Raw genomic sequence first — 111,411 nt, 5'->3', positions numbered from 1 at the left:
AGGTCCTCGGAGCGCGGCACCGGGGTGGTCCTCACCCAGTCGGGCGTGCCGGGCGGCGGATTCTTGGTGAAGAAGAGCTGCCCGTCCGGTCCGTCGGGGTAGCGCAGGAAGGACACCGGCCGGTCGTGGATGTGGGCGAGCAGCGGTTCCGCGACGGTGGCGTAGTAGTGCAGCACCTCGCCCTTGGTGAAGCCGGTCTCCGGGTAGAGGACCTTGTCGAGATTGCTGAGCGCGATGCGACGGCCCTCCACCAATGTGATCGGCGTCATACGATGAGACTGCCACGAAACAGGAGGAACCGTGCGATCTATATGGAACGGGGCGATCTCCTTCGGCTTGGTCAGCATCCCGATCAAGCTCGTGAACGCCACCGAGAGCCACTCGATCTCCTTCCGCCAGATCCATGTGAGTGACGGTGGGCGCGTTCGGTACCGCAAGGTGTGCGAGCTGGACGGCGAGGAGGTGCCCAGCGCCGAGATCGGCAAGGGGTACGAGGAGGCCGACGGGTCCATCGTCCCGATCACGGACGAGGACCTGGCGCAGCTGCCGCTGGCGACCGCGAAGACGATCGAGATCATGTCGTTCGTACCGGCGGAGGAGATCGATCCGCTGCAGATGGACGCGGCGTACTACCTCGCGGCCAACGGTGCGACGGCGGCGAAGCCGTACACGCTGCTACGGGAGGCGCTCAAGCGGAGCCGGAAGGTCGCGATCGCCAAGTACGCACTGCGGGGGCGGGAGCGGCTGGGCATGCTGCGGGTCGTGGACGACGTGATCGCGATGCACGGGCTGCTCTGGCCGGACGAGATCCGGGCGCCGGAAGGGGTGGCTCCGGAGGGAGCGGTGTCCGTACGGGAAGCCGAACTCGACCTGGCGGACGCGCTGATGGCGACGTTGGGGGAGGTGGAGATGGCCTCGCTGCACGACGACTACCGGGAGGCCGTGGAGGCGCTGATCGTGGCGAAGTCGGGTGGGGCGTTCGAGCCGACGGAGGCCGTGGTGGAGCCGGCCGGCGGGCAGGTGATCGACCTGATGGCGGCGTTGGAGAAGAGCGTGCGGGCCGCGAAGGCTTCCCGGGGGGAGGCGGATGGGGAGGGCGAGGCGGAGGCCGAGGTCACGCCGATCCGGCGGAAGGCGGGTGCGGGTGGCGGTGCTGGTGCCGGTGCCGGTGCTGGTGCTGGTGCGGCTGCGCCGAAGGCGGTCGGTGGGAAGAAGTCGACGTCGACGGCGGCTTCGGCCAGGAAGACGGCGGCTTCGGCCCCGACGAAGAAGAAGACGACGGCGACCGGCAAGTCCGCGGCGGGCAAGTCGACTTCGGGCGCGGCGGCGGCCAAGAGCACGGCCAAGACGGCCAAGACCGCGGCGGCCAAGAAGACCGGTGCGGCGGCGAAGAAGGCCGCGACGCCGCGGAAGCGGAGCTCCGCCTGAACGGTGGCGGTGGGGGGGCGGGCCCCGTCGGTGCCTGCGGCGCTCTCCCCTACCCGCCCCTTCCCGAAACCGGGGCTCCGCCCCGGACCCCGCGCCTCAAACGCCGGCGGGGCTGGGATGTGCGGCGGTGGGGGCTGGGGTGTGCGGCCGGGCCGGGGGACGGGGTGGGGGACGGGGTGGGGGACGGGGTGGGCGCCTCAAACGCCGGCGGGGCTGGAGTGTGCGCCGGCCGGGCCGGAGTGGGTGCCGAGCCAGGTGGTGGTGTCGCGGGCGCGGGCGAAGAGGGTGTCTAACTCCGGGGGTTTCAGCGTCGCGGGGGATGCCGCGAGGTTCGGGGTCGCCGAGGGGGGCTGGAGGATGCGGATGTCGCGGACCGTGGGGGCCGTCTCGACCCGCGAGGCGTCGACCAGTGCCAGCGCCGGGGTGACCTCGGCGGCCAGGGCCGCCGAGGCGAAGGCCGCCGCGCGGCGGATCCAGCGGGGGTCCGGGCGGGGTTCGGTGCGGCCCACCGTGAGCAGGAGGTCGCCGATCGCGACGCGCTGGCGGCGGCCCGGAATCGTACGCACGCAGAAGATCCCCGCCGGGCCGATGAGCAGGTGGTCGATGCGGCCCGGCCCCGGCAGCGGGACACAGTGCAGGGTCCGCCAGCCCTCGGGTTCCAGGGCGTCGAAGGCGTCGCCCATCCGCTGCTGCGCGGTCAGGTCCTGGCGCAGCCGGTGCCGGGCTCTGGTGCCCGCCGGGCCGTGCTCCAGTTCGCCCAGCAGGGTCTCCCCCGGGCGGTTCGGGGCCAGGTCCGCGTCCGGCGGTAGCGCGAGACGTCGCAGGTCGGAGGCTGTGGGGACCGGGGGCGGACCGATCGAGACCGTCCCGCTCAGGTAGGGACGGAGCACCGCCAGGATCGCCTCGCGGTGATCGTCCGCGAGGACGCTGATCCGGTTGGCCTGCCGGTCGTACCAGGCCACCGCCTGCCCGTCGGGCAGATTGACGTACAGCCGGCCGCGGCCGGGCCGGCCGCTCGGCAGTACCTTGAGTCCGCGCATCACCCTCACCCCCGCCGTCCATGGGAGCAGCCGGGGCGCCGCAGGGCAATCCCTCGGATGTGTAACGACTCCGACGGAACCTTGCGACTCCGCTGTTACACGAACGGGGCGCTGCCGCAACGGCCCGGCCCTAGGTTTGACCCACCTGGATGGCCCAGGCCCTGACCGGCACCGAAGGATTTCCCCGTGAGCACCGTCAGCCGCCGCACTCTCGTTCGCGCCGCCGCCGTGACCGCATGTGCCGGAAGTCTGCTGGCGCTGCCCACCGCCGCCGCCCTGGCCGAAGGAGTGCCCGCGGCCTCGTCCGCGCACTCCGCGGCCCCGCGCTCCATCCTCGTCAAGAGCCTCTCGCTCGCGGACGGGGTCTCCACGGCGAAGATCTACCGCACGGCCGACGGCGCCTACCAGGCCGAGATCCTGGCGGCCGACGGCACCAAGGCGGCCACCCTGACCAGCCGTGACGGGGTCACCGCCGTCGGCGGCTCCGGGGACCTGCACGCGGCGCTGGCCCCCTCCGGGCGGCTGACCTCCTGGGTGGGCGGCGTCGCGGCCCAGGGCGGCGACCACACCGTGGCGGGTGACGGGCACAAGACCGGGACCCGCAACGAGGCCCGCGGCGGGCAGGTCGTTCCGGCCTCCGTTCCGCGCGGGGCGGCCACCGGGGACACCCACGTCGCCGCCGACGGTTCCGGCGGCGGGCGGCGGCTGCGTACGCTGGCGGACGGTCCCGGCGACGGGGTGCTGCTGCTCGCCGCCGCCGGCGGGATCGCGGCCGTCGGCGCCGCCGGGCTGGGCTTCGCGATGCTGCGCCGAGGGCGTACTGACAGCTGAGACCGCAGGGTAAAACGGATGTACCTCCGCATATGGTTGACCTGGTCGAAGTGATCGGCCGTCGGCGTATCGCGGGCAGAAGGGCACAGGAGCTGTGAACAGGTTGCGCTTGCGCGTATCCGCGCGCCGGCTGCTCCCCCTCCTCGCGCTGGTCCCGCTGCTGGCGGGCTGCGGGGACAGCGGCGGGCTGGTGAGCGCCGGTTCCACGCCGACCGCGAGCGGACCCGTACATCTGTGGCCCGACCGCCGCGGGGCGTCCGTACCGCCCGCCGATCCGGGTGGGGCCCCGCCCGAGTACGTCAAGGGGATCCCGCCGGTCCGCGACCAGGACGTGCACGCCGTCGACCCGGTGGCCCTCGTCCAGGCCGAGCTGCGCGCCCATCCGGACACCGAGGTCGGCGCGGACGGGATGCCGCCGCGGACGGCGGCCGCGATCCAGGAGTGCGCGAAGGCCGAGGACGAGGACGAGCAGGATCCGGAGGCGTGCCCGGTGCTGAAGCCGTACTACCGGGACCTGACGGGCAACGGCAAGGACGAGCTGATCGTCGGCATCGAGTTCCCGGACAAGATGATGTCCGTACGGGTGTACACGGCCGACCCGGACGGGCGGCTCAACCGGATCATGGCGACCACGGAGACCGTCATCATGGTGGAACTGGCCGGGCGTGACGTGATCCTGCGGGTGCCCAGCGGCAACCACGGATACGAGCTGATCACCGCCTGGTCCTGGGACGAGAAGCAGCTCACCATGCTGCCGACGCGCGAGCAGATCGTACGGGTGCCCGGCAATCCGCAGGCTCCGGGGAGCCGGGAACCCGCTCCCGTGCCGGGCCGGCCGTGACGCCCGTGCGGCTGCCCGCCTGGACGGCCACGCTGACCTGGAAGTCGGCGTGCTTCATCGTGGTGATGTGCTGCTCGCTGGCGGCCGTGCTGGGCGCCCTCGTGCACGTGGAGGTGACCCGGCAGACGGTGGCCACGGCACGGGAGAAGGCACTCGGCCGACTGCTGGAGGTCTCGCGCGCGTACGAGGCGGGCGAGCCCCTTCCGCGCGGTTCGTGGCTGGATCCCGTGGGGCTGCCGCCCGAGCTGCGGGCGCTCGCCGTCAGCGGGCGCCGGGGCACTCTGGTGGCGGACCACCGGGGCCGCCCGACCATGTGGGCGGCGGGCCCGGCGGACGGCCGGGCCCTCGCGACCACCGTCGACTACGGGCAGAGCGCCCGCACGATCAGCGGGCTGGACCACGCGATCATCGGGTCCTCCCTGCTGGCGATCGGCGGCACGCTCCTGGTGGGCGCCTTCGCGGTGACCCGGGTGACCCGACGCCTGCACCTGACGGCGGCCGTGGCCCGGCGGATCACCCAGGGCGACCTCGACGCGCGCGTGGACGACCCGCGGACGAGGACACCCTCGCGGCATCAGGACGAGGTGGCGACGGTGGCGGCGGCGCTGGACACCATGGCCGGGAGCCTGCAGTCGAAGCTGGAGAGCGAGCGGCGGTTCACGGCGGACGTGGCGCACGAGCTGCGCACACCGCTGACGGGCCTGCAGGCGGCGTCGGAGCTGTTGCCGGAGGGGCGGCCGACGGAGCTGGTGCGCGAGCGGGTACGGACGATGCGGCAGCTGACGGAGGACCTGCTGGAGATCTCCCGGCTGGACTCGGGCAGCGAGGTGGTGGAGAGCGATCTGCACCAGCTGGGGCGGCTGGTACGCCGGGTGGTGCGGGCGTCCGGGACGGACTCGGAGGTGGTGATCGTCCGCGACGCGCACGTGGAGACGGACCGGAGGAGGCTGGAACGGGTGCTCGGGAACCTGGTGGCCAACGCCCACAAGCACGGGCGGCCGCCGGTGGTGCTGACGGTGGACGGGCCGGTGGTGACCGTACGGGACCACGGGGACGGCTTCCCCGACTACCTGGCGGCGCACGGCCCGCAGCGCTTCCGCAGCGGGGGCGGCAAGGGGCACGGGCTGGGGCTGACCATCGCCGTGGGGCAGGCGGGGGTGATCGGGGCGCGGCTGGAGTTCCGCGCGGCGGAGGACGGCGAAGGCGGCGGCCTGGCGGTCCTCACCCTCCCGGGCCACTAGCCGGTCTCCTGCCGGAGGCGGGCCCCGGGCGGGGCCGGCTCGACGCATGCGCGGCCGCGGGCGCGGTGTTGGCGGCCGGAGACGCCGGGGCGGCCGTGCGGGCTGCGGGCTCGGCGTTGGCGGCCGGAGACGCCGGGGCGGCGGCGCGGCCGCGGGCTCGGTGCCTGCCGGAGACGGCGGGGCAGTGGTGTTCTGCGCGGGCCGACGGCCGGGGCTGGGCGCGCGCCGGGGCGTCTCCTCGGGCGCCGAACGTGACGAGGGGTCGGAATGCCGGGCGGCAGTGCGTTCGGCGCCCTGCGGGGAGCGCCCCGACACACACCCAGCCCCGGCCTCCGCACCCTGCCGGTTCCTGGCCGGAGGCTCGACGGGCAAGGCGGCTCCCCCGTCGCGGGACTGGGCGGAGGGCGGGGACGGGTGTGTGCCGGGGTGTCCCCGCAGGGCGCCGAACGCCTTGCCGCCGCGCTTTCCGACGCCTCGTCACGTTCGGCGCCCGAGGAGACATCCCGGCGCGCGCCCGGCCCCGGCCGGAGCCCCCGCCCCGGCGTACTCGGCCACCGCCGGAGCCCGACCCGACGCTCGCGGCCCGGAACCGGACCCGGGCCAGGACACAGCCCCGCCGGAGCCCCCGCCCCGGCGTACTCGGCCACCGCCGGAGCCCGACCTGACGCTCGCGGCCCGGAACCGGACCCGGGCCAGGACACAGCCCCGCCGGAGCCCCGCCCCGGCGTACCCCGACCCGGTCGGAGCCCTGCCACGACGCGCCCGGCCCCGCCCCGCGTACTCGGCCCGCGCCGGGGGCCGACCCGACGCTCGCGGACCCGGAAAAACGGACCGGCCAGGTCAAGGGCGGGGGGGCTTCGTCCAGGGCCAGCGGACCTTGGGCTTGGTGCCCGAAGGGCGGAAGTCGTACTTCCAGCCCTTCTGCAGGCCGAGCCGCTTGGAGTACCCCGCCGGGACGCGTTCGTACAGCAGTACCGTCGGCGGGCCGCCGTCCGGTGCCGGGACGGGGATCTCGTACCACTTCGGGGGGTGTCCGGTCGGGCCGAGGAGGACGGGGAGGACCCGGCCGTCCATCGGGCCGCCCTCGAACGGGGTCGGTTGGCTTCTCACCCCACCAGTGTCACAGCAGGTGGGCGGCCTCGGACACCACCGGGATCACGCGGCGGGCCAGGACCCCGACCGGGCCGTCCGCCGCTTCCAGGGCGAGGGCGGCCCGGGCGGCCGCGGCCGTTTCCGGGTCGGTGGCGGCGGTGGCCGTCAGGAGGGCGATGAACTGGTCCAGCAGCCAGTCCCGCAGACGCTCGACCTCGGGCTGCTTGCCCTCGTCGATCCATATGAGGGAGGCCGCCTCGACGGCCGTGATCCACGTACGGACCATCATGCGCAGCCGGGGGCCGGGGGCAGGGACGCCCAGGTGGAAGAGGATCTGCTCGGCGGCGGCCCGCCGGATGCCGTCGACCGTCGCCGTCGTGCGGGAGGTCTCGACGACGCTGCCGCCCTGCAGGAGGGCGGCGAAGCCGGCGTCGTGCTCGTCGACGAAGGCGAGGTAGCGGTCCAGGGCCCGGGACAGACGCCGGGTCAGGGGCCCCTGCTGGGGTTCGGCGAAGCACAGTTCGAGGAGGTCGGCGGCCGAGCGGAGGGCGGCCTCGTAGAGCTGCTGCTTGCCGCCCGGGAAGTAGCGGTAGACGAGCGGGCGGGACACCCCGGCGGCCTCGGCCACGTCGTCGAGCGAGACCTCTTCCGGCGCCCGGTGCGCGAACAGCGAGAGGGCGGCGTCGAGGAGTTGGGCTCGCCGCTCCTCGACGCTCAGCCTGCGGTACGCGCGTACGGTCATGTCCGCAGGGTAGCCCCGCGGGCGCCGGACGAGTGGGTGTCCTGTGGATCAGGACCAGCGGCTCGCCCCGTCCACCCCCTACGCCAGCAGCCCCGAGCTCTGCCAGAGCCTGCGGCCGACGCCGCGCAGCACACCGATGTCGTCGAGGAAGTCGGTGAGCCGCTTCGCGCCGCTCTGCATGACCTCGCGGCGGTGGCCGCTCGCCTTCACCTGGGCGACGGCTTCGCGGCGGTCCAGGCCGATGTTGTCGTAGACCGACGGGTTCACGAAGGCCAGCGAGAAGACGCGGGCGGCCTCGCCGCAGCTGATCCGGGTGAGTTCCTGCTCCCAGCGCGGGGCCGTGAGCATCTGGCGGCGCAGTTCCTCGCGGGCGTACCGGACGTGCCGGGCCTCTTCGATGACGTGGATCCGGGTGACGCCGCGGACCAGCGGCTGGACGCGCTCGTCCGGGAAGGTCAGGCGCTGCATCCAGTCGAGGATCTCCTCGCCGAGGAGGGTGCAGGCGAAGGAGCCGGGGGTGGTGGAGACGGTCTTCAGGATCCGCGCGAGGTTGTGGTTGAGGCGGGAGACCGGGTACTCGGGGGCGCCGGCCTTCTGGATCATGCGGGCGAACATCATCGAGTGGCGGCACTCGTCGGCGATCTCGGTGAGCGCGTAGCGGACGTGCTTGCTGGTCAGGGACTTGTCGTAGATGTGCCGGACCATGAGCTGCATGAGGATGATCTCGAACCAGATGCCGAGCGAGCCGAGCGCCGCCGCCTCGTGGCGGGAGAGGTCGATGCGCTGCTCCTCCCCCATCGTCTTCCACAGCGGGGTGTCGTAGAGGGAGAGCAGTTCCGGCGGCCAGTAGTACTTGCCCTCGATCGCCGGGGCGTCCCAGTCGAGTTCCTTGTCGGGGTCGAAGGAGTGCTTGGCCGAGGATTCGAGCAGTCGCTCGGCTATCTGCTCGCGGTCCTTGAGCAGGCCGAGGGCGTCCTGGAGCGCGGCTCGTTCGGTCACGGTCGTCATGGGTTCGGACACCTCGTCGTCGAGTTACCGGCGGTCACTTCTTATGAGACTGCCTGTCAGCAAGGTCGTCAATCCCTCGCGCACGACTTGTTGACCCCGTGTCTACCAACGTGTGACGCTGCCAACTGTCCGGTCCCACACGGCAGTACGTGAGACGAGGGGGCGTCAGTGTCGACGCATGAGCTCTACACCAAGAACCCGGGCGACCCGGTCTGGCAGGTTCCCGCCGCCGGCTCCGCCCGCTTCAGCTGGGAGTACGCCGACGGCCGCGAGCGGCTCCTGGCGCTCTACCAGAAGGGCAAGGACAAGCAGTGGGACGGCGGCAAGCGCATCGACTGGGACATCGAGGTGGACCCGTTCAATCCGCTGGGCACTCCCGAAGAGGCCCTGCCGCTGTACGGGACGCGGCACTGGGCCAAGCTCACCGCGAAGGACAAGGGCGAGCTGCGCCGGCACTACGCCTCCTGGAACTTCAGCCAGTTCCTGCACGGCGAACAGGGCGCGATGGTGTGCGCGGCACGCATCGTGGAGTCGGTGCCGGACCTGGACGCGAAGTTCTACTCCGCCACGCAGACCATGGACGAGGCCCGGCACGCCGAGATCTTCGGACGCTTCCTGCACGAGAAGGTCGGGATGCTGTACCCGATCAACGACAGCCTGCAGGGACTGCTGGGCGACACCCTGCGCGACTCCCGCTGGGACATGCCGTACCTGGGCATGCAGGTGCTCATCGAGGGGCTGGCGCTGGCCGCCTTCGGCCTGATCCGCGACACGACCACCAAGCCGCTGCCGAAGCAGCTGCTGGCGTACGTGATGCAGGACGAGGCCCGGCACGTGGCCTTCGGGCGGATGGCGCTGCGCGACTACTACAAGCAGCTCACCGACGCCGAGCTGCGCGAGCGCGAGGAGTTCGTGATCGAGGGCTGCTACCTGATGCGGGACCGGCTGCTCGGGGTGGAGGTGCTGGAGAACTTCGGGATCGCGGCCAAGGAGGCGGCGCAGATCAGTGAGCAGTCGGAGTTCCTGCACCTTTTCCGCAAGCTGCTGTTCAGCAGGATCGTGCCGTGCGTGAAAGACATCGGGCTGTGGGGCGAGCGGCTGCAGCGGGCCTACCTGGACCTCGGCGTCTTCGACATGGGCGACTCGAACCTGGACCTGCTGATGAGCCAGGACGAGGAGATCGCCGAGGCCCTCGACCGCGAGCGGTTCGCGGCCGAGGAGTCGGCGCGGGTGGCGGAAGTCGGGGCCGTCATCGCCGACGGGGTGGACGCCCCCTGAGGAACGGTCCTGCCGGTCGAGCCCGGCCCGGTCGGCGAGGCGCCCCCTGAGACGTGTCCGGGCGGCCCCCGGCGGGCGGGACGGCCGGCGGGGCGGTGTCAGCCGGTGGCCAGCGCCGCCTCCATCACCGCCCGCGCGATCGGCGCCGCCGCACCGTTGCCGCTGATGTCACCCCGGTCCGCCGACGCGTCCTCGACCACCACCGCGACCGCCACCTGCGGCAGCGCCGCGCCCTCGGCCCTGGCCCAGGAGATGAACCAGGCGTACGGGGTCCCCGCGTTGCCGACCCCGTGCTGCGCGGTGCCCGTTTTGCCGCCGACCACCGCCCCCGGGATCGCGGCATTGCGGCCCGTCCCGTTCTCCACCACCTTGACCATCAGCTCCTGCAGCCGGAGGGCGGTGGCCGGGTTCATCGCCCGGCCCAGGCTGCGCTGGTCGCCGCGCCGGACCTGGGAACCGTCGTCCTGCGTCGTCCGTTCCACCAGGTACGGGTACTTGAGCTCACCGCCGTTCGCGACGGCCGCGGCCACCATCGCCATCTGCAGCGGTGTCGCCGTGGTGTTGAACTGCCCGATCGAGGAAAGGGCCAGCTGATCCTGGCTCATGTCGGTGTCGAAGTTCGACCGGGACACCCATGAGGGCACCCGCAGCCCCTCACTGTTGAAGCCGAAGCGCCGCGCCGCCTCCACCATCCCGCGCAGCCCGACCTGCACCCCGATCTTCGCCATCACCGTGTTGCAGGACCACTGCACGGCGTCCGCCATCGAGGCGTCCTCGCAGCCGGTGCCCGCGTTGGGCAGCAGGGTGCTGGTCCCGGGCAGCGGGTAGGGGTCGGGGGTCCGGGTCGGCGCGTCCACATCGGTGACCACGCCCGCGTCGAGCGCGGCCGCAGCTGTCACGATCTTGAAGGTGGAGCCGGGCGGGTACGTCTCGCGCAGCGCCCGGTTGAGCATCGGCCGGGCGGGGTCGGCGTTCAGGGCGGACCAGGCCTCCTTGACCTTCGTACCCGTACCGGAGAGCACGGCCGGGTCGTACGAGGGGCTGCTGACCAGCGCGAGGATCTTCCCGGTGGCCGGCTCGACGGCGGCCACCGCACCACGCTTGCCCGCGAGCCCGGCGTACGCGGCGAGCTGCATTCCGGAGCGGACGGTGATGGCGGCGTTCCCGCCGGCGGGGCGGCCGCGGGCCAGTTCGTACCAGAGCGGGAAGGCCGAGAGCCCCGGGTCGGTGCCCGACAGGATCGCGTCCTCGGCGCGCTCGACGAAGCTGGTCCCGTAGGTCTGGGAGGAGAAGCCGGTGACGGGCGCGTACAGCGGGCCGTTCGTGTACGTCCGCTCGTAGCGCAGCAGTTGGCCGCTGTCGCGGGAGCCGGTGACGGGGCGCCCGTCGACCAGGATGTCGCCCCGCGGTTCGGCGTAGCGCGCGATGGCGGGGCGTTTGTTGGCCGGGTTCGCGCCGTAGGCGGCGGACTCCCAGACCTGCACGCGTGCGATGTTGACCAGCAGGGCGACCATCAGGAGGGCGCAGAAGTACGCACACCAGCGGATGTGGCGGATCACTCGGCCGGCTCCTTCGCGGGGCGGGGTCTGCGGGCGCTGTCGCTGAGCCGGACCAGCAGGGCGACGATGATCCAGTTGGTGACGACGGAGGAGCCGCCCTGCGCGAGGAAGGGCATGGCCATGCCGGTGAGCGGGATCAGGCCGCTGACACCGCCCGCGATGACGAACACCTGGAGCGCGACGATCGAGGCCAGCCCGGTGGCGAGCAGCCGCCCGAAGGGGTCGCGCAGGGCGAGCCCGGCGCGGAAGCCCCGGGCGACGAGGAGCCCGTAGAGGATCAGGATCGCGGCGAGGCCGACGAGCCCGAGCTCCTCGCCGGCGGTGGCGAGGATGAAGTCCGACTTGGCGGCGAAGCCGATGAGGAAGGACTGGCCGTGGCCGAGGCCCGCGCCGAGGAGGCCGCCGGCGCCGAAGGCGAAGAGGGACTGGGCGAGCTGGCCTGGGCCCTCGCCGCGCTCGATGGAGGCGAAGGGATTCAGCCAGTCGTCCACCCGGCTGTGCACGTGCGGTTCGAAGGTCCCGACGGCGTACGCGCCGAGGGCGGCGAGCAGGAGTCCGATCGCGATCCAGCCGATCCGCCCGGTGGCGGTGAACAGCATGATCACGAACAGTCCGAAGAACAGCAGCGAGGTCCCCAGATCCCGCTCCAGGACCAGCACGCCGACGCTGAGCAGCCAGATCGCGAGGATCGGGCCGAGGACGCGGCCGGGGAGGAGCCGGAGCTTCCAGAAGAGCCGGCGGCCGGTGAGGGCGAGCGCGGTGCGGTTCGCGGCGAGATAGGCGGCGAAGAAGACCGCGAGCAGGATCTTGGCGAACTCCCCCGGCTGGAAGGAGAGCCCGGCGAACCGGATCCAGATGTGCGCGCCGTTGACCGCCGGGAAGAAGACGGGGATCAGCATCAGGACCAGGGCCACCGCGACGGAGAGGTACGCGTACCGCTGGAGCGCCCGGTGGTCGCCGAGCAGCGCGACGACCAGCACGAAGAGCCCCACGCCCAGCGCGGACCACAGGAGCTGGTCCCCGGCGGTGAGATGCCCGGGGGTGGTCACGTCGAGGCGCTGGATGAGGACGAGGCCGAGTCCGTTGAGGAGGACGGCGATGGGGAGCAGGAGGGGGTCGGCGTAGGGGGCGCGCAGGCGGACGGCGAGGTGCGCGAGCAGGGCGGCGACGCACAGGCCTGTGGCGTAGCGGGCGGCGGGGCCGGGGATGTGGCCAGTGGTGGCGAGGCCGACGTAGAGGTGACCGAGGACGGAGATCAGGACGGCTCCGGCGAGGAGCGTCAGCTCGACGCCGCGCCGTTTGGGGGCGCCGGCGCCGGGGGGCGGGGGCGGGGCGGGCTCCGTCACCTTCGCCGTCAGAGCGGTCATGCACCGAAACGTAGCAAGCAGGCGGATGATATGTCCGCTTATGCCATAGTGTGCCGAAGAGTCGTCACAAACGGTCGGAAGTGTCGAAAGTGAGGAGCCGAGGCGCATGGGACCTGTGGAATTCATCGTCCTCGCTTTCCCGGAAGAACAGCTGCGCGCCCCGGCGGTCGAGGCCGTGATGGGGCTGCGCAAGACCGGGGTGGTCCGGCTGATCGACGGGATCGTGGCGACGAGGACGGCGTCGGGGGACGTACTGGCGGCGGAGTTCGACGAGTTCGTGGAGCTGCACGGCCTGCTGACGGGCCGGGACGTGGCGCGGCTGATCGGGCCGGAGGACATCCAGGAGGCGGCGGGGCTGCTGGAACGCGGGAGCTGCGCCCTGCTGCTCGTCGTCGAACACCTGTGGGCCGAGGACGCGGCCATCGCCGTGCGGGCCGCGGGCGGCCGGATCGTCGGCTCGGTGCGCATCCCGCCGGACCGGGTACCGGCGGACCCGAGGGCGGGGGTGGCCTGATGTTCATCCGCCCGATGGGAGTAACGGTCCGCCCGGCGAACCGCCCGCCGGGGCAACCGCTGCTGCGGGGCCTGCTGGCGCGGGCGACGGGAGCCGCGGAGCCGACGGCGGGCTCGGTGGGGTCCGCGGAGCCGGCGGCCACGGGTCCGGTGGGCCTGGTGGGCCCGGCCGAGCCGCCGTCCGGGGCGCCGGGCGGGGAGCCGTCCGGGGCGCCGTCTGAACCCTCGCAGCCGGCTGAACCGGAGCCGGCGGCGGCGATCCCACCGGACCGGACCGCCGCGGCCGGGCAGGTCCCCTCGGCCGGCCTGGTGGCGGAGCTCACCCAGCTGGCCGACCTGGCCCGCGAGGGCCTGCTGACCCCCCAGGAGTTCACGACGGCCAAGGCCCGCCTGCTGCGCGGCTGACCCGCCTCGGACGGCCGCGCCGTCTCCGCCTGCCGGGCGCAGGCACCGCGTGCGCGAGCCGGCCGGGCGTCAGCAGGGGCCGGGCCGGGAGGAGCAGGAGAACCAGGAGCAGCAGGAGCGCCCTCCGCGCAGCCCCGCAGGGCACAGCCGCGACGGCCGGTACGGAGCACCCGGCGGACGCAACAGGAGGGTCGCGGCGGACTGTCGGCGGCTGGACCTACAGTCGGCCGGATGAGTGACTACTACGACCTGTTCCTGACGGTGGAGCTGCCGGGGGACCTGCCCGAGCCGGCGCTGCGGGAGCTGCGGTGGCTCCTGGGCGAGGCGGAGATGCCGCAGTCGCCGGAATCGGCCGACTGGGAGTCCTGGGGGTACCCGTGGCAGGTCTTCGACGGCGGCATCCCGAGCCACGCCTTCGACGGAGTGGACGGCTCGTCCTTGCTGCGGACGGGGAGGACGTACGCGGACGGCAGCGTGCCATGGGCCCTGACCGTCCGGACGTGCATCCACGAGGACGAGTTCGGGGTGGTGATGGACGTCGTCGCCTGGGTGCTGCGGCTCGCGAGCACGCGCGGATGGGTCGGCTTCCTGCGATACTCCGCCTCGGACGAGGTGCAGCACCTCGTCCGAGGCGAGGACGGGTTCGAGGTGGTCGACGTCCGCGCGACCGGGCGGCCGAGCCGCGTGTCCTTCGCGTAGCCCCGCCCGCGTCCGACCGGTCCGGCCGTCACGGACCGGCGGGCGCCACGGGCCGCCCACGACCCCGATCCCACGCTCGCTATGCGTCCGGCGGCCGCCTGTGGCCGCCCGCAGGCCGGATCACTACGGGTGACCGGGACCGCGCCGGGCGCCGACGGTGCCACCGGCGAAGTGGGTGGTGGCGGTCGCCTCGCGTGCGGTGCGGTCGGCCGGTCACAGCAAGGCCGTCAGGCGCTGAACGCTGCGGCTGCCCTCTCGGCGTACGCCCAGGGGGATCAGAGCGGCGTGGGCCGGCAGGCGCACTCCGCCGGTGAACGCCACCCGAGTTCCCGGACCTTCCGGCGCCGCCGCCACGCCGAGCAGGAGGAATCGGCTCTGCAACCAGCACCAGCCGGGCTGCTGCACTCCGCGCAGTCGCGCCCGCATTCCGTACTTGCTGCGCGCCAGCGCCTCTACGTGCTTGCCTTGCCGACGGACGACGCGCAGCCGCTCCATGTCGGGCACGACCTGCCCGAAGGCGCCTTCCAGGTCGCCCAGCAGGGACCAGACCCGTTCGAAGGGGGCGTCGATGTACGCCTCGGTCACGTAGGCACCGCGAACGCCTCCGGCCAAGGCGTGCAGGCGGCGTACGGGGTCAAGGTCCGTGACGGGCCAGGGCTCGTTCATGACGTCCACGCCTTCCTGAAGGTGTTGCGGGCGCGGTGCAGCCGCGACTTGAGGGTGCCCGTGCGCAGGCCGAGCAGGGCGGCGGCGGTGCGCTCGTCCAGGCCTTCGATGTCACGCAGCATCAATACCGCGCGCTGCTCGGGGGAGAGCCGGCCGAGTACGTCCTTGATGTCGGCGGAGAGTTGCGGGTCGCCTCGGTCGGGGAGCGTGCTGAGATCGGCCGGTACGGTGCGGGCGGCGCGGTGCGCGATGCGAATCGCCTCCCGTACGGCGATGGCACGGACCCAGCCGTGCAGTGCGGCCGGCTCCTTCAGCGTGCGCAGCGACTTGAAGACCGCCACCAGGGCTTCCTGCGCAGCGTCCGGGCCCTGGCCCAGGGCTATGGGCGCGCAGACGCGACTCACGTACGGGGCGAGGACGTCCAGGAGTTCGGCCATGGCGAGAGTGTCGCCACGCTGGGCGGCTCGCACGAGGCGGACCGTCCGGTCTTGGGGTCGTTCATCAGGCACTGGCCGATTCCTTCCACCGCGCCACGCGCAGAGCGGCGACGGCCAGGACGGCGCACAGCGGCGTGTAGAGAACGAGGTTGAGCCAGTAGAAGGCGGTGCCGGTCTCCTTGGCGAACAGCCAGTAGATGCCCGCCGAAGCACGCAGCGAGAGGCCCGCGGCCACGGCCAGGGTGCCGACGCGGAGTATCAGAGGGCGGGGCCGGCGCAAACGGGCGAGGACGAAGGCGGCGGCGGTGAGGAGCAGGGCGACAAGAGGAAGCAGGACCGGTGGTGTGAACGGCACGTCCGTCCCGAGAACTGCGTGGGACAGGCTCTTGTCGTCGGCCGCGGGCCATGTGGCTCCCGTCGTCCAGTACAGGTGGAGCACGGCGTCCGCGGTGAGCACCGAGGCGACGAGCGCGGCAGCGCGGGTCGGGGCGGCGGGCCGGTACGGCATGGGTTCTCCTACATCGGCGAGAGGATTCCGTCGCCCTGGTGAGGAGCCATCCCAGCAAAACGTTCCCTCGGAGTAGGCAAATTCTTCATGGACCAACTGGTCGACTGGCCGGCTTCTTCTTGCAGCTTGCGAGCTCGTTCGGCCCGGCTACTCCTCTGGAGAGGCGCCTGACGGGTGACCTGGGTGAACAACGGTGAGACAGCGGCTATTTCGTCGTGGATGCGGGTCAGCGCACATGGGCGGCCAGAAAGGCCAACCGTTTGCCCCAATTACCCCTCTTCGGGCACGAGGCTGTGCGGTGATGCTCGCGCTGACCCGGCTCCACGACGGAATAGCGAGCGCCCAGCCCCGGACGGCCGTCGGACGCTGAGAGATGAGGAGCGCGTAGCGATCGGATGCGCTTCCCCCGACCCGGGCCCTGGTCCGTGATGGGCCCCGCCTCCTGCTCGTCCCCCACGCCCAACCGGGTCGCGCATCTCTGGCCGCCCCGTCCTGCTCCTGGATCGCCCGGCCCGTTCCTTTGGGGGTTTCCCGGCAGTCTTTCGTTTCTCCGGGGCGGGTCGGTCGGTCAAGGGTGGCCGAAGGCCATCGCGTAGCGACGCGACGAAGGAGCGCCCTTGAGGGACCGGCCCGACACGGAGGGACGATGGGACTGACGGGAAACCCCCATACACATCCCTGATTCCGATCAAGAGAATCCCGCCCCCGGGAGCCCCCGCCCGCCCCATCGCGCCCCATCCCACCCCCAACCGGGTGACCGCCCGCGACCGGCCGACTCCGTTGGAGGATTTGTCATACCGCGCGTGGCAGCATCGGCCGTCTCGGAGGTGATCCCATGTCACATCGGCTGTCATATCGGCTGTCATATCGGCCGCTTCGCGCCGTCTGCATCGCCGCAGCGCTCGTCGTCGCCGGGCCGGTCCCTGGGGCCGGGGCCGAGCCGGGGCTTCCCGAAGGGGAGTCCGTCGGGGTGCTGCTGACCCGCCTGCAGGGCCTGTACCAGAAGGCCGAGGAAGCCGCCGAGGCCTACAACGCCACCGACGTGGCCCTCCGGGCCGGCCAGGCCGAGGAGCGGCTGCGCGCCGCCGCACTCGGCAAGGCGCGTACGGCGCTCGACTCCGAGCGGGCCCTCGCCGGGCGGATCGCCCGGGAGCAGTACCAGGGCGGCCAGGGGCTGTCCTCGTACGCGCGGATGCTGCTCGCCGGGAACCCGCAGGCCGCCCTGGACCAGCGTCGGCTCGCCGCCCGCGAGGGCGCCCGGCGGGCGGGCGTACTGGCGCGGCTCGCCCGGGGCGAGAAGGAGGCCGACGCGCTCGCCGCCCGGGCCCGTGAGGCCCTGGACGCCCGGCAGGCCCTGGCCGCGCAGCAGAAGATCCACAAGGACGAGGTCGCGGCGCAGCTCAAGGAGGTCGAGCGGGTGCTCGCCGCCCTGACCCCGGAACAGCTCACCCGGCTCGGCGCGCAGGAGGCCGAGAACACCGCCTCCGCGCAGCGGGACCTGGTCGATTCGGGCCGCCTCCCCGCCCGTACGGGCACGCCCACGGCGGCCGGTGGTGCCGCCCTCACCTACGCGGCGGCCCAGATCGGCAAGCCGTACGTCTGGGGCGCCGAGGGGCCGGGGTCCTTCGACTGCTCCGGACTGACCTCTCAGGCCTGGGCGCACGCCGGGCGCACCATCCCGCGGACGAGTCAGGAGCAGTGGGCCCAGCTGCCGAAGGTGCCGCTGGACCAGCTGCGCCCCGGGGACCTGGTGGTCTATTTCCCCAAGGCCACCCATGTGGGCCTGTACGTGGGCGACGGCAAGGTGATCCAGGCGCCGCGGCCGGGGGCCCTGGTCAAGGTCTCGCCGATCGCCGCGAACCCGCTGCTGGGGGCCGTCCGGCCGGACCCGGACGGCGCCCCGCTGGCGGAGTTCACCCCGCCCGAGCTGCCCGAGGCGGCGGGCGGGGCGGGGGACGATGCCGGCTACTCCGCGGAGGAGGCCCCGGAGGCCCCGGACGTCACGGCTGCCGGCGCGGACGCCGACGCGACCTCCGCCAGGTAGTCGGCGGTGTCCTCGGGGTCGTAGAAGTACGAGTCGAAGTCGGCCGGGTTGTCGAAGCCGTTGGCGAATCGATTCGCCACCGGCTGGAGCTGCCCGGCCGCGCCGATCAGGTTCAGTACGTGCTCCGGCGGGACGCCCAGCATCGCGTTGGTCCACTGGGTGACCGGCTTGCCGGTGGTGAACCAGTACTTGTCGAAGGTGGCCTTCATCCATGCCTCGTCGAACGGCTTGTCCCCGTGCATGAGGATCGACGACAGGTACGAGGCGGCGCACTTGGCGGCGGAGTTCGAGCCCTGCCCGGTGATCGGGTCGTTCGCGACGACCACGTCCGCGACGCCCAGCACCAGGCCGCCGCCCGGGAGGCGCCCGATCGGGTTGCGGACGACCGGCGCGTAGCGCCCGGCGAGCGTGGCGCCCGCGTCCGTCAGCTCCACCTCGGTCGCCCGGGAGTACTCCCACGGCACGAACTTCTCCATCAGCCCCAGCGTGAGCGCCAGGTGCTCCGCCGGGTCCTTGACGCCGTTGAAGACGTCCAGCGGACCGCCCGGGATGCCCTCCCAGAACAGGATGTCCGCCCGGCCCGAGGTGGTCAGGGTGGGCATGACGAACAGCTCGCCGACACCCGGGACCAGGTTGCAGCGGACCGCTTCCGTGTCCGGGTGTTCCGGGCGCGGGCCCAGGCCGTGCACGTAGGCGACGGCGAGCGCGCGCTGCGGGGCGTCGTACGGGGAACGCGCCGCGTCCCGCCCGAACATCGAGACCAGTTCGCCCTTGCCGGCGGCGACCAGCACCAGGTCGTACGTACGGGAGAAGAAGTCGAGGTCGGCGACCGAGGCGCCGTGGATGACCAGCTGCCCGCCGCGCTGCACGAAGGTGTCGAGCCAGCCGGCCATCTTCACGCGCTGGTCGACGGACTGCGCATACCCCTTGAGCCTGCCGAGCCAGTCGATGGCACGGCCGGCGTCGGGGGTGGCGACGGAGACGCCGAGGCCCTCGATCTTCGGGGCCTGCTGCTCCCAGAAGTTGATCTGGAGATCACGCTCGTGCTGCAGGGCCGTGTCGAACATGCACTGCGTGGACATCACCCGCCCGGTGCGGATCTCGTCCGCCGTCCGGTTGGAAAGGAGGGTGACCTCGTACCCCTTCGACTGGAGTCCGAGGGCGAGCTGGAGACCGGACTGGCCGGCTCCCACGACAAGTATCTTGCGCATCTCTCACGCTCTCTGTTCGGGTGCTCTATTCGGGGGTGGTGTCGAGGGCGTGGCCCACCAGGGCGAGCAGTGATTCGACCACCGTGTCGCGGCGCCGCGCGTCCATGATCACGACGGGCACGTGGGGCGGGACGCTGAGCGCCTCGCGCACGTCGTCGGGCTCGTACGACTGCGAGCCGTCGAAGTGGTTGACGGCGACGGCGTACGGGAGCCCGCAGGTCTCGAAGTAGTCGAGGGCCGGGAAGCAGTCGCCCAGGCGGCGGGTGTCGGCCAGGACGAGACCGCCGATGGCGCCGCGCACCAGGTCGTCCCACATGAACCAGAACCGCTCCTGGCCGGGGGTCCCGTACACGTAGAGGACGAGGTCGTCGTCGAGCGTGACGCGGCCGAAGTCCATGGCGACGGTGGTGGTGTTCTTGTCGGGGGTGCCGGACAGGTCGTCGGTCGGGGCACTCGCCTGGGTCATCACCGCTTCGGTACGCAGCGGGGTGATCTCGGAGACGGAGGAGACGAAGGTGGTCTTGCCGACGCCGAAACCGCCCGCGACCAGCACCTTGACGGCGACGGGTGCGCGGGAGCGGTCGTACTGCCAGGGCTGGGCCGGGTCGTCGTCCGACTGCGGCGGGGACACCGGGTTGTCAGAGACGGCGAAGACCACTGAGCACCCTTTCCAGCAGCGCGCGTTCGGGACGGCCGCTGCCGTGGCCCGTTGCGTAGACGCGGATCCGTCCCTGGTCGGCGAGGTCGCTGACCAGGACCCGGACCACGCCGAGCGGGAGCTTCAGCAGCGCGGCTATCTCGGCGATCGTCCGCATGCGGCGGCAGACCTCGACGATGGCGGGCATCTCGGGCATGCGGTCGGGCTTCTGCGGCTCCGAGACCTTCGTGTCCAGGGCGGCGACGAACGTCTCGACCTGCAGGACCTGCGTGAAGCGGGTGCGGCCGCCCGTGAGGGAGTACGGGCGGACGCGGGCGGGGCGGCGGTCGGCGCCGCGTATCGGCAGCCGGTCGGAGGCCGTACTCCTCACGGGGTGTTCTCCATCGACTGGCGCAGCTCACTGCGGACTTCGGGGGTCAGGACGTGGCCGGCGCGGCCGACGAACAGGGCCATGTGGTAGGCGACGACGCTCATGTCGCAGTCGGGGGTGGCGTGCACGCCCAGCAGTGAGCCGTCGCTGATGGCCATGACGAAGACGGAGCCGTGCTCCATCGCCACCATGGTCTGCTTCACCGAGCCGGTCTCCATGAGGGCCGCGGCGCCGGTGGTGAGGCTGCCGAGGCCGGAGACGATGGTGGCGAGGTCGGCGGAGGCGCCGCGCGGGCCCCTGGCCTTGGGCCGGTCGGCCGGTTCGGCCGTGCCCGCTCCCGGGTCGGAGGACAGGAGCAGCAGCCCGTCCGAGGAGACGACGGCGACGGAGTTGACGCCGGGTACCTCCTCGACCAGGTCGGTCAGCAGCCACTGCAGGTTGCGGGCCTGGGTGCTCAGTCCGTACGTACTGGGCGCGGTCATGTGCGTGCCTCCTGTGCGGTGTCCCCCCGGTCGGTCTTGCTCTGGCTCTGCCGCTGCGTCGGCCCCTGGTCGAGGGCCTGGTCGAGCGCCTGGTCAGGGGCTTGGTCGGACCCCTGCTCCTGTGCGAGTTCGGCGGCGACGACGCGCCGTCCGTCCTGGGCTCCCTGGTAGAAGCCTCCGAGCCGGCGCCGCAACTCCTCGGCGTCGACGCGGCGTGGCGGCTCGGGCCGTACGTCGTCGCGGGCCGCGCGCTTGGCGGGGACGGCACGCGGGGTCCGCTTGGGCAGGCCCTTGTCGGTGACGGCGCCTTCGCCCTCGGCCCGGTCGGCCGGGTGGCTGCCCTGGCGGGGGAGCCAGTTGCCCTCGGCCGGGGCGTGGGTGTGCGGCTCCGTCTCCGGTTCGGTTTCCTCTGCGTCTTCCTCTGCGTCTTCCTCGGCGCCGGCCGCGGGTGCGGCGGGGTCCGCCGCGCCGGAGGCGGCCGGCTCCGCGTCGGGGACGACCCGCGCGAGCAGCTGTTCCTCAGGGGTGGGCCCGTCCCCTGCCGGGGGCGCGGCGACGAACACCTGGTCGGCGGGCACCGCCCCGGCCGTGGCGGGCGCGCCGGCGAGCGGGGCCTGGTCCTGGTCCGGCTCCGCCGGGGTCTCGGCGACGACCGCGGGGCCGGCCAGCGCTTCGGCGAGGGTGATCGGGACCGCCGCGACGGCAGGCTCCGGCGACGGCTCCGGCTCGGCGGCGACCGGGACGACCGGCTCCTCGGCGACGATCTCGGCGGCAGCGACCGCCACCGCCTCGGCCTCGGCTTCCGCAGCCGGTTCCGTCACGGCATCCGCGTCCGGAGCGGCATCCGCTTCCGGAGCGGCATGCGTCCCTCGCCGCCGCTTCGGCAGCGTGTTCTCGTTCGCCTCCGCTATCACTCCCGGCAGCCGCAGCGCGGGCGCGCCCGGCATGGCCAGGGCGTGCACCGGGGAGACCACCGGGGTGGTGGGCAGCAGCGCCGCCGGGACGACCACCAGTGCCTCGGTCCCGCCGTGCCGCGGGGTGCGCAGTTCGGCGGTGACCCCGTGCCGGGCCGCGAGCCGTCCGGCCACGTACAGGCCGAGGCCGAGGCCGTGTTCCGACTCGGGTTCCTCGTCGTAGGCGTCGGGCGTGGACAGCCGGGTGTTCAGCGATTCCAGGCGGTCCTCGGTGACGCCGATGCCCTCGTCCACGACGGACAGCACCACGTCGCCGGAGCCCTGCAGCCAGCCGGACACCTTCACCTTGACGTCCGGCGGGGAGAACGTGGTCGCGTTCTCCAGCAGCTCGGCCAGCACGTGCGAGATGTCGTCGGCGGCGTGCCCCGCGACCTGGGTGTACGAGGGCAGCGCGGCGAGTTCGACGCGCTCGTAGCGCTCGATCTCGCTGACGGCGGCCCGCATCACGTCGACCAGCGGCACCGGCAGGCCCTGCCCGTGTCCGTGTTCCTGCCCGGCGAGGACCAGCAGGTTCTCGTTGTGGCGGCGCATCACGGTCGCCAGGTGGTCCAGCTTGAAGAGGGTCGCCAGCCGGTCGGGGTCCTGTTCCCTGGACTCCAGCTCCTCGATGACCGCGAGCTGGCGCTCCACCAGGCCCAGGGTCCGCAGCGACAGCGAGACGGAGGTGGTCGACATGATGCGCCGGTGCTCCTCCAGCCCCGCGCGCAGCTTCGTCAGTTCTTCCTCCAGCACGTCCCGGCCGGCGGCGAGCGCCTCGCTGCGGCCGATGATCCGGCGCCGGTCGGCGTCGAGCCCGGCGATCCGGGTGTGGAGGGAGACCGTCTGGTCGCGCACGGCGTTCAGGTGGCGCACGACCTCGGCGAACTCGTCGTTGCGGCCCGTGAACCGGACCGGTTCCACCGAGCCTTCCGGGGTGGCCAGCCGCTCCGCGCCGCGGCGCAGGACCGACAGCGGCCGGGTCAGCGACCGCGCCACGGCGGTCGAGACGCCGACGGCGAACAGGAACAGCACGCCCAGCAGCGCGATCGCGACTTCGAGCCGGGTCACGTCGTCGTCGCGCAGCGCGGCCAGGGCGGAGGCCCGTTCACTCGCGAGGGTGGCCTCCACGGTGCGCATGCGGTCGATGCGGGCGGTCAGCGCGGTGCCGACGGCGGCGCCGTCGGTCTTGCGGTCGGCGGGCGTGAGGGTGGGCCGGTCGGTGAGCCGCTTGAGGAAGTCGTCGGCCGTCTTGACCTCGGGGCCGGTGACGGTGGCGGCCAGGGTCTGGCGCACGTCGGGGCGCGCGGCCCGCGCGAAGTCGTCGAGGGCGGCCTGTTCCCGTACGCGCGCCCGCTGGGCGGCGGTGGTGAGTTCGTCGACCACGGCCGAGTTCGGGGCCTGGTCGCCGCGGGGGACGGCCAGCGCGGCGAGGAGCAGTCCGCGGGTGGCCGAGGCCTGTTCCACGGCCTGGCCCAGCGGGGCCAGTGGACGGGTGGTGGTGAGGGCGGCCTCGGCGCGCGGCGGGGTCAGCTCGGCGAGCAGGTCGCCCGGGGCGAGGAGTTCGGCGATGACCGAGGCGTAGGCCTGGTGGGCGGCGAGGGCGGTGCCCTTGCCGTCGACGGCCTCGGCGCGGACGGTCCGTACGCGGGCGAGGGCCCGGGCGGTCGCCTCGTCGGCCTCGGCCTGGACCTCGGCGAGCTGCCGGTCGGTCCCGGCGATGCGCTCCTGGACGGGCCCCTTGGCCGCGCCGGGCCGGCCCTTGGCGGCGTACTCGACGACCGCGTCACGCTCGTCACCGAGGAGGTGCGTGAGGGTGAGGGTCTGCCGGGTCTGTTCCGCGAGGGTGACCAGGTGCTGGGAGTCGTTCAGTTCCGTCGAGGCGGAGACGACGGCGGGCGCGCCTGCCGCGAGGACGGTGAGGCCGGCGACGGCCACGCCGACGACCAGCCTGCGGCGCACGCGGACGCGGCGTCCTGCGGGGGCCGGGCCGTCGGCGGCGGTGCCGTTCTTCCGAGACCGCTTCTTCTGCACCGGTGCTCGCAATCCTGTACGTGTGCTCTTGCTCGTCTACTCGTGTGGCCGAGGTAACGGCCGGTCAACAAGTAAACGCCCCCTGCTCCCTCGTACCGCCTCAGACCTTTGCAGCGTGCTGGGGAGAGAGCCGCACATCACCCAACCGGCCACTCGAACGAGTGAACATCACGGATGAGTTGCCGACCAACTCGGGCACCCTGTGCCGGGGCGGTTCCGTGGACAGGTGGTTGAAAGATCGATACGGGCTTTGGCAGGATGCCCGCCCACACGACCGCCCGGCCGTCCCGGCGCTCGCGGCCCGTCCCGGGCGGTGGGTGGGCGGGGCCCTTGGGGCGCGCCCGATTTGGTACGGACCTGCCCGCGCCGGCCGCCTCCCGCGCGGCAGAATGCGGGTATGCGCATCGACCTCGCCTCGGCCCCCGGCCACCAGGAACGCCCCAATGAGGACTGGGTGTCGGCCGCGATCCCCGCTTCGGGCGGCGGCGTGCTGGTGCTCCTGGACGGGGTCACCCCGCCGCGCGGCGACGACGGATGCGTGCACGGAGTGCCTTGGTTCACGGCCCGCCTCGGCGGCCGATTGACCGAACTGTCCGGATCGCGGCGGGACATGCCGCTCGATCAGGTTCTGGCCGAGTCCGTCCGCACCACGGCCGACACCCACCGCGGCACCTGTGACCTTTCTCACGTGCGAACCCCGCAAGCGACGGTCGTCGTGGTCCGCTGGGACGCGCAGTACGTGGAACACCTCGTCCTCTCGGACTCCGTACTGCTCCTCCAGGTGCCCGGCGGCGGGGTGACGGCGGTGCTCGACGACCGGCTGGACCGGATCCCGCGGGAGGTGCTGGGCTCGGTGGCCGCGACGGACGCCTTGCGCAACGCGGAGGGCGGTTTCTTCACGGCGGCCGCCGACCCGGCGGTGGCGGCCCGGGCCGTGACGGGGCGCACCCCGCGCGGGCAGGTGCGGGCGGTGGCCGCGCTCACGGACGGGGCGAGCCGGTGGACCGACACCTTCGGGCAGGGCGACTGGGCCGACTGCCTGGCGGTGCTGCGGAAGGAGGGTGCGCAGGGCCTGATCGGCCGGGTGCGCGCCATCGAGTCCGACGCGGCCTTCCCGCCGGCCCGGTACAAGCGGCACGACGACGCGTCGGCCGTCTACGCGGAGCTGTGAGCGGCTCCGGTTCCGGTCCGGGCGGGCCTACTCCGCGCCGGTGTTCAACTGGTTGAGCAGCCGGGCCAGTTCCGCCACCTCGCCGCGGTCCCAGTCGGCGAGCTTGCGCATGTACTGCTCGCGCCGCGCTCCGCGGACCCGCAGGAACCGCTCCCGGCCCTCGTCCGTGAGGCCGACCAGGGAGGCCCGGCCGTCGGCGGGGTCCGGTTCGCGGGCCACCAGGCCGAGGACCTCCAGGGCACGCAGCTGCCGGCTCATGGTGGCCTTGCCGACGCCGAAGTAGGCGGCGAGCTCGGTGGCCCGCTGCCGGCCGGCCGCCTCCAGGCGTACGAGGAGCCCGTACGCGGCCGGCTCCAGCTCGGGGTGGAGCTCGCGGGCCATCTCGCCCGAGGAGGCACGGGCCCGCCGGAGGAAGACGGACAGCTCCCGCTCCAGGGCAAGGAACTCCTGGTCTTCACTCCCGTGCACGTCCCGCTCCTTCGATGATGTGTGGCACCCGGATGGTGCGGGGCCAGTATTTCGCAGCGGGTGTGCCGACGGCCCGGTACCCCGCCGGAGCGGGAGACCGGGCCGTGTGCACGCGTCAGGCCACCGCGACGACCGTGGCCTCCGCCCGGGCCAGGGCGAGCTCCAGGACCTGGCGCACATCCGTCACCGGGTGCACCTCCAGCCTCTCCAGCACCTCCGCCGGGACGTCGTCCAGGTCGGCCTCGTTGCGCTTCGGGATGATGACGGTGGTCAGTCCGGCCCGGTGCGCGGCGAGCAGCTTCTGCTTCACCCCGCCGATGGGCAGGACGCGCCCGGTCAGCGAGACCTCGCCGGTCATGGCCACGTCCGTGCGCACCTGCCGTCCGGAGAGCAGCGAGGCGAGGGCGGTGGTCATGGTGATGCCCGCGCTCGGGCCGTCCTTGGGCACGGAGCCCGCCGGGAAGTGGATGTGCACGCCGCGGTCCTTCAGGTCGGCGACCGGGAGCTCCAGTTCCGCTCCGTGGGAGCGCAGGAAGCTCAGGGCGATCTGCGCCGACTCCTTCATCACGTCGCCGAGCTGGCCGGTGAGGGTCAGGCCGGCCGCGCCCGTCTCCGGGTCGGCCAGCGAGGCCTCCACGAACAGCACGTCGCCGCCCGCGCCGGTCACGGCGAGGCCGGTGGCCACGCCGGGGACGGCGGTGCGCCGCTCGGCCGGGTCCTGGGCGGACTCCGGTACGTGGTGCGGGCGCCCGATCAGGGCCCGCAGGTCGTCGGCGCCGATGTTCAGGGGCAGTTCCCGCTCGCCGAGTTCGTGCTGCGAGGCGACCTTGCGCAGCAGGCGGGCGAGGGACCGCTCCAGGGTGCGTACGCCCGCCTCGCGGGTGTACTCCCCGGCCAGCTTGCGCAGGGCGTCCTCCCCCAGGACCACCTCGTCGGGGCCGAGTCCGGCGCGCTCCAGCTGGCGCGGCAGCAGGTGGTCGCGGGCGATGACGACCTTCTCGTCCTCGGTGTACCCGTCGAGCCGGACGAGTTCCATCCGGTCGGCCAGGGCCTCGGGGATGGCTTCCAGGACGTTGGCGGTGGCCAGGAAGACGACGTCGCTGAGGTCCAGTTCCACCTCCAGGTAGTGGTCGCGGAAGGTGTGGTTCTGTGCCGGGTCGAGGACCTCCAGCAGGGCGGCCGCCGGGTCGCCCCGGAAGTCGGAGCCCACCTTGTCGATCTCGTCGAGGAGGACGACGGGGTTCATCGACCCGGCCTCCTTGATCGCCCGGACGATCCGGCCGGGCAGGGCGCCGACGTAGGTCCGGCGGTGGCCGCGGATCTCGGCCTCGTCGCGGACGCCGCCGAGGGCGACGCGGACGAACTTGCGGCCCATGGCGTGGGCCACGGACTCGCCCAGCGAGGTCTTGCCGACGCCGGGCGGCCCGACGAGGGCGAGCACGGCGCCGCCGCGGCGGCCGCCGATGACGCCCATGCCGCGCTCGCCGCGCCGCTTGCGGACGGCGAGGTATTCGGTGATGCGGTCCTTCACGTCGCTGAGGCCCGCGTGCTCGGCGTCGAGCACGGCCCTGGCGCCCCGGATGTCGTACTCGTCCTCGGTGCGCTCGTTCCAGGGCAGTTCCAGCACGGTGTCCAGCCAGGTCCGGATCCAGGACCCCTCCGGGCTCTGGTCGCTGGACCGCTCCAGCTTCTCGACCTCCTTGAGCGCGGCCTCCCGTACCTTCTCGGGGAGGTCGGCGGCCTCGACGCGGGCGCGGTAGTCGTCGGACTCCTCGCCGTCCTTCTCGCCGTTCAGCTCGCGCAGTTCCTTGCGTACGGCTTCCAGCTGCCGCCGGAGCAGGAACTCGCGCTGCTGCTTGTCGACGCCGTCCTGGACGTCCTTGGCGATGGACTCGGCCACGTCCTGCTCGGCGAGGTGGTCGCTGAGCGCCTTGACGGCGAGCTTGAGGCGGGCGACCGGGTCGGCGGTCTCCAGCAGTTCGACCTTCTGCTCGACCGTCAGGAAGGGCGAGTACCCGGAGTTGTCCGCGAGCGCGGAGACGCCTTCGATCTGCTGGACCCGGTCCACGACCTGCCAGGCGCCGCGCTTCTTGAGCCAGCTGGTGGCGAGTGCCTTGTACTCCTTGACGAGCTCGGTGACCGCCCCGGGCAGCGGATCGGGCACCGTCTCGTCGACGGTCTCGCCCTCGACCCAGAGCGCGGCCCCGGGGCCGGTGGTCCCGGCCCCGATGCGGACCCGCCCGAGGCCGCGGATGAGGGCGCCGGGGTCCCCGCCGGAGAGCCGGCCGACCTGCTCGACGGTGCCGAGCACACCGGTCCCGGCGTACGTACCGTCGATGCGCGGCACGAGCAGGACCCGGGGTTTACCGCTGCCGCTCTTCCCGGCGGCGGCCTGCGCCGCCTCCACGGCGGCGCGCACGTCGGTGTCGGACAGGTCCAGCGGCACGACCATTCCGGGCAGCACGACCTCGTCGTCGAGCGGCAGCACGGGCAGGGTGAGTGTGACGGACGTCGAAGCCATGATCTTCCTTCCGGCAGTGAAGTTGAGCTCTGCCGACTCAATGCATGTGCGCCTCCCGATGTTCCCCAAGGCCCGTTCGCCCGGGGCGAACGCGTCAGAGCGCGGAGACGCGGATGTCGCCCGAGCTGGTCTCCAGCGAGATCCGGGAGGAGGCGGAGGCGCTGTCCGGAAGGGTGATGTCGCGGTCGCCGGAGTCGGTGGAGACGTTGATCCGGTACGGGGCCTGCGGGACCTTCAGGGTGACGTCGCCCGAGGTGGTCTCGGCGAGCACCGATGCCGGGGCCTTCGTGAAGTCCAGGCGGGTGTTGCCCGAGGACGAGCGGATCTCGGCGCTCGGGCCGGACAGCTCGGTGGCGGTGATCTCGCCCGAGGAGGTACGGACCTTCAGCGGGCCGCCGATCCGGCCGGCCGTGACCGTGCCGGAGTCGGCCTCCACCTCGGCCCCCGCCACACCCGTCACGGCGATGTCGCCGCTGGAGCTCTCAAGCTCGACCGTGGCGGCGGCCGGAACCTCCAGCCGGTAGTCGATGTAGCAGTTCCCGGAGCAGTTGTCGCTGAAGGTCAGTACGCCTGCGGTGACCTTCTGGCCGGTCGCCGGAACGGTGTCCCCGCGGTAGTGGACGGTGCGGTGGACCGTGACTCCGGGGCCGCTCCCGGGCGTGACGCCGATCGAGCCGGACCGGGCCCCCCTCACCTTCACCGCCTTGACCGCCTCGGTGACCGTGGCGTCGGCGGCCGCCGTCTTGTAGGCGTCGTCCGCGGAGGCGCCGCCCGGGAAGGAGCAGCCGGCCAGGAGGAGGCCGGCGCCGAGGGCGGCGATCGCGGTGCGGGCCATGCGGGCGGACGTGGTGTGGGAGGTCATGACCCGATTCTGGATCGGGAGCGTGCCCCGGGCCGATGGGGCTCGTACCCGGACCCCCGGTGGGGCTAACCCCCGCCTCCAGCCGCGCGGGGACGGACTACCGGCCGGTGGTCACGGGCAGCTCCGAGGGCACGCCCCACTCGCTCCAGGAGCCGTCGTACACCGCTATCTCCTCGTACCCGGCGAGGTCGGCACCGAGGGCCAGTACGCAGGCGGTCACCCCGGAGCCGCAGCTGAGGTAGAGCCGTTCCCGTCCCCCCGTCAGCGCCCGGAAGACGGAGCGCAGTTCCCCGGCCGGCCGCATCAGACCGTTCGCGTCCTGGAGTGCGGCGAACGGCAGGTTGACCGCGCCCGGCATGTGGCCGCTGCGCAGGCCCGGGCGGGGTTCGGGGGCGGTGCCGGCGAAGCGTTCGCGTGTGCGGGCGTCGAGGACGGCCGCGGCCGGGTCGGTCAGGGCCCGCGCGACGGCGGCGCTGTCGACCAGCAGCCCGGCCCGGGGCCGGGCGGTGAAGGAGCCGCGCGGGCCCTGGTACGCCGGGCCGGTGGCCGAGGTCGGCAGGCCGGCGGCGGTCCAGGCGGGCAGTCCCCCGTCGAGGACGGCGGCCCGGTCGAAGCCCATGGCGCGCAGCATCCACCAGGCGCGGGCGCTGGAGTAGACGCCGGCGCCGTCGTAGACGACGACGGTGTCCGAGTCGTCGACGCCGAGGGCGCGCATCGCCTCGGTGAACTCCGGGGCCCCGGGCATGGTGTGCGGGGCGGGCGCGGTGTGGTCGGACAGGGGCCCGTCAAGGTCGAAGGGGCGGGCGCCCGGGATCCGGTGGGCCGCGGCGCGGTGCGCGCCGACGGAGGCGTCGAAGAGGACCAGGCCGGGCGCACCCAGCCGCCCGGCGAGCCAGTCGACCCCGACGAGCGGTCCGGGAAGGGGCCCGGCCGACGCTCCGGGCAGCGCCTCGGGCCGTACTTCGGGCTGTGCGTCAGGCTGCGCTTCGGACGCGGCGTCCTGGGGCGGGGTCATGCGGCACCTCCGGCTGTACGACACGGGTCGCCCCCATCCTCCGACGCGGCCCGGACCGGCCCCCCGTCCGGGGGTCAGCCGCAGCCGCCCGGCCGGGCGTAGACCGCCACCCGGGCGCCGCGCACCCCGGTCACCGAGCACAGCTCGAAGCGGGCGGCCAGCTCCTCCCGCTTGACCGCCTCCCGCGGGTACGGGTCCAGCGGCTGGCCGGCCGGGTCCAGCAGGGCGATCACCCGGGGCGAGGCCAGCAGCGCCGAGCGGATCCGGTCCGGGGGCAGTTCGGTGCCCTGGAGGCTGTACGAGGCCGCCGGGGTGCGGTCCAGGGCCACGTCGCGCAGCTCCCCGTAGAGCTCGGGCGAGGACAGCAGCCACTCGCGCCGGCGCGAGGGCATGAACAGCACCGCGTCCCCCGGCCGGGCCCGCTCCCGGACCGCGGCGGCCACCGCGAGCACGTCGTCCTTGCGGCTCTCCGGCGTACGCAGCCACACCGACCAGACGGCGAACGGCACCAGGAGCGCGCCCGCCGGCAGCCACGGCCACCACCCGCGGGCCCGCGCGAGCCGGACCCCCGCGAGCAGGGCGAGCCCGGCCAGCGCGTAGATCACGTACCGGTCGACGTACCAGGGGTTGACCAGGGAGATCACCATCAGCAGCCCGGGCGGCAGCAGGACGAGCGGGAGCGCCACCCGTACGAGGTCGGGCGGAGCGCCCCGCGCGAGCAGCAGGGCCGCGGCGCCCACCACCCCGTACGCCACCCAGTCCTGCCAGCTCGGCCGCCCGAGCCAGCCGAGCTGCTGCTCCGCCTGCAGGGCGCTCACCACGGCGAGCGGCAGCAGCAGGACCAGCACGACGGCGGCGCTCCGGCGCCAGCCGTGCGAGCGCCACGCGGGGAAGGCGTGGGCGAGCAGGGCGAGCGCGGCGAACTCGTGCAGCCAGCAGCCGAGGAGCAGCACCACCGTGTAGGCCGGCCACCGCTCGCGGAGCATCAGGTACGTCGCCCACACCACGGCGGCCGCGACCAGGGCGTAGGAGCGCCCCTCCTGGGCGTACATCTGTACGGGGGGCAGTACGGCGTACACGCAGCCCGCGAGCAGCGCGGCCCGCTCCCCCGCGAGCCGGTGGGCGACGGCGGCCACCCCGGCGGCCGCGAGGGCGGTGGCGGCGACCGAAGGCAGCCGCAGCGCCCACAGGCCGCCCTCCCACCCCTGGAACACCCCGTGCATGAGCACGTAGTGCAGGCCGTGCACGGCGTCGACCCGGCCCAGCAGCTCCAGGATCCCGCCGAGCGGCCGGTGGGCGACCTGCCAGGTGACGGACTCGTCGCGCCACATGCTGCCGCCCCGCTCCAGGCCCCAGAGGCCGAGGAGCACGGCCAGCAGCGGCGGGAGCAGGCGCCAGGGGGCGATCCGGCTGATGTCGGCCTCCGCGTGCGGTCGTGACGGGTGTCGCAACGGGTGTGCGGACTCCATACTCGGGGGTGGACACGAGTCCCTGCGGAGGTGGGTGTGCACGCGTTACGGGCGGTTGTGGTGGCGGTGGTGAGCACGGTGGCCCTGGCGGGCTGCGGTCCCTCGGGTTCCGCAGGCGACGACGCGGCCCCGAAGTCCTCCACCGGGCCGGGCACGAGTGCGAGCGCGTCCGCGGACACGGGCGCGAGTACGAGCACGGGCGCGAGCCCGGGCGCGACGCCCGGCCCGACCACGAGCCCCACGGCCGGCCAGGTCCCCGCCCCCGGCGAGACCCTGGTCCGGGTCACGCGGACCGGCGGCTTCGCCGGGCGGACCCACACCCTCGTCGTCAAGGGCGACGGCTCCTTCACCCGGCTGGACGCCGGGGCGCGGCCGACGGGCACCGGAAAGCTGTCCGGGGCGGAGCTCGCCGCGCTGCGCACCGCGCTGCGGGAGGCCGACTTCGCCCGGTTGCCCCGGATCGCCACCGGCGGCCCGACGATCTACGACGGGTACTTCTACGCCTTCGTGCACGACGGCCACGAGGTGGCCGGTGACCAGGGGTCCCTGCCGGCGGCCCTCACGAAGGTGCTGGACGCGCTGCCCCCGTTCACCGCCGGCTAGGACGTGTCGGGGGCGTTCAGGACGCGGCCGAGATGTCCCGCAGCAGCCGGTCCAGGAATCCGCGCAGCCGGGCCGGCATGTCCACGTTTCCGGGCGCCAGCACCCACTGGATCTGCAGGCCGTCCATGACGGCGAGGATCTCCCGGCCGACGGCCCCGCAGTCGGTGTCGGGGCGCAGTTCGCCGCGGCCGACGCCCGCCTCCAGCAGGTCGACGGTGTAGCCGAGCACCCGCTCGTAGCGCTGGGTGAAGTACGCGTGCGCCGGGTGCTCCGGGTTGCCGGACTCGCCGACCAGGGTGTTGAACATCCGGACGATGCCGGGCCGCCGTTCGTTGTCCGCGGCGAGTTCCACGACGGTGGCGAAGTGGGCGGCGACCGACCCGGCAGGCTCGCTGAAGAGCCGCTCCACGTCGTGCCGCTCGCTCTGGGCGAGGACCGAGAGCAGCAGGTCCTCCTTGCCGCGGAAGTGGTGCAGCAGTCCGCCCTGGGTGATGCCGCAGTCGGCGGCGATGCGGGCCAGCGAGGACGCGTTGAAGCCCCACTGTGCGAAGTGCTCGACGGCGGTGTCGAGGATCTTCTGCCGCCGGGCGTCGCCCACCGCGTAGGTCCCCCGGGCCGAGCCCTTCGAGACCTTGTGCTCCGTCCGCCCGGTCCGCCCGGTCCGCTCGGTGCGCCCCGTGTCCTGTGCCATGCGGACAGCCTAAGGCGCGGCGTTTCCCGGCCGTCCGGTCCGCGTGACCCAGCTCACTTTTCAAAAACCTAGCAGGCGCAAGGTTTTCGACTCTACCTTGACCCTGCCGATCCGCCCGGTCACGTGCTCCAGGAGCCCCGCCATGAACGCGACGCCCGATTACCAAGACGCTGCGCTGCCCGTCGACCGCCGCGTGGAGGACCTGCTCGCCCGGATGACCCTGGAGGAGAAGGCCGGCCAGCTCTTCCACTCCATGCTGATGATGAACGCGGACGGCACCCCGGTCACCGAGACCGACGGCTCGATGCTCCCCTTCACCACGCCCGAGCTGATCGAGGACCGCCACCTCACCCACTTCAACCTGCTCGGCACCTACGGGCCCCGCGAGATGGCGCGGTGGCAGAACGCCGTGCAGGAGATGGCCGCGGCCACCCGCCTCGGCATCCCGGTCACCCTCTCCACCGACCCGCGCCACACCTTCACCGACAACATCGGGGCGTCCTTCAACTCCGGCGCCTTCTCCGCCTGGCCGGAGGCCCTGGGCCTGGCCGCCATCGGCGACCCCGAGCTCGTCCACCGGTTCGCCGACACCGTCCGCCGCGAGTACCTCGCCGTCGGCTTCCGCGTCGCCCTGCACCCGCAGATCGACCTGGCGAGCGAGCCCCGCTGGGCCCGCCAGTCCGGCACCTTCGGCTCCGACGCCCGGCTGACGGGCGAGCTCGTGGCGGCGTACGTACGCGGCCTGCAGGGCCCGGCCCTCGGCCCCGGGTCGGTGTCCGCGATGGTCAAGCACTTCCCCGGCGGCGGCCCGCAGAAGGACGGCGAGGACCCGCACTTCGCGCACGGCAAGGAGCAGGTCTACCCGGGCGGCATGCGAGAGCACCACCTGGAACCGTTCAGGGCGGCGATCGCCGCCGGGTGCGCGCAGATGATGCCGTACTACGGCCAGCCGATCGGCACGGACTGGGAGGAGGTCGGCTTCGGCTTCAACAAGGGCGTGGTCACCGGCCTGCTCCGCGAGGAGCTCGGCTTCGGGGGCATCGTCTGCAGCGACTGGGGGCTGCTCAACGACGCGACGATCTTCGGGCAGGTGCATCCGGCGCGCGCGTGGGGCCTGGAGCACCTGAGCGTGGCCGAGCGGGCGGCGCGCGGCCTGGAGGCCGGCTGCGACCAGTTCGGCGGCGAGCAGTGCCCCGAGGTGATCGTGGAACTGGTCCGCTCGGGCCGCGTCGCGGAGTCCCGGATCGACGACTCGGTACGCCGCCTGCTGCGGGAGAAGTTCACGCTCGGCCTGTTCGAGGACCCGTACGTGGACCCGGACGCGGCGGCCGAGATCGTCGGCCGGTCCGACTTCACGGCCCTGGGGGCCGCGGCCCAGCGCCGCTCCCTGACCGTCCTGACCAACCGGGACGGCCTGCTCCCGCTCACCGCGCGGCCGAAGCTGTACGTGCGCAACGTGGACGCGGCCGTCGCCGCCGGGTACGGCGAGGTCGTCGCCGACCCGGCCGAGGCGGATCTCGCCGTACTGCGGCTGCGGACCCCGTACGAGCCGCGCGAGAACATCTTCGAGTCCTACTTCCACTCGGGTTCGCTGGCCTTCCCCGAGCCGGAGCTGGCGCAGATCCTGGCCCTCCTGGACCAGGTCCCGACCCTGGTCTGCATCAACCTGGAGCGGGCCGCCGTCATCCCGGAGATCGCCGAGCGCGCGGCGGCCCTGATCGCCGACTACGGGGCCGGCGACGCCGCCCTGCTGGACGTGGCCTTCGGCCGCGCCACCCCCGGGGGCCGCCTCCCCTTCGAGCTCCCCCGCTCGATGAAGGCCGTAGAGGCCTCCCGCCCCGATGTGCCGAACGACACCCTCGACCCGGTCTTCCCGCACGGCCACGGCCTGACCCTCCAGGCCCCGTAGCCCCCCCCCCCGGACGCCCCTCGGAGGGCAAGAACGGCGAGGCACCTGACCGGTCTCGCCCGCCGGGTGCCGGTCCCGTGGGGGGACCGGCACCCGGTATCACATATTCCGCTTACTGTGGTCCAGCACATATGCCATGTCCGAACCCCACGTAGCCGCAGGCCGACGCCTCCTCTACGCTGCACCCCATTCACGCGGGATCTTCAGGGGCGGACATGGAACAGACACACACCACCCATCAGAGCGCCGCGGCGACACCCGGCGCCCAGCGGCGTGTGCTGGTCGTCGAGGACGACCACACCATCGCCGAGGCCATCGCGGCCCGTCTGCGCGCCGAGGGCTTCCAGGTGCAGACCGCAGGCGACGGCCCCTCGGCCGTCACGGCGGCCGAGACCTGGCTGCCCGAGCTGCTGGTCCTCGACATCATGCTGCCCGGCTTCGACGGCCTGGAGGTCTGCCGACGGGTCCAGGCCCAGCGGCCCGTGCCGGTCCTCATGCTCACCGCGCGTGACGACGAGACCGACCTGCTGGTCGGGCTCGGGGTCGGCGCCGACGACTACATGACCAAGCCGTTCTCGATGCGCGAGCTGGCCGCCCGGGTCCATGTACTGCTGCGGCGCGTGGAGCGGGCCACCATGGCCGCGCACACCCCGCGCGGGGCCACCCTGCGCCTGGGCGATCTGGAGATCGACCACGCCCAGCGCCGGGTCCGGGTGCACAGCGAGGACGTGCACCTGACCCCCACCGAGTTCGACCTGCTGGTGTGCCTGGCCGGGACCCCGCGGGCGGTGCTCTCCCGGGAGCAGCTGCTGGCCGAGGTGTGGGACTGGGCCGACGCGTCCGGGACCCGTACCGTCGACAGCCACATCAAGGCCCTGCGCCGCAAGATCGGCGCGGAGCGGATCCGTACGGTCCACGGCGTCGGGTACGCCCTGGAGACCCCGGCCCAGGCATGAGCGGCCCGCCGAACCGGCAGCGGCTGCGGCAACGGCCTCCTGCGGGGCTGCGGCCCTTCTCGCCGTTCTCGATCAAGACCAAGCTGGGCACGCTCGTGGTGGTCTCGGTCTTCATCACGACGGGCCTGCTGCTGGTGGCCCTGCGTACCGACACCGAGCTGCGCTTCATCACGGTCTTCTCGGTGATCGCCTCGATGCTGATCACCCAGTTCGTGGCGCACAGCCTGACGGCGCCGCTGGACGACATGACGACGGTGGCCCGCGCGATATCCCACGGCGACTTCACCCGGCGGGTACGCGGGGCGGGGCGCCGCGACGAGCTGGGCGACCTGGCCGCCACCATCAATCTGATGGCGGACGACCTGGAGGCCGTGGACCGGCACCGCAAGGAACTCGTCGCCAACGTCTCGCACGAGCTGCGCACGCCCATCGCGGCGCTGCGGGCCGTGCTGGAGAACGTGGTGGACGGGGTCTCGGCCGCCGATCCGGAGACCATGCGCACGATGCTCAAGCAGACCGAGCGGCTCGGGGGGCTCGTGGAGACCCTGCTGGACCTGTCCCGGGTGGACAACGGCGTGGTCCCGCTGCGCGCCCGCCGCTTCGAGGTGTGGCCGTACCTGTCGGGCGTACTGAAGGAATCGCGGCTGGCGGCCGCCGGCCGGCCCGGGCTCCTCTCCGGTTCGGGCGGGCACGCCCGCAACGACGTGCACCTGCACCTGGACGTCTTCCCGTCCGAACTGTGGGCGCTCGCGGACGCCGAGCGGCTGCACCAGGTGGTCGCAAATCTGATCGACAACGCGGTCAAGCACAGCCCTCCGCACGGCCGGGTCACGGTCCGCGCCCGGACCGGCGACGCGCCCGGAAGCCTGGTGCTGGAGGTACGGGACGAGGGCCCGGGCATCCCCGAGGCGGAGCGCCACCGCGTCTTCGAGCGGTTCAACCGGGGCAGCGCGCGCGGCGGCGACGGAGGCACCGGACTGGGCCTGGCGATCGCCCGCTGGGCCGTGGAACTGCACGGAGGCCGGATCGGAGTGGCCGAATCGTCACGCGGCTGCCGCATCCTCGTCACGCTCCCGGGCAGTTCATAGGTGCCGTGTTGACGTAGGGTTCGAGTGGGAAGGACATGATCTCGGCCACACGTACCCGGGGTCCGTCAGGGGTGCGAAGCCAAGGGGGCCGCAACCTCGGTGCCCCCTACCCGAACCAGGCTCGTTTCCCGCCATTCCACGTCCCGAAACCCGCCGTTCGATGTGACCTGCGCGACGTAAGTCCCGCCCGGCCTGCATGCAGCGCCCGATGAGGCGTAGCCTTTATTCCCGCTGTCCATACCTTGTGAAGCGGAAGAGGGCGGTTGCCGCCGTGTCGCCACAGTCCCCCAGTAACTCGAGCACCACGACCGAAGCAGCAGAGGGCGGGAAGAACCCTGCCTCAGGCTTCGGCGCCAATGAGTGGCTCGTCGACGAGATCTATCAGCAGTACCTCCAGGACCCGAATTCGGTCGACCGGGCCTGGTGGGACTTCTTCGCCGACTACAAGCGGGGTGGCGCTGTCGCTCCGGTGAAGTCGGACGGTCCCCAGAAGCCCGCGACGACGGACGGCGCCTCCGCACAGGCCGCCACCACCGTCACCGCGGGGCCGCAGGCCACCGACGCCGCCGCCACGGGGGCGGCGCGCGCCGCAGCCCCTGCCCCGACACCCGCTGCGAGCACCGGCTCCGCTGGAGCGGCTGCCGCCGCGCCGGCGTCTGCGCCTGTGTCAGCTCCTGCCCCTGCTCCTGCCACCCCCTCTGGTGCCCCTGCTGTGACTGTCACCTCCCAGGCCCCGGCCGCCGCACCGGCCGCGCCCGCCCCCTCCTCCGTAGCCCCCCAGAAGGCCGCGCCCGCCACCGAGGCCCCCGCGGGCCCCGAGCTGGTGACGCTCCGCGGCCCGGCGGCTGCCGTCGCCAAGAACATGAACGCCTCCCTCGACGTGCCGACGGCCACCTCCGTCCGCGCCGTCCCGGTGAAGCTGCTGTTCGACAACCGCATCGTCATCAACAACCACCTCAAGCGCGCCCGGGGCGGGAAGATCTCCTTCACGCACCTCATCGGCTACGCGATGGTGCAGGCGATCAAGGCCATGCCGGCCATGAACTACTCCTTCGCGGAGAAGGACGGCAAGCCGACCCTGGTCAAGCCTGAGCACGTCAACTTCGGTCTCGCGATCGACCTGGTGAAGCCCAACGGTGACCGCCAGCTCGTCGTCGCCGGCATCAAGAAGGCCGAGACCCTCAACTTCTTCGAGTTCTGGCAGGCCTACGAGGACATCGTCCGCCGCGCCCGTGTCGGCAAGCTGACGATGGACGACTTCACCGGCGTCACCGTCTCGCTGACCAACCCCGGCGGCCTGGGCACCGTGCACTCCGTGCCCCGCCTGATGCCCGGACAGTCGGTCATCATGGGCGTCGGCTCCATGGACTACCCGGCCGAGTTCCAGGGCACCTCGCAGGACACCCTGAACAAGCTGGGCATCTCCAAGGTCATGACCCTGACCTCGACCTACGACCACCGGGTCATCCAGGGTGCGGCCTCCGGCGAGTTCCTGCGCATCGTCGCGAACCTGCTGCTGGGCGAGAACGGCTTCTACGACGACGTCTTCGAGGCGCTGCGCATCCCGTACGAGCCGGTCCGCTGGCTCCGGGACATCGACGCCTCGCACGACGACGACGTCACGAAGGCCGCCCGCGTCTTCGAGCTGATCCACTCCTACCGGGTCCGCGGCCACGTCATGGCCGACACCGACCCGCTGGAGTACAAGCAGCGCAAGCACCCCGACCTCGACATCACCGAGCACGGCCTCACCCTGTGGGACCTGGAGCGCGAGTTCGCGGTCGGCGGCTTCTCCGGCAAGTCGATGATGAAGCTCCGCGACATCCTCGGCGTGCTGCGCGACTCGTACTGCCGCACCACCGGCGTCGAGTTCATGCACATCCAGGACCCCAAGCAGCGCCGTTGGATCCAGGACCGCATCGAGCGCCCGCACTCCAAGCCGGAGCGCGAGGAGCAGCTGCGCATCCTGCGCCGCCTGAACGCGGCGGAGGCCTTCGAGACCTTCCTGCAGACGAAGTACGTCGGCCAGAAGCGCTTCTCCCTGGAGGGCGGCGAGTCCGTCATCCCGCTGCTCGACGCCGTCATCGACTCGGCCGCCGAGGCCCGCCTCGAAGAGGTCGTCATCGGCATGGCCCACCGCGGCCGCCTGAACGTCCTCGCGAACATCGTCGGCAAGTCGTACGCGCAGATCTTCCGCGAGTTCGAGGGCAACCTCGACCCGAAGTCCATGCACGGCTCCGGCGACGTCAAGTACCACCTGGGCGCCGAGGGCACCTTCACCGGCCTGGACGGCGAGCAGATCAAGGTCTCGCTCGTCGCGAACCCCTCCCACCTGGAGGCGGTCGACCCGGTCCTGGAGGGTGTCGCCCGCGCCAAGCAGGACGTCATCAACAAGGGCGGCACGGACTTCACGGTCCTCCCGCTCGCGCTCCACGGCGACGCGGCCTTCGCGGGCCAGGGCGTCGTCGCCGAGACGCTGAACATGTCGCAGCTGCGCGGCTACCGCACCGGCGGCACCGTGCACGTGGTCATCAACAACCAGGTCGGCTTCACCGCCGCCCCGGAGTCCTCGCGTTCGTCCATGTACGCGACCGACGTGGCCCGCATGATCGAGGCGCCGATCTTCCACGTGAACGGCGACGACCCCGAGGCCGTCGTCCGCGTCGCGCGGCTGGCGTTCGAGTTCCGCCAGGCGTTCAACAAGGACGTGGTCATCGACCTCATCTGCTACCGCCGCCGCGGCCACAACGAGTCGGACAACCCGGCGTTCACGCAGCCGCTGATGTACGACCTGATCGACAAGAAGCGCTCGGTGCGCAAGCTCTACACCGAGTCCCTCATCGGTCGCGGCGACATCACCCTGGAAGAGGCCGAGCAGGCGCTCCAGGACTTCCAGGGCCAGCTGGAGAAGGTCTTCGCGGAGGTCCGCGAGGCGTCCACGGCCCCGGCCGCCGGCGCCCCGGTGACGCCCGCGCAGACCGCGCAGGAGTTCCCGGTCGCCGTGAACACCGCGATCTCGCAGGACGTCGTCAAGCGGATCGCCGAGTCCCAGGTCAACATCCCCGAGCACGTCACCGTCCACCCGCGTCTGCTGCCGCAGCTGCAGCGCCGCGCGGCGATGATCGACGAGGGCACCATCGACTGGGGCATGGGCGAGACCCTGGCCTTCGGCTCGCTGCTGATGGAGGGCACCCCGGTCCGGCTGTCCGGCCAGGACTCCCGTCGCGGTACGTTCGGCCAGCGCCACGCGGTGCTGATCGACCGGGAGACGGGCGAGGACTACACCCCGCTGCAGTACCTGTCGGACGACCAGGCCCGCTTCAACGTCTACGACTCGCTGCTCTCCGAGTACGCGGCCATGGGCTTCGAGTACGGCTACTCGCTGGCCCGTCCGGACGCGCTGGTCCTCTGGGAGGCCCAGTTCGGTGACTTCGTCAACGGCGCGCAGACCGTCGTCGACGAGTTCATCTCCTCGGCCGAGCAGAAGTGGGGCCAGACCTCCGGCGTCACGCTGCTCCTTCCGCACGGCTACGAGGGCCAGGGCCCGGACCACTCGTCCGCGCGTCCCGAGCGCTTCCTCCAGATGTGCGCGCAGGACAACATGACGGTGGCCATGCCCACCCTGCCGTCGAACTACTTCCACCTGCTGCGCTGGCAGGTCCACAACCCGCACCACAAGCCGCTCATCGTCTTCACCCCGAAGTCGATGCTGCGTCTGAAGGCCGCGGCGTCGAAGGCGGAGGAGTTCACGACCGGTTCGTTCCGTCCGGTCATCGGCGACAGCACGGTGGACGCGAACGCGGTCCGCAAGGTCGTCTTCTGCGCGGGCAAGGTCTACTACGACCTGGTGGCCGAGCGAGAGAAGCGCGGCATCACGGACACCGCGATCATCCGCATCGAGCGGCTGTACCCGCTGGCGGGCGCGGAACTCCAGGCGGAGATCGCCAAGTTCCCGAACGCCGCGAAGTACATCTGGGCCCAGGAAGAGCCGGCGAACCAGGGTGCGTGGCCGTTCATCGCACTGAACCTGATCGACCACCTCGACCTGGCGGTCGGCGCGGAGGTCCCGTCGGGCGAGCGCCTGCGCCGCATCTCGCGCCCGCACGGCTCGTCCCCGGCGGTGGGCTCCGCGAAGCGCCACCAGGCGGAGCAGCAGCTCCTGCTGAACGAGGTCTTCGAGGCGTAACCCCGCCCCCATCCCAGCGGTACGGAAGGCCCGGCCCCCCACGGGGGCCGGGCCTTCCGGCTGTCATGGCCCCGGACGGCCGATGATCTTACCGATTCATGACGCCCCCTCGTGGGACGCCCACAACTCCCCTGCTGCCTCTAGCGTGTTCGTACATCACCGAGTGCGACCGGACGGCGCGATCCGCGCCCGATACCGGTCGTCTCCGACGAACCCGAAATCTCACGAGAAAGCAGGACGATGACGGTCGAGACGCTTCCCCTCTGCGCCTACCCGGAGTGCACCAACCACCCCGAGGCGCCGACGCCCGGCAACCCCGAGCCCACGTACTGCGCCCACCCGGATCACAACGCGCTGGGGGCGTTCCGCAGGTTCCGGGCCAAGCGGCAGCAGCGCAAGGACGAGAAACGCCGGGCGGCCGAGACCAAGAAGGCGGCCCAGGACGGATCCGGCGCTCGCGCCGACCTCGTGGCGCTCATCTCCCAGCTGTCCACGGACCTGCCGGGCTACATCGAGGAGCTCGCGATCATCACGGACTCGACCGCGGCCGAGGAGCGCATCAAGGCCGTCACCGAGGCCGCGGGCCGGCGAGCCCTGGACGCCGAACGGCGCACCGCGCTGGCGGAGGAGGCCGCGGACATGGCCATCGCCCAACTGGACGTCGCCAGGCACCGGTTCGAGGCGGAGACGGACAAGATCCGCCAGGAGTCCGCACAGCAGGTGTCCGACGTGCAGTTCGTGCGGGCCGAGCTGGAGCGCTACCGCGAGCGGGTCGCCCAGCTGGAGGAGCGACTCGACAAGGTGCGCGAGGAGGCGGACGCGGCCCGCCGGGAGCGCGGCGAGCTCGCACGGCAGACGTGAACCACCGATCCGGGGCGCGGAAAGTTTAATACGGAACCGCCGCCATTATCAAAGGGCACATCGGGCGATCGCGAATTGCACCGACATAAGGCCGTGCCCGAAATTGCAGCACAGAAATGCCACAACTGGAGGAAACATGTCTCGAACCATGAAGCGGACCACCAAGCTGGCCACGGTCGCCGGAATGGTGGCAGCCGTCGGTGCGGGAATGATCGTGACCGCACCTGCGAGCCAGGCGGCACCGGTCGCGGCCTTCCGCCTCAGCAATTTCTCGGCGACCATCGCGAACATCTGCGTCCACACGGACGTCGCAACGCAATGCTCCGGAAACATGGCGGCAGGAAAGAGCGAGGTTTGGAAGGTGGCCTACAAGGGGCCGCGCAAGTGGTACTGCACTTCGACCGCCAAGGGACTGACCGGCACCGCCAGCACCCCTTACTTCAGCCGCGATGACGTCAAGGAATGCGCGGAGGTCGGCAACATATTCGGAGCCAGCATCATGCTCAAGTAACAACAGCCGGGGGCTCCGGGCCGGGCCTTCCGGCGCCCCTGGCCCTCTTCCCGTCGTGCTCCGTCCTGTCAAGTCACGAGCGTGCGGGGCATGACCGGGACCGGCGCCGACGGGCGTACTGGAGGTGTGACCCCGCGGCGCGGACCGCGGGGCCCCGAACCAGCCGGTCCACACCTTCGAGGAGCCCACCATGTCCAACGACCTCCACACCCCGGCCGCCACCCGGCCCAAGCGGCGCGTCGCGCGCTTCGTCATACCCGTCGCCTCGGTCGCCTTCATCTCCGGAGCCGTCGCGCTGCCGGCCTCGGCCGCGATCGGCCACCCGCCCCGCGCCACGGCCGGCGTCCGCGCCGACGACAGCAACCCCAACCGCGAGCCCGGCGGGGGTGCCTACGGACCGAATACGTGTAAACCCGGCTACGTCTGGCGGGACAGCTACGACGGCGACGCCCTGTGCGTCACACCGGAGGAACGCCAGAGGGTCCACGACGCCAACCCCAACCGCCAACCCGGCGGCGGCGCCTACGGACCGAGCACCTGCAAGCCCGGCTACGTCTGGCGGGACAGCTACGACGGCGACGCCCTGTGCGTCACACCGGAGGAACGCCAGAAGGTCCACGACGCCAACCCCAACCGCCAACCCGGCGGCGGCGCCTACGGACCGAGCACCTGCAAGCCCGGCTACGTCTGGCGTGAGAAGTGGGAGGGCGACACCCAGTGCGTCACGCCCGCGGAACGCGACAGGGCCAAGGGCCAGGGCAGGCAGATCGACAACGGCCCCGTCCTCACCGGGATCCCGGGCCTGTAACCCTTGAGGGTCGTTCCCATCCGCCGGACGGGAACAACCCCGCCCCAACGCCCGGCCGTTCCCCACGGCAGACGCTTGGTGCAAGGGATCAGGGCCCTCGGCCCCCACCCGGCCGCCGAGGGGGGCGGGTGGGCAGCCGCCGACCGTGAGCGGTGGAGCCGAGGGGGTGAAGGCCCCGCGCGCGTAAGTCCCGTACCTTCCCCTACGGCTGCGGCTCGAAATCCCAGTACGGTCTGGTCTGTTGCTTCGCCGAGATCGTGTGGACGTGCTGGGCCCCCAGGGTGCGGGTGAGGCCCTTGATGCCCGCGTCCTCGTGTTTCGCCGCCTCCTCGTACTCCCGTACCGACCGGAGGTCCGCCGCCAGGGCGATCCGGGCGCTCAGGGCCATCGGGTGGTCCGGGCCCAGGACCCGCTCGGCCCCGCGCAGCGTCTCCCGGCTCAGGTCTAGCGCGTCCTCCAGCCGCCCGGTGATGTTGCGGTGGCCGGTGGCGTTCAGGGCGCAGCCCAGCGTCCAGGGGTGCTGGTCGCCGAGTGCGCCCCGCATGCCCACCAGCGCCTGCTCCGCCAGCGAGAGGGCGGCCGCACGCTCCCCCTGGGCCCGCAGCACGAGGCCGAGGTTGCCGACCGTGCCGATGCTGTACGGGTGGGCGAGGCCGAGCTGGGACTGATAGCCGCGGACCACCTCCTCGGAGATCCGGCGGGCCTCGCCGATGTCGCCGTACTCCCTGAGGTAGGTGGCGTAGTCGGAGGCGACCATCAGGGTCCACGGGTAGTCGGCCCCGAAGACCCTGGTGGCCCGTTCCCACACGGTCCGCAGCCGCAGGCCGGCGCCGGGGATGTCCCCGGAGCGGCGCAGGCACATCCCGAGGTTGTGCTCGGCGCGCAGGGTCTGCGGGTGTTCCAGGCCCAGCACCTGCGTGTTGATCTTCACGCCCTGTTCCTGCCGGGTCTGGGCCTCGTGGTAGCGGCCCATCAGCCGCAGCCCCATGGCGCAGGCGATCCCGGAGGACAGGGTGGAGATGTGATGGGTCCGCAGGACCCGTTCGCGGCGGCGCAGGGTGTCCAGGTCGAGGTCGTAGGCGTCCTGGTAGCGGCCGAGCAGGCGGTAGGTGGCGGCCAGGTTGTTCTGGGCGGCGAGGGTGGTGGAGTCGTCCTCGCCGAGCAGTTCGCGGTAGGTGGCCAGGCAGTGCTCGAAGATCTCCCGGGCCGGTTCGAAGCGGGCGATGCACAGCAGGACCCCGCCGTACGAGCTGGTGGCGCGCAGGGTTTCCAGGTCGCGGTCGCCGCGTTCCCCGGCGAGCCGGTCGGCGCGGGCGCGGGTGAGGGTCTCGGCGCGCCGGAACAGGCCGAGGTTGCGCAGGGCTTCGCCGTACTGGTAGCTGAGTTCGCGGACCTTGGGGTGGTCCTCGCCGAGCAGGGCGCGCCAGATCAGGTCGGTCTCCTCGGACAGGCGCAGGCAGGTGCGGTACTCCCCGGCGAGGATCAGGTAGCGCAGGCAGTGCAGCAGGAAGTTCTGGATGCGCGGGTTGCTGCTGGTGAGCACCCCGGAGGTGGCCAGGTGCGGGATGAGTTCGGCGTACCGGGGCCACAGGCGGGAGTCCGAGGGCCGGCCCGGGTCGGCGGCGGCGAGGACCTGGCGTACGGCGCGGGCGAGGGGCTCGGCCTCCGCCTCGGAGAGGTCCTCGCGGACGATGCCGTGGACCATGCGGTGCAGCTGTACGGTTTCCAGCCCGCTGCCGCCTTCCTCCACGGCCAGGTCGGAGTACTCCAGCCGGACGACGGAGAACTGGACGAGTTTGTTGAGGGCGGCGTTCCACCGGATCTGGTCGTTGATCAGCCCGGCCAGCTGTTCGGGCACGTCGTCGGCGGGGAATTCGCGCAGCAGGCGCAGCGGCACCGGGCCGGGGGCGAAGAAGACGAACAGCCGGAGCAGGGCGAGGGCGTCGGGGAAGTTCTCCCGGACGTTGTTGAGCAGTATGGCGAGGGCGGTGGGGAAGGGCAGGGGGTAGTCCTCGGAGACCGTGACGGCCTCGCGGGAGTCCATCCGGTGCTGGAGCAGGACGAGGTAGTCGCCGACCGGCAGCGGGGAGTCGGCGAGCCAGCCGGCGGTCTGGTCGAGGGCGAGCGGGTAGTCCTCCAGGGCCTCGGCGAGCTGGTCGGCCTCGTCGGCGGTCAGGCGCAGGGCCCGGCGGCGGATGAAGGTGATCGACTCGGGGCGGGCGTAGAGGGGAACCTCGACGAGGCTGGTGTGCCGGGCGGCCCACTCGCGGTTGCGCGAGGTGATGATGACGTCGCCCGCGCCGGAGGGCAGCAGGTCGATCAGGTCGTCCGGGTTGTCGCAGCCGTCGAAGACCATCAGCCAGCGGCCGTACGGGTTCCCGCGCCGCAGCGCTTCGAGGACGGCCCGGATCTGCTCGCCGTAGCTGCCGGCGCCACGCGGCAGCCCGAGCGCGGGGGCCAGGTCGGCGAGGCGTTCGCGCAGGGTGGGCCGGTCTTCGGCGGGGACCCACCACACCACGTCGTACTCGGAGGCGAAGCGGTAGGCGTACTCGGTGGCGACCTGGGTCTTGCCGACGCCGGAGAGCCCGAGGAGGGTGACGGTGGACGCGCCGGGCGGGGCTTCGGTCAGCGCCTCGCGCAGGTTGCCGATGACGTCGTTGCGGCCGGTGAAGCGAGGGTTGCGGCGCGGGACGCGGCCCCAGATCTCCGGCGGGTCGTTGGGGAAGCGGGGGCCGCGGCGGCCGCTCTCGGTGCCGATCCGGTCGGTGGGCAGCTCCAGGCGGCGCAGCACGCGGTACTCGGCCTCGTACGCGTCCAGGCCCCACAGGTCGGTCTTCTCCAGTACGGCGACGGCGCTGGGCAGCGGGGCGTCGGTGAGGCAGACCGCCGCGAACCGGTCGGGGTGGCGGTCGGTGACGGCGCGCAGGGCGGTGTTCCACTGCTCGTCGGTGTGGGTGCCGGCGGAGAAGTAGCGCTCGCTGAGGACGAGGAGGACCCGGCTGCCGGAGCGGGCCAGGTCGTCGAGGGCCTGGTCGATGCCGGGGCTGTTCTGCGGGTCCCAGCGCTGGAGGGCGACGCGGTGGCCGTGTTCCTCCAGGCGGTGCGCGATCCACACCGCCCAGGGGCGGTTGAATCCCGCGAAGCTGATGACGAATCGCTGCGGCTGGGGCGGCTGGGGCGGCTGCTGCGCCGCCGGTTCACGGTCCTGGCGACTACCGGTGGTCATCGGGCCGTCTCCCTGGAATCCGGGCGGTGGACGGGCTTGAAAGGTACCGCAGCGGACGGTCCGTCAGCCGTGTGCGAACGGCGCGAGTTCGGGGTGTGCCTCGCACCAGGCCCGGCGTTCGCGGTCGACGGCGCGGCGGGCCGCGGTGTGCTGGTCGCCGGGCGGCGGCAGGTCGTCCATGGCGCGTTCGGCGGCCCCCATCGCGTCCGTGAACTCCCGTCCCGCGGACGTCAGTTGCTCGTGCGACCGCAGGGTGGGCAGGACGGCGGCCACCTGCGCGCGGATCCGGGCGTGCTGGGCCCAGGCACCGCGGGCCCCGTAGAGGGCGGCGCGCTGCCAGTACCCGGCGAGGGCCAGGTGGGCGTAGGCGCCGTGCAGCAGGCCCTCCAGGGGGCGGGGGTCGCTGCGCCAGGGTGCCCAGTGACGGGGCGTGTGGTCGGCGGTGTGCAGGGTCAGGACGTCGGTGAGGGCGGTCAGTTTGCCGTGCTGGACCTCATGGACGAGGGTCGCGGCGAGCGCGGGCGGGGCCTGGGCGCGGGCGAGTACGGAGCCTGCGGCCGCGGGGAGGGTGGCACCGCTGGAGCGGGAGCCGCCGGCCAGCGGTACGACGGAGCGCAGCAGCTGGACGGTCTCCTCGGCGCGGATGGTGTCGTAGCGCTGGAGCAGGGTGAGCGCGCCGGACCACTGGGTGTCCCAGCGCTTGTGGCCCTTGGGGGTGAGCCGACGGGCGGGGCGGACCGGGGCGGGCTGCGCGGGGCCGGGTGCCCGGTAGGGGTCGAGGTCGTCGAGGGCGGTCCGGCCGCCGGGCAGGGCGTGCAGGGGCACGGTGGCGGGGTCGTCGGGGTCCCAGGAGCGTTCGGAGAGGGCGAGCGGGCCGGGCCGGTCCGGGCGCAGCAGTCCGAGGGTGGGCAGGACGAGCCGGCCGTGCAGGGGCCGCAGGGTGTGGCTGAAGGGGATCCCGGCGCGCAGGGCGGCGGCGACGGCGAGGGCCCCGAGGTGTCCGAGGTCGGGCGGGGGGCCGCAGGGGGCGTGCAGCCGGCGCAGGGTCTCCTCGGCCCACACCCCGGTGGCCGGGTAGTGCAGTACGTCGCGCACGGCGGCCGCGTCGCGGCGCTCGGCCTCCTCCAGCAGGGCCCAGTGGTCGGCGGTCTCCCCGGCCCGGCCGCCGGGGGCGGCGTCGAGGACCGCGCGCAGCAGGAGCAGGCGTTTGGAGCGGCGTACGTCGCGGACCAGGCGGGTGCCCTCCATGGAGGGTTCGGTGGAGGCGAGGGCGCGCAGGGTGGGCGAGGAGACGGTGAAGGTGGTGAGGGCGTCGGTCATGAGGCGACCGCCGGGGGGTGGACGGCGGGGACTTCGGCGGCGGGGACCTCGGCGGCGCGGCCTTCGGCGGCGGGGACGACGGACGCGGGGGCTTCGCCGGCGCGGCCTTCGGTCGTGGGGGCTTCGGTCGTGGGGGCTTCGGCGGCGGGCCGGGCGGTCTGCGCGGCCCGTTGGACGGCGGCGGCGATGTGCCGGATCAGGGGCTGGAGGTCGGCGCAGTACACGGACGGCTGGCGGAAGCCCTCGCCGGCGCGGTAGCGGTGCGGGTAGTGCCCTCCGCCGCACACGTCGACCAGCTCGCAGGCGCGGCACCGGGCGGCGAGCGCGTCCCGGCCGAGCTGGCGGGCGGCGAGTCCGGGGTGGTCGAGGAGCTGGTCGAAGCTGTGGGTGTCGAGGGTCATCCCGGTCGCGGCGGCCCCCTCGTACGCGGATTTCAGTGAGTCGGCCTGTTCGATGGAGCCGTCGGTCTCGATCACGGCGGTGGCGGCGGGCGTGAGCCCGAGGGTCTCGGTGGTGGTGGGCAGGCCGAGCAGCAGGGCGATGATCTCCTCGAAGAGCCGGATCCGGGTGCGCCGTACGCCGTCGTGCCACCAGCGCTCGAAGACGGCGAGGAGCCAGTCCGCGTACGGGGTCCGGCCCGGGTGGTGGCCGGGGGGCGGATCGCTCCAGTTCGCGAGCGGCAGAAGCAGCCCGATGCTGGGCGGGGCGAAGGCGAGCAGGGACTCGTAGGTCTCCACCGGGTCGTGGTCGAGATCCACGACGCAGAGCACCCCGGCGTAGCTCTGCGGATGGCGGGCCAGCAGCCGCAGGCCGCGGGCGGCGGACGCGAAGCCGGGCCGCCCGGCGTGGTCCACGCGGCGGGCGTTGTGCACGGGCAGCCCGCCGTCGAGGCTGACGCCGACGCGGATCCCGGCGGCGGCCAGGGCGGCGAGGCGGCCGCGGGTGAGCAGGGTGCCGTTGGTCTGGACGGTGGCGGTGACCCGGGTGCCCGGGGCGGCCCCGGCCACGGCGGCCCGGACGGCGTCGACGGGCGCGGCCAGTTGGGCCGGGGCGGTGAGCAGCGGTTCGCCGCCGTGCAGGACGAGATCGATCCGGGGCAGGTCGTGGGCGGCGGCGTGCTCGGCGATCCGCTGCGCGGCGCGGGCGGCGGTGGCGGGGGTCATGGCGGGCGGCTGGTCGCGCCAGCCCTGGTCGGCCATCTCGTAGACGTAGCAGTAGGTGCAGGCGAGGTTGCAGCGGCTGCGGGTCTTGAGGACGAACTGGCGTATCGGGTGTGGCCGGTGGCCGGCGGCCCGCGCGGCGGCCACGTCGAGCCGGGTGTAGGGCCAGGGCGCGTACCGGGCGTGGCGCAGCCGCTGGCCGGCGGCCGCCGCTTCGGCGGGCCCGGCGGGATACGCGTCGGCGTGGGAGGCGGCGGGGTCAGGGGGCGCGGTGGGGTCGGGGCCGCCGGGTGCGGGCAGCGGGGTTCCGCTCGTGACCGCTCGCCGCATCGCCGCACCTCCCTCCCCCGGCAACAGCCGCCCGGGGACACCCCGGCGGACGGTCCATCCCTGCCCTGGGGACGGTCCCGGCTAACGGCGGAAAGTGGTCAACTCGGTTTCAAGGTGGGACGGATCAGGCATGGTGCCTGCGATCAGGCCACGCTGGAGTCGAAGGCGTTGAGGATCTCCGCGGGATGGGTCACCCGCTCGACCATGCCCTCGATCACCCGGGCCAGCACGGGATGGTCGATCCCGCGCAGCGCCGCCAGGTCCAGCCCGGAGAGATCCGGCAGCCGCCCCGGACATCCCGGGGTCGCCGCCGCCACTTCCTGCTGCTTCGTCGCCATGTGCCGCCGGGCCCCCTGTCGCGTCGCACACCGGATGGTCAACTTCCCTTTCCCGTCGGCCGGTCCGTGGAAACGGCGGTCCCCGGCCCGGCCGCGCCCGGGCCCGGGCGTCAGAGCCCGGCCTCCAGGGCCAGGATCCGCGCGCGGACCGCCTCCGAGCGTCCTGCGGCGCCCTCACGGGTCCGCGTCAACAGCTCCAGCGCCGAGCGGTACGCGTCCAGGGCCGCGCGGGGCCGGGCGAGGCGTTCCAGTACGCCCCCGCGCAACTGCTGTACGCGGGCGGCCAGCTGGACGGCGGTGTCCTCGCGCTCCTCCACGTCGGCCTCCAGGGCGGCCCGCCAGGCCCGCCGGTAGGAGTCCGCCGCCCGGTCGAGGCGCTCCAGCGCCCGGGTGTGGCCGTGGATCTCCTGCTGGACGTCGCCGTGGTCCCGCCAGATGCGGGCCTGTTCCAGCGGGTCGCGGCTGTGCCGGACGGCCAGTTCCAGCAGGTACTCGGCCTCCCGCAGGTCCACCGGGTCGCCCTCGTACGTGTGCCGCAGCCGGAGCCCGGTGGCCAGCCGCAGGAGCCGTCGGGCCGCGCCGGGGTCGGACTGCGGTACCGCGGCCCGGCTCTCGCGCAGGACGCGTACGGCGGCCCCGGTGAACCGCCGCCCGCCGGTGGCCCGGGCCCGGTCCAGGAGTACGTCGCCCCACTCGGGCAGCAGTTCCCCGAAGGCCTCCGCGTCGCGGGGGATCAGCCGGCGGGCCCGGGCGTACGCCTCGGCCGCGTCCTCCAGTGCCGTCGGATCGGCGTCCCGCGCGTAGCGCTCCCGGTGCACGCGCGCCAGGCACACCAGGGCGGCCACCCGCAGCTCCGGGTCCCCGCCCGCCTCGGCCAGGGCGGCGTCCAGCTGCCCGGCGGCCTCCTCCAGCCGGCGGGGGAGGTGGCGCAGCGCGTCGGCGAGCTCCACCCGGACCTGGGCGGTGCCCGGGCCGGTGCGGCCATGGGCGCCGGGCGGGGCGGTCAGGGCCGCGGCGAGGCGGGCCGCGGCCTGTGCGGCCAGGGCCGTGCGCTCGGCCGGGTCCGGGGTGCGGGGCAGCAGGGCCAGCAGGACGCGGCCGAGGGCCAGGTGCAGCTCGGGGTACGGCGCCGGGCCGCCGTCGGTGGCGGCACCGTCCGTGGCGCTGTCCGGGCCGCCGTCCCCGCCGCCGTCCGGGCCGGCTGCGGCGGCGGTGTCCGCGCCCGGCGCCCGGCCCGCCAGGGGTTCGAGGGCCGCCCGGGCCTCGCGCAGCGCGCCCGCCTCGTCCCGGAGCCCGCTCAGCCGGATCAGGGTCTCCGCGCGCCGTACCGCGCAGTCCCGGCGCAGTTCCGGGTCGGCCGCGGCTCCGGCCGCCGCGAATTGCATGTCCGCCGCCGCCAGCAGCTCCGCGTCCGGTCCGGCGGCCAGCGCGCGCTCGTACAGCACCCGGCCGAGCACCGCCCCCGCCCGCGCCGTCCGCAGGCCGGTCACGGCCCGTTCCGCCTCGGCCAGGAGCTCCGGGTCCCGCTGGGCCGCCCACAGCCGCAGCAGCGCCCCCGCCAGCTCGGTCTCCGCCTCCTCCGGCGGGTCGCCGGGTCCCGCCGGGGCCGTCACCGCCCGCCGGAGCACCGCCACGGCCTCGTACAGCGCCCGCGCGCCGCCGTCCCCGTCGGCGTCGGCGTCGGCGAGCCGGTCCCGGGCGGCGCGCACCGCCCCGGCCCGGGTGGGCACCGGGGCCGCGGCGGGCCGGCGTACCGCGGGGCCCTCCTGCGGCATTCCGGGCAGGTAGCGCCGTACGACTTTGGCCGAAACCTGTGCGAAGGCCTGCGGGAGCCGTCCCTCGGGCACCCGCTCGTCCTCCTCGGGTCCGGGGTCGGCGACCGCCGGCGGGGTCCCGGTCAGCTGGGAGACGGCGAGCGCGGGGAAGTTCCGTACGCCCCGGCCGAAGTGCGCCAGCACGTACTCCGAGCAGTGCTTGAGCACCAGCGCGGCCTCGTCCCGCCCCAGCGGCCCCAGCAGTACGTCCTGCACCCCGGGGACGAACTCGTACCAGTGCCCCGGCCCCGGCCCGCTGCGCCGCAGCAGCCCGCTCAGCAGCACCTCCGCCAGGTCGGAGGGTTCGGAGTCCGGCAGCATCGTGCGCTGCACCAGCCGCATCACGGGCAGCGTCAGCGGCGCCGCCGACAGGTACACCGCGAGCTGTACGGCCCGGGGCGCGGCCGAGGAGCGGAACCGCGCCACCAGTTCGCGCGGCGGCCGCACCGCGCGCGGCGGCGGCAGGGGCGCGGCCGGATGGTCGGCCAGCACCCGGCCCACCTCGGCCGGTACGGGCCCGGCCGTCAGCCCGGCCAGCAGCCGGGCCCACGCCCCGAGGGCGGTCGCGCTCGGCGGCAGCACCGGCACCGTCAGCCCGCCCGTGGGCCGCCCGGGCAGCGGCGGCCGGTCCGGCCGGAACGTGAGCTTCTGCCCGCCGCCCTCCGGCCGGGTGAGCGTGCCCCGCTCGGTGGGCAGCCAGCTGCGCCCCCACAGCCGCTGCGGGAGCGGCTGGACGACCATGCACGGGGCGCACTCGGCCCACCGGTGGAGCAGCCGCTGCGCCGTGCCCTCGCGCCACAGCGGCCCGGCGCAGTCGGATACCACCATGGTCAGGGCCCGGCCGGTCGGGTCCCGCAACTGGTCACCGGAGCGCAGGCCGGACGCGCGTACGCAGCCGGGTGCCGGGCTGCGGCCGAGCGCGGCCGTGCCGTCGGTGAGGCGGTGCAGATAGTGCACCTGGACGTCCCGGAAGGCGCCCAACCGCTCGCACACGGACCGCAGTTCCTCGAACATGTCCTGCCAGACGGCCATCGACGGGGACGCGTCCATCACCAGCCGTACGGTCGCCTCGCGCCGGCTCGTCGGCCGGAGCACCGGGATGACCAGTCCGAGGGCCCGGGCGCTGGCCTCGGCGGTGGCCGACTCGTCGATCACCAGCCGGGTGGGCGGGCCGGGCGGGCGGTGCCGCTGGAGGGCGCGCAGGGCCCGCTGGATGTCCAGGATGCGGGGCAGCGCGGCGGCCCCGGGCACGCGTACGGGCACTCCGTACTCCTCGGGCGACTCCTGCGGCCGTTCCCCGTCGGCGCCGTCGGCCCGGGCCGTCCCGGGGGCGTAGAGCCCGACCGGAGCGTCGGCCTCCGTGTCTGTGCGTACGGGCTCGGCGGGCGCCTCTCCCGGTTCCTCGGGCGCGGTCTCCGGGGCGCCCGGCCCCGGCCCGCCCGGGGCGGCCTGCGCGGGCCCGCCGATGTGCCCGGCCAGCCACAGGGCGTCGGCGATCTCCCCGGCGGAGGGGTCGAGTCCGGCGGCGCGCAGCAGCACGGCCAGTTCACGGACGCCGGGCGCGCCGGCGGATGCCACGGCCGATCACCTCGGACGGTCGAGGCGCTGGATGAGCAGGTCCGCGAGGTCCTCCCGGGTGGGCGGGGCGGCGTAGTGGGTCAGGTACACGGCGTTGAGCAGTTGGTCGGCGGCGACCAGCTCGGACTGGGAGCGGCTGAGGAACTCCCGGATCAGGTCGGCCCCGAGGCGGGCGGCCTCCTCGCCGAGGTGGGCGCGGACCATGGTGGCGAGCCGTTTCTCGCCGGGCTGCCCGAGCTTCAGCTGGATGCAGCGGCGCAACAGGGCGGCGGGGAAGTCCCGTTCCCCGTTGCTGGTCAGGATGATGAACGGGAAGGCCCGGCAGCGCACGCGGCCGCCGCGGACGGTGACCTTGGTCCCGTCGTCGGTGAGCACCTGGACCTCGGGCTCGCCGTCGGCGACCCGTTCCAGCTCGGGGAGGGCGAACTCCCCTTCCTCCAGCACGTTCAGCAGGTCGTTGGGGAGGTCGATGTCGCTCTTGTCGAGCTCGTCGATGAGCAGGACGCGGGGCCGGGCGGTCGGCAGCAGGGCGGTGCCGAGCGGCCCGAGCCGGATGTACTTCCCGATGCCGGGGACCGCGGTGTCCGTGGCGGCGGCCGGGCCGGCTCCGCCGCTCGCGGCGATCTGGACGTCCTGCAGCCGGGCCAGGGCGTCGTACCGGTACAGGCCGTCCTGGAGCACGGTGCGGGACACCACCGGCCACCGGAGCACGCGTCCCAGCTTCAGCTCGTGGGCGACGGCGTGCGCGAGGGTGGACTTCCCGGTGCCGGGGAAGCCGGTCACGAGCAGCGGCCGCCGCAGGTAGAGGGCGGCGTTGATGGCCTCCAGCTCCTCCGGTTCCGGCCGGTGCAGCTCGGCGGCCTGCCGGTGCGCGCCGAGCCGCCGGGCCACGTTGCCGTCGGCGACCTGGGCCGGACCGCCCGGCTGCGCCACGGGACCGCCGTCGAAGTCCCGCCAGGGCGGCGGGTCGGGCAGGGCGTCGATCCCGTCGTGGGGCTCGCCCACCCCGCGGTATATGAGCCACTCGTCATTCATGGTGCTCCTGCTCCCTCCCTCGCGTCGTCCGTGCCGGCCTCCGTCACAGGTCGCCCTGGAGCGGCTCCTCGTCCGGCAGCGGCCGCGCCGGGTCCTCCCACACCAGCCCCGTCCCGGCCGCCCAGTAGGCGTCGGGATCCGCCCCGTAGGCCCGCCCCCGCAGGTTCTGCAGGCGTACCGGGAGCACCTCCGCCCGCCCGGCGTCGGCCAGTTCCTCCCGCAGCCCCCGGTGGAAGGGCGCGCACGAGGCTCCCGGGTCCGGCGGTGGCCGCCGGGTCACCACCACGCCGTACCCGGCGTCCCGTACCGCGTGCAGCGACCCGAGCGTGGGCTCCTGGTCGGCCGCCCGGCAGTGCACCGGCACGGTGTTGTCGGGGAGTCCGGTCAGCCACTCGGCGGCGGGGCTGCGCGGGCGTCCCCGTATGCAGTCGGCGCGTTCGTCCTGCAGCGGTCCCGCCTGGACCCGCGCCCAGCGGGCGGACGCGTCGGTGCCCTCACGGTCGGCGGGGTGCTCCCTGGCCCCGCCCGGGCCCGGGCCGGCGCCGCCCGGATGCGCGGCGCCCGCGTTCGCGCCTGCGGGGTGGCGCAGGACCACCGGCCGCTGCACGCCGAGCGGTACGCCGCCCACCACCACCCATTCGTCCACCGCGAGCCCGAACAGCGCGGGGGCCACGGCCACTTCGAGCAGGGCCGCCGCGTCGTGGGTGTCGCAGCGCCGGAAACCTTCGGCGAGCGGGGCCCGTAAGGCCTCCGGCAGGGCCGCCAGGGTGGCCCGTACGCCCGAGTCGACGGGTGTCACCCGCCCGGCGTGCGCGGGACCGGCCAGCACCGAGACCCGCCAGTCGTAGACGTCCTCCCAGCCGTGCGCCCAGACCTCCAGCAGCACCGAGGCCCCGGGCGGCAGCCCGCCGGACCGCCGCGCCGGGCCGTACGCCGTCCGCCCGGCCGAGGCCCGGCGGCGCCGCTCGCGCTCGGCGAGGCCCCGCTCGTGGCGCTCGCCGAGCTCGCGCCGCAGCGGCCGCCACAGCCGCTCGGCCGTGGCCCGTACCCAGTCCCACAGCTCCTCGTCCGCGCCCGGCGTGGCCTGCTCCCGGTACTCGGCCACGCTCACGTCCGTCGCGTACCGGAGCATCGCCGCGGCCTCCCCCGTCCCGCCCGGCGGGTCGTGCAGCAGCCCCAGCCCGTCGCGCCAGCTCAGCGGGGCCGGCGGCAGCGGGTCCGGCTCCTCGCCGCGCGCCTCCTCGACCAGGGCGCGTACGACCTCGGAGGAGCCGGGCGGGGGCAGCTCGGCCAGCAGCCCGTACAGGGTGGTGCGTTCGCCGGGGGTGAGCCGGCCCCGGCCGGCGTACGGGTCGCCCTCCTCCGGCGGGAGCTCGCCGTGCACGTCCGTCCAGGTCCGGCGGTTGTCGAGATCGCTGAGGTGCTGGTCGTAGTGGTACAGGTCGTGGGCCTGCATGATCCGGCGGTAGAGCCCGACCTGGCCCCGCGCGGCCATCGGCAGGGTGCGCAACTGCACGACGGAGACGGCGAGCCCGCCGCCGCCCGTCTGCCGCCGGGCCTTGAGCACGCCGACGACCTCGCCGCGGGCGAGGTCCACCACGGGCCCGCCGGACATGCCGGGCTCGATCTCGTCGTCGTCGCCGAGCCGGATGGCCGCGCCGTTCCCGGCGGTGCCGCGCAGCCGGGTGGTGCGGCCGGTGATCTCGGGTGTGCCGAGGTCCTCGGTGCAGCCGAAGTAGGCGACCTCGTCGAAACGCGGTCTGGAGCGGTCGGTCAGCCACACGCAGGCGTGCGAGACGGGGGCGAGCACCCTGACCAGCGCGAGGTCGGGCAGGTCCCACAGGGCGTGCCGGCCGGGCCGCCGCTCCTCCAGCCGCTCGGGCAGGACGCACTCCACGCGCCCGGTGACCGTGCCGGTGATGCTCCCGGCGGAAAAGGTGATGCCGACCTCGCGTCCCGTCAGACGCACCGCAGCACCCCCTTCGCCGACCACGTGCGCGCACGTCAGGACCCAGCCGGGGGCGATGAAGAAGCCGCTCCCCCACGTGGGACCGGTCCGATGACTGCGAGGGGTCTCATACCCGCCCGGCGGGGCGTGAACGCGTACGGTCGCCGCCTGGACGAGGGGCTCCAGAAGCTCGAAGGCGCGCGCGGACCCGGTCGTGCGCCCGTCCGTCATCCGCACCCCCCGCTCGTTGGGCATCCAGGCTAGACCCGGGGAGGGCGCAGGCGGGAGGTCTCGCCTTAAGGCGGATTATCCTGGCGGGAAACACCCCCTGCACACCCCCATCACGGCACGGAGCCCGACTTGTACTTCACCGATCGCGGCATCGAGGAGCTGGAGAAGCGGCGCGGCGAGGAGGAGGTCACCTTCGAGTGGCTCGCCGAGCAGCTGCGCACCTTCGTCGATCTGAACCCGGACTTCGAGGTCCCGGTGGAACGCCTGGCCACCTGGCTGGCCCGGCTGGACGACGACGAGGACGCGGACGACGAGTGACCCCCCTCGTACTGGCCGGTTCTGTCCGCCGGCACCGAACTCCGTCGCCTCCGGCGCCACCACCGGGCACCATGGGTCCGGTGAAGGACCTCCCGCCCGGACTGCCGCCGGCCCACTCGCGCAAGTGGCACAACCGCCGCTGGTGGGACCAGCTGGGCTACCTGCGCGTGCGCTCCCTGGGGAACCCGCACTGGTCCCGGGACATGCCGTGGCTGATCACGTGGCTGCGACGCGAACGCTCGACCGCCCTCCCCACGGACCAGGGCCTCTACGACGAGGCGATCGCCGCGGCCCAGACCTACGCACGCACCCCCCGGCGCTCGCCGGAGGCCGAACGCGCATGGGACCGGCTCCTGGAACCGGTGGACGAGCTGCTGACGAGACGCCAGAGCAGACACCTGGCCGCGACCGACAAGGCCCGCACCGAACAATCCGCCGCGGGCTCCTGACCACCTCAGAGACTGCGCACGATGTCTTCGAGCACGGCCCGAGCGGAGACGAGGAGCGGCGCCACCTCGCGGATCCGGGCGATCAGACTCTCCTCCGTGCGGGTGCGCTGCCAACAGCAGACCGGGTCGTGGTGGACGCTCCATGCGTAGTGGCAGAGGCGGCAGTCGGCCATGGGACCGCCGTACTTGATCGCGATCGGGGCCGGCAGGCCGCATCCGGCGCAGGGCGCGTGAGCCCGCGCGCACTCCCCGCCGGGGTGTGCGTGGGACACCTCGGCCTGCGAGCGATCAGGGCGGCCTGTCACGTCGCCACCCCCTCGGCAAGCCGCGCCGCGCCCACCCGTACGAGCAGCCGCACGGCGGCGACCCGGCAGAAGTGCGCCCCCGGGCCGGGGGCCGAGGCCCAGTACAGGGACAGCGCAGGCTGGTCCCGGCCGATGTCGGGCACCCCGAGGTGGGTGCCGTGGCCGAGGCATTCGACGGCGCTCCGGGGCTGCCAGCCCTCCCCCGTACCCGGCTCGACGAGCGCGTAGCGGTTCCGGCCACGCGCGTCGCGGATCACTGGCCCCTCCAGGGCCAGGGCGAGCGCGAGGTCCACGACACGGTCCGTGGAGCTCTCGACGGCCGCGTGCGCGAGGGCGTCGGGGATGCGCACGGCTTCGAAGCGGGCCCCGAGCGGCAGCACGGCAACACCGTGCTCCCGCCACGCGGCATGCGCCACCGCGGGATCGGCCAGGCAGTACGCGTACCAGTCGGCCGTCTTCTTCCAGGACACGGCGGCTCCCTACCGTCGTCAGCGGGTGATGAGACCAGACTGGCGAGCGGCAAAGGACGAAATGCTCACAACCGTGTGAGCGTGTGAGCGCTCTACTTTTCCACCCAGGCAGCGAGGTGGTTGAGGGCCTCCGGGGTCCGCCGAGCCATATGGACCAGGCCTTGGATCGTCTCCTGGGTACTCGGGTGGTAGCGGGTCTGTTCGGGGGCGACGTGGCGGGCTTCTGACAACGAGGCCAAGGCCTTCGTCGCGTTCCCCGTCTCCATCTCGGCTCGCGCCCGGTAGATCAGGAAGTGGGCTCGACGGCTCGTTGCGAAGGCCGTCGGCGGCCGGATCTTCCGGGCGGCCGTGAGCGCGTCGTCGTACTGCCGCATCTGAGTAAGTGCCGACATCGCGTGCACCGCGACGTTCATGGGCCCGAAGGACAGCCAGTGCACCGTCGAAGCGTCTCCTGTTCGCTTGGCCAATGTGCGGGCTTCGGCGATGTGCCGTTCCACTGCACTCCGATCCCCCGCACGGGCCGCGATGACGGTGGCACCGAGATGCAGCTGCCCGGTCACCGCGAGGCGTTCACGACCCTCCTGGGACCTGTTCCAGGATCCGGAGTCCCGCCTCGATCAGCCTCTCGCCCGTGCGGTACTCGCCGCTCTTCGAGTGGACGAGAGCCCGCTTGTACTGCCGCACGGCCGCAAGGCACGGGTCGGCAGCACGCTCGGCGGCCCAGTCCATGCGGTCGAGGGCAACGGTGGAGAGGTCGTAGAACCCCAGCTTGACGGCAACGTCGTGGGCGCTCCGGTAGGCCGATGCCAACGCCGTCCAGGCTTCAGTGGACGGACCGGACCACACGGTCGAGGTCAGCTCGGCGATCACGCCGGGCAGGACCCTTGAGGCTTCCCGCAGCTTGGTCGCGCGAACGGTCGCACACAATCGGTCGGCCGCGGTTACGAGGTCGCCCACCGGGCGTGCTGTGACGTCCGGGTCGTGCCCGAGGTCGTAGAGAGTGAGCGCGTCTCGGATGGGCCGCACGAGCGCCTCTCGGCGATCCTGCTGGACGGTACTGACGTGGGGTTGTCCCGTCAGTACCGCCGTATCGATCCGAAGGGCTTGGGCCACTGCGGTGAGGAAGGCATCCGTCGCGGGCCGGGCACCGCACTCCACCTGATTCAGCAGGCTGTAGGAGTACGGGAGCAGCTCGGCCAGCTGCTTCTGCGTGAGGCGGGCCAGCCGCCGCTGGACGCGAATGCGCGACCCTGGATGGTCGTCGAAAGTCGGCATGCCGGACGCTCCCGCTTCTGAATCGTTGTCCGGACACTACCCACTCCGCCCATGGGCCACCTGGGATCCGCGGCCGGAGCCTGTGGTCAACTGGGAGCCATGACGCGCACCTTGTACCTCTTCGGATCGGCCGCTCCGCCGGTATTGGACGTCGCCCGCGTGATCGAGGAGGCGCAGTCTCGCGGGTGGGACGTCTGTCTCGGATTGACGCCCACGGCCGCGGACTGGCTCAGGGAAGGGCTCGACGGCCTCGCCGCGCTCACCGGACACCCGGTCCGCAGCAGCTACAAACGGCCCGGTGATCCGGACGTGTGGCCGGCGGCGGACGCCGTCCTCGTCGCCCCGGCCACCTTCAACACGATCAACGCGTGGGCCCTGGGCCTCACCGACCGCTTCATCGTCGGCGTGGTCGCCGAAGGCATCGGCAAGGGAATCCCCTTGGCCGTCATGCCGTGCGTCAACGCGGCCTACGTACAGCACAGGGCTTTTGAGCGGTCCGTGCAGGAACTCCGGGAAATGGGGGTGACGGTGCTGTACGGCGAGGACGGCTTCGTCCCGAACCTTCCCGGGCAGGGCCGTAAGGAGGCCTACCCCTGGGATCTCGCCCTGACCGCGATGGACCACCTCGTTCCGAAGCGGGAGGCATAGCGCGGATGCGGCAGGTTGCGGGGTTTCCTCGCCGAGGCATGAAGGAGAGACACAGTGGCTGACGACCTGTCCGCGGTGGCCGGCTTCCTCTACGAGGCGGGGACGCTCAAGCACACGCGCCGCACGGGCTGGTGGATGGCCGGCGTCAACGATCCGGAGAGCGTGGCCGAGCCCTCGTGGCGGACCTCCCTCATCGCGTCGATCATCGCGAAGCTGGAAGGCGCCGACCCAGCGCGGGCTGCCTTCCTCGCGGTGTGGCACGACACCCAGAGACCCGCACCGGGGACGTGAACCACCTCGGCAAGAAGTACGCGACCGGCGCCGACCCGGTCGCGGTGACGGCCGACCAGACCGTCGGCATGCCGAACGGGCTCGCGTCGGTGATCCAGGAACTCGTCGCCGAGTACGAGGCCAAGGACTCCCCGGAAGCCGTGTGCGCCCGTGACGCGGACAAGCTGGAGTGCATGCTGCAGGGCATCGAATACAAGGCTCAGGGGTACGCCAACGCCCGGCGGTGGATCGACAACAGCCGGGCCCGCCTCACGACGGAGACCGGTCGGCGGCTGGCCGACGAGCTGCTGAGCCAGAACCCCCTCGATTGGTTGCGGACCGTCCTCGGCGAGAAGGCCTGAGACCGGACGGGGCCGCGCATGACACCGGCCCGGCCGCTCGGAGCGGTCGGGCCGGTGTCATGTGCGCTCCGGCAGGGAGCGCGGGTAAAGCCTTCGGGCACCCAGGATCAGGCGGCCTTGGTCTCCCAGAAGATGCGGTCGATCTCGGCGATGAGCTCAAGAGCCTTCGCGCCGGTCGCCGGGTCGTTCGACGCCTTGGCGGCCGAGAGGGCCTTCAGGGTGTCGTTGACCAGGGTGTGCAGCTGCGGGTACTTCTCGAAGTGCGGGGGCTTGAAGTAGTCGCTCCACAGCACCGAGACGTGGTGCTTGGCGAGCTCGGCGCGCTGCTCCTTGATGGTGATGGCGCGCGCGCGGAAGTCGGCGTCTTCGTTGGCCTGGTACTTCTCCTGCACGGCCTTGACGGACTCGGCCTCGATGCGGGCCTGGGCAGGGTCGTACACGCCGCACGGAAGATCGCAGTGGGCGGAGACCTTCGCCTTGGGGGCGAAGAGGCGGGAAAGCATGGAGTGTGTCCTCCTCGTGATCGTCTTCTCAAGGGGGAGATTACTCGCTGAACAACCGGATTTCGCGGGCGCCCCCATGGGCTTAGGACAAAAGTCCAGGGGCTCGGCCGGACCGGTGAGCGAACGTACGGACCCGTGCGGCAGCATGCGGGGGTGACGAGGAGGACACGCATGGTGGAGAACGGGCGCCCGCGCAAGCGGTTCGGGGTGGTGGACGTGACGGGGGCGTCGATGGTGCCGACGCTGCTGAACGGGGACCAGCTCGTGGTCCGGTACGGGGCTGCCGTACGGCCGGGTGACGTGGTCGTGCTGCGGCATCCGCTCCAGCAGGACCTGCTGGTGGTCAAGCGCGCGGTGGAGCGGCGGCCGGGCGGCAGCTGGTGGGTGCTCGGCGACAACCCGTACAACGAGACCGGCGACAGCACCGTCTACGGCGCGGTGCCTGCGGAGCTGGTGCTGGCGACGGCGGTGCTGCGTTTCCGGCCGCGCGAGGAGGATCAGCGTTCGCTGAGGGCCCGGCTGTCCTGGGCGGTCTCGGCGCTGCGCCCGCTGCGGGCGGACTCCTCGGCCTCCAGCCGCTTGCGGGCGCGGTAGGCGGCCACGTTCGCCCGGGTGGCGCAGCGGTCGGAGCAGTAGCGCCGGGAGCGGTTGGTGGAGGTGTCGAGGTAGGCGTTGCGGCAGGGCGCGGCCTGGCACAGGCCGAGGCGGTCGGGGCCGTGCTCGGTGAGGGCGAAGGCCAGGCCCATGGAGGCCATGGCGGCGTAGCCGGCGGAGGCGTTCGAGGGGTGCTCGGCGAGGTGGATGTGCCAGTCGGGGCGGCCGTCGTCGTCGAGGGTCTCGTGGCCGGACACCTGGGGACTGACGGGGAACTCCATGAGCAGCGAGTTCAGCAGGTCGACCGCGAGGACGTGGTCGCCGCCGTCGGCGGCCTCGAAGACGGAGCGCAGGCGGCCGCGGACGTTGCGGAAGCGGGTGACGTCACCGTCGGTGACGCGGCGCGCCATCTGCTGACTTGCGCCGAACAGGGCGCGGACGGCGTCCACCGAGGTGAGCGCGTCCTTGTTGCGGGCCGGCTCCTCGGTGTTGACCAGGCGCACGGCGAAGTCCGAGTAATGGGCCAGTTCCACTTGTAGTCCTTACGGCTGCGGATTAATGTCTCCGGTAACGGCTGAGACGTCTTCGAGGGTATTACGTGTGGAGGGGTTCGGGATGACGGATACGGCGGACACGGCGGACACGACCGGAGCGGCGGGCACGACCGACTGGCAGGCCTGGCAGGACAGCTGGGACCGGCAGCAGGAGTGGTACATGCCCGACCGCGAGGAGCGGTTCCGCGTGATGCTGGACATGGTCGAGGCACTGGTGGGACCCGCCCCCCGGGTGCTGGATCTCGCATGCGGTACGGGAAGTATTACGGACCGCGTCCTCAGGCGGTTCCCGGAAGCCACCAGTACGGGCGTCGATCTCGACCCCGCCATGTTGACCATCGCCGAGGGCCACTTCGCCGGGGACCCGCGGGTCACCTTCGTGACCGCCGACCTCAAGGACACCGACTGGCGCGCCGCCCTCCCCCACGACAGCTACGACGCCGTCCTGACGGCCACCGCCCTGCACTGGCTGCCGAGCAAGGAGCTGGCCGTCCTGTACGGGCAGCTCGCACCGCTCCTGGCGCCGGGCGGGGTGTTCATGAACGCCGACCACATGCCCGACCCGGCCACCCCGCGCATCGACGCCGCCGAGCACGCCCACCGGCACGCCGGCATGGGCCGGGCCAAGGCGGCCGGAGCGGTGGACTGGCGCGAGTGGTGGGCGCTCGCGGGCGCCGAACCGGCACTGGCCGAGCAGGTGAAGCAGCGCTTCGAGATCTACGGGGAGCACGCGGACGGCGACACCCCCTCCGAGGCCTGGCACGCCGAGACCCTGCGCGCCGCGGGCTTCGCGGAGGCCCGTACGGTCTGGCGCTCCCCCTCGGACGCGCTGGTCCTAGGTCTGAAGTAGGGACCTCGGAACGGCTGAGGGGCGGTACGGGATCCCGTACCGCCCCTCGTCGGTCCGCGGGCGCGGACCACAGCGTCTTGGAGCTACAGCACCTTGGAGAGGAATGCCTTGGTCCGGTCGTGCTGGGGGTTGCCCAGGACGTCGCGGGGGTGGCCGGACTCCACGACCACGCCGCCGTCCATGAAGACGAGGTTGTCGCCGACCTCGCGGGCGAAGCCCATCTCGTGCGTGACCACGATCATGGTCATGCCCGATTCGGCGAGGTCCCGCATGACGTCCAGGACGTCACCGACCAGCTCCGGGTCGAGCGCCGAGGTGGGCTCGTCGAAGAGCATCAGCTTCGGCTCCATGGCCAGCGCGCGGGCGATCGCCACACGCTGCTGCTGCCCGCCGGAGAGCTGGGTGGGATAGTTCCCGCCCTTGTCCCCGAGACCCACCCGGTCCAGGAGCTTGACGGCACGCTCACGCGCCACCGCCTTCGACTCACCCTTGACCATGACGGGGGCTTCCATCACGTTCTCGATGGCCGTCATGTGCGGGAACAGGTTGAACCGCTGGAAGACCATGCCGATGTCCCGGCGCTGCGCCGCGACCTCGCTGTCCTTCAGCTCGTACAGCTTGTCGCCCTTCTGGCGGTACCCCACCAGCTGCCCGTCCACGTACAGGCGTCCCGCGTTGACCTGCTCCAGGTGGTTGATGCACCGCAGGAACGTCGACTTGCCGGAGCCGGACGGGCCGACCAGGCAGAACACCTCACGCGGGGCGACCTCCAGGTCGATGCCCTTGAGGATGTGCGCCGCACCGTAGGACTTGTGGACGCCCTCGGCCTTCACCATGGCAGTCGTCATCAGGCCACCGCCTTGCGGTTCGAGAAGCTGGACAGTTTCGCCTTGATCTTCTGCAGCGGCGTCGGCGGCAGCGAACGCAGCGCACCACGGGCGTAGCGGCGCTCCAGGTAGTACTGGCCGACGCTGAACACGCTGGTCAGGGCGAGGTACCAGATCGACGCGACGAAGAACATCTCCATCACCGCGAACGAGGTCGAGGCGATGTCCTGGGCCGCGCGCAGCAGGTCGAAGTACTGCACCGCGACCACCAGCGAGGAGGTCTTGAGCATGTTGATGAACTCGTTGCCCGACGGGGGCACGATCACCCGCATGGCCTGCGGCAGCACGACCCGGCGCATCGTCTGCGTCCGCGTCATGCCCAGCGCGTGCGAGGCCTCCGTCTGGCCCTCGTCGACCGACTGGATGCCGGCCCGGACGATCTCCGCCATGTACGCGCCCTCGTTCAGACCCAGACCCAGCAGGGCCGCCAGGAACGGGGTCATGACCTGCGTCATCTCGTCCTTGTAGAACCCGAGGTTCAGGATCGGGAAGATCAGGGCGAGGTTGAACCAGATCAGCAGCTGCACGTACACCGGGGTGCCGCGGAACAGCCAGATGTAGAACCAGGCGATGGTGCTGGTCACCGGGTTCTTCGAGAGCCGCATGACGGCGAAGAGAATGCCGAGGACCAGGCCCAGGGCCATCGAGGTGATGCTGATCCAGACCGTGTTGACGACACCACGGAGGATCGTCGGGTCGAACAGCTTCTCCGGCACGGTGGCCCAGCGCACGTTGCCCTGCGAGAAGGCGACGGCGAGCGCCACGACCAGGCCGATGACGACCACGGCGCTGATCCAGCGGCCGTAGTGGCGCACCGGGATGGCCTTGATGGCCTCGGGGGGGACGGCCCCGGCCGGCGGGGTGTCCGCCGGGCCCGGGACCTTGTCGAGCTTGTCAGTCACAGTGACTGCCCTTCAGTGTGCTGCGGTGGTACGCGGAGATCAGGAACCGGCGTTGATCTTGGCCTCGGTCACGGCGCCGGAGCCCGCGTTCCACTTGTCCAGGGCGGCCTTGTACGTGCCGTCCTTGATGACCGCGTCAAGGGCTTCCTTGAGCGCGTCGCGCAGCTGGCTGTTCTTCTTGTCCACCGCGATGCCGAAGAGGCCGGCGTCGGTCGGGTTGGCGATGGCCTCGAAGTCGTTGCCGCCACCGGCGGTCTGCGCGATGTACGCGGCGACCGGGGAGTCGTTCAGGTCCGCGGCGGCGCCGCCGGCCTTCACACGGGTCTGGGCCTCGGCATCGGTCGGGAAGGACTCGATCTTGAGCTCGCCCTTGCCGTCCGTCTTGCACTTCTCGGCCTGGGTCTTGGCCGACTCCTCGTACGTGGTGCCGCGCTGCACGGCGACCGTCTTGCCGCACAGGTCGTCGAGGGTCTTGATGCCCTGCGGGTTGCCCTTCTTGACCAGGATGCCGGTCGAGGCGGAGAAGTAGTCGACGAAGTCGACACCGGCACCGGTCTTGGCGCCCTTGTCGTCCAGGCCCTCCTGACGGGCCTTGGTGTCGGTGAGCGAGGACATGACCAGGTCGCTGCGACCCGTCTGCATGCTGCCGATCAGGGTGTCGAAGGTGCCCGACTCGAACTTGAACTGCACGCCGAGCTGCTTGGCCAGGGCCGCCGCCACGTCGGGGTCGACGCCGACGATCTTGCCGCCCTCGGTGAACTCCATCGGCGCGTAGGTGGAGTCCGTGCCGACCTTGATGACACCGGCGTCCTGGATCTTCTTCGGGAGCTTGGAGAAGAGCGGAGCGCTGCTGTTGGCAGCCGCGCCCGACGGGGTGCTGGAGGCCTTGTCGGTCTGGTCACCACAGCCGGTGAGGATCAGGGCGCCCGCGACCGCGATCGCGCCGACCGCGGCGATCCGGGACCGTGCGGCGGTCGTACGACGGGTGGTGCTAGCGGTCATGGCTTGGTTCCTCCGGCGCTGGTGGAAAAGCAACGAAAAACGGTCGAACACGCACCATCGAGTGTCGCGACCTTGTGTGATTACGGCATCTTGCCATTCGGACTGAGACATTCAGGGTGCCCGTCAGGTCAAAATCGCATAACGGGCGCCCGGGGTAGCCCAACAGGACTGCGGGGAAGGGGGTTCGAGGCCGCAGATACTGCTGTGACCTGCTGGTTTTACCGAAGTTTCTCCGGGGCGTCTCGCCCACTGGACGGCAAGGTTTGGACTTTTCGCCAAAAGCCGGGCAAGGGACCTACAGTTGAGCGGGAATCGACTCGTCTGGGCGAGCGTTCTTCGGGTAGAACAGATCCTTACACCCCTCATCCGGGGCTCAGGGCGCGCGTGCGGCGCGCCCGCGCGTACGAAACCTCCCCTTCGCGGAGACGGGCCAACCGTTGACGCGGAGCACGGACGCGGTGCCCGCCCACCCCTTAACCAGGAGTGGCCACCCTCAACGATTCAAAGGACTTAAGGGGTCACACGAAGTGGCAGCGGAAATCTTCAACCCTCGCAGTGACAGCGTCACGGACAACAACCCGGACGCGGTGTTCGCGCTGCACCGGGGCGGCAAGATGGCCATCCAGGCCACAGTGCCGGTCACCAACAAGGATGACCTTTCCCTCGCGTACACGCCCGGCGTGGCGAAGGTGTGCAGCGCCATCGCCGAGCAGCCGGAGCTGGTGAACGAGTACACCTGGAAGTCCAACGTGGTCGCCGTCGTCACCGACGGTACGGCCGTGCTCGGACTCGGTGACATCGGTCCCGAGGCCTCCCTCCCGGTGATGGAGGGCAAGGCGATCCTCTTCAAGCAGTTCGGCGGCGTGGACGCGGTTCCGATCGCGCTCGCCACCAAGGACACGGACGAGATCATCGAGACGGTCATCCGTCTCGCCCCGTCCTTTGGCGGGGTGAACCTGGAGGACATCTCCGCGCCCCGCTGCTTCGAGATCGAGCGCCGCCTCCAGGAGGCGCTGGACATCCCGATCTTCCACGACGACCAGCACGGCACCGCCATCGTGACGCTCGCCGCGCTGCGCAACGCCGCGAAGCTGACGGGTCGCACCCTCGGAGACCTGCGCGCCGTGATCTCGGGTGCCGGCGCAGCCGGTATCGCCATCGCCAAGATCCTGGTGGACGCGGGCATCGGCGACGTCTGCGTCACCGACCGCAAGGGCGTCGTGTCCGCGGACCGCTCCGACCTGACGGACGTCAAGGCGGAGATCGCGGGTCTGACCAACAAGACCGGCCAGACGGGCTCCCTGGAGACCGCACTGAACGGCGCGGACGTCTTCATCGGCGTCTCCGGCGGTACGGTCCCGGAGGAGGCGGTGGCCTCGATGGCGAAGGACGCGTTCGTCTTCGCCATGGCCAACCCGAACCCGGAGGTCCACCCCGACGTCGCGCACAAGTACGCGGCGGTCGTGGCGACGGGCCGTTCGGACTTCCCGAACCAGATCAACAACGTGCTGGCGTTCCCGGGCATCTTCGCGGGCGCCCTCAAGGTGCGCGCCACCCGGATCACCGAGGGCATGAAGATCGCCGCCGCCGACGCCATCGCCGGCGTCGTGGGTGACGAGCTCGCCGCCGACTACGTGATCCCGTCGCCGTTCGACGAGCGCGTGGCGGAGGCCGTCGCCAACGCCGTGGCCGCCGCGGCCAAGGCCGACGGAGTGGCCCGTCTGGTCTGAGACCGGACCTGAGCCGTACGAGAAAAGGCCCGACCGGATCCCCGGCCGGGTCTTTCCGTTCCGCACAGCGCGCTCGCCACCTGTACCGGAATCGCGCCCGGCGGCCCGTTCTCGCCTCCCGCCGGGGGCCGGCGCGGCCGGGGTGAGCCGGGTGGCTGAGACGAAGGCCTCAGGAGGGCGGTCCCCGAGAGACTGGAACCCGCCCCTACCGAGCGGTAGCGTCGCCGCATGTTCGCTGCCTACGCCGCCCGAATCGACCGTGACCAGCCGCTGAACGGCCTTGAGCTGGGCGACCGCCCGGCCCCCGAGGCCCGGCCGGGCTGGGTGACCGTGAACGTCAGGGCCGCCTCCCTCAACCACCACGACCTGTGGTCGCTGCGCGGGGTCGGCCTCGGCGAGGAAAGACTCCCGATGATCCTCGGCTGCGACGCCGCCGGGATCGACCAGGACGGCAACGAGGTCGTCCTGCACTCCGTGATCGGCCAGAGCGGCCACGGGGTCGGCCCGGACGAGCCGCGCTCGATCCTGACCGAGCGCTACCAGGGGACCTTCGCCGAGCAGGTGACCGTCCCCGCCTGGAACGTGCTGCGCAAGCCCGCCGAGCTGACCTTCGAGGAGGCCGCCTGCCTTCCGACGGCCTGGCTGACGGCGTACCGAATGCTGTTCACCAACGCCGGGGTCCGCCCCGGGGACTCCGTCCTGGTGCAGGGCGCCGGCGGCGGTGTCGCGACCGCCGCGATCGCCCTCGGCAAGGCGGCCGGCCTGCGGGTGTTCGCCACGAGCCGGGACGAGGCCAAGCGCAAGCGGGCCGTGGAGCTGGGCGCGGCGGAGGCGTTCGAGCCGGGTGCGCGGCTGCCGCAGCGGGTGGACGCGGTGATCGAGACGGTGGGCGCCGCCACCTGGTCGCACTCCGTGAAGTCCCTGCGCCCGGGCGGCACCCTGGTGATCTCCGGCGCCACGAGCGGCGACCGCCCCGCGCACGCCGAGCTGACCCGGATCTTCTTCCTGGAGCTGAAGGTGGTCGGCTCGACGATGGGCTCGAAGGACGAGCTGGAGGACCTGCTCGCCTTCTGCGCGAACACCGGGCTGCGGCCGGTCATCGACGAGGTGCTGCCGCTGGACCGGGCGCGCGAGGGATTCGAGAAGCTCGCGTCGGGCGACCTCTTCGGCAAGATCGTCCTCACCCCCTGACCACCCTGGATGTCAACTGGGGTTGACGAACCTCCCGCGTCAACCTACATTGACATCCATGACCGAAGCCACTGATCTCGCCGAACGGGCCGGTGACCGCGACCCGCGCGTGGGCCTGCGTGCCGTGGCCGCCCTCCGGAGGCTGCTGGAGCAGCTGGAGGCCGTACAGGTACGCAGCGCCCGCGCGCAGGGGTGGTCCTGGCAGGAGATCGCGGCCGAGCTGGGCGTCAGCCGGCAGGCCGTGCACAAGAAATACGGGAGGCTCTGATGTTCGAACGCTTCACCCGCGACGCCCGGTCGACCGTGACCGGGGCGGTGACCGAGGCCCGGCAGGCCGGGGCGCCCACCGTCACCGAGGAGCACCTGCTGCTCTCCCTGCTGGCCCTGGGGACCCTGGATCCGCTCGGCGTGGACCGCGCGGTGGTGGCCGCCGACCTCACGGCGGCCCGCCGCCGGGGCGGCATGTCCAGGGCGGACGAGGAGGCGCTGGCCGGACTCGGCATCGACCTCACCGAGATCGTCTCCCGCATCGAGGAGACCCACGGCCGGGGCGCCCTCGCGACCCCCGCGCCCCGCAGGCGGACCCTGGGCGCCTCGATCCGCTCCGCCTTCGGCCGTGAGGTCGCGGACGACCGCACCGGCAGCTACCGGGTCCCCTTCACCGCGGGCGCGAAGAAGGTGCTGGAGCAGTCGCTGCGCATCGCGCTGGGCCGCAAGGACAACCACATCGGCACCCTGCACCTGCTGCTGGCCCTGCTCTCCCGCCCCGGCACCGTCTCCGAGGTCCTCTCGGACCACGGCATCACATACGGCACGGCCGAAACCGGCCTGGCGGCCTGACCGGCCGCCCGCACTTCCAGCCCCGCCGTGGGGCGCCTCCCAGCGGCAGCCGGGGGAGTTCGAGGCGCGGGGTCCGGGGCGGCGCCCCGGCAGCGGGCCCGCGGGCGAGCTACGGCCTGGCCCCGAACGTGGTGCCCAGCCGGCCCGCGGCAGCCTCCAGGTGGCGGCGCGCCTCGGCGACCTGGGCCACGGTCACCCCGCGGTCCCGCGCCGTATCGCGGACCTCGTCGCGGAAACGGTCCAGCAGCCGGTCCAGGTCACGCGCCGGGTCACCGGTGGGCGCGAGGTCCGCGGCCCAGTCCGAGGCCGCCGCCGCGTCCGCCCCGTCGACGCCGTCCACGCCGTCCAGGCCGTCCGCCGCAGTACGGGGCTCCGCGCCCGCCGGGGCCGTGGTCTGCGTACCGCCCCCGAGCCAGGCCCCGGCCAGACTGCCCAGGACGCCGCCGGACTTGGCGAACTGCTCCTGAAGCTGGCCCGCGATGCGCTGGACCTCCTCGCGGGCCCGCTCCTGGGCCTCCTTGGCCTGGCGGCGGGCCTGCTGAGCCTCCTCGCGGGCGCGGCGGCTCTCGTCCTTCGCCCGCCGCGCCTGTTCCTTCCACTCCTGCCGTGCCTTGCGCAGGTCCTCCTTGGCGGCCTTCCAGGACTCGTCCTCGACCTGGGTCGCCGACGCCGAGGCCGCGGCCCGCATCTCGCGGCGCAGGTCACCCGCCGCGCCCCGGACGTCGTCGCGGATCTCGGCGGCGAGCTCGGTGACCGAGTCGCGGATCTCCAGCTCCAGGTCGGCCAGTTCGCCGCCGCGGTCGGCCAGTTCGGCCCGGCCGGCATCGGTGATCGAGTACACCTTGCGCCCGCCCTCGGTGGCGTGCGTGACCAGGCCCTCGGCCTCCAGCTTCGCCAGCCGCGGGTACACGGTGCCCGCGGAGGGCGCGTACAGGCCCTGGAAGCGCTCCTCCAGCAGGCGGATCACCTCGTACCCGTGGCGCGGGGCCTCGTCCAGCAGCTTGAGGAGGTACAGGCGGAGTCGGCCGTGGGCGAAGACGGGCGGCATGTCAGAGCACCTTCTTGTCGAGCTCGAGGGGGGCGGCGGGGCGGTCCGCGTCGGCCTGGGGGCGGCGCAGCAGGGCGATCGAGCCGGAGACCGTGGTCGCCCGCAGGGTGCCGGCTCCGGAGCCGAGGGTTCCGGTGATCCGCTTGGCGCCCAACTGACCGGAGACCCGCAGGTCCTCGAAGGCGTTGGAGACGCGGCCGGTGGCGGTGTTGGCCTCGACCTTGGCGTCGGCGGGGTGCGGGAGGCGGATCGCGACCTGCCCGGAGACGGAGTTGAGGAAGATGTCCACCGGCTCGGGGTGGGCGGGGTCCGCGGCGAGGTCGATCAGCATGTCGCCGCTGACCGAGTCGGCCCGCACGTTGCCGCCTGAGCCGTCGACCACCGTCAGGCCGCCGGAGACGGAGTGGAAGCCGAACTCGCCGGAGACGGACTGGGCCTCGACGCTGCCGGAGACGGTGTGCGCCTTGACCCGGCCGGACAGCCCGACGAGCGTGGCGTCACCGGAGACCCCGTTGACATCGGTGCCGCCGGAGATGCCGGAGACGAAGACGGCGGCGCCGACCGCAGCCACGTGGACCTGGGTGGCGGCGGGCACGGTGAGGGTGATCGCGACGCTGCGCTCCCAGGCCTTGCGACCCGAGGCGGAACCGGCCCAGGCCTTCCACGGCTTGGTCTCGAACCACTGCTTGAGGCCCTGGGCGCCGTTCCAGGGCAGGTCCTCGTAGGAGACGGTGAGCGTGCCGCCGTCCTGCACGACGTACAGCGGCGGGCCGTCCACCTCGGTCACCTCCAGGCGGGCCGGGCCCTCCTCGGCGGCGACCACGTTCACCGTGCCGCTCACGAGGCGGACGCGGAGCTCGGTCACCGGCTCCTCGAAGGTGAGCTTCTGCGGTTCGTCGAAGTGCCACGTCGACGGCGACGACGACTCGGGCGACTGCTCTGCCATGGTGCTGATCCTCCTCGTGCGTTCACGGACCGGGCTCGACGCACGCAACATATCGCGTCTTCTGTTAACACGATATATCGCGGTTGAGGGAAGTCAAGCGCCCTCCCGAAAACCCACGTTTCGGGGCGTTTTGCACTATTGTGTGGGCATGTCAATATCCAGGGCCGCGACCGGCGGAATGCTGCTCTGCCGCGCCGAACCCCTTGCCGTCCGGCCCCCGGCACACCTGTTGCGCGTACGCCTGCTGCTCGCCCCGGCGGGCGCGTGGAGCGTGCTCGTCCCCGAGGCCAAGCCGTGGCGGGACGGCCCGGAGTCCGTGCGGGAGGTCCTCTCCGGCTGGGGCTCGGCGATCGCGGTCGGCACCGACCGGCCGGTGCTGAGCCTGTGGTGGGAGGACGGCCGGACCGGATTCGCCCTGGCCGGCGGATTCCGGCGGACCGTCACCTACGCGTGGGACGCGGCGGGGCGCCCGGCCGGCGAGCCCGACGCCATGCGGGCCCTGTCGGCGCGGCTCGGCCTGGACCCCGTCCTCGACCTGGAGGAACTGGAGCGCCTCACCCGCGCCGGCGCCGACCCCGCCGTGGACGGGGAGGCCCGGCTGCTCGCGCTGGTCGCCCTGCTCACGCGCGCCGGACTGGCCCTGCCGCCCGGGCTCGCCCCGGGCGAATCGGCCGACCGGCTGCGGGGTGCGGCCCGGGTGGCTCCCGGCGTGGAGACGCTGGAGTGGTCCGGCTGGCGCGACGCGGTACGGGCCGAGCTCGACGCGGTGGAGCAGGGCCCGCTCGGCCCGTGGGTCCGCGGCCCGAGGGCCCGGCTGCTGGGCGCGGCCCAAGTGGCGGCCGGCGCACCCCTGCTGGCCTGGGCGGCCCACCGCCGCAGCCCGGGCTGGGCTGCGGCGGGCGCGGTCCTGCTGGCGCACGGGACCGCGTCCCTGGCGTACGACCGGGCGCGGGCGCGGCGCTAGGGGGGTGCCTTGTCGCCGGGCCGGATCAGCGGGCCGTGGGCGGCAGTTCCTTGATCCGGTCGACGACCGTACGGGTCATGACGGCGCTGGTGTACACGACCGTGCCGGGCTTGATCAGGCCCTGTTCGCCGGACTCGCCCTGCACCTGGACGCTGCGCTCACCGAGGAAGGTGAGGGTCTGGCGGTCGAAGATCCACTCCTCGCGCTGGCCACTGTGCTCGTCGAGCCGGGCGACCGCGATGCCGCTGCGGCCCGCGGCGTCGACCGCGTCGTCGACCATCACCACGCCGGGGATCTTCGCCGCCGCCCGGTAGAGCGCGGTCGTGAGCTCGGCCGGCGGGTAGCTGCCGCGCAGCAGGTCGCCGATCGTGGTGAAAGCCTCCTGGTCGGGGCCGTTGCCCATGCCCTTGGTCTCCTCGTAGATCCGCCGGAGCAGCACGTCGGGGTCGGTGGGCAGGGTGGCGAGGTAGTTGTGGGTGGGCGCGTTCAGGTACGGCGTCGGGGTGTTGCCCTTCTCGTCGGGGCCCGCCAGGGTCACGCCCTCCGGTCCGGTGTTGCCGGGCTCGATCAGCCAGCCCTTGGTGCCGTCCGGGGAGTTCCACTGGTGGCGCATGTGCAGCGGCTGGCTGACCAGGGTGCTCTTGTGGCCCACGGTCTTCACATAGGTGTTGGCCGCCTTGCTGCCGATGTAGATGAACTGGTCCGCGCGCACGGCCGGGCCGGAGACGGAGGCGGAGGCCAGCGAGATCCGGTCCAGGAGCTGCGGCGCCCCCTTGGGGTCGGCCGCGCCGATCCGGGTGGTCAGCGCCGGGCCGGTGGCGGCGGTGGAACCGGGTCCGTCCGCTGCGCCCCGGTCCAGGTAGGAGACGAAGCCGACGGCGAGCGCTCCGGCCAGCGCGAACGCGGCGGCGGGCACGAGGACCGCCCGGCGCAGGAACGGGTTGCGCGGCCCGGTGACACGGGTGGGGGCCGGGGTGGCGACGTCGGCGGTTCGGAGGTCTTCGTGGATCTGGGCCATCAGGCGCTCCTTGTGGAACTGGTGGCGGCCCGCGGGCAGTTCCCGTTCGGCGAACGGCAGAAGGAGCGGGTGCTCCTCCCCGCCGGCCGGGCGGGGCCGGGAGAGGTCGGGGTTCATCGGGTTCCTTCCTGTGCGGACCGGACCGTGTTCGTGCGGTCGCCATATGTCTGTCGGGGCCGAGCCGCGGGTTCCCGTTTTTTCTTCTTCAGTTCTGTTTCAGCGAGTTTGCGTAGCTTCGTACGGGCCCGAGACAGCCTGGAACGGACGGTTCCGACCGGGATGCCGAGCACTTGGGCGGCTTCCGCGTACTCCAGCCCCTCCCCCAGACACAGCAGGAGGACCTCGCGTTCGGGTCCGCGCAGCGCACTCAGCTGCCCGAGCGTGGCCGCGATCTGCCGCCGGTCGTCCAGCCGGCCGGCCACCTCCTCGGCGTGGTCGGGCACGGACGCGGCACCGGCCGCCGCCGTGGCGGCGGCAGCCGCGGCCCGGTAGCGCCGGTTGCTGCGGCAGTGGTTGCGGGCGAGGTTGGTGGCGATGCCCAGCAGCCAGGGCCGCAGCGAGCCGCCCTCGGGGTCGATCGTGCCGCGCAGCCGCCATGCCTCCAGGAAGGCGGCCGACATGACGTCCTCCGCGGCGGCCCAGTCGCCGGTCATCCGGAAGGCGTGGTTGTAGAGGGTGCGGGCGTAGCTGTCGAACAGCTCCGCGTAGGCGTCCGGATCCCCGGACCGCACCCGGGTTCGCATCTCTGTCGTCACTCCTGTCGGCTGTCCGGCACCCGGGGCGGAGTTCCCGTGACCTGCGTCACGTCCGCCGCGGAGCGGTTGGCCGCCGGCGGGGTCCGGACCGGAGGGGACGACCTGGGGGAGCGCCCGTGCGGGCCCGGCTACGCCGCCTCCAGCAGCGGACTCGCGTGGTGGTGGAGCCAGGCCCGGTACGGGGGCGTCCGCAGGGCGGCCTCGCGATAGGCGGCGCGCAGGTCCTCGTAGACCTCCGCGTGCGCGCCCGGCCTGGTGGCCAGGAGCAGGCGCACGGCGAGGGGGTCCCCGCAGAGCGGCCGGATCGCCATGTCCTCGCGCGGCCCGGAGGTCGGCTGGCACGGGGCGACGGCCTCGCCGGAGATGATCAGCGAGGTCGCCGTGTGGTAGTCGGCGTGCAGCACCGGCGGGTCGAGTCCGGCTCCGGCGAAGACCCGGCGCAGGCCGTCCCACTCGCCGTCGACCGAGGGGTCGACCATCCAGCGGTCGGCGGCCAGGTCCCGTAAGGAGACCACCGCCTGCCCGGCGGCCGGATGGTCCCGGGACATCGACACGAACTGCGGTTCCCGTTCCATCAGTACGTGCATCTGCAGCTCGGGCGGCACCCGCAGCGGGCTGCCCTCCACCTCGTGCACGAACGCCACGTCCAGCTGTCCCGCGGCGACCATCCTGAGCAGCGCGTTGGCGGAGACGTCGACCACGAGCGAGGTCTCGGTGTCCGGAAGCCGCCGGTGGATGCGCCGCAGCCAGCCCGGCAGCGCGCTGCTGGCGGTGGAGCCGATGCGCAGCCGCGAGGCGTGGGCCAGTTCGCGGGCCTCCGCGACCAGCGCGGCCATCTCGGCGAGCAGCGGGCGGGCGCGGCCCAGCACGGTCCGGCCGAAGGGGGTGGGCCGGCAGCCGGTCCGCTCGCGCAGGAACAGCTCGCCGTCGAGGGCCCGTTCGATGCGGCGCAGCTGGGTCGTCAGGGAGGGCTGGCTCACGCCGAGTTGCCGGGCGGCCTTGTGCAGGCTTCCGGCGTCGGCGATGGCGCACAGCGCGCGCAGGTGCCTGACCTCAAGCTCCATGCCCCGAGGGTAGGCCGGTCACCGCTGACCGCACCAGCCACCGATAGCCCCCCGAATCCCGCCATTCTCACGCTAGTTGGGCTGCCGAAATCTCCCCGATAGGTTCGCGTTATCGGGGAGTGACATCATCCGCCGGGCACTTCCCCTCCCGCAGACTCCGGTTCGAAAGACCACCCCCCACCGCACCGGACGAGTAGGAGCTCCCCCACATGCGCCACTCCCGTAAGGCCATGCTGGCCACGACCGTCGGCCTCGGCCTCGCCGCCACCCTCGGTGTCGTCCCCACCGCCACCGCCGCGCCCGCCCCCGTCGGAAACGCCGTGAGCTACGCCGCCTACGAGCGTTCGCCGGAGAACGACGCCGCGAACCGCGCGTTCTTCGAGGCCGTGCAGCGTTCGGTCGCCGAGCAGCGGGCCGCGAACCCGGGCGCCCTGGCCGTGACCGTCACGTACAACACCCGCAGTGCCCCGAGCTTCCGCAGCCAGATAGCCCGCTCCACGCAGATCTGGAACAGCTCGGTGGCCAACGTCAAGCTGCAGGAGGTGTCCTCGGGCGGGAACTTCTCGTACCGCGAGGGCAACGACTCACGTGGCTCGTACGCGAGCACCGACGGGCACGGCCGGGGTTACATCTTCCTGGACTACCGGCAGAACCAGCAGTACAACTCCACCCGGGTGACGGCGCACGAGACCGGCCACGTGCTGGGTCTGCCGGACCACTACTCGGGCCCGTGCAGCGAGCTGATGTCGGGTGGCGGCCCGGGCACCTCGTGCACGAACGCCAACCCGAACTCCGCCGAGCGGGCGCGCGTCAACCAGCTCTGGGCCAACGGCTTCGCCTCCGGTCTGGGTGCGAAGGATCTCGCCGCCAAGGGCTGAGTCACCGCTCCTCGGGCTCCGCGTAATCGGGGCAGTCGGGGTTCCGGCAGGGACCCCGGCCCCACACCGGGATGAAGATCCCGAGGGACTTGCGCCGCCTGACCACCGTGTCGACGCGGCGCCCGCACGCCGGGCACGTCTGCTGTTCGTGCCCGGCCTGCGGGGCCACCGTCTCGTGTGCGTGGTGCTGCTGTTCACCGGCCATACCTCCACGGTAGGCCGGTTCCGTGCGTTCGGCGGGTCGGCGCCCCGCGCGTAGGTGGTGGTCGGGGGGACCGCGATCGAGCGCGTGGCCACGTACCGCTTCAGGTGCGTACGGGCTCGTAACGCCCATCTGGCCTTCTTCCCCGGGACCCGACCCGCTGCTCTCAGCCGCGCGGCTTGCGCCACATCGGCCACATCAGCGGCCCGTCCGGAAGCCGTACCGCCTCTCCCGCGAACTCCCAGCCGAGCCGCTCGTACAGTCCCTTGCTGCGCTCGCTGCTCGCCTCCAGGTACGCCGGCACGCCCTCACGGTCGCAGCGCTCCAGCACCGGCCGGATCAGCTCGCTCCCCAGCCCCTGCCCCTGCCGGCCCGGGGCGACCGCGATCATCAGCAGGTACTCGTGCTCCTCCGCCGTCGGGTGCACCGCGCCCGTGAGGCGCCCGACCAGCTCGCACCGCTCGTTGTCCGGGTCCGCCACGGCCCGCATCCTCGCCGGGACCTCGTCCTCACCCTCGGCAACGCCCGCCGGGATCCGCAGCCACAGCGCGGCCGCCGAGCCGTCCACGGCGTAGTCGATCCGGCCCTCCTCCAGCGCCACGTCCACGAAGACGCCCAGGAACTTCCCGTGCACCGCGGCGCGGTGTTCCGGGTCCGGGAAGACCCAGCTGCTCACCGGGTCGGTACGGAAGGCTTCGTCGAGCAGCCGCGCCACGGCGTCCCGGTCCGACTGATCCGCCTGACGTATCTCCAGCACCACTGGTCACACCCTTCACTCACCCGTCAACAACCGTGGGTGATCCTAGAGTTGACACAGAGATGCGGTAAGGCCCGTTCCGGCACCGTGCGGTGCCGGAACGGGCCTCGCCCCCTCCCCCGGGCTCCCCCGAACGGCTCGCGCCCCCCGCGCGCTCACCTCGTACGGCGCGTCACGAACTCCGCGAGTGCCAGCAGCCCGCCCGCCGCCCCGAGGTCCGGAACGGCCCGGGACAGCTGCTGGACCGCCCGCCCCATCCGGTCCGCGGCCTGGGCCTGCGCCCAGTCGCGCCCGCCGGCCCGGTCCACCGCCTCGGCCGCCCGGCGTACGTCGTCCCCGGCCATGGGGCCCGCGTAGAGCGCGGCCAGCTCGGCCCCCGCCGCGGTGTCCGAGGTGAGGGCGGCCACGACCGGCAGGGACTTCTTGCGGGCGATCAGGTCGGCCCCGGCGGGCTTGCCGGTGTGCCCCGGATCCCCCCAGATGCCGATCAGGTCGTCGATCAGCTGGAAGGCCAGCCCGGCCTCCCTCCCGAAGGCGTCCATGGCGTCGACCTCGTCCGGCCCGGCCCCCGCGTACAGGGCGCCCAGCGCGCACGCGCAGCCCAGCAGCGCCCCGGTCTTGGCCGTGGCCATGGCCAGGCACTCGTCGAGCGTGACCTGGGGACGCTGCTCGAAGGCGCAGTCCGCCTGCTGGCCCGCGCACAGCTCGATGACACAGGCAGCGAGCCGGGCCGAGGCCGCCGCGGCGGCCGGATGCCGGTCCTCCGCGAGCAGCCGCAGCGCGAGCGCCATCATCGCGTCGCCCGTGATGATGGCGTCCGGTGTCCCGAAGACGGTCCAGGCCGTGGGCCGGCCCCGCCGCCGGACGTCCTTGTCGATGATGTCGTCGTGCAGCAGCGTGAAGTTGTGCGCCAGCTCCACGGCCGCCGCCGCCCGTACGGCCTCTTCGGCCGGGCCGGCCCCGGGACCGCGCAGGGCCTGGGCGGCGGCCAGCACCAGGGCCGGCCGGATGGCCTTCCCGGCCCCGCCCGAGGCGGGGCTGCCGTCCTCGTGCTCCCAGCCGAAGTGGTACATCGCCACGCGCCGCATCGAGCCCGGCAGGCTCTCGACCGTGCGGCGCAGCTGCGGGTCGACCGCTTCTCTCGTCCGTTCCAGCAGGGCCGCGGCGTCCTGGCCCTCACCGGTCGCGATGGCGTTCACCGCGGTCAGCGCCAGCGGCCGATCTCGACGTTCTCCAGCACGCCGAGCGCGTCCGGCACCAGCACCGCGGCGGAGAAGTACGCGGTGACCAGGTAGGAGATGATCGCCTGCTCGCTGATCCCCATGAAGCGGACCGACAGGCTCGGCTCGATCTCGTCCGGGATGCCCGGCTGGTGGAGCCCGATCACGCCCTGTTCGTCCTCGCCGGTGCGCATGCACAGGATGGACGTGGTGCGGGCGTCGCTGATCGGGATCTTGTTGCTCGGGAAGATCGGCACCCCGCGCCAGGCCGGCACCCGGTTGCCGCCGATGTCCACCGACTCCGGGTAGATGCCGCGCTTGTTGCACTCGCGGCCGAAGGCGGCGATCGCCTTGGGGTGCGCCAGGAACAGCTTGGAGCCGCGCCGCATGCTGAGCAGCTGGTCCATGTCGTCGGGGCTGGGCGCGCCGTCGTGCGGCTGGATGCGCTGGTCGTAGTCGGCGTTGTGGAGCAGGCCGAAGTCGCGGTTGTTGAGCATCTCGTGCTCCTGGCGCTCGCGCAGCGCCTCGACCGTGAGCCGCAACTGCTGCTCGGTCTGGTTCATCGGGTGGTTGTAGAGGTCGGCGACGCGGCTGTGCACGCGCAGGACCGTTTGTGCAATGGAGAGTTCGTACTCGCGCGGCCGGGCCTCGTAGTCCACGAAGGTGCCGGGGAGGACGGCCTCGCCCTGGTGGCCGGCGGAGAGCTCGATCGCGGCCTCGCCGTACTTGTTGGTCTCCCGGTCGGGCCGGGTCCGTACGTCCTCCACGTGCTCGCGCAGCGACTCGACCCGGTCGGCGAGGAGCTGGAAGTCCTGCCGGGACAGGGCGAGCGCGGTGCCGGACGTGGCGGCGCGGGCGGTGTACTCCCAAATCGATTCTTCATCGACGAGGGACTCGTCGCCGAAGTACGCGCCGTCGGCGACGGTCCCGAGGACGGCGTCCTCCCCGTAGGGGCCGGGGCCGATCTGGTCGATGCGGCCGTGGGCGAGGAGGAAGACCCGGTCGGCGGGGCTGCCGAAGGAGGTCAGTTCCTGGCCGGCCTCGAAGTCGATCTGCCGGCAGCGCTGGGCCAGTTCACCGAGGACGTCGAGGTCCTCGTAGTCGCGCAGCAGCGGGAGCTCGCCGAGCTCGGCCGGGATCACCTGGACCTGGGTGCCGGTCTTGATGAACTCCACGACGCCGTTGCCGACCGAGTAGCTCAGCCTGCGGTTGACGCGGTACGTGCCGCCCTGCACCGGCACCCACGGCAGCATCTTCAGGAGCCACCGCGAGGTGATCTCCTGCATCTGTGGCGCGGACTTGGTCGTGGTTGCCAAGTTCCGTGCGGCCGTCGTCCCAAGACTGCGCTGCGGTGTCTGGGCCTCGGACTCGGAACCTGCCTGGACCGACATGTCTTTCCCTTTCGATCACTCCATGGATCTGCGGGTGCAGCCTGTCAGTACGGAACGTGGTCGGACCATTACACAAAAGGGTGGGACTACTCCGTGCGGGCGCGGGGCACTCTCTGGGGTCACCCATCTCCCCCGAGCCCCATCCGCCCCACCCATCCCATCGTTTTCGGCCAAGCGCAGGCCCCCGCCGAACCGGTCCGGCAGAAGTCCGAACAGAAGTCCGCGCCAGCCTCGGCGTCACCCGCGAGCAGTACACGGTCGTCCACCAGCACCTCGGCCCGGACCTGTGGCTCGCATCGGCCTGATTCCTGGCCGGATCAGCTCGCTCACCGTACGAATGCACTAGCCGCGGAAGGGCTGCCTCCACTAAACCGGAGGGTGACGAGACGGGCACAGAGGGTGCCCGCCGCGCACCGCAACGAAGGAGGCGGCCATGGCCGCACCCATGTCCGCGGACCGTTTCATCAGCGCACTGCGCAACGAGGGCCTGACCGTCGTCGAAGTCGGCGCCTGGCGCACCCACAACCGCAACCACAAGGGCCCTTGGGGGCCCGTGCACGGGGTGATGATCCACCACACCGTCACCCGCGGCACCCCGTACACGGTGGAGCTCTGCCGGGAGGGCCACAGCGCCCTGCCCGGCCCGCTCTGCCATGGAGTGATCGCCAAGGACGGCCGCGTCCATCTCGTGGGCTACGGCCGCGCCAACCACGCGGGCGCCGGCGACTCCGACGTCCTGGCGGCGGTGATCGCCGAGAAGCGGCTGCCGCCGGACAACGAGACGGACACCGACGGCAACCGCCACTTCTACGGCTTCGAGTGCGAGAACCTCGGCGACGGCGAGGACCCCTGGCCGGCGGTCCAGCTCGACGCCATCGCCCGCGCCTCCGCGGCCGTCTGCCGGATCCACCGCTGGACGGCCCGCTCGGTGATCGGCCACCGCGAATGGCAGCCCGGCAAGGTCGATCCCCGGGGCTTCACGATGGACTCCATGCGCAACCGCATCGCCGAGCGCCTGAAGTAGCTCGTCCCACCGAGCGGCCCGTCCCCGGGAGGATCTCAGGAGGCGGGCCCCGCGCCCTGCGGGACCGGGCCGCGCCCGGCAGCGGAAATCCCGTGGCCCGAAGATGCTGTCCCTGGTTGAGTCTCCTGCGGGGGGAGACATGAAAGTGGGGGCATGGACAGCGACACGCTCTACTCCATCGGAGAGCTATCCCGCCGGACGGGCCTGTCGGTGAAGACCGTCCGGTTCTACTCCGACAAGGGCATCGTCCCGCCGACCGGCCGGAGCCCGGCGGGCTACCGCCTCTACGGCCCCGGCGCGCTCGCCCGCCTGGACCTGGCCCGCACGCTGCGCGATCTCGGGCTCGATCTGGCGACCGTACGCAAGGTGCTGGACCGGGAGGCATCCGTACCCGAGGTCGCGGAAGCCCACGCCAACGCCCTGGACGTACAGATCCACACGCTCCGCCTGCGCCGGGCGGTGCTCCGCGCGATCGCCGGACGCGGCCCCACCCCCATGGAGATGAACCTCATGCACCGACTCGCCACGCTTTCCCGAACCGAACAGCACCGCCTGGTGTCCGCTTTCCTCGACAGCACCTTCGAAGGCCTCGACACCAACCCCGAGTTCGTGAGCCTGATGCGCTCCGCCGTACCCGAGCTCCCCGACGACCCCACGCCCGAACAGATCGAGGCCTGGGTGGAAATCGCCGGGCTCTGCCAGGACCCGGACTTCCGTGCGGCACTGCGCCGCACGGCCGAGGAGCAGGCCCAGGAGCCTTCCGGGCAGGACGAGGTCGGCGCCCTGCAGGACTCCATCGACCGGGCGATGCGCGAACGGGTCGGTGAAGCCGTGTCCGCCGGCCTCCTGCCGGCCTCCGCCACCGGCGGGTCCCTCGCCGACGCGCTGGGCGGCCTCTACGCCGACGCCTTCGGGCGGGCCGGCGAAGGCGGCCTGCGCCGCTGGCTCCTCGCCCGCCTGCATGCCACCACCGACCCGCACACCGCGCGTTACTGGCAGCTCCTGGCCACGGTCGGCGGCCGGCCCGCCTCACCCACGCTCGCGCCCGTGCACTCCTGGTTCACCACCGCCTCCGAAGGCGGGGCGCGATGAGGACGCGCGAGCTGAGGTTCGGCCTGTACGCGGACGAAGAGGGGCTGGCCTGGGTCGGGCGGCTCGTCGAGGACGCCGTGGGCCCCCGGAGCGCCCGCATCATCGGCGGGGCGGTCATCGACACCTTCCCCGGGAGCGGGCTGTCGACCGCCGACATGTACGACTTCCTCGCGGAACAGTGGGAGATCGAACATCCCGGCCTCAGCAGCGGCGCCCGCCGCCCGGTCGAACTGCGCGTCCGTCTGGCGTGCTCCCTGCGCACATGGCGGGCGATCCACCGGACGGTGATCGCAGCCCTCTGCCCGGAGGGCTCGGCCCCGCACAGCTGCCGCGTCCCCTGGATGGCTCGCTGAGGCGGGGACCGGCACCGGGCATGGACGTGCGGCCGGCGCCTCGGGGCGGGCGGTTCACAATGGACGGGTGAACCGCCCCCCGAACGTTGACGCGCTCCTGCAACCGCGCCCGCCGTCGCCCCTGCAGGAGATCCGCGACGACAGGTTCGGCCGGCGCGGCGTACGGCTCCTGCTCAAGCGGGACGACCTCGTGCATCCGGAACTGCCCGGCAACAAGTGGCGCAAGCTCGCGCCCAACCTGCGCGCGGCCCTGGACGCCGGCCACGACGGCCTGGTCACCTTCGGCGGGGCGTACTCCAACCACCTGCGGGCCACCGCCGCGGCCGGGCGGCTGCTCGGGCTGCGGACGGTCGGCATCGTGCGCGGGGACGAGCTGGCGGGGCGGCCCCTGAACGACTCGCTCGCCCGGTGCGCCGCCGACGGGATGCGGCTGCACTTCGTGTCCCGGTCGGAGTACCGCCGCAAGGCCGATCCGCAGGAGCTGCTCGGGCTGGTGGACTCGGCGAGCGCGGGCGGCGCGTACGTGGTCCCCGAGGGCGGCAGCAACGCCCTCGCCCTGCACGGATGCGCCGAACTCGGCCGTGAACTGCGCGGCGCCGCCGACGTGGTGGCGGTGGCCTGCGGTACCGGCGGGACGCTGGCGGGCCTCGCGGCCGGGCTGGCCCCCGGGCAGCGGGCCCTCGGGGTTCCGGTCCTGGCGGGCGGTTTCCTGGCCGCGGAGATACGTTCCCTCCAGGCGGCCGCCTTCGGGGGCCCGGCCGGCGCGTGGACCCTGGCCGAGGACTTCCACCACGGCGGCTACGCCCGGGTCCCGGCCGACCTGGAGGCCTTCGCCGCCGACTTCGGCGCCCGCCACGGCCTCCCGGTGGAGCGGATCTACGTGGCCAAGCTGCTCTGGGCCCTGACCGAGCTCACCGCGGCCGGAGCCTTCCCGCACGGCACGGTCCTGGCCGCGGTCGTCACGGGCCGGCCGTAGGCCGGGGCCGCGCTCACCCCTCCTCGCGGTAGGCCGCGGCCTCCTCCAGGTCCAGCCTGCGCAGCAGTGCCCGCAGCATCTCGTCGTCGATCCGCCGCTGGTCCCGCAGCGTCACGAAGACCTCCCGTTCGGCCGCGATCATCTCCCGCGCCAGCCGCCGGTAGACGTCGTCCGCCGACTCCCCCGTCTCCGGATTGACCTCGCCCAGCCGCTCCCACACCGCGTTGCGCCGGCGTTCCATGACCGTCCGCAGCCGGTCCGCCAGCGGCGGCGGCAGCGTGCTGTTCTCCGGTTCCTCCAGCAGCTCCGCCAGCCGCTCCTCGGCCGCCCGCGAGGCCTCGCTCTGCGCCTGCGCCTCCGCCAGGGTCTCGGCCTGCACGTCCTTCGGCGGCAGCTTCAGCGCCCGGATCAGCGGCGGCAGCGTCAGCCCCTGCACCACCAGCGTCCCGATGACCGTGGTGAAGGTCAGGAAGAGGATCAGGTTGCGGTGCGGCACCGAAATCGGCACGGAGAAGGCGATGGCCAGCGAGACCACGCCCCGCATCCCGGCCCATCCCACGATCACCGGGGCTTTCCAGTCGGTCTCCGGCTCCCGGTCCCTGATCCGCGGCGACATCCAGCGGGGCACGAAGGTCGCAGGGAACACCCACAGGAACCGGGCCGCCACCACCGCGAGGAACACGGCGGTCGCGTACCAGGCCGCGTGTGCGCCGTCATACTCGCCCAGCCCCTTGAGGACCACCGGCAGCTGGAGCCCGATCAGTGCGAAGACCACCGACTCCAGCACGAAGGCGACCACCTTCCACACCGCCTCCTCCTGGAGCCGGGTGGCGAAGTCGACCTGCCAGTTCCGGTGCCCGAGGTACAGCGCGACCACGACCACCGCGAGCACCCCGGAGGCGTGCACCCGCTCGGCGGCCGCGTACGCCACGAAGGGGATCAGCAGCGACAGGGTGTTCTGGAGCAGGGGTTCCCTCAGCCGCTTGCGCAGGTGGTGGATCGGCACCATCAGCAGCAGGCCCACGGCGATGCCGCCGACCGAGGCCAGCAGGAACTCCTCGATCCCGCCCGCCCAGCCGGCGCTGACCCCGATCGCGGCCGCCAGCGCCACCTTGTAGGCGGTGATCGCGGTGGCGTCGTTGACCAGGGACTCGCCCTGCAGGATGGTCGTGATGCGGTTCGGCAGCCGGAGCTTGCGGGCGATCGCGGTGGCGGCGACGGCGTCGGGAGGTGCGATCACCGCGCCCAGCACCAGCGCCACCGGCGCGGTGAGCCCCGGCACCAGCACGTACGCCGCGTACCCGACGGCGAGCGTCGCGAAGAGCACGTAGCCCACCGAGAGCATCGCGATGGGCCGGATGTTCGCGCGCAGGTCCAGGTACGAGCTGTCCACGGCGGCCGTGTACAGCAGTGGCGGGAGCAGCAGCGGCAGCACGATGTGCGGGTCGAGCGTGTAGGCGGGCACCCCCGGCACGTAGCCGGCCAGCAGGCCGGCGGCGACCAGCAGCAGCGGCGCCGGCACCGGGGTCCGGCGGGCCACCCCCGCGACGGCCGCGCTGCCGGCGATCAGCGCCACCAGCGGCAATACCTCCATCGAAGATCCACCTCAATCGTCGGCCGCTCGCCCCGAACGCGCGGGCTTGGCCGAGGAGATCCCCATGACTCGCACGGCGGGAACGTATTCTGTACGAGATCAAGCTCCGGTCAAAGCGTGACGCATCGACACTCCGCTGCATCTCAGCTCCGGCCCGTGCGCGCGGTACGCCCCGAGACTGAAGGCCGGGGTTCCGGTACAAGGAGAATGCGATGAGCGAGTGCACCCACGTTGCCGAACTGCCGCGTCCCGAACCGGTGCCCTCGCACGACACCTGCCCCGAATGCCTGGCCCTCGGCAGCCACCCCGTGCAGCTGCGGATGTGCCTGGTGTGCGGGCGGGTGGCCTGCTGTGATTCCTCGCCCCACCGGCACGCCACGGCGCACCACCAGGAGACCGGGCATCCGGTGATGCGGAGCTTCGAACCGGGTGAGACCTGGCGCTGGTGTTTTGTCGACGGTTCGATCGTCTGAAGCGGGGTAGTTCAACCCTCCGCCGGTTCCCCTGATTTGGGCCCCGCAGACCCCTAGCCACTGTGCGTACCCATGGGCTTACCATCAGCCACTGGCTCGCAGGCGGGGTGCTCGAAGCGGGCGCCAAGAGGGGTGCCGCGACACGATCGCCCGGATCGCGATAGCGTCACCGGCGAACAGAGCTCGTACCACCTTGGAGGTGAGGGTGTCCCAGATCGCAGGCGAGCCCGGGACTCAGGACTTCGTGGAAGTCCGGCTGCCCGCTGCGGGTGCCTACCTGTCGGTGCTGCGGACGGCCACGGCCGGCCTCGCGGCACGTTTGGACTTCACCCTCGACGAGATCGAGGACCTCCGCATCGCGGTGGACGAGGCCTGCGCGATCCTGCTCCAGCAGGCCGTGCCGGGCTCCGTCCTCAGTTGCGTGTTCCGGCTGATCGACGATTCGCTGGAGGTGACCGTCTCGGCGCCGACCACCGACGGGCGCGCACCGGAGCGTGACACGTTCGCGTGGACGGTCCTGTCGGCGCTGGCCGGCAAGGTCGAGGCCACGGTCGAGGAGAACCGGACGGTGAGCATCAGCCTCTACAAACAGCGCGGCGCGGGACCAGGCCCGGCGTGAGCGGCGGGGAGATCCCGGTGCGGGGCGGGGATCGGCCCCGGGTACGGCACGAGGTCGACGGCGGCATCCCGGAGCAGCAGCACGCCCGGCCGCACCCGGCTGACGCGGATGCGGAAGACGGCTTTTTGGACTCGGCGGAGCGACGGGCGGGCCCTATGAGCGAGAACCAGCAGGAACAACCACAACCATCCCGGCCGACCGGGACGGGAGCCGAGGCTGCGGCCGCGGCCCCCGTGGTGCCCCCGGTAGCGCCGGTGCCGGTGTTCCCGGTGACCCCGGCGCTGCCGGACCCGCGCGACCGCAGCGGCGCGCGGGCCCTGTTCATCGAGCTGCGGGCACTGCCCGACGGGTCGGTGGAGAAGGCCGAGCTGCGCAACCGGCTGGTACGGATGCACCTGCCGCTGGTGGAACACCTGGCGCGGCGCTTCCGCAACCGCGGTGAGCCGCTCGACGACCTGACCCAGGTCGCGACGATCGGCCTCATCAAGTCGGTGGACCGGTTCGACCCGGACCGCGGGGTCGAGTTCTCCACGTACGCCACGCCCACGGTGGTCGGCGAGATCAAGCGCCACTTCCGTGACAAGGGCTGGGCGGTGCGGGTGCCGCGTCGTCTGCAGGAGCTGCGGCTCTCGCTGACGACGGCCACGGCCGAACTGTCCCAGCAGCACGGCCGCTCCCCGACGGTGCACGAACTGGCCGAGCGGCTGGGGATCTCCGAGGAGGAGGTGCTGGAGGGGCTGGAATCGGCCAATGCCTACAGCACGCTCTCCCTCGACGTCCCGGACACCGACGACGAGTCGCCGGCGGTCGCGGACACCCTGGGCGCGGAGGACGAGGCCCTGGAGGGCGTCGAGTACCGCGAGTCTCTCAAGCCGCTGCTGGAGGGCCTGCCGCCGCGGGAGAAGCGGATCCTGCTGCTTCGCTTCTTCGGCAACATGACCCAGTCGCAGATCGCCCAGGAGGTCGGCATCTCCCAGATGCACGTCTCCCGACTGCTGGCCCGCACGCTGGCCCAGCTCCGCGAGAAGCTCCTCGTCGAGGAGTAGGCGGGCGGAGGAAGAACCGGACGACCGGTTATCGGGCCTGTTCGCCGGGCCCGATACCCAGAGCCTCGGTCGCCGTCGGATTCACCAGGAGCGCGACGACGGCCACCGCGGCCACGGCCAGCGCCACGGCGGCGGCGATCATCGCGCCGCCGGTGCTGAAGAGGGTCCAGGCCACCGGCAGTGCCATCAGCTGGGTGATCAGGGCCGGGCCGCGGCTCCAGCGGCGGCCCAGGCGCAGCCCGCGGGCCGCGACCAGCGGCAGCGCGGCGAGCGCGAGCAGGGTGATCCCGCCCGTCTCGGCCTGCTGCGGGGAGTCGGGGTCACCGGCGATCCCCACGAAGAGCATGTAGATCCCGAGGCCGGCCAGCGCCAGGCCCTCCAGGGCGGTGAGCGCGGCGGCCGCAGTCAGCCGGCCGGGCAGCACGGCGGTCGGGACGGCGGCGGGGGCGGGGGCGTTCGCGGGCTGCTTCTTACTCACTCCAGCAGGGTAGCGGCGCGCTCCGGACCCCGGAGGGACGGGCAGTAGGGTCGGCCTGCGAAGGGGTGGGTAGTCTGGCGCTCATGCGTGCACTTCTCGTGGCCAACCCAGCAGCGACGACCACCAGTGCGCGCACGCGCGACGTCCTGACCCATGCCCTGGCCAGCGAGATGAAGCTGGAGGCGGTCACCACCGAGTACCGCGGGCACGCCCGGGACCTGGGGCGCAAGGCCGCGCACGAGGGGCTCGACCTCGTCGTCGCCCTCGGCGGCGACGGTACGGTCAACGAGGTGGTCAACGGGCTCCTGCACAACGGGCCCGATCCGGAGCGGCTGCCGCGGCTGGCGGTGGTTCCCGGCGGCTCCACCAATGTGTTCGCGCGCGCCCTGGGACTGCCCAACGACGCGGTCGAGGCGACCGGCGCCCTGCTGGACGCGCTGCGGGAGCAGCGCGAGCGGACGGTGGGTCTGGGCCTGGCGGCCGGCACCCCGGGCACGGAGGACGAGTCGGTCCCGGCCCGCTGGTTCACGTTCTGCGCGGGCTTCGGCTTCGACGCGGGTGTGGTGGGCCGGGTGGAGCAGCAGCGCGAGCGCGGCAAGCGTTCGACGCACGCCCTGTATGTGCGACAGCTGATGCGCCAGTTCTGGGAGGAACCGAACCGGCGTCACGGAACGGTCACGCTGGAGCGTCCCGGAGCGGACCCGGTGACCGATCTGGTGCTGTCGATAGTGTGCAATACGTCACCGTGGACGTATCTGGGGAATCGTCCGCTTTACGCCTCCCCCGAAGCCTCGTTCGATACTGCGCTTGACGTATTGGCACTGAACCGTTTGTCAACTCCGGCGGTCGCGCGGTACGCGACCCAGCTCCTGACCTCCACTCCTGAGCGGGGTCCGCACGGCAAGCACGCGGTGTCTCTGCACGATCTGACCGACTTCACCTTGCATTCGAAGGTTCCGCTTCCCTTCCAGATGGACGGCGATCATCTCGGACTGCGGACCAGCGTTCGGTTCACAGGCGTACGCCGTGCACTGCGTGTGATTGTGTGAGTGGAAGGGCCCGGAGGCCTTTCACTCGAACGTTTACACGTCGGTCCACCCTCACGATGTAGGGCTGTGACCTAGTAGACACCGACGAATCAAAAAAAACTTTCCGGAAGGGGTTGTATCCCCGTCCGAGGTTTGCGAATCTCTTCATGGCGATCGGGACAGCCCGCAACACCCGGCACCCACACAGACCGCCAGAACCCCTCCACGAATCTCTGACTGATCACCCGCGTGAAACCGGGCGGTCGCGCTTCCCTCACGGGGGGATTCGTGAAAGCGTTCACATTCACAAGCAACTTGCCCGCAATACAAGGAGATGGAGCAGCCATGGACTGGCGTCACAACGCCGTTTGTCGTGAGGAAGACCCGGAACTCTTCTTCCCCATCGGCAACACCGGTCCTGCGCTGCTGCAGATCGAGGAAGCCAAGGCCGTCTGCCGCCGTTGCCCCGTCATGGAGCAGTGCCTGCAGTGGGCGCTCGAGTCCGGTCAGGACTCCGGCGTCTGGGGCGGTCTCAGCGAGGACGAGCGCCGCGCCATGAAGCGCCGCGCCGCTCGCAACCGGGCGCGCAACGCCAGCGCCTGACAACGACTTTCGAGCCTCGACGCGCAGCGCGTAGTAACCGAACAAGCGCTCAGCACCGTGCTCTTGAGCCCCGGACCGATTCATTCGGTCCGGGGCTCAGTGCTGTGCGGGGCGCGCGACGCGGTGCGTCACGCTGAGTCACGACCCGGCTGCTACTTCTGCGGGCTGGAGGGGATGTCGAGGACGACCTTGGTGCCACGCGGCTCGATCCGGAGCATGTCGAACGTGCCGCCGAGCTCCCCTTCCACGAGGGTCCGTACGATCTGCAGCCCGAGGTTGCCGGCCCGCTGGGGGTCGAACCCCTCGGGCAGACCGCTGCCGTCGTCGAGCACGGTGATCAGCAGCCGGCCGTCGGTGCGACCGGTTCCGGTGCGGATCGCGGCCACCTCCACGGTGCCCCGCTCCCCCTGGGTGAAGGCGTGCTCCAGGGCGTTCTGCAGGATCTCGGTCAGCACCATCGACAGCGGGGTGGCGACCTCCGCGTCCAGGATCCCGAACCTGCCGGTGCGTCGGCAGTCGACCTTGCCCGGCGAGATCTCCGAGACCATAGCGATGACGCGGTCGGCGATCTCGTCGAACTCGACCCGCTCGTCGAGGTTCTGAGACAGCGTCTCGTGCACGATCGCGATCGATCCGACACGGCGCACGGCCTCGTTCAGCGCCTCGCGGCCCTGCGGGGAATCCATCCGGCGGGACTGGAGCCGCAACAGTGCGGCCACGGTCTGGAGGTTGTTCTTCACCCGGTGGTGAATCTCCCGGATGGTCGCGTCCTTGGTGATCAATTCACGTTCGCGACGACGCAGTTCCGTCACGTCGCGGCACAGCACCAGGGAGCCGATCCGGGTGCCCTTCGGCTTGAGCGGGATGGCGCGCAGCTGGATGACCCCGCTGTTGCCCTCGACCTCCGTCTCCCGGGGGGCCCAACCGCTGGCGAGTTTGACCAGGGCCTCGTCCACCGGTCCGCGGGAGGGCGCGAGTTCGGCGGTGGTGTTGCCCAGGTGCTGGCCGACGAGGTCGGAGGCGAGGCCGAGCCGGTGGTAGGCGGAGAGCGCGTTCGGCGAGGCGTAGGTGACCACGCCCTCGGCGTCGAGCCGGATGAGGCCGTCCCCGACGCGCGGGGAGGCGTCCATGTCGACCTGCTGGCCGGGGTACGGGAAGGAGCCCGCGGCGATCATCTGGGCGAGGTCGGAGGCGGACTGGAGGTAGGTGAGCTCCAGCCGGCTCGGTGTACGCACAGTGAGCAGGTTGGTGTTGCGTGCGATCACGCCCAGGACCCGGCCCTCGCGGCGGACGGGGATCGACTCGACGCGGACCGGCACCTCCTCGCGCCACTCGGGGTCGCCCTCGCGCACGATCCGGCCCTCGTCGAGCGCGGCGTCCAGCAGCGGGCGGCGGCCGCGCGGCACCAGGTGGCCGACCATGTCGTCCTGGTACGAGGTGGGGCCGGTGTTCGGGCGCATCTGGGCGACCGAGACGTACCGCGTGCCGTCGAGGGTGGGCACCCACAGCACGAGGTCGGCGAAGGACAGGTCGGAGAGCAGCTGCCACTCCGAGACCAGCAGGTGGAGCCACTCCAGGTCGGTTTCTCCGAGAGCGGTGTGCTGGCGTACGAGATCGTTCATGGAGGGCACCTTGCGAGCGTACCCCGGGTACGCGCCATGACTTTCCCCACGGCGGTACTCAGGAGTATCCAAGGGGGGCGCGGGCCGCGTACTGTTGGAGGAAGTGACGGGTTTCCAGGCCCTGTCATTGGATGGACAGAACAGAATGGTCTAGTCCACAATTGATTTCAGAACTTCCGCCCTCCCCGCACAGGAGGACGGATCGAGGTAAGCCGCGCGCTCTGCCCTGACCGCGCAGGCACCTCCACCGGCCGTCGGGAACCGCACACCTGTCGGCCGTAAGTACTCCGGGCTACGGTGCCGGGCGGGTCGAGGGTCCCGTCCTGCACCGTGGCCCAGAGGAACTCCTCCGCGTGGACGCGCAGGGTGCACTCCGGGCGGACGCCCCGGACCCCCGGCCGGTCAGGCCGCGGGCCAGGCCAGCAGGGCCCGCTCGGCCACCGCCTCCAGCTCTTCCCGGCTCGCCCCGTCGCGCGACTGCTGGGACATCCCCTGAAGCACCGCCCCGGCGTACCGGGCCAGCGCCCGCGCGTCCGTGTCCGCGGGCAGCGCGCCCGTGGCCATGTCGGCCCGGATCCGGCTCTCGAACATCACCAGGTTGGCGTTGCGGCGCTCGCGCAGCGCCTGCGCCACTTCGTCCGAGGTGGTGTTGATCGCGGCGCTGATCACCATGCAGCCCGGGGGGTGGGCCGGGTCGGTGTAGACCTCGGCGGCCTCGCGCAGGATGCGGGCGACGGCCGCCCGGGCGGTGGGCTCCTCGGCGAGCGCCACGCCCGCGAAGTCCCCGTACCGGCCGCCGTACACCACCACGACCTCGTCGAAGAGCTTGCGCTTGTCGCCGAAGGCCGCGTAGAGGCTGGGCGCGCTGATGCCGAGCGAGGCGGTCAGATCGGCGATGGAGGTCGCCTCGTAGCCGCGCTCCCAGAAGGCGAACATCGCCTTGTCGAGGGCGGCGCCGCGGTCGAAGGAACGGGGTCTGCCGCGCTGTCCGGTCACCATGCCCGCATTCTATAGCGGTCGCTAGGAAATCTGGTACGTTCATTTCTGTAGCGACCACTAGCGATTATCGGAGGGGGGCGCGTCATGGGCGTGCTCAAGGGGAAGACAGCATTGGTCACCGGCGGCAGCCGGGGCATCGGACGGGCCGTGGCCGAGCGGCTGGCGCGGGACGGGGCACTCGTCGCGGTGCACTACGGACGCGACGGGGCGGCGGCGAAGGAGACGGTCGAGGCGATCGGGGCGGACGGCGGACGGGCCTTCGCCATCGGGGCCGAGCTCGGCGTCCCCGGCGACGCGCAGGCCCTGTGGGCCGCGTACGCGGCCCATCCCGACCACACGGAGGGTGTGGACATCCTGGTCAACAACGCCGGGGCGGCGGCCTTCGCGGGGATCGCGGACACGGACGAGGAGATGTACGACCGGGCGCACGCGCTCAACGCCAAAGCGCCGTTCTTCGTGATCAAGTACGGGCTGGAGCGGCTGCGCGACGGGGGCCGGATCGTGAACGTGACCGGCACCCCGGACATCGCCCTGCCCGCCATCCTGGCCACGGTCATGGCCAAGGGCGCCGCGAACGCGCTGACCCGGTCGCTGGCCGCCGAGCTGGCTCCGCGCGGGATCACCGTGAACTCGGTCGGCCCCGGCATCACCGAGACCGACCTCAACGCGGACCTCCTCGCGGACGGGGCGACCCGGGCCCACCTGGCCGCCCGCTCCGTCTTCCACCGGGTGGGCACGGCCCAGGAGGTCGCCGACGTGGTGGCCTTCCTGGCCTCGCCGGACTCCCGCTGGGTGACGGGCCAGCACCTGGACGCGACGGGCGGCCTGCAGCTCGCGCTGATCTAGGGCCGGTCGGCGGGGATGCTGCTGGGGACGGTGGGGAGCATGACGCCCCTCGGAGCCGCGGCTTCCGCGCCGCCGGCCATGGCGATGACGAAGGGGTCGGGGAGTTCATAGGGCTCCGCGGCGTCGAGGTCGACCTGGTAGCCGAGATCCCCGAGGCTCGCCACGGTCAGCCTGCTCAGGGGGTTGCCCGGCCCTCCGATGGTCGGCGACATCAACTCGTTGCCGAAGACCCGCTCGCGCCAGTGGCCGCCCGCGCTTCCCGCGCCGCCGACGTTCGCGACCGGTACGGGGGTGGGCTGCCCGGCCCCGATGAGCTCGCCGAACTCCTTCATGGCGCCGGGACCGACGAAGGTGGGGTTGGGGCCGGGGAAGTCCTTCAGCAGACCGAAGATGCCCCAGATCGTCCCGATCCCCAGTACATGGCCCATCTCGTGCGTGATGACGTCGAGCAGCGAGCCGTCGTCCTCCATCTGTCCCAGGTCGGCCTTGTCGAACCGCATGATGCCCGTGGCGGGCAGGCGCGCTCCGGTGACAGCCGTCTCCCGCCGGAAGCGGATCGGGCCCGCCTCCCCGAGCGTGCCGAAGACCCCGTCGATCGCCACGCCTTCGGCGTCGATCAAGAGGTCGTCGATGACGACGTCGCCGGTGAAGTCGCGAAGGATCGCGGTCTCCAGGTCACCGACGATGACCTTGGCCCAGCGTTCGGCGGCCTGCCCGAAGACGTCGCGCTGGCCACTCGTCAGCCCCCCGATGAACCGCACCTCGATCTGGAAGGGCGAGGTGGTCGCGGCGAGCAGCTCGGCGCGACCGGCATCCGCGACAGCTCTGTAGGTCTCGAAGGCGTAGCTGGTGTGCCTGCCCATGACGACCACTCCAATCGCACATACCATGATTTATCTACATAAACCACCGTAGAGGAGAATGGAGTTGTAGACAGGGCAACCAAAAGATTGAAGGTTCTCCCGACCCTCACGACAAAGGGCGGCGAGACCCCCGCCGCACGCGACGACCTCTGCTAGATTGGTCTATACCACCCTACCCACTCCAGATCGGCAGGCCCCGCGTGGAAGTTGTCATCGTCCCGGACGCCAAGGCAGGCGGCGAGCTCATCGCGGAGGCCATGGCCGCCCTGGTGCGGCGCAAGCCCGACGCCCTGCTCGGCGTGGCGACCGGCTCTACCCCGCTGCCCATCTACGAGGCCCTCACCGCCAAGGTCAAGGCCGGACAGGTCGACGCCTCCCGGGCCCGGATCTGCCAGCTCGACGAGTACGTCGGCCTGCCGGCCGGGCACCCCGAGTCCTACCGCGCGGTCGTGCTCCGCGAGGTCGTCGAGCCCCTGGGCCTGTCCGAGGCCTCCTTCATGGGCCCCGACGGTTCGGCCGAGGACATCGTCGGCGCGTGCGAGGCCTACGACCGCGCCCTGGCCGAGGCCGGCGGCGTCGACCTGCAGCTGCTCGGCATCGGCACGGACGGCCACATCGGCTTCAACGAGCCCTGCTCCTCCCTCACCTCCCGCACCCGCATCAAGACGCTGACGGAGCAGACCCGCGTGGACAACGCGCGCTTCTTCGACAACGACCTGGAGCAGGTGCCGCACCACGTCATCACCCAGGGCATCGGCACCATCCTCGACGCCCGGCACCTGGTCCTCCTGGCCACCGGAGAGGGCAAGGCCGACGCCGTCGCGCAGACCGTCGAGGGCCCGCTGTCCGCGCTGGTCCCGGCCTCCGCGCTGCAGTTGCACCGGCACGCCACCGTGATCGTGGACGAGGCCGCCGCGTCGAAACTGAAGCTGGCGGACTACTTCCGGCACACCTATGCCAACAAGCCCGCCTGGCAGGGCCTGTAGCCGCACGGCGCGACAGAAGGGCCGGACTCCCGCGGCGGGAGTCCGGCCCTTCTGTCGTGTGCGTGCAGCCGCTGCGCGGTGCCTTCCGGGCGCTGCCCGGACCCGGTCCTCAAACGCCGGACGGGCTGAAAAATCCAGCCCCGCCGGCGATTGAGGCGCGGGGTCTGGGGCGGAGCCCCAGCAGCGGTGCCGCAGGGGGCCGCTACACCCCCGCGATGACTTCCGCCGCGGCCCGCCCGCAGACGCGGGACGCGCCATGGGTGGCGATGTGCACCGCACCCCGCGGCGCAGCCATGGGCAGGCCCATCTCGACCACGACCGTGTCCGGCCGGGCCGCGACCAGCGCGTCGAGCACCTCGGTCATCCAGGGGTGCCGGTGCGCGTCACGGACCACCGCGACGACGGTACGGTCCCCCGCCGCCGCCAGGACGCCCCCGGCACGGGAGCCCTCGGGGTAGACGCCCGCACCGGTGCCCGGGAGCAGCTCGGCGAGTTCCGCCGCCACGCCCCACGGGGTCTCGTCCCCCACCGCGATGTTCGCGACGGGCGCGAGCGTGGCGACGTAGGGCTCGGTGAGCGGCTTCGCCGAGCCGGTGACGACCACGGCGCGGCGGGCGGCCGTCAGCCCGATGCCGGACGCGCGGCTCCCCTCCGGCTGCGCGTCCGGCCGGGCTCCGCGGGTCCATGCGGCGAGTGTGCGGACGCGGGCGGCGGCGTCGGCGAGGCGCTCCTCGGGCAGTGCCCCCTCGCGGACGGCCGCGACCAGCGCGTCGCGCAGCCGCAGGACGGTGGCTTCGTCGGCGAGTCCGCCGCCGACGCAGATGGCGTCGGCGCCGGCCGCGATGGCCAGGACCGAGCCGCGCTCGATCCCGTACGTCCCGGCGATGGCGTTCATCTCCATGCCGTCGGTGACGATGAGGCCCTCGTAGCCGAGCTCCCCCCGCAGCAGGCCGGTCAGGATCTGCGGGCTGAGGGTGGCCGGGCGGGTCGGGTCGAGGGCGGGCACCAGGATGTGCGCGCTCATCACGGCCTTGGTGCCGGCCGCGATCGCCGCCTTGAACGGGACGAGTTCGCGGGCCTGGAGGGTGTCCAGGTCCACGTCGATGCGCGGCAGGGCGTGGTGCGAGTCGACATTGGTGTCGCCGTGGCCCGGGAAGTGCTTGGTGCAGGCGGCCACGCCGGCGGCCTGGAGGCCCTGGACGTAGGCGGCGGTGTGCCGGGCGGCGAGGTGGGTGTCGGCGCCGAAGGACCGTACGCCGATCACCGGGTTGTCCGGGTTTGAGTTGACGTCGGCGGACGGGGCCCAGTTGAGGTTGACCCCGCACTCGGCGAGGCGGCGGCCCAGCTCGCGGGCCACGTCCCGGGTGAGGCCGGTGTCGTCGACGGCGCCGAGGGCCAGGTTCCCGGGGAAGGACGAGCCGCCGCGGACCTCCAGGCGGGTGACGTCGCCGCCCTCCTCGTCGATGGCGACCAGGACGTCGTCGCGCTCGGTACGCAGCTGCGCGGTCAGCGCGGCGAGCTGCTCGGGCGAGGCGATGTTGCGGCCGAACAGGCCGACGGCGGTGAGGCCTTCGCCGACCTGGCGGAGCAGCCAGGCGGGGGCGGTGGTGCCCTCGAAGCCGGGCTGGAGGACGGCGAGGGCGTCGCGGGTGACCGTATCGGTGCGGTGCGCAAGAACAGTCATGACGGCGTCATCCCTTCACGGCGCCGGCGGTCATGCCGCCGACGGCCTTGCGCTGGAGGAAGATGAAGATCAGCAGGACCGGGACCGCGAAGAGCGAGGAAGCGGCCATGGTGGCGCCCCAGTCGTTGCCGAAGGCGGACATGAACTCGGTCAGCCACAGCGGCAGGGTCTGCGCGCTCTTGTCCTTGTTCAGGATCAGGACCATGGCGAACTCGTTCCAGGCCGTGATGAAGCCGAAGAGCGAGGTGGACATCAGGCCGGGGGCCAGCAGCGGGAAGATCACCTTGCGGAAGGCCTGGCCGCGGGTGCAGCCGTCGATCTGGGCCGCCTCTTCCAGGGTCACCGGGACGGCGGCGATGAAGCCGCGCAGGGTCCAGATGGTGAAGGGGAGGATCATCACGAAGTAGATCGCGGTGAGCAGCGGGAGGCTGTTCAGCATCTCGCCGTCGCGGGCGATCATGTACATCGCGATGACCATGACCTCCCAGGGGGCCATCTGGGCCATCATCACGGTCAGGACCAGGCCCTTGCGGCCCTTGAACCTCATCCGGGCGATGGCGAAGCTCGCGGCGAGGGCGACGAGCAGGGCCAGCAGGACGGCGCCGACGGTGACGAGGACGCTGTTGGTGACGTACGTCCAGAAGTTCTCGACCCCGGTGGCCTTGGCGAAGTTGGCCGTCGTCGGCGTGAAGACGAAGACGGGGTCCTTGGTGAGCATCTGGTCGGCCGGCTTGAGGGCCGAGGAGAACATCCAGTACACGGGGAAGACGAAGACCAGGGCCAGCAGGAGTGCGCCGAGGTTCTTGGCCACGGCTCCGGGGCGCACCGGGCGGCGGGTCCGGAGCTGCTGTGCGGGCCTCTCGGGAGCCGCGGGCTTCGGGGCGGTGGTGGTGCTCACTGCTCCTCCTCCTGCTTCAGGATCAGGCGGAAGTAGAAGGACATGACGATCACGAGGATCACGATCGTCAGGACGGAGATCGCGGCGGCGAGGCCGTAGTGGGCCTGGCTCTGGCCTTCGACGTAGGCGAAGACCGGCAGGATCTCGGAGGCGCGGTCCGGGCCGCCCTTGTTCATCGCGTAGACCTGGGTGAAGGCCTTGAAGACCCAGATCACCTCGAGGAAGGTGGTGATGAGGAAGAAGGGCTTCAGGTTCGGGAAGACGATCTTCCAGAAGGTCTGCCAGCCGTTGGCCCCGTCCATGCGGGCGGCCTCGTACAGCTCGGCGCCGACGGTGGTGAGGCCGGCGTACATGTTGAGGGCGACGAACGGGATGGAACCCCAGACCACCAGGATCGTGACGATCACCATCGTGGAGAGGCCGGTCTCCATCCAGTTGTGCTGCTCGTAGCCGGAGAAGCCGGCGGTGCGCATGACCCAGTTCATGACGCCGAACTGCTCGTCGAACAGCCAGCGGAAGACCTGTACCGAGGCGACGATGGGCATGGCCCAGGCCATCACCAGGGCCATCGAGAGGACCAGTCGCATCTTCTTGCCGAGCTTGTTCAGCAGGATGCCGATGAGGCTTCCCAGCACCATGATCAGCGCGACGTTGGCCAGGGTGAAGCCGAAGCTGCGGACGACGACGGTCCAGAAGTTCGTGTCACCGAGCAGCTCGGTGTAGTTGTCGAGCCCCGCGAAGGGGTACTTCCGCTGGATGAACTCGATCTTGTTGATGTCCTGGAGGGACAGGATCACGTTCTTGATCAGCGGATACAGCAGGAGCGTCGCGAGGGCGAGCACCGCGGGCGCGACCAGCAGGTACGGCAGCCACCCCGTGGGGAGCGACTTCCCGCCCCCGCGAGGCGGCGTGGGGCCGGGGCCGGTTGCTGGGGCCGGCTTCTCGGGCAGTCCGTCGGACTTCGGTGGTGCGTCCTGTGGAGCGCTGGTCACCGCTCCCTGGGAGTGCACGGTCATGGCTTGGCTTCCTCGCGGTTGACTGTGGAGTCAAATGCGCGACCGGGGCGCGGCGGGTGTCCGGGCACCTGCCGCACTCCCCGGTGCGTTCACACTGCTGGGTCGTACGGGTACTGCGAGTACTGCGGGTGCTGCGGGTGGGACTACTTGTTGATGCGCTTCGCGATCTCCGCGTCCGCGTCCGCACCCGCCTTGGCGGCGTCCTCACCCTTCAGGACCTTGGTCATGAACTCCTTGATGGGGTTCGGCTCGGTCTCGACGTTCGCCCAGCCCGGGGTGACCGGGGTGATCTTGCCGTTGGCGCCGGCCTTGCCCATGGCCTCGGCGAAGGAGCCCGCGGCGGGGGTGAAGTTGGCACCGGCCTGGTTCGGGAGCAGCGCGCCCTTGGTCTCGGCGGCGTACTTGGTCATCTGCTCCTTGCCGGCGGCCAGCGCCAGCCACTCCTTGGCGAGCGCCTTGTTCTTGGAGCGCTCGGCGACGGCGAGGTTCGAGCCGCCGAGGAAGACGGTGCCGCTCTTGTCGGCGGTCTTGCCCGGGATCGGGAAGTAGCCGAAGTCGGCTTCCTTGCCCGCTTCCTTCAGGGCCTTCTCGGCGCCGCCGGCCTCCCAGCCGAGACCGATCCACGAGGCGACGCCGCCCTTGGGAACGATGTCGGTGGACTGCTGCGGGGTGGCCTCGTCCTTGTCCTTGGGGGCGGTGGAGAAGGACTGGAGCTTCTTGTAGAACTCCATCGCGGAGGCGGCCTGCGGGGTGGCCAGTCCGCCCTTCCACTTGGCGCCGTCCTTGACGGCGAGGTCGCCGCCCTCGTCCCAGATCAGGCCCGCGAGGACGTACCAGCTCTGGCCGGGCAGGTAGATCGGCTGCGAGGCCGGGTCGGCCGCCTTCAGCTTCTCCAGGCCGGCGATCCACTCGTCGCGGGTGGTGGGCGGGGTGACGCCGGCCTTGGTGAAGGCCTTCTTGTCGTAGATGACGACGCGGTTGGCGGCGTACCAGGGGGCGGAGTAAAGCTTGCCGTCGACCTCGGCCGAGGCGAGCATGCTCTTCTGCCAGGCGTCGGCGCCGAGCGTGGCCTTGTCCTTGGTCAGGTCGGCGAGACCGCCGGTGACCGCGTAGCCCGCGGTCTGGGTGTTGCCGAGCTCAAGAACGTCCGGAGGGTTGTTCTCGGAGAGGGCCGTGGTGACCTTCTCCTGGATGCCGGTCCACTTCTGCTCCTCGACCTTGACCGTCACACCGGGGTGCTTGGCCGAGAACTCCTTGTTGACCTCTTCGATCCAGGCCTTCGGCGCGGAGCCGTCCATGACCCAGACGGTGATCTCCTTGGGGCCCGCGTCGGCCTTGGCCTTGTCGTCGTCCCCGTTGCCACAAGCCGCGAGGCCGATAACCATGCCCGCGACTCCAACCGCCGCGATGAGCTTGCGCTTCACGCCACCCTCCTCAGGGATGCCTGCCTGCACTTCCCTTGCCCGCCGCGGTGACATACGCGAAGTACTGCCGTGGGGCCGGGATCTGATCCATATTGGTTTAGACCAGTAGCTGAACCTTGGCCTAGACCTTTAGGGGTGTCAAGGGTCTAATGAGCGGGTGCCAGGTCCGTTATCGGACCGACACCTGGGGAGAGAGAAGGCCTGTCCCCCCTTACGTGTCACGATGTGACCGCACATATCGGAGGAGCCGGTGACGGCAGCGAAACTGGAGTCGGGAAGGCGGGCGGCGATGGCCACCGAAGGGGCGACCACGGAGCCGGAAGGCGGGGCAGCCACTCGCACGGCGCGTGTGCCCAAGTACTACCGACTCAAGCGGCACTTGCTCGACATGACCGAGACACTGCCGCCCGGCACGCCGGTGCCGCCCGAGCGCACGCTCGCGGCCGAGTTCGACACCTCGCGGACCACCGTCCGGCAGGCCCTCCAGGAACTGGTCGTGGAGGGGCGACTGGAACGGATCCAGGGCAAAGGCACCTTCGTCGCCAAGCCCAAGGTCTCCCAGGCCCTGCAACTGACCTCGTACACGGAGGACATGCGGGCCCAGGGCCTGGAACCGACCTCCCAGCTCCTCGACATCGGATACGTGACGGCCGACGACACCCTCGCCGGCCTGCTCAAGATCACCACCGGCGGACGGGTGCTGCGCATCGAGCGGCTGCGCCTGGCCAGCGGCGAGCCGATGGCCATCGAGACCACCCACCTCTCGGCCAAGCGCTTCCCCGCACTGCGCCGGTCGCTGGCCAAGTACACCTCCCTCTACACCGCCCTCGCCGAGGTGTACGACGTGCACCTCGCCGAGGCCGAGGAGACCATCGAGACCTCACTGGCCACCCCGCGCGAGGCCGGCCTGCTCGGCACCGACGTCGGGCTGCCGATGCTGATGCTCTCCCGGCACTCCCTGGACGCCGACGGCGAACCGGTGGAGTGGGTGCGGTCGGTGTACCGCGGCGACCGGTACAAGTTCGTCGCCAGGCTCAAGCGCCCCGCCGCCTGACGCCCGACCCCCGCGCCGCGTACCGGAATTCCACGACCGGAATGCGGACGGGGTCTTACGTTCACCAGGCAATCCCCCGTAGATTCCGCCTGCTTACGCAGATGATCGACGAGGGGACGAGGTCATGCCTGAACCGGAAGCAACAGGGACAGAACGGGACGCGGCGAGTCCGGGCAGCACGCCGGGCTCGCCTTCTCCCAGGTCCATCGCCGCGTGGGTGCTCGTCGGACTCGTCGGCGCCATCGGCTGGGGCGTGCTGGCGCTCTCGCGCGGCGAGGAGATCTCCGCCGCCTGGCTGCTCGCCGCCGCGCTGGGCTCGTACGCGATCGCCTACCGCTTCTACGCGCGCTTCATCGCGGACCGCGTGCTGAAGGTGGACGCCACCCGGGCCACCCCCGCCGAACGCCTTGACAACGGTGTCGACTTCCACCCCACCGACCGCCGGGTCCTCTTCGGCCACCACTTCGCGGCCGTGGCCGGCGCCGGCCCGCTCGTCGGACCCGTACTCGCCGCGCAGATGGGCTATCTGCCGGGCACCATCTGGATCGTCGCCGGCGTCATCTTCGCCGGGGCCGTCCAGGACATGGTCACGCTGTTCTTCTCCACCCGCCGCGACGGACGTTCGCTCGGCCAGATGGCCCGGGACGAGATCGGCCCCGTCGGCGGGGCCGCCGCCCTGGTCGCCGTGTTCGCCATCATGATCATCCTGCTGGCGGTGCTGGCCCTGGTCATCGTCAACGCCCTGGCGCACTCGCCCTGGGGCGTCTTCTCCATCGGCATGACCATCCCGATCGCCGTCTTCATGGGCTTCTACCTGCGCGTCCTGCGGCCGGGCCGGGTCACCGAGGTCTCCGTCATCGGCGTCGCACTGCTGCTGCTCGCCATCGTCGCGGGCGGCTGGGTCGCCGAGTCCTCCTTCGCGGGCACCTTCACCCTGGAGAAGGAGACGCTGGTCATCTGGATGGTGGTGTACGGCTTCCTGGCATCGGTGCTGCCGGTGTGGATGCTGCTCGCCCCCCGCGACTACCTCTCCACCTTCATGAAGGTCGGCACCATCGCGCTCCTCGCGCTCGGCGTGGTCATCGCGATGCCCACCCTGAAGATGCCCTCGGTCACCGAATTCGCGGCGAGCGGCGACGGACCGGTCTTCGCCGGGTCGATGTTCCCCTTCGTCTTCATCACCATCGCCTGTGGCGCGCTCTCCGGCTTCCACGCCCTGGTCTCCTCGGGAACCACCCCGAAGATGATCCAGAAGGAGACCCAGGTCCGCATGATCGGCTACGGCGCCATGCTGACCGAGTCCTTCGTCGCCGTCATGGCGATCATCGCGGCCTGCATCATCGAGCCCGGGCTCTTCTTCGCGGTCAACTCCCCCGGCGGGGTCATCGGCACCACCGTCGAGTCCGCCTCCCAGGCGGTGACCCACTTCGGCTTCGCGATCTCCCCGGAAGCGCTCGCCCAGGCCGCGAAGGACGTCGAGGAAGCCAGCCTGCTCTCGCGCACGGGTGGCGCGCCGACCTTCGCACTCGGAATGTCGGAGATCTTCTCCGCCGTGGTCGGCGGCGCCGGGATGAAGGCCTTCTGGTACCACTTCGCCATCATGTTCGAGGCGCTCTTCATCCTGACGACGCTCGACGCCGGCACCCGCGTGGGCCGGTTCATGCTCCAGGACACCCTCGGCAACGTGCACAAGTCCTTCAAGGACGTCAGCTGGAAGCCCGGCGTGTGGTTCGCGAGCGCGATCGTCGTGGGAGGCTGGGGCTACTTCCTGTGGGTCGGCATCAAGGACCCGCTCGGCGGCATCAACCAGCTCTTCCCGCTCTTCGGCATCGCCAACCAGCTGCTCGCCGCGGTCGCACTGGCCGTCTGCACCACGCTGCTGATCAAGTCCGGCCGGCTCAAGTGGGCCTGGGTGACGGGCGTTCCGCTGGTCTGGGACGCGACGGTGACCCTCACCGCGAGCTACCAGAAGATCTTCTCCGACGACGTGAAGGTCGGCTTCTTCGCCCAGCGCGACAAGTACCAGGCCGGAATCGACGCCGGCAAGGTCCTGGCGCCGGCGAAGAACATGGACGACATGCACACCGTGGTCACCAACGCCACGGTCGACGGCGTCCTGTGCGCCTTCTTCGCGGTCCTGATCATCGTGGTCCTCGCGGACGCGGCCCGGACCTGCCTCAAGGCCGTCCGCGACCCGGCGTCGGCGGCCCTCTCCGAGACCCCGTGGACCGAGTCGAAGATCGTCGCCCCGGCCGGACTGATCGCGACCGCCGAGGAGCGGGCGGAGCTCGCCGCGGCGGGCCCGGAGGCGGGCGGCGGACACGTCAAGGAGCCGGTGGCGTGAGCACCGTACGGAGCGTGCTGGCCAGGGCCCGGTTCTACGTACGGGAGTTCTCCGGGGAGGCCGCGTACGACCGGTACGTGGCCCATGCCCGCTCCCACGACCCGGACGCGGAGGTCCTGACCCGCCGCGCCTTCGAACGCGCCCGTACGGACGCCCGCGAGGCGGACCCCCGCGAGGGCTTCCGCTGCTGCTGAGCCGCCCCGCACACCGAAGGCCCCGCCGGATGCTTCCGGCGGGGCCTTCGCCGGGTCCGCGCCCGGCACCGGCGCCGGCCCGTCCTGCACACTCGACCGCATGGACATGGTGATCAGAACGGCGCTGCCCGCCGAGTACGCGGAGCTGGGTGAGATCACGGCGCGGGCCTACCTCGCCGACGGGCATCTGGACTTCAACGAGGACGACCACTATCTGAACGTGCTGCGCGACGTGGCCGGCCGGGCCGCCCAGGCCGAAGTGCTCGTCGCCGAACGCGAGGGGCGGGTGCTGGGCGGTGTGACCTTCGCCGCTCCGGGCAGTCCGCTCGCCGACATCGCGGCCCCCGACGAGGCGGAGTTCCGGATGCTCGCGGTCGCCCACGAGGCGCGCGGCCAAGGCGCCGGCGAGGCTCTGGTGCGGGCCTGCGTCGAGCGGGCGCGGGCCCTGGAGGGCGTGACCGGCCTGGTTCTCTCCACCCAGCGCAGCATGGGCGGCGCCCACCGGATCTACGCGCGCCTGGGCTTCGTACGCACTCCGGAGCGGGACTGGGCGCCGATCGAGGGTCTGACACTCTTCACTTACCGGCTCAAGCTGTAGCCACGCCGACACTACATGTGGGGGTTACCGCACAGGGCCGCCCCCACATGTATGCTCATGCCTGCTGTCGCCGCAGGGGAATCCGGTGCGAATCCGGAACTGTCCCGCAACGGTATGAAGTGTCCGGCTACCGGACGCCAAGTCCGATGACCTGCCGACAGCGCGCCCGGCTCGACCGAACCGGGTGCCGATTCGTCCGGGCCTCGCGGTTGGGCCGGTGGACGCCATGCGGGGTACGCGTTCTCGTCGCGCCCGCATGCGCCCGCCCGCGCCCCGCTCCGCCGATGACCGGGCCGAGCGAGGGAGAGCTCCCGCCGTGACCATCGCGCCTTCCGCACCGCGCGCCGAGTCCACTTCTGGCGACAACACCGAGGGCCCGGGGGCCACGCTGCTGCGTACCCTCACCGAACTTACGGCGGACCTCCCCGACACCGACCCCGGCCGGGTCGCGGCCTCCGCGCTGCGCGGCCGCAGCTCCGCCGCCGACGACGCCGAACTGCGCGGGCTGGCCACGGAGGCCGCCGCCGGTCTGATCTCCGAGGACCCGGCCTACTCCCGGCTCGCCGCCCGCCTGCTGACGCTGGCCGTGCGCGACGAGGCCGCGAGCCAGGGCTCGACGTCCTTCTCGGCCTCCGTCGAGGTCGGCCACCGCGAGGGCCTCATCGCCGACCGCACGGCCGAGTTCGTCCGCACCCACGCGGGCCGGCTCGACTCGCTCGTCGAACTGACCCTCGCCGAGGGCGCCGACGACCGCTTCGGCTTCTTCGGCCTGCGCACCCTGCACAGCCGCTACCTGCTGCGTCACCCGATCACCCGTCAGGTCATCGAGACCCCGCAGTACTTCATGCTGCGCGTGGCCTGCGGTCTGGCCGCCGACGACAGCGTCCAGGCCGTGGAGGAAGTGGCCTCGCTCTACCGGCTGATGAGCCGCCTGGACTACCTGCCGTCCTCCCCCACGCTCTTCAACTCCGGTACCCGGCACCCGCAGATGTCCTCCTGCTACCTGCTGGACTCCCCGCTGGACGAGCTCGACTCGATCTACGACCGCTACCACCAGGTCGCCCGCCTCTCCAAGCACGCCGGCGGCATCGGCCTCTCGTACTCCCGCATCCGCGCCCGCGGTTCGCTGATCCGTGGCACCAACGGCCACTCCAACGGCATCGTGCCGTTCCTGAAGACCCTCGACGCCTCCGTCGCCGCCGTGAACCAGGGTGGCCGCCGCAAGGGCGCCGCCGCCGTCTACCTGGAGACCTGGCACGCGGACATCGAGGAGTTCCTGGAGCTCCGCGACAACACCGGTGAGGACCAGCGCCGTACGCACAACCTGAACCTCGCCCACTGGGTGCCGGACGAGTTCATGCGCCGTGTGAACGCCGACGCCGACTGGTCGCTGTTCTCCCCGGCCGACGTCCCCGAGCTGGTCGACCTGTGGGGTGACGAGTTCGACGCCGCCTACCGCAAGGCCGAGGCGGACGGCCTGGCCCGCAAGACCATGCCCGCCCGCGACCTGTACGGCCGGATGATGCGCACCCTCGCGCAGACCGGCCAGGGCTGGATGACCTTCAAGGACGCCTCCAACCGCACGGCGAACCAGACCGCCGAGCCGGGCACGGTCGTGCACTCCTCGAACCTGTGCACCGAGATCATCGAGGTCACCAACGACGGCGAGACGGCCGTCTGCAACCTCGGCTCGGTCAACCTGGGCGCCTTCGTCGTGGACGGCGAGATCGACTGGGAGCGGATCGACGAGACCGTCCGCACCGCCGTCACCTTCCTCGACCGCGTGGTGGACATCAACTTCTACCCGACCGAGCAGGCCGGCCGCTCCAACGCCCGCTGGCGCCCGGTGGGCCTGGGCGCGATGGGCCTCCAGGACGTCTTCTTCAAGCTGAAGCTGCCCTTCGACTCCCCCGAGGCGAGGGCCCTGTCCACCAAGCTCTCCGAGCGCATCATGCTGGCCGCGTACGAGGCCTCCTGCGACCTCGCCGAGCGCAGCGGCCCGCTGCCGGCCTGGGAGCAGACCCGTACCGCCCGTGGTGTCCTGCACCCGGACCACTACGACGTCGAGCTGAACTGGCCGGAGCGCTGGGACGCGCTGCGCGCCCGCGTCGCCGAGACCGGTATGCGCAACTCCCTGCTCCTGGCCATCGCCCCGACCGCCACGATCGCCTCGATCGCCGGCGTGTACGAGTGCATCGAGCCGCAGGTCTCCAACCTCTTCAAGCGCGAGACGCTCAGCGGTGAGTTCCTCCAGGTGAACGGCTACCTGGTGGAGGAGCTGAAGCAGCTCGGCGTGTGGGACGCCCAGACCCGCGAGGCGCTGCGCGACTCCTCCGGCTCGGTCCAGGGCTTCAGCTGGATCCCGGCGGAGGTCCGCGAGCTGTACCGCACGGCGTGGGAGATCCCGCAGCGCGGTCTGATCGACATGGCGGCGGCCCGTACGCCGTTCCTGGACCAGTCGCAGTCGCTGAACCTGTTCCTGGAGACGCCCACCATCGGCAAGCTCAGCTCGATGTACGCGTACGCCTGGAAGCAGGGCCTGAAGACCACCTACTACCTGCGCTCGCGCCCTGCGACGAAGATCGCCCGCGCCGCCCAGGCGGCCACCCCCGTCGAGCTGCCGCAGGCGGTCGCCGACGCCGAGGCGCTGGCCTGCTCCCTTGAGAACCCCGAGTCCTGCGAGGCCTGCCAGTAATGAGCTCCAACGACCAGAAGAACCTCCTGGACCCGGGCTTCGAGCTCACGCTCCGCCCGATGCGCTACCCGGACTTCTACGAGCGCTACCGGGACGCGATCAAGAACACCTGGACCGTCGAGGAGGTCGACCTCCACTCGGACGTCGCCGACCTGGCGAAGCTGACGCCCTCCGAGCAGCACATGATCGGCCGGCTGGTCGCGTTCTTCGCGACGGGCGACTCGATCGTCTCGAACAACCTGGTGCTGACGCTCTACAAGCACATCAACTCCCCGGAGGCGCGCCTGTACCTGTCGCGCCAGCTGTTCGAGGAGGCCGTGCACGTCCAGTTCTATCTGACGCTGCTCGACACCTACCTGCCCGACCCGGACGACCGCGCGGCGGCCTTCGACGCGGTCGAGGAGATCCCCTCCATCCGCGAGAAGGCGCAGTTCTGCTTCAAGTGGATGGACTCGGTCGAGAAGATCGAGCGCCTGGAGACGGCCGCCGACCGCCGCCGCTTCCTGCTGAACCTGATCTGCTTCGCGGCGTGCATCGAGGGCCTGTTCTTCTACGGCGCCTTCGCGTACGTGTACTGGTTCCGCTCGCGCGGTCTGCTGCACGGCCTGGCCACCGGCACCAACTGGGTCTTCCGCGACGAGACCATGCACATGAACTTCGCCTTCGAGGTCGTGGACACGGTCCGCAAGGAGGAGCCGGAGCTCTTCGATGACGCCCTCCAGCAGCAGGTCACCGACATGCTCAAGGAGGCCGTCGAGGCGGAGCTGCAGTTCGGCCGCGACCTGTGCGGTGACGGCCTGCCGGGGATGAACACCGAGTCGATGCGCGAGTACCTGGAGTGCGTCGCGGACCAGCGCCTGGTCCGGCTGGGCTTCCCGCCGGTGTACGGCTCGCAGAACCCGTTCTCCTTCATGGAGCTGCAGGGTGTGCAGGAGCTGACGAACTTCTTCGAGCGCCGTCCGTCGGCCTACCAGGTCGCGGTCGAGGGCACGGTCGACCTGGACGAGGACTTCTAAGGCAGCATACGTCTGGACCGGGGAGCCGGGATGCGGAGATTTCCGTGTCCCGGCTTCTCGCGTTCCCCGGTTGTTCAGTGGGCGATCGGGCCCCAGTACCGCCGGGCGGCGGGCCGGAAGGCGCGCCGCCGCGGGGTGGGCGGGAGGCCGCCCGCGCGCTGGCGGGGGAGCCACACCAGCCGGGTCGCGACGGCCCGGATCTGCTGGTCGACGCGCCGGTCGCGCAGGATCCCGTACAGGCTGGGCGCGAGCACGAGGGCGGCGATGGCGAGGACGGCGAGGTAGTTCACGAAGGTGGTCATAGCTCTACTGTCCGCCTGATCGCCCATGATCGACAGTGGCAGTACTGTCACAGAAGACCGAATTACTGCCACACTGGAGTCATGCTGACCAATGTGGCCGTGGCCCTCGTCGACGGAGTCGCCCCCTTCGAGCTGGGGATCTTCTGCGAGGTGTTCGGAATCGATCGCAGTGACATGGGCGTGCCGGTGTACGACTTCGCCGTCTGCGCGGCGGAGGACGGGCAGCTGAACGTGGGCGGGGGCGCCTTCGGAATCACTCCCGCGCACGGGCTGGAGCGGCTGGAGGAGGCCGACCTCGTCTGTCTGCCGGCCGCCAGTGACGCCGGCGTACGCATCTACCCCGAGCCCCTGCTCGCGGCCCTGCGCCGGGCCGTGGACCGCGGTGCGCGGGTCCTCAGCGTGTGCAGCGGGGCCTACATCCTCGGCGCGGCCGGGCTGCTGGACGGCCGCCGGTGCACCACGCACTGGATGCACGCCGCGGCCCTGACCCGCCGCTTCCCGCGGGCCGTCGTCGACCCGGACGTGCTCTACGTCGACGAGGGCTCGGTGATCACCGCCGCCGGCACGGCCTCGGGCATCGACGCGTGCCTGCACGTGGTGCGCCAGGAGCACGGGGCCGAGGTGGCCAACATCATCGCGCGCAGGATGGTCGTCCCGCCGCACCGGGACGGCGGGCAGGCCCAGTTCATCCAGCGGCCGTTGCCGCGCACCGCCTGTGACACGGTGGGCGAGGTGATCGAGTGGATGGCCCGCCACCTGGGCGAGGAGATCACCGTCGAGCAGCTCGCGGAGCGCGCGCACATGTCCCCGCGGACCTTCGCCCGCCGCTTCCTCCAGGAGACCGGCACCACCCCGTACAAGTGGGTGCTGCGCCAGCGGGTCCTGCTGGCGCAGGAGCTGCTGGAGTCGACCGGCGAGACGGTGGACGCGATCGCCGGCCGCTGCGGCTTCGGCAACGCGGCCGCCCTGCGCCACCACTTCCTGCGGACCCTGGGCACCACGCCGAACTCCTTCCGGCGCGCCTTCCGGGGCCCGCAGGCCGCCTAGACCATCACTTCACGATCAGGCGTTGGGGACGGTCTCGTAGCGCGGGGTGCCCTCTTCCATCTGGCGCAGGGCGTCCCTGCGGTCCCGCTTCGAGAGGCGGTCGATGTAGAGGTAGCCGTACAGGTGGTCGGTCTCGTGCTGCAGGCAGCGGGCGAAGTAGCCGGTGCCGCGCACCTTGATCGGGTTGCCCTGCGCGTCCTGGCCCTCGACCTCGGCGTAGTCCGGGCGGGCCAGCGAGGCGTACGCCGTCGGGACCGACAGGCAGCCCTCGTTCGAGTCGTCCAGCACCCGCGCGCCGGCCGGCAGCTCGATCAGCTTCGGGTTGACGACGACGCCGGTGTGCCGCTTGCCGTCGTCGTCCGGGCAGTCGTAGACGAAGACCTTGGCGTCCACGCCGATCTGGTTCGCGGCCAGGCCCACGCCCTCGGCGGCCTTCTGGCTGGCGAACATGTCGTCGATCAGCTGCGCCAGCTCGTCGCCGAACTCGGTGACGTCCTTGCACTCCCGGTGCAGGACCGGGTTGCCGACCACGGTGATCGGACGGGCCGTGCCGCGCTGACGGTGGGCGAGCTCGCGCGCCTCACAGTCCTCGGTGTCCACGACGTACCCGTCGTTCACGCTCTCGACAACCTCGTTCTCCTGCTGCGCCATGTCCGCCGTACGCCTTCCGTAAGTCCCGGTCACCGATGGTCGTGGTGGCCACCGATGTGCCCGTACAGCCTACGGCCCCGGGTCAGCAGACTTCTTCGAGATCCCGCCACTCCCTGGTACCCGGGCTGTCCGCGACCCAGCCGTCGAGCAGTCCGCGCACCAGACCGGCCGGTGCCGCGATCCCGCATTCACGCTCGGGGACCCACAGGGAGCCCGAGCCGGCCGTACGGTGCCCGAGCGGTCCGGGGTGGCCCGGCTCGCTGTGGTCGTGCGGATCGAGGTGCTGCTCGCCGTCTCCCTCGTCGCTCGGCATCTCGCTCTCCGAGCAGGTCCGGCACAGCAGCCGCACCGACGAGGACCAGTCCTCGGCGGCGAATCCGGCGTCCGAGGCCAGCTGCTCCAGCGCGTCGCGGTCCGCCTCGGTGGCCGCCTCCAGCAGCACCACCCAGGTCGGCACCGGGGACGGCGCCCACAGCTCGATCTCGTCGAACACGGGGTACGAGGGTCCGGCCGCGGTCACCCGCTCGCCGTGCGGGACGCCGTCGTGGAGGACGACCTCACCCCAGCGCCGCCCCGAGGAGGGCAGCGGGATCGAGAGGACCTCCAGCCGGGCCGGGTCCAGCCGGCGTCCCCAGACCACCTCGGCCTCGCCCTCGGGCGAGAGCCGCACGGCGGCGCTGCCGAGTTCCATGCCGACCGGCTCGCCCGCCCCGGCCGCGTCCCCGGGCACCTTCAGCCCGTACGCCTGCCAGGCCCGCCGGGCCAGCGGCCAGTCCTGCAGCGCCGTGGCGGCGATCCCCACGTTCCACCAGTCCGGGGCGCCCGTCTCACGGTCCAGCAGGGCCACGGCGCGCAGCCCGGCGGCCCGCGCCTGCTCCCAGTCGTGCCGGAACTTGTGCAGCAGCGCCAGATTGAACCAGGACTCGGACAGCCAGGGCTCCAGGTCCGCCGCTCTCGTCAGGAGCGCGCCCGCGTCCTCGTACCGCCCGTCGCCGATCAGCGTGAACGCGCGGTCGGTGGCCTGCCGCCACGAGGCGGAGGGCCGATGCCGTACCTTCCCGAAGATCCTCACGATTCCCGCCTGCCTGGGGGCACCTCCCAGCGGTCGCTGGGGGACAACGGTGCAGCCTTGCGGACACTCCTACGGTCCCTCTTACTGGCATCCAACCATGCCCACTCGGACGGCCGCTCATTACCCATGGGTTACCCAGGTGGGACGGGCACCACTCTGTGACGTCCGCCCCTGGCCAGAACCCTTGCCAGGCACTCCACGACCTCCGGCTGGTAATCATGCCCGGTGCCCAGGCGGAGCCGCTCCAGGGCGGCCAGTGAGCCACCCGGGTGACGGCTCCCGCCGACCAGATCGTCGTACGCATTCACCGTACGCACGATCCGGGCCGCCGTGGGCTGCTCCCGGTACGGATCCGCCTGCCGCTCCACCACCACGGCGACCTCGGCGGGCACCCCGGTCTGCCGGGCCACCTCCCCGCCCAGCTCGGCGATCCGGCGGGCCTCGCCCTCGGGGAGTCCGGCCGTGGCCCCGTCCGGGACCGGGTCGACGAGGGAGAGCTGGCCGATGTCGTGCATCAGGGCGGCGTACTCCAGCACCGTGAGCTCCCGCTCCGACAGGCCCAGCTCCCGGCCGACGGCGCAGCTCAGGGCGGCCACCCGGCGGGAGTGGCCCGGCCGGGTGCAGCCGGCGATCTCGGTGGCGCGGGCCAGGGAGGTGATGGTCTGGCGGTAGGTGGTGCGGATCGCGGTGATCCGGTGGAAGGAGAGCTGGGTCAGCAGCAGGGGCACGCTGAAGACGGGCAGGGCCCACAGGCCCGCGACGGCCGCGCCGAGCGCCATCACGACCCCGGTGGCGCAGATCGCCGAGCCGATGCCGAGCTGGGCGCGCAGTTCGTCGTGCAGCAGCGGACCGTACGGCCGGCCGGTCCGGGCCCCGGCGAGCGCGGCGGCGAGCACGGCGTCGCACAGGGCGGTGAGGCCGAGGAGGAAGATCAGGTAGCCCGCGAGGTACGGGCCCTGGCCCCCCCACTGCTCCAATCGGCCCGAGTTGTAGAGCGGCTGGAAACAGGCGGCGGCGAAGGCGACGGTGAGGACCCGGCGGGACAGGCGGTCGAGGGCGGGGCCGCGGCCGCGGGCGATGTGCGGGACGATCCCGGCGAGGACGGCCGCGACGACGACCGCGACGGTCTGGAGCACCCCGTGGTGGGTGGGCTGCCCGGCGTTCTGGCCGAGCAGGCCGTAGGCGAGGGCTCCGGCGGAGCCGAGCGGTGCGGGGCGGTGTCCGAGGGGGTCCTGGCGGTCCCGGCGGGCGAGCTCCCCGACGGTGATCAGGGTGGCGAAGGCCAGGGCTGCGCCGGGCTCGGCGACGCCGTTCCACAGGGTGTGGCCGAGCGCGGCGCCGGTGAGCACTCCGGCGGCCCCCCGCACGGTCCACGCGGCCGGGGCCCTCATCCGCCCGCCCCGGCGCCGTCCGGGCCGGACCCGCCGGCCGGGCCGGGAACCGCGGGGACCCTGCCCGGTGGCGGCGGGGCCGGTGCGAGGGGGCGGGAGCCCTGGTCCGGCAGCCCGGCCAGGGCCGCGGGGTCAGGCTCCGGCCCCGGCCCCGGCCCCGGCGCGGGCGCACGCGCCGGGATCACCTGGAGGTCCTCGTCGGAGGTCACGACCGGGTGCCAGCCGGTCCGGCCGATCGCGTCGGCCAGCGCCCGCACCATCGACGGGTCGAACTGCGTGCCCGCACACCGCTCCAGCTCCGCGAGGGCGACCGGTACCGGCCGGGCCCGGCTGTACGAGCGGGTCGAGGTCATCGCGTCGAAGGCGTCGGCCACCGCCACCACCCGGGCCAGTACCGGGATCTGCTCGCCGGTCAGCCCGTACGGATAGCCGGAGCCGTCGACCCGCTCGTGGTGGTGCAGGATCGCGGACCGGGCCTCGCCGAGGGAGCCGATGCCGCGCACCATCTCGTGCCCGTACTCGGGGTG

At 72.3% G+C, this 111,411-nt stretch carries 105 protein-coding genes, 2 pseudogenes and 1 riboswitch (2 of these 108 running past the window's edge); of the genes and pseudogenes, 48 read left to right on the top strand and 59 right to left on the bottom strand.

What is annotated here, in order from left to right:
* Positions 1-269, bottom strand: partial view of a non-homologous end-joining DNA ligase gene (gene ligD, locus ACZ573_RS03885; RefSeq protein ID WP_471298556.1) — the 5' portion only. It extends 628 nt beyond the left edge of the window; 269 of the gene's 897 nt are visible here — the first part of the coding sequence; it begins with the start codon at positions 267-269; its stop codon lies off the left edge, out of view.
* Between the two features lie 31 nt (positions 270-300).
* Here ligD and ku point away from each other — a divergent pair, with 31 nt between their 5' ends.
* Positions 301-1,428: a non-homologous end joining protein Ku gene (gene ku / locus ACZ573_RS03880; RefSeq protein WP_471298553.1), complete on the top strand. Its 1,128-nt coding sequence runs from the start codon at positions 301-303 to the stop codon at positions 1,426-1,428.
* A 197-nt stretch (positions 1,429-1,625) separates the two neighbouring features.
* Here the strand turns inward: ku and ACZ573_RS03875 are convergent, their stop codons facing one another.
* On the bottom strand, positions 1,626-2,468 hold the full coding sequence (locus ACZ573_RS03875; RefSeq protein WP_471298549.1) for a nuclease-related domain-containing protein: 843 nt from the start codon (positions 2,466-2,468) through the stop codon (positions 1,626-1,628).
* 186 nt (positions 2,469-2,654) lie between these two features.
* Between ACZ573_RS03875 and ACZ573_RS03870 the strand changes: the two genes are divergently transcribed.
* The 3 genes from ACZ573_RS03870 (at position 2,655) to ACZ573_RS03860 (ending at position 5,381) form a co-directional block, all read left to right on the top strand.
* On the top strand, positions 2,655-3,299 hold the full coding sequence (locus ACZ573_RS03870; RefSeq protein ID WP_471298546.1) for a hypothetical protein: 645 nt from the start codon (positions 2,655-2,657) through the stop codon (positions 3,297-3,299).
* A 109-nt stretch (positions 3,300-3,408) separates the two neighbouring features.
* Entirely contained in the window at positions 3,409-4,140 is a 732-nt protein-coding gene (locus tag ACZ573_RS03865) for a hypothetical protein (RefSeq protein WP_471298543.1), read from the top strand.
* A complete protein-coding gene (locus ACZ573_RS03860) occupies positions 4,137-5,381 on the top strand; it encodes a histidine kinase dimerization/phospho-acceptor domain-containing protein (protein WP_471298540.1) in 1,245 nt (414 codons plus the stop codon). The genes ACZ573_RS03865 and ACZ573_RS03860 overlap by 4 nt, the downstream gene beginning before the upstream one ends.
* Positions 5,382-6,221: 840 nt before the next feature.
* Here ACZ573_RS03860 and ACZ573_RS03855 read toward each other — a convergent pair.
* The 3 genes from ACZ573_RS03855 to ACZ573_RS03845 form a co-directional block, all read right to left on the bottom strand.
* The gene (locus ACZ573_RS03855) at positions 6,222-6,491 is read right to left on the bottom strand and encodes a hypothetical protein (protein WP_471298537.1); all 270 of its coding nucleotides are present in this window, start codon (positions 6,489-6,491) and stop codon (positions 6,222-6,224) included.
* 10 nt (positions 6,492-6,501) lie between these two features.
* Entirely contained in the window at positions 6,502-7,215 is a 714-nt protein-coding gene (locus tag ACZ573_RS03850) for a TetR/AcrR family transcriptional regulator (RefSeq protein ID WP_471298534.1), read from the bottom strand.
* A 78-nt stretch (positions 7,216-7,293) separates the two neighbouring features.
* Complete coding sequence (locus ACZ573_RS03845; protein WP_471298531.1) at positions 7,294-8,223, bottom strand: AurF N-oxygenase family protein; 930 nt, start codon at positions 8,221-8,223, stop codon at positions 7,294-7,296.
* A gap of 168 nt (positions 8,224-8,391) precedes the next feature.
* Between ACZ573_RS03845 and ACZ573_RS03840 the strand changes: the two genes are divergently transcribed.
* Entirely contained in the window at positions 8,392-9,501 is a 1,110-nt protein-coding gene (locus ACZ573_RS03840) for a ferritin-like domain-containing protein (RefSeq protein ID WP_471298529.1), read from the top strand.
* A gap of 98 nt (positions 9,502-9,599) precedes the next feature.
* On the opposite strand, the gene ACZ573_RS03835 is transcribed toward ACZ573_RS03840, so the two are convergent.
* Both ACZ573_RS03835 and ACZ573_RS03830 read right to left on the bottom strand, forming a co-directional pair.
* A complete protein-coding gene (locus tag ACZ573_RS03835; RefSeq protein ID WP_471298526.1) occupies positions 9,600-11,060 on the bottom strand; it encodes a penicillin-binding transpeptidase domain-containing protein in 1,461 nt (486 codons plus the stop codon).
* Positions 11,057-12,427, bottom strand: coding sequence for an FtsW/RodA/SpoVE family cell cycle protein (locus tag ACZ573_RS03830; protein ID WP_471298523.1), 1,371 nt, complete (start codon positions 12,425-12,427; stop codon positions 11,057-11,059). Before ACZ573_RS03830 ends, ACZ573_RS03835 begins: the two co-directional genes overlap by 4 nt.
* Before the next feature lie 106 nt (positions 12,428-12,533).
* Between ACZ573_RS03830 and ACZ573_RS03825 the strand changes: the two genes are divergently transcribed.
* The 3 genes from ACZ573_RS03825 to ACZ573_RS03815 all read left to right on the top strand — a co-directional run bounded on the left by ACZ573_RS03825 (position 12,534) and on the right by ACZ573_RS03815 (position 14,044).
* Positions 12,534-12,941, top strand: a complete 408-nt coding sequence (locus tag ACZ573_RS03825; protein WP_150259270.1) for a DUF6325 family protein — start codon at positions 12,534-12,536, stop codon at positions 12,939-12,941.
* Complete coding sequence (locus ACZ573_RS03820; protein ID WP_471298519.1) at positions 12,941-13,345, top strand: SHOCT domain-containing protein; 405 nt, start codon at positions 12,941-12,943, stop codon at positions 13,343-13,345. The genes ACZ573_RS03825 and ACZ573_RS03820 overlap by 1 nt, the downstream gene beginning before the upstream one ends.
* Positions 13,346-13,576: 231 nt before the next feature.
* Positions 13,577-14,044, top strand: a complete 468-nt coding sequence (locus tag ACZ573_RS03815; RefSeq protein WP_471298516.1) for a hypothetical protein — start codon at positions 13,577-13,579, stop codon at positions 14,042-14,044.
* Between the two features lie 213 nt (positions 14,045-14,257).
* Here ACZ573_RS03815 and ACZ573_RS03810 read toward each other — a convergent pair whose 3' ends face one another.
* The 3 genes from ACZ573_RS03810 to ACZ573_RS03800 form a co-directional block, all read right to left on the bottom strand.
* A complete protein-coding gene (locus ACZ573_RS03810; protein WP_471298514.1) occupies positions 14,258-14,710 on the bottom strand; it encodes a hypothetical protein in 453 nt (150 codons plus the stop codon).
* A complete protein-coding gene (locus ACZ573_RS03805; RefSeq protein ID WP_471298511.1) occupies positions 14,707-15,147 on the bottom strand; it encodes an RNA polymerase sigma factor in 441 nt (146 codons plus the stop codon). Before ACZ573_RS03805 ends, ACZ573_RS03810 begins: the two co-directional genes overlap by 4 nt.
* A gap of 64 nt (positions 15,148-15,211) precedes the next feature.
* Positions 15,212-15,655: a DUF3995 domain-containing protein gene (locus ACZ573_RS03800; RefSeq protein WP_471298508.1), complete on the bottom strand. Its 444-nt coding sequence runs from the start codon at positions 15,653-15,655 to the stop codon at positions 15,212-15,214.
* Positions 15,656-16,514: 859 nt separating this feature from the next.
* On the opposite strand from ACZ573_RS03800, the gene ACZ573_RS03795 reads away from it, so the two are divergent.
* Positions 16,515-17,699 (top strand): C40 family peptidase, encoded by a 1,185-nt coding sequence (locus tag ACZ573_RS03795; RefSeq protein ID WP_471299062.1) that lies wholly within the window; start codon positions 16,515-16,517, stop codon positions 17,697-17,699.
* Here the strand turns inward: ACZ573_RS03795 and ACZ573_RS03790 are convergent.
* Genes ACZ573_RS03790 through ACZ573_RS03770 form a run of 5 tightly spaced genes read right to left on the bottom strand, consistent with a single transcriptional unit; the run spans position 17,621 to position 23,404 of the window.
* On the bottom strand, positions 17,621-18,910 hold the full coding sequence (locus tag ACZ573_RS03790; protein WP_471298505.1) for a styrene monooxygenase/indole monooxygenase family protein: 1,290 nt from the start codon (positions 18,908-18,910) through the stop codon (positions 17,621-17,623). The genes ACZ573_RS03795 and ACZ573_RS03790 overlap by 79 nt on opposite strands.
* 25 nt (positions 18,911-18,935) lie before the next feature.
* On the bottom strand, positions 18,936-19,568 hold the full coding sequence (locus tag ACZ573_RS03785; RefSeq protein WP_471298502.1) for a GTP-binding protein: 633 nt from the start codon (positions 19,566-19,568) through the stop codon (positions 18,936-18,938).
* Entirely contained in the window at positions 19,549-19,938 is a 390-nt protein-coding gene (locus ACZ573_RS03780; protein WP_471298500.1) for a DUF742 domain-containing protein, read from the bottom strand. Before ACZ573_RS03780 ends, ACZ573_RS03785 begins: the two co-directional genes overlap by 20 nt.
* Positions 19,935-20,420: a roadblock/LC7 domain-containing protein gene (locus ACZ573_RS03775; RefSeq protein WP_471298497.1), complete on the bottom strand. Its 486-nt coding sequence runs from the start codon at positions 20,418-20,420 to the stop codon at positions 19,935-19,937. Before ACZ573_RS03775 ends, ACZ573_RS03780 begins: the two co-directional genes overlap by 4 nt.
* Positions 20,417-23,404, bottom strand: coding sequence for a sensor histidine kinase (locus tag ACZ573_RS03770; RefSeq protein ID WP_471298495.1), 2,988 nt, complete (start codon positions 23,402-23,404; stop codon positions 20,417-20,419). The genes ACZ573_RS03775 and ACZ573_RS03770 overlap by 4 nt, the downstream gene beginning before the upstream one ends.
* A 397-nt stretch (positions 23,405-23,801) precedes the next feature.
* Here ACZ573_RS03770 and ACZ573_RS03765 point away from each other — a divergent pair, with 397 nt between their 5' ends.
* Entirely contained in the window at positions 23,802-24,575 is a 774-nt protein-coding gene (locus ACZ573_RS03765) for a hypothetical protein (RefSeq protein WP_471298492.1), read from the top strand.
* A 27-nt stretch (positions 24,576-24,602) separates the two neighbouring features.
* Here the strand turns inward: ACZ573_RS03765 and ACZ573_RS03760 are convergent, their stop codons facing one another.
* The 5 genes from ACZ573_RS03760 to ACZ573_RS03740 form a co-directional block, all read right to left on the bottom strand.
* Entirely contained in the window at positions 24,603-25,043 is a 441-nt protein-coding gene (locus tag ACZ573_RS03760; protein WP_471298489.1) for a MarR family winged helix-turn-helix transcriptional regulator, read from the bottom strand.
* Positions 25,044-25,158: 115 nt separating this feature from the next.
* Positions 25,159-27,564 (bottom strand): endopeptidase La, encoded by a 2,406-nt coding sequence (gene lon, locus ACZ573_RS03755; protein WP_471298486.1) that lies wholly within the window; start codon positions 27,562-27,564, stop codon positions 25,159-25,161.
* Positions 27,565-27,658: 94 nt separating this feature from the next.
* Entirely contained in the window at positions 27,659-28,426 is a 768-nt protein-coding gene (locus ACZ573_RS03750; protein WP_471298483.1) for a DUF4097 family beta strand repeat-containing protein, read from the bottom strand.
* 97 nt (positions 28,427-28,523) lie between these two features.
* Complete coding sequence (locus tag ACZ573_RS03745) at positions 28,524-29,441, bottom strand: sulfurtransferase (RefSeq protein ID WP_471298480.1); 918 nt, start codon at positions 29,439-29,441, stop codon at positions 28,524-28,526.
* 74 nt (positions 29,442-29,515) lie between these two features.
* A complete protein-coding gene (locus ACZ573_RS03740; protein ID WP_471298477.1) occupies positions 29,516-30,910 on the bottom strand; it encodes a glycosyltransferase family 39 protein in 1,395 nt (464 codons plus the stop codon).
* 36 nt (positions 30,911-30,946) lie between these two features.
* On the opposite strand from ACZ573_RS03740, the gene ACZ573_RS03735 reads away from it, so the two are divergent.
* On the top strand, positions 30,947-31,513 hold the full coding sequence (locus ACZ573_RS03735) for a hypothetical protein (RefSeq protein ID WP_471298474.1): 567 nt from the start codon (positions 30,947-30,949) through the stop codon (positions 31,511-31,513).
* 16 nt (positions 31,514-31,529) lie between these two features.
* On the opposite strand, the gene ACZ573_RS03730 is transcribed toward ACZ573_RS03735, so the two are convergent.
* The gene (locus ACZ573_RS03730) at positions 31,530-32,204 is read right to left on the bottom strand and encodes a TetR/AcrR family transcriptional regulator (protein ID WP_471298471.1); all 675 of its coding nucleotides are present in this window, start codon (positions 32,202-32,204) and stop codon (positions 31,530-31,532) included.
* A gap of 142 nt (positions 32,205-32,346) precedes the next feature.
* Here ACZ573_RS03730 and ACZ573_RS03725 point away from each other — a divergent pair, with 142 nt between their 5' ends.
* The 7 genes from ACZ573_RS03725 (at position 32,347) to ACZ573_RS03695 (ending at position 42,523) form a co-directional block, all read left to right on the top strand.
* Complete coding sequence (locus ACZ573_RS03725; RefSeq protein WP_471298468.1) at positions 32,347-34,113, top strand: glycoside hydrolase family 3 protein; 1,767 nt, start codon at positions 32,347-32,349, stop codon at positions 34,111-34,113.
* A gap of 215 nt (positions 34,114-34,328) precedes the next feature.
* Complete coding sequence (locus ACZ573_RS03720) at positions 34,329-35,069, top strand: response regulator transcription factor (RefSeq protein ID WP_471298465.1); 741 nt, start codon at positions 34,329-34,331, stop codon at positions 35,067-35,069.
* Entirely contained in the window at positions 35,066-36,157 is a 1,092-nt protein-coding gene (locus ACZ573_RS03715) for a HAMP domain-containing sensor histidine kinase (protein ID WP_471298462.1), read from the top strand. The genes ACZ573_RS03720 and ACZ573_RS03715 overlap by 4 nt, the downstream gene beginning before the upstream one ends.
* 271 nt (positions 36,158-36,428) lie before the next feature.
* Positions 36,429-40,343 (top strand): multifunctional oxoglutarate decarboxylase/oxoglutarate dehydrogenase thiamine pyrophosphate-binding subunit/dihydrolipoyllysine-residue succinyltransferase subunit, encoded by a 3,915-nt coding sequence (locus tag ACZ573_RS03710; RefSeq protein ID WP_471298459.1) that lies wholly within the window; start codon positions 36,429-36,431, stop codon positions 40,341-40,343.
* Positions 40,344-40,583: 240 nt separating this feature from the next.
* Positions 40,584-41,204 carry a hypothetical protein gene (locus ACZ573_RS03705; protein WP_471298457.1) on the top strand — a complete coding sequence of 207 codons (621 nt, stop codon included), beginning with the start codon at positions 40,584-40,586 and terminating at the stop codon, positions 41,202-41,204.
* A gap of 148 nt (positions 41,205-41,352) precedes the next feature.
* Complete coding sequence (locus tag ACZ573_RS03700) at positions 41,353-41,715, top strand: hypothetical protein (RefSeq protein ID WP_471298454.1); 363 nt, start codon at positions 41,353-41,355, stop codon at positions 41,713-41,715.
* A 190-nt stretch (positions 41,716-41,905) separates the two neighbouring features.
* Positions 41,906-42,523: a hypothetical protein gene (locus ACZ573_RS03695; RefSeq protein ID WP_471298451.1), complete on the top strand. Its 618-nt coding sequence runs from the start codon at positions 41,906-41,908 to the stop codon at positions 42,521-42,523.
* Between the two features lie 202 nt (positions 42,524-42,725).
* Here ACZ573_RS03695 and fxsT read toward each other — a convergent pair whose 3' ends face one another.
* From fxsT to ACZ573_RS03660, 7 genes are all read right to left on the bottom strand, one after another.
* Positions 42,726-45,749, bottom strand: a complete 3,024-nt coding sequence (gene fxsT / locus ACZ573_RS03690; RefSeq protein WP_471298448.1) for an FxSxx-COOH system tetratricopeptide repeat protein — start codon at positions 45,747-45,749, stop codon at positions 42,726-42,728.
* A gap of 63 nt (positions 45,750-45,812) precedes the next feature.
* Complete coding sequence (locus ACZ573_RS03685) at positions 45,813-47,069, bottom strand: HEXXH motif domain-containing protein (protein WP_471298445.1); 1,257 nt, start codon at positions 47,067-47,069, stop codon at positions 45,813-45,815.
* Positions 47,066-48,559, bottom strand: coding sequence for an FxsB family cyclophane-forming radical SAM/SPASM peptide maturase (locus tag ACZ573_RS03680; protein ID WP_471298443.1), 1,494 nt, complete (start codon positions 48,557-48,559; stop codon positions 47,066-47,068). The genes ACZ573_RS03685 and ACZ573_RS03680 overlap by 4 nt, the downstream gene beginning before the upstream one ends.
* Positions 48,560-48,702: 143 nt before the next feature.
* Entirely contained in the window at positions 48,703-48,897 is a 195-nt protein-coding gene (gene fxsA, locus ACZ573_RS03675) for an FxSxx-COOH cyclophane-containing RiPP peptide (RefSeq protein ID WP_382541979.1), read from the bottom strand.
* Between the two features lie 110 nt (positions 48,898-49,007).
* The gene (locus ACZ573_RS03670; RefSeq protein ID WP_471298440.1) at positions 49,008-52,289 is read right to left on the bottom strand and encodes an SAV_2336 N-terminal domain-related protein; all 3,282 of its coding nucleotides are present in this window, start codon (positions 52,287-52,289) and stop codon (positions 49,008-49,010) included.
* A 6-nt stretch (positions 52,290-52,295) separates the two neighbouring features.
* A complete protein-coding gene (locus tag ACZ573_RS03665) occupies positions 52,296-53,324 on the bottom strand; it encodes an AAA family ATPase (RefSeq protein WP_471298437.1) in 1,029 nt (342 codons plus the stop codon).
* A 43-nt stretch (positions 53,325-53,367) separates the two neighbouring features.
* Positions 53,368-55,503 (bottom strand): VMAP-C domain-containing protein, encoded by a 2,136-nt coding sequence (locus ACZ573_RS03660; protein WP_471299060.1) that lies wholly within the window; start codon positions 55,501-55,503, stop codon positions 53,368-53,370.
* A gap of 129 nt (positions 55,504-55,632) precedes the next feature.
* On the opposite strand from ACZ573_RS03660, the gene ACZ573_RS03655 reads away from it, so the two are divergent.
* Both ACZ573_RS03655 and ACZ573_RS03650 read left to right on the top strand, forming a co-directional pair.
* Positions 55,633-55,821 (top strand): DUF6104 family protein, encoded by a 189-nt coding sequence (locus tag ACZ573_RS03655; protein ID WP_030009408.1) that lies wholly within the window; start codon positions 55,633-55,635, stop codon positions 55,819-55,821.
* 80 nt (positions 55,822-55,901) lie between these two features.
* A complete protein-coding gene (locus ACZ573_RS03650; RefSeq protein ID WP_471298434.1) occupies positions 55,902-56,270 on the top strand; it encodes a hypothetical protein in 369 nt (122 codons plus the stop codon).
* 5 nt (positions 56,271-56,275) lie between these two features.
* Here the strand turns inward: ACZ573_RS03650 and ACZ573_RS03645 are convergent, their stop codons facing one another.
* From ACZ573_RS03645 to ACZ573_RS03635, 3 genes and pseudogenes are all read right to left on the bottom strand, one after another.
* Positions 56,276-56,443, bottom strand: a complete 168-nt coding sequence (locus ACZ573_RS03645) for a hypothetical protein (protein ID WP_471298431.1) — start codon at positions 56,441-56,443, stop codon at positions 56,276-56,278.
* Positions 56,444-56,571: 128 nt separating this feature from the next.
* On the bottom strand, positions 56,572-57,045 hold the full coding sequence (locus tag ACZ573_RS03640) for a hypothetical protein (protein WP_471298428.1): 474 nt from the start codon (positions 57,043-57,045) through the stop codon (positions 56,572-56,574).
* 92 nt (positions 57,046-57,137) lie between these two features.
* A pseudogene (locus tag ACZ573_RS03635) lies at positions 57,138-58,320 on the bottom strand (helix-turn-helix domain-containing protein).
* A 99-nt stretch (positions 58,321-58,419) separates the two neighbouring features.
* On the opposite strand from ACZ573_RS03635, the gene ACZ573_RS03630 reads away from it, so the two are divergent.
* Entirely contained in the window at positions 58,420-58,968 is a 549-nt protein-coding gene (locus ACZ573_RS03630) for a flavoprotein (protein WP_471298427.1), read from the top strand.
* A gap of 54 nt (positions 58,969-59,022) precedes the next feature.
* Positions 59,023-59,600, top strand: a pseudogene (locus tag ACZ573_RS03625) (HD domain-containing protein).
* Between the two features lie 107 nt (positions 59,601-59,707).
* Here the strand turns inward: ACZ573_RS03625 and sodN are convergent.
* Entirely contained in the window at positions 59,708-60,103 is a 396-nt protein-coding gene (gene sodN / locus ACZ573_RS03620) for a superoxide dismutase, Ni (protein WP_030009413.1), read from the bottom strand.
* A gap of 171 nt (positions 60,104-60,274) precedes the next feature.
* On the opposite strand from sodN, the gene sodX reads away from it, so the two are divergent.
* Positions 60,275-60,697, top strand: coding sequence for a nickel-type superoxide dismutase maturation protease (gene sodX / locus ACZ573_RS03615; protein ID WP_301366502.1), 423 nt, complete (start codon positions 60,275-60,277; stop codon positions 60,695-60,697).
* Here the strand turns inward: sodX and ACZ573_RS03610 are convergent.
* On the bottom strand, positions 60,601-61,230 hold the full coding sequence (locus tag ACZ573_RS03610) for a CGNR zinc finger domain-containing protein (protein WP_301366503.1): 630 nt from the start codon (positions 61,228-61,230) through the stop codon (positions 60,601-60,603). The two genes, sodX and ACZ573_RS03610, sit on opposite strands and share 97 nt — an antisense overlap.
* An 82-nt stretch (positions 61,231-61,312) precedes the next feature.
* Here ACZ573_RS03610 and ACZ573_RS03605 point away from each other — a divergent pair, with 82 nt between their 5' ends.
* Positions 61,313-62,101, top strand: coding sequence for a class I SAM-dependent methyltransferase (locus ACZ573_RS03605; protein ID WP_471298422.1), 789 nt, complete (start codon positions 61,313-61,315; stop codon positions 62,099-62,101).
* 83 nt (positions 62,102-62,184) lie between these two features.
* Here the strand turns inward: ACZ573_RS03605 and ACZ573_RS03600 are convergent, their stop codons facing one another.
* Genes ACZ573_RS03600 through ACZ573_RS03590 form a run of 3 tightly spaced genes read right to left on the bottom strand, consistent with a single transcriptional unit; the run spans position 62,185 to position 64,892 of the window.
* Positions 62,185-62,949, bottom strand: a complete 765-nt coding sequence (locus ACZ573_RS03600) for an amino acid ABC transporter ATP-binding protein (RefSeq protein WP_030009417.1) — start codon at positions 62,947-62,949, stop codon at positions 62,185-62,187.
* The gene (locus ACZ573_RS03595) at positions 62,949-63,890 is read right to left on the bottom strand and encodes an amino acid ABC transporter permease (RefSeq protein WP_406085053.1); all 942 of its coding nucleotides are present in this window, start codon (positions 63,888-63,890) and stop codon (positions 62,949-62,951) included. The genes ACZ573_RS03600 and ACZ573_RS03595 overlap by 1 nt, the downstream gene beginning before the upstream one ends.
* Before the next feature lie 39 nt (positions 63,891-63,929).
* On the bottom strand, positions 63,930-64,892 hold the full coding sequence (locus ACZ573_RS03590; protein WP_471298418.1) for an ABC transporter substrate-binding protein: 963 nt from the start codon (positions 64,890-64,892) through the stop codon (positions 63,930-63,932).
* Positions 64,893-65,419: 527 nt separating this feature from the next.
* Between ACZ573_RS03590 and ACZ573_RS03585 the strand changes: the two genes are divergently transcribed.
* From ACZ573_RS03585 to ACZ573_RS03570, 4 genes are all read left to right on the top strand, one after another.
* A complete protein-coding gene (locus ACZ573_RS03585) occupies positions 65,420-66,622 on the top strand; it encodes an NAD(P)-dependent malic enzyme (protein ID WP_373041019.1) in 1,203 nt (400 codons plus the stop codon).
* A 228-nt stretch (positions 66,623-66,850) separates the two neighbouring features.
* Positions 66,851-67,813, top strand: coding sequence for a zinc-binding dehydrogenase (locus tag ACZ573_RS03580; RefSeq protein WP_471298415.1), 963 nt, complete (start codon positions 66,851-66,853; stop codon positions 67,811-67,813).
* A 58-nt stretch (positions 67,814-67,871) separates the two neighbouring features.
* Complete coding sequence (locus ACZ573_RS03575) at positions 67,872-68,081, top strand: helix-turn-helix domain-containing protein (RefSeq protein WP_030013034.1); 210 nt, start codon at positions 67,872-67,874, stop codon at positions 68,079-68,081.
* Positions 68,081-68,653 (top strand): Clp protease N-terminal domain-containing protein, encoded by a 573-nt coding sequence (locus ACZ573_RS03570; protein WP_471298412.1) that lies wholly within the window; start codon positions 68,081-68,083, stop codon positions 68,651-68,653. Before ACZ573_RS03575 ends, ACZ573_RS03570 begins: the two co-directional genes overlap by 1 nt.
* Before the next feature lie 109 nt (positions 68,654-68,762).
* Here the strand turns inward: ACZ573_RS03570 and ACZ573_RS03565 are convergent, their stop codons facing one another.
* The gene (locus ACZ573_RS03565; protein ID WP_471298409.1) at positions 68,763-69,701 is read right to left on the bottom strand and encodes a PadR family transcriptional regulator; all 939 of its coding nucleotides are present in this window, start codon (positions 69,699-69,701) and stop codon (positions 68,763-68,765) included.
* 1 nt (position 69,702) lies between these two features.
* Entirely contained in the window at positions 69,703-70,647 is a 945-nt protein-coding gene (locus tag ACZ573_RS03560; RefSeq protein ID WP_471298406.1) for a DUF4097 family beta strand repeat-containing protein, read from the bottom strand.
* Positions 70,648-70,801: 154 nt separating this feature from the next.
* Between ACZ573_RS03560 and ACZ573_RS03555 the strand changes: the two genes are divergently transcribed.
* Positions 70,802-71,611, top strand: coding sequence for a hypothetical protein (locus ACZ573_RS03555; RefSeq protein WP_471299057.1), 810 nt, complete (start codon positions 70,802-70,804; stop codon positions 71,609-71,611).
* Between the two features lie 25 nt (positions 71,612-71,636).
* Here the strand turns inward: ACZ573_RS03555 and ACZ573_RS03550 are convergent, their stop codons facing one another.
* The 3 genes from ACZ573_RS03550 to ACZ573_RS03540 all read right to left on the bottom strand — a co-directional run bounded on the left by ACZ573_RS03550 (position 71,637) and on the right by ACZ573_RS03540 (position 74,448).
* Complete coding sequence (locus tag ACZ573_RS03550; protein WP_471298403.1) at positions 71,637-72,746, bottom strand: CU044_5270 family protein; 1,110 nt, start codon at positions 72,744-72,746, stop codon at positions 71,637-71,639.
* Positions 72,743-73,372, bottom strand: a complete 630-nt coding sequence (locus ACZ573_RS03545) for an RNA polymerase sigma factor (protein ID WP_471298401.1) — start codon at positions 73,370-73,372, stop codon at positions 72,743-72,745. Before ACZ573_RS03545 ends, ACZ573_RS03550 begins: the two co-directional genes overlap by 4 nt.
* Positions 73,373-73,512: 140 nt before the next feature.
* Positions 73,513-74,448: a LysR family transcriptional regulator gene (locus tag ACZ573_RS03540; RefSeq protein WP_471298398.1), complete on the bottom strand. Its 936-nt coding sequence runs from the start codon at positions 74,446-74,448 to the stop codon at positions 73,513-73,515.
* A gap of 209 nt (positions 74,449-74,657) precedes the next feature.
* Between ACZ573_RS03540 and snpA the strand changes: the two genes are divergently transcribed.
* Positions 74,658-75,326 (top strand): snapalysin, encoded by a 669-nt coding sequence (gene snpA / locus ACZ573_RS03535; RefSeq protein ID WP_471298395.1) that lies wholly within the window; start codon positions 74,658-74,660, stop codon positions 75,324-75,326.
* 1 nt (position 75,327) lies between these two features.
* Here snpA and ACZ573_RS03530 read toward each other — a convergent pair whose 3' ends face one another.
* The 4 genes from ACZ573_RS03530 to ACZ573_RS03515 form a co-directional block, all read right to left on the bottom strand.
* Positions 75,328-75,531 carry a hypothetical protein gene (locus ACZ573_RS03530; RefSeq protein WP_471298393.1) on the bottom strand — a complete coding sequence of 68 codons (204 nt, stop codon included), beginning with the start codon at positions 75,529-75,531 and terminating at the stop codon, positions 75,328-75,330.
* Between the two features lie 163 nt (positions 75,532-75,694).
* Positions 75,695-76,288 (bottom strand): GNAT family N-acetyltransferase, encoded by a 594-nt coding sequence (locus ACZ573_RS03525; protein WP_471298390.1) that lies wholly within the window; start codon positions 76,286-76,288, stop codon positions 75,695-75,697.
* A gap of 152 nt (positions 76,289-76,440) precedes the next feature.
* Positions 76,441-77,499, bottom strand: coding sequence for a family 2 encapsulin nanocompartment cargo protein polyprenyl transferase (locus ACZ573_RS03520; protein ID WP_471299055.1), 1,059 nt, complete (start codon positions 77,497-77,499; stop codon positions 76,441-76,443).
* A complete protein-coding gene (locus ACZ573_RS03515; protein WP_471298388.1) occupies positions 77,490-78,896 on the bottom strand; it encodes a family 2B encapsulin nanocompartment shell protein in 1,407 nt (468 codons plus the stop codon). Before ACZ573_RS03515 ends, ACZ573_RS03520 begins: the two co-directional genes overlap by 10 nt.
* A 433-nt stretch (positions 78,897-79,329) precedes the next feature.
* On the opposite strand from ACZ573_RS03515, the gene ACZ573_RS03510 reads away from it, so the two are divergent.
* The 4 genes from ACZ573_RS03510 to ACZ573_RS03495 all read left to right on the top strand — a co-directional run bounded on the left by ACZ573_RS03510 (position 79,330) and on the right by ACZ573_RS03495 (position 82,341).
* Positions 79,330-79,920, top strand: coding sequence for an N-acetylmuramoyl-L-alanine amidase (locus ACZ573_RS03510; RefSeq protein WP_471298385.1), 591 nt, complete (start codon positions 79,330-79,332; stop codon positions 79,918-79,920).
* Between the two features lie 153 nt (positions 79,921-80,073).
* Entirely contained in the window at positions 80,074-81,012 is a 939-nt protein-coding gene (locus ACZ573_RS03505) for a MerR family transcriptional regulator (protein WP_471298381.1), read from the top strand.
* A complete protein-coding gene (locus ACZ573_RS03500; protein WP_471298378.1) occupies positions 81,009-81,365 on the top strand; it encodes a hypothetical protein in 357 nt (118 codons plus the stop codon). Before ACZ573_RS03505 ends, ACZ573_RS03500 begins: the two co-directional genes overlap by 4 nt.
* A 67-nt stretch (positions 81,366-81,432) precedes the next feature.
* Positions 81,433-82,341, top strand: coding sequence for a 1-aminocyclopropane-1-carboxylate deaminase/D-cysteine desulfhydrase (locus ACZ573_RS03495; protein WP_471298375.1), 909 nt, complete (start codon positions 81,433-81,435; stop codon positions 82,339-82,341).
* Positions 82,342-82,354: 13 nt separating this feature from the next.
* On the opposite strand, the gene ACZ573_RS03490 is transcribed toward ACZ573_RS03495, so the two are convergent.
* Positions 82,355-83,935 carry a Na+/H+ antiporter gene (locus ACZ573_RS03490; protein ID WP_471298372.1) on the bottom strand — a complete coding sequence of 527 codons (1,581 nt, stop codon included), beginning with the start codon at positions 83,933-83,935 and terminating at the stop codon, positions 82,355-82,357.
* 212 nt (positions 83,936-84,147) lie between these two features.
* Here ACZ573_RS03490 and ACZ573_RS03485 point away from each other — a divergent pair, with 212 nt between their 5' ends.
* From ACZ573_RS03485 to ACZ573_RS03475, 3 genes are all read left to right on the top strand, one after another.
* Positions 84,148-84,408 carry a UBP-type zinc finger domain-containing protein gene (locus tag ACZ573_RS03485; RefSeq protein ID WP_471298369.1) on the top strand — a complete coding sequence of 87 codons (261 nt, stop codon included), beginning with the start codon at positions 84,148-84,150 and terminating at the stop codon, positions 84,406-84,408.
* Positions 84,409-84,613: 205 nt separating this feature from the next.
* Positions 84,614-85,027 carry an ATP-binding protein gene (locus ACZ573_RS03480; protein ID WP_030012703.1) on the top strand — a complete coding sequence of 138 codons (414 nt, stop codon included), beginning with the start codon at positions 84,614-84,616 and terminating at the stop codon, positions 85,025-85,027.
* A gap of 11 nt (positions 85,028-85,038) precedes the next feature.
* The gene (locus ACZ573_RS03475; RefSeq protein WP_471299052.1) at positions 85,039-86,073 is read left to right on the top strand and encodes an RNA polymerase sigma factor SigF; all 1,035 of its coding nucleotides are present in this window, start codon (positions 85,039-85,041) and stop codon (positions 86,071-86,073) included.
* 28 nt (positions 86,074-86,101) lie between these two features.
* Here the strand turns inward: ACZ573_RS03475 and ACZ573_RS03470 are convergent, their stop codons facing one another.
* The gene (locus ACZ573_RS03470; RefSeq protein WP_471298366.1) at positions 86,102-86,551 is read right to left on the bottom strand and encodes a hypothetical protein; all 450 of its coding nucleotides are present in this window, start codon (positions 86,549-86,551) and stop codon (positions 86,102-86,104) included.
* 83 nt (positions 86,552-86,634) lie between these two features.
* Here ACZ573_RS03470 and ACZ573_RS03465 point away from each other — a divergent pair, with 83 nt between their 5' ends.
* Together ACZ573_RS03465 and ACZ573_RS03460 are read left to right on the top strand one after the other, a co-directional pair.
* Complete coding sequence (locus ACZ573_RS03465) at positions 86,635-87,600, top strand: diacylglycerol/lipid kinase family protein (protein WP_030385973.1); 966 nt, start codon at positions 86,635-86,637, stop codon at positions 87,598-87,600.
* Between the two features lie 324 nt (positions 87,601-87,924).
* Positions 87,925-88,182, top strand: coding sequence for a WhiB family transcriptional regulator (locus ACZ573_RS03460; protein WP_003953983.1), 258 nt, complete (start codon positions 87,925-87,927; stop codon positions 88,180-88,182).
* Positions 88,183-88,334: 152 nt separating this feature from the next.
* Here the strand turns inward: ACZ573_RS03460 and ACZ573_RS03455 are convergent, their stop codons facing one another.
* Both ACZ573_RS03455 and ACZ573_RS03450 read right to left on the bottom strand, forming a co-directional pair.
* Positions 88,335-89,804, bottom strand: coding sequence for a sensor histidine kinase (locus ACZ573_RS03455; protein ID WP_471298363.1), 1,470 nt, complete (start codon positions 89,802-89,804; stop codon positions 88,335-88,337).
* Positions 89,805-90,206: 402 nt separating this feature from the next.
* Positions 90,207-90,803 (bottom strand): TetR/AcrR family transcriptional regulator, encoded by a 597-nt coding sequence (locus ACZ573_RS03450; RefSeq protein WP_471298360.1) that lies wholly within the window; start codon positions 90,801-90,803, stop codon positions 90,207-90,209.
* Between the two features lie 84 nt (positions 90,804-90,887).
* On the opposite strand from ACZ573_RS03450, the gene ACZ573_RS03445 reads away from it, so the two are divergent.
* Positions 90,888-91,649, top strand: coding sequence for an SDR family oxidoreductase (locus ACZ573_RS03445; protein WP_471298357.1), 762 nt, complete (start codon positions 90,888-90,890; stop codon positions 91,647-91,649).
* Here ACZ573_RS03445 and ACZ573_RS03440 read toward each other — a convergent pair.
* On the bottom strand, positions 91,646-92,512 hold the full coding sequence (locus ACZ573_RS03440) for a leishmanolysin-related zinc metalloendopeptidase (protein ID WP_471298355.1): 867 nt from the start codon (positions 92,510-92,512) through the stop codon (positions 91,646-91,648). The two genes, ACZ573_RS03445 and ACZ573_RS03440, sit on opposite strands and share 4 nt — an antisense overlap.
* 200 nt (positions 92,513-92,712) lie before the next feature.
* Between ACZ573_RS03440 and nagB the strand changes: the two genes are divergently transcribed.
* Positions 92,713-93,498: a glucosamine-6-phosphate deaminase gene (gene nagB, locus ACZ573_RS03435; protein WP_471298352.1), complete on the top strand. Its 786-nt coding sequence runs from the start codon at positions 92,713-92,715 to the stop codon at positions 93,496-93,498.
* Positions 93,499-93,700: 202 nt separating this feature from the next.
* Here nagB and ACZ573_RS03430 read toward each other — a convergent pair whose 3' ends face one another.
* The 4 genes from ACZ573_RS03430 to ACZ573_RS03415 form a co-directional block, all read right to left on the bottom strand.
* Positions 93,701-95,182 carry a glycoside hydrolase family 3 protein gene (locus ACZ573_RS03430; RefSeq protein ID WP_471298349.1) on the bottom strand — a complete coding sequence of 494 codons (1,482 nt, stop codon included), beginning with the start codon at positions 95,180-95,182 and terminating at the stop codon, positions 93,701-93,703.
* 7 nt (positions 95,183-95,189) lie between these two features.
* Positions 95,190-96,008 carry a carbohydrate ABC transporter permease gene (locus ACZ573_RS03425; protein ID WP_468114822.1) on the bottom strand — a complete coding sequence of 273 codons (819 nt, stop codon included), beginning with the start codon at positions 96,006-96,008 and terminating at the stop codon, positions 95,190-95,192.
* 68 nt (positions 96,009-96,076) lie between these two features.
* Entirely contained in the window at positions 96,077-97,096 is a 1,020-nt protein-coding gene (locus tag ACZ573_RS03420) for a carbohydrate ABC transporter permease (RefSeq protein ID WP_471298347.1), read from the bottom strand.
* Positions 97,097-97,239: 143 nt separating this feature from the next.
* Positions 97,240-98,520 carry an extracellular solute-binding protein gene (locus ACZ573_RS03415; protein WP_471298346.1) on the bottom strand — a complete coding sequence of 427 codons (1,281 nt, stop codon included), beginning with the start codon at positions 98,518-98,520 and terminating at the stop codon, positions 97,240-97,242.
* A 289-nt stretch (positions 98,521-98,809) separates the two neighbouring features.
* On the opposite strand from ACZ573_RS03415, the gene ACZ573_RS03410 reads away from it, so the two are divergent.
* The 6 genes from ACZ573_RS03410 to ACZ573_RS03385 all read left to right on the top strand — a co-directional run bounded on the left by ACZ573_RS03410 (position 98,810) and on the right by ACZ573_RS03385 (position 106,421).
* Positions 98,810-99,574 carry a GntR family transcriptional regulator gene (locus tag ACZ573_RS03410; protein WP_301366535.1) on the top strand — a complete coding sequence of 255 codons (765 nt, stop codon included), beginning with the start codon at positions 98,810-98,812 and terminating at the stop codon, positions 99,572-99,574.
* Between the two features lie 124 nt (positions 99,575-99,698).
* A complete protein-coding gene (locus ACZ573_RS03405) occupies positions 99,699-101,918 on the top strand; it encodes a carbon starvation CstA family protein (RefSeq protein ID WP_471298343.1) in 2,220 nt (739 codons plus the stop codon).
* Positions 101,915-102,112 carry a CstA-like transporter-associated (seleno)protein gene (locus ACZ573_RS03400; RefSeq protein WP_030016682.1) on the top strand — a complete coding sequence of 66 codons (198 nt, stop codon included), beginning with the start codon at positions 101,915-101,917 and terminating at the stop codon, positions 102,110-102,112. The genes ACZ573_RS03405 and ACZ573_RS03400 overlap by 4 nt, the downstream gene beginning before the upstream one ends.
* 100 nt (positions 102,113-102,212) lie before the next feature.
* Positions 102,213-102,710: a GNAT family N-acetyltransferase gene (locus ACZ573_RS03395; RefSeq protein ID WP_471298340.1), complete on the top strand. Its 498-nt coding sequence runs from the start codon at positions 102,213-102,215 to the stop codon at positions 102,708-102,710.
* A 51-nt stretch (positions 102,711-102,761) separates the two neighbouring features.
* Positions 102,762-102,883, top strand: a riboswitch (cobalamin riboswitch).
* A gap of 143 nt (positions 102,884-103,026) precedes the next feature.
* Positions 103,027-105,405 carry a ribonucleoside-diphosphate reductase subunit alpha gene (locus ACZ573_RS03390; protein WP_471298337.1) on the top strand — a complete coding sequence of 793 codons (2,379 nt, stop codon included), beginning with the start codon at positions 103,027-103,029 and terminating at the stop codon, positions 105,403-105,405.
* Complete coding sequence (locus ACZ573_RS03385; RefSeq protein WP_376159774.1) at positions 105,405-106,421, top strand: ribonucleotide-diphosphate reductase subunit beta; 1,017 nt, start codon at positions 105,405-105,407, stop codon at positions 106,419-106,421. The genes ACZ573_RS03390 and ACZ573_RS03385 overlap by 1 nt, the downstream gene beginning before the upstream one ends.
* Positions 106,422-106,495: 74 nt before the next feature.
* Here ACZ573_RS03385 and ACZ573_RS03380 read toward each other — a convergent pair whose 3' ends face one another.
* On the bottom strand, positions 106,496-106,723 hold the full coding sequence (locus ACZ573_RS03380; protein ID WP_471298334.1) for a hypothetical protein: 228 nt from the start codon (positions 106,721-106,723) through the stop codon (positions 106,496-106,498).
* Positions 106,724-106,804: 81 nt separating this feature from the next.
* On the opposite strand from ACZ573_RS03380, the gene ACZ573_RS03375 reads away from it, so the two are divergent.
* Positions 106,805-107,770, top strand: a complete 966-nt coding sequence (locus ACZ573_RS03375; protein ID WP_471298333.1) for a helix-turn-helix domain-containing protein — start codon at positions 106,805-106,807, stop codon at positions 107,768-107,770.
* Between the two features lie 15 nt (positions 107,771-107,785).
* On the opposite strand, the gene def is transcribed toward ACZ573_RS03375, so the two are convergent.
* The 4 genes from def to ACZ573_RS03355 form a co-directional block, all read right to left on the bottom strand.
* Positions 107,786-108,421, bottom strand: a complete 636-nt coding sequence (def, locus tag ACZ573_RS03370) for a peptide deformylase (protein ID WP_471298330.1) — start codon at positions 108,419-108,421, stop codon at positions 107,786-107,788.
* A gap of 82 nt (positions 108,422-108,503) precedes the next feature.
* Entirely contained in the window at positions 108,504-109,493 is a 990-nt protein-coding gene (locus tag ACZ573_RS03365) for a tetratricopeptide repeat protein (RefSeq protein ID WP_030011692.1), read from the bottom strand.
* Between the two features lie 131 nt (positions 109,494-109,624).
* Positions 109,625-110,884: an HD-GYP domain-containing protein gene (locus ACZ573_RS03360; protein ID WP_471298327.1), complete on the bottom strand. Its 1,260-nt coding sequence runs from the start codon at positions 110,882-110,884 to the stop codon at positions 109,625-109,627.
* Positions 110,881-111,411 carry the final stretch of an HD-GYP domain-containing protein gene (locus ACZ573_RS03355; protein ID WP_471298324.1) on the bottom strand. It continues 978 nt past the right edge of the window, so the window shows 531 of its 1,509 coding nt (coding positions 979-1,509); the start codon falls outside the window, past its right edge — the gene reads right to left on this strand; the stop codon is at positions 110,881-110,883. The genes ACZ573_RS03360 and ACZ573_RS03355 overlap by 4 nt, the downstream gene beginning before the upstream one ends.

This window comes from Streptomyces sp. NPDC040545 (assembly GCF_055595065.1).
The sequence above is the reverse complement of the archived record's forward strand: the minus strand, read 5'-3'. Positions and strand labels throughout refer to the sequence as shown.

Excerpts from the sequence above, each read along its gene's own strand:
- ACZ573_RS03875 (WP_471298549.1), bottom strand. The coding sequence starts at position 2,468 with ATGCGCGGACTCAAGGTACTGCCGAGCGGCCGGCCCGGCCGCGGCCGG.
- ACZ573_RS03850 (WP_471298534.1), bottom strand. The coding sequence starts at position 7,215 with ATGACCGTACGCGCGTACCGCAGGCTGAGCGTCGAGGAGCGGCGAGCC.
- ACZ573_RS03845 (WP_471298531.1), bottom strand. The coding sequence starts at position 8,223 with ATGACGACCGTGACCGAACGAGCCGCGCTCCAGGACGCCCTCGGCCTG.
- ACZ573_RS03830 (WP_471298523.1), bottom strand. The coding sequence starts at position 12,427 with ATGACCGCTCTGACGGCGAAGGTGACGGAGCCCGCCCCGCCCCCGCCC.
- ACZ573_RS03825 (WP_150259270.1), top strand. The coding sequence starts at position 12,534 with ATGGGACCTGTGGAATTCATCGTCCTCGCTTTCCCGGAAGAACAGCTG.
- ACZ573_RS03820 (WP_471298519.1), top strand. The coding sequence starts at position 12,941 with ATGTTCATCCGCCCGATGGGAGTAACGGTCCGCCCGGCGAACCGCCCG.
- ACZ573_RS03815 (WP_471298516.1), top strand. The coding sequence starts at position 13,577 with ATGAGTGACTACTACGACCTGTTCCTGACGGTGGAGCTGCCGGGGGAC.
- ACZ573_RS03810 (WP_471298514.1), bottom strand. The coding sequence starts at position 14,710 with ATGAACGAGCCCTGGCCCGTCACGGACCTTGACCCCGTACGCCGCCTG.
- ACZ573_RS03805 (WP_471298511.1), bottom strand. The coding sequence starts at position 15,147 with ATGGCCGAACTCCTGGACGTCCTCGCCCCGTACGTGAGTCGCGTCTGC.
- ACZ573_RS03800 (WP_471298508.1), bottom strand. The coding sequence starts at position 15,655 with ATGCCGTACCGGCCCGCCGCCCCGACCCGCGCTGCCGCGCTCGTCGCC.
- ACZ573_RS03790 (WP_471298505.1), bottom strand. The coding sequence starts at position 18,910 with ATGCGCAAGATACTTGTCGTGGGAGCCGGCCAGTCCGGTCTCCAGCTC.
- ACZ573_RS03775 (WP_471298497.1), bottom strand. The coding sequence starts at position 20,420 with ATGACCGCGCCCAGTACGTACGGACTGAGCACCCAGGCCCGCAACCTG.
- ACZ573_RS03765 (WP_471298492.1), top strand. The coding sequence starts at position 23,802 with ATGCGCATCGACCTCGCCTCGGCCCCCGGCCACCAGGAACGCCCCAAT.
- lon (WP_471298486.1), bottom strand. The coding sequence starts at position 27,564 with ATGGCTTCGACGTCCGTCACACTCACCCTGCCCGTGCTGCCGCTCGAC.
- ACZ573_RS03750 (WP_471298483.1), bottom strand. The coding sequence starts at position 28,426 with ATGACCTCCCACACCACGTCCGCCCGCATGGCCCGCACCGCGATCGCC.
- ACZ573_RS03745 (WP_471298480.1), bottom strand. The coding sequence starts at position 29,441 with ATGACCCCGCCCCAGGACGCCGCGTCCGAAGCGCAGCCTGACGCACAG.
- ACZ573_RS03740 (WP_471298477.1), bottom strand. The coding sequence starts at position 30,910 with ATGGAGTCCGCACACCCGTTGCGACACCCGTCACGACCGCACGCGGAG.
- ACZ573_RS03730 (WP_471298471.1), bottom strand. The coding sequence starts at position 32,204 with ATGGCACAGGACACGGGGCGCACCGAGCGGACCGGGCGGACCGGGCGG.
- ACZ573_RS03725 (WP_471298468.1), top strand. The coding sequence starts at position 32,347 with ATGAACGCGACGCCCGATTACCAAGACGCTGCGCTGCCCGTCGACCGC.
- ACZ573_RS03720 (WP_471298465.1), top strand. The coding sequence starts at position 34,329 with ATGGAACAGACACACACCACCCATCAGAGCGCCGCGGCGACACCCGGC.
- ACZ573_RS03715 (WP_471298462.1), top strand. The coding sequence starts at position 35,066 with ATGAGCGGCCCGCCGAACCGGCAGCGGCTGCGGCAACGGCCTCCTGCG.
- ACZ573_RS03705 (WP_471298457.1), top strand. The coding sequence starts at position 40,584 with ATGACGGTCGAGACGCTTCCCCTCTGCGCCTACCCGGAGTGCACCAAC.
- ACZ573_RS03700 (WP_471298454.1), top strand. The coding sequence starts at position 41,353 with ATGAAGCGGACCACCAAGCTGGCCACGGTCGCCGGAATGGTGGCAGCC.
- ACZ573_RS03695 (WP_471298451.1), top strand. The coding sequence starts at position 41,906 with ATGTCCAACGACCTCCACACCCCGGCCGCCACCCGGCCCAAGCGGCGC.
- fxsT (WP_471298448.1), bottom strand. The coding sequence starts at position 45,749 with ATGACCACCGGTAGTCGCCAGGACCGTGAACCGGCGGCGCAGCAGCCG.
- ACZ573_RS03685 (WP_471298445.1), bottom strand. The coding sequence starts at position 47,069 with ATGACCGACGCCCTCACCACCTTCACCGTCTCCTCGCCCACCCTGCGC.
- ACZ573_RS03680 (WP_471298443.1), bottom strand. The coding sequence starts at position 48,559 with ATGCGGCGAGCGGTCACGAGCGGAACCCCGCTGCCCGCACCCGGCGGC.
- fxsA (WP_382541979.1), bottom strand. The coding sequence starts at position 48,897 with ATGGCGACGAAGCAGCAGGAAGTGGCGGCGGCGACCCCGGGATGTCCG.
- ACZ573_RS03665 (WP_471298437.1), bottom strand. The coding sequence starts at position 53,324 with ATGAATGACGAGTGGCTCATATACCGCGGGGTGGGCGAGCCCCACGAC.
- ACZ573_RS03660 (WP_471299060.1), bottom strand. The coding sequence starts at position 55,503 with ATGACGGACGGGCGCACGACCGGGTCCGCGCGCGCCTTCGAGCTTCTG.
- ACZ573_RS03645 (WP_471298431.1), bottom strand. The coding sequence starts at position 56,443 with ATGGCCGACTGCCGCCTCTGCCACTACGCATGGAGCGTCCACCACGAC.
- ACZ573_RS03630 (WP_471298427.1), top strand. The coding sequence starts at position 58,420 with ATGACGCGCACCTTGTACCTCTTCGGATCGGCCGCTCCGCCGGTATTG.
- sodN (WP_030009413.1), bottom strand. The coding sequence starts at position 60,103 with ATGCTTTCCCGCCTCTTCGCCCCCAAGGCGAAGGTCTCCGCCCACTGC.
- sodX (WP_301366502.1), top strand. The coding sequence starts at position 60,275 with ATGGTGGAGAACGGGCGCCCGCGCAAGCGGTTCGGGGTGGTGGACGTG.
- ACZ573_RS03605 (WP_471298422.1), top strand. The coding sequence starts at position 61,313 with ATGACGGATACGGCGGACACGGCGGACACGACCGGAGCGGCGGGCACG.
- ACZ573_RS03600 (WP_030009417.1), bottom strand. The coding sequence starts at position 62,949 with ATGACGACTGCCATGGTGAAGGCCGAGGGCGTCCACAAGTCCTACGGT.
- ACZ573_RS03590 (WP_471298418.1), bottom strand. The coding sequence starts at position 64,892 with ATGACCGCTAGCACCACCCGTCGTACGACCGCCGCACGGTCCCGGATC.
- ACZ573_RS03580 (WP_471298415.1), top strand. The coding sequence starts at position 66,851 with ATGTTCGCTGCCTACGCCGCCCGAATCGACCGTGACCAGCCGCTGAAC.
- ACZ573_RS03575 (WP_030013034.1), top strand. The coding sequence starts at position 67,872 with ATGACCGAAGCCACTGATCTCGCCGAACGGGCCGGTGACCGCGACCCG.
- ACZ573_RS03570 (WP_471298412.1), top strand. The coding sequence starts at position 68,081 with ATGTTCGAACGCTTCACCCGCGACGCCCGGTCGACCGTGACCGGGGCG.
- ACZ573_RS03565 (WP_471298409.1), bottom strand. The coding sequence starts at position 69,701 with ATGCCGCCCGTCTTCGCCCACGGCCGACTCCGCCTGTACCTCCTCAAG.
- ACZ573_RS03560 (WP_471298406.1), bottom strand. The coding sequence starts at position 70,647 with ATGGCAGAGCAGTCGCCCGAGTCGTCGTCGCCGTCGACGTGGCACTTC.
- ACZ573_RS03550 (WP_471298403.1), bottom strand. The coding sequence starts at position 72,746 with ATGAACCCCGACCTCTCCCGGCCCCGCCCGGCCGGCGGGGAGGAGCAC.
- ACZ573_RS03545 (WP_471298401.1), bottom strand. The coding sequence starts at position 73,372 with ATGCGAACCCGGGTGCGGTCCGGGGATCCGGACGCCTACGCGGAGCTG.
- ACZ573_RS03540 (WP_471298398.1), bottom strand. The coding sequence starts at position 74,448 with ATGGAGCTTGAGGTCAGGCACCTGCGCGCGCTGTGCGCCATCGCCGAC.
- snpA (WP_471298395.1), top strand. The coding sequence starts at position 74,658 with ATGCGCCACTCCCGTAAGGCCATGCTGGCCACGACCGTCGGCCTCGGC.
- ACZ573_RS03530 (WP_471298393.1), bottom strand. The coding sequence starts at position 75,531 with ATGGCCGGTGAACAGCAGCACCACGCACACGAGACGGTGGCCCCGCAG.
- ACZ573_RS03515 (WP_471298388.1), bottom strand. The coding sequence starts at position 78,896 with ATGTCGGTCCAGGCAGGTTCCGAGTCCGAGGCCCAGACACCGCAGCGC.
- ACZ573_RS03510 (WP_471298385.1), top strand. The coding sequence starts at position 79,330 with ATGGCCGCACCCATGTCCGCGGACCGTTTCATCAGCGCACTGCGCAAC.
- ACZ573_RS03505 (WP_471298381.1), top strand. The coding sequence starts at position 80,074 with ATGGACAGCGACACGCTCTACTCCATCGGAGAGCTATCCCGCCGGACG.
- ACZ573_RS03500 (WP_471298378.1), top strand. The coding sequence starts at position 81,009 with ATGAGGACGCGCGAGCTGAGGTTCGGCCTGTACGCGGACGAAGAGGGG.
- ACZ573_RS03490 (WP_471298372.1), bottom strand. The coding sequence starts at position 83,935 with ATGGAGGTATTGCCGCTGGTGGCGCTGATCGCCGGCAGCGCGGCCGTC.
- ACZ573_RS03485 (WP_471298369.1), top strand. The coding sequence starts at position 84,148 with ATGAGCGAGTGCACCCACGTTGCCGAACTGCCGCGTCCCGAACCGGTG.
- ACZ573_RS03465 (WP_030385973.1), top strand. The coding sequence starts at position 86,635 with ATGCGTGCACTTCTCGTGGCCAACCCAGCAGCGACGACCACCAGTGCG.
- ACZ573_RS03460 (WP_003953983.1), top strand. The coding sequence starts at position 87,925 with ATGGACTGGCGTCACAACGCCGTTTGTCGTGAGGAAGACCCGGAACTC.
- ACZ573_RS03455 (WP_471298363.1), bottom strand. The coding sequence starts at position 89,804 with ATGAACGATCTCGTACGCCAGCACACCGCTCTCGGAGAAACCGACCTG.
- ACZ573_RS03450 (WP_471298360.1), bottom strand. The coding sequence starts at position 90,803 with ATGGTGACCGGACAGCGCGGCAGACCCCGTTCCTTCGACCGCGGCGCC.
- ACZ573_RS03445 (WP_471298357.1), top strand. The coding sequence starts at position 90,888 with ATGGGCGTGCTCAAGGGGAAGACAGCATTGGTCACCGGCGGCAGCCGG.
- ACZ573_RS03440 (WP_471298355.1), bottom strand. The coding sequence starts at position 92,512 with ATGGGCAGGCACACCAGCTACGCCTTCGAGACCTACAGAGCTGTCGCG.
- ACZ573_RS03430 (WP_471298349.1), bottom strand. The coding sequence starts at position 95,182 with ATGACTGTTCTTGCGCACCGCACCGATACGGTCACCCGCGACGCCCTC.
- ACZ573_RS03420 (WP_471298347.1), bottom strand. The coding sequence starts at position 97,096 with ATGACCGTGCACTCCCAGGGAGCGGTGACCAGCGCTCCACAGGACGCA.
- ACZ573_RS03410 (WP_301366535.1), top strand. The coding sequence starts at position 98,810 with ATGGCCACCGAAGGGGCGACCACGGAGCCGGAAGGCGGGGCAGCCACT.
- ACZ573_RS03405 (WP_471298343.1), top strand. The coding sequence starts at position 99,699 with ATGCCTGAACCGGAAGCAACAGGGACAGAACGGGACGCGGCGAGTCCG.
- ACZ573_RS03395 (WP_471298340.1), top strand. The coding sequence starts at position 102,213 with ATGGACATGGTGATCAGAACGGCGCTGCCCGCCGAGTACGCGGAGCTG.
- ACZ573_RS03385 (WP_376159774.1), top strand. The coding sequence starts at position 105,405 with ATGAGCTCCAACGACCAGAAGAACCTCCTGGACCCGGGCTTCGAGCTC.
- ACZ573_RS03380 (WP_471298334.1), bottom strand. The coding sequence starts at position 106,723 with ATGACCACCTTCGTGAACTACCTCGCCGTCCTCGCCATCGCCGCCCTC.
- ACZ573_RS03375 (WP_471298333.1), top strand. The coding sequence starts at position 106,805 with ATGCTGACCAATGTGGCCGTGGCCCTCGTCGACGGAGTCGCCCCCTTC.
- def (WP_471298330.1), bottom strand. The coding sequence starts at position 108,421 with ATGGCGCAGCAGGAGAACGAGGTTGTCGAGAGCGTGAACGACGGGTAC.
- ACZ573_RS03360 (WP_471298327.1), bottom strand. The coding sequence starts at position 110,884 with ATGAGGGCCCCGGCCGCGTGGACCGTGCGGGGGGCCGCCGGAGTGCTC.